Below are 112,423 nucleotides of genomic sequence, written 5' to 3'. Positions count from 1 at the left end.
CTCACCACGTCCAGGCTGCGCGAGTGCTCATCCGCCAGCGGCTACCCACCAGGAGTCTGCCGCACCCACCAGCCAACTCCCAGAACTCATTAGGCTGACCACAACCCGCGCTGACCTAAGCCCGCGTGGGTTCGGGTGGAGCCGGGGCCCGCCGCTGGCCGGCCCCGGCCCCAACTCCTTACCGCACCTTGTAGATCTGGAACGTCGCGGCCGGGTAGCGGACCGTCTCGCGCAGTTCCAGGCACGGCTCGTTGAGCGGTTCCACGGTCAGCAGGTACCGGGCCTGGTGCTGGCGGAGGAAGTCGCCGCACGGCTCGGTGGTGATCTCGAAGTGGTCGGAGGTCCCCAGCGCGTACGTGGTCGGCACGTTCTGGGCGGGATCCCGGTTGAACACGAACCAGACGTGGGCGTAGCGGTTGTAGATGAAGTCCTGCTCGCCCTGCGGGTCCGCCGTCCGCCACAGATCCAACTGCGGGTAGCCGTAGACGCCGGACAACGAGCGGGCGCCGTTCATGTAGGCGAAGTTCTGCACCCCACCCGACTCGATGGCCCAGGAGGCGTCGGGGTCTTCGGCCTCGATGGCTCGGATCGACTCCGCCAGCGGCGTACGCGTCAGAACCTCGGTGCCGCGGTACAGCGGGTGGATGAACGCCGTCATGGCGACCGAGAAGACCAGCAGAACGGCCGCGCCCCAGGCGAACCGCTTACGCAGCAGCAGGAACACGACGAGCGGGATGGGGATCAGTGACAGGACCAGGCCGCGATCCTGCATGTAGTCCGGGAAGGCCCGCTCCACGTGCAGGGTGAGCAGCGCCTGGGCGAGCAGCACGACGAGGGTGTACCCGATGACGAGCTTGCGGCTCGGCAGGCCCATGCGCTCGTCGAGCAGTCGCCGCACGAACAGGATCACCCCGACGAAACTGAGCAGACCGATGCCGATGAGCAGCCGTGCGTGCGGCACCAGGTTGAGGAACAGGATCTTGCCGAGCAGTTCCTGGTGGGGGACGAACAGCCAGACCAGGAACCCCAGCAGCGTGATGCTGACCAGCAGCAGTGGCCAGTCGATGGTCCGCTGGGCACGGTACAGCTTGATCAGCAGGAACACGCTGGGCACTACCAGGAACGGGAAGACGAGCAGGAAGTTGGAGTTCTCGCTCTGGTTGCTCATCACCTTGTAGAGCTCGGCCTTGGCGGAGAACTGCAGGTTGAGACTGGTGTGCCCGGAGAAGAGGTGCACGAAGGCGAAGTTGCCGCTCTCCACGACGCGCTTACCCGGGTAGGCCGTGTTCTGGATGGTCTCGATGACTGTCATCCGGGTCGCGACGAAGGCACCGATCAGGGCGCCCGCGACCGCCAGCGACGCGACGACGACGCCCAACTGCCGCAGCAGCAGCCGGCCCGGTAGCGCACGACGCTGCTCGATCAGGAAGCCCACGGCGAACGGAGCCACCGCCAGGGCGCAGGCCACCTGGAACGGCGGGTAGAGCACGAGCGCGAAGCAGGTGAGCACGTACGCCAGGAGCGCACCCCAGCCGACGGTGGTGAGCAACCGTTTCGACCGCATCAGGAGGATGAGCGCCGTGCCCGCGAACAGGGCGTAGTACATCGACGACAACGTGACGTACTGGTACCACCACTGGGCGAACGGGCTGAAGAACAGGGCCAGCCCGAGCCCGGCGGCGAACCATCGTTGCCCGGGCATCAGCGCCAGCACGAAGAAGTAGCAACTCAGGATGAGCAGGTAGCCCATCAGCCACCATTTGAAGGCGAACGCGTAGTCGAACGGCAGCACCAGGAAGGCCAGGTTGTGCGGCTTGAAGACCGCCGACCACTCCTTGTACGGGACATCCCTGATCAGGGAGATGTCCTCCCCCTGCCCGACATTCGGGTTGATCCGGGGGTAGTTGGCGGCTTCCTGGGCGACGGTGATCTGGGTGTTGACGTTCCACTCGTCGGCCCGGATTCCCTGTGGATTGTTGAACAGGAGGTCCGGGTCCGGCTGCGTGCCGTAGAACATGGTGTGCACCATGCCCACCGAGGAGCCGTTGATCTGCAGGGCCGTCAGCCCCAGCAGAACGACCGTGAGCAGGGCCGGAAAGAGCCAGATGCCGCGGACGAACCTACCGCCGGCACGCGTGGTCCGGCCACGGGGACCAGTGTCGTCGTTCATTGGGGCCATTCTTTTCAGGGGGTTGTTGAGAGGTCGCGCGGTCAGTGACTGTGGGCGGCGCTGTCTCGCCCGGCGGCCCGCTGCCGGCCTGGCACCAGGTCCCGCAGGGCCCAGGGCGGTGCCCCTGGACTGCCTGCGGCACCCAGGCTGACCGCCAGGAGCAGGACGGCCACGGCGCTCAGCCACAGCCACACGTCGAAGAAGAAGATCTGCGCGGCGAACCCGACCATGATCAGTCGACCGGCCAGCGACCGGGAACGCCGGAACAGCGCCAGCAGGAGACTGAGCAGGCTGAGCAGTCCGACCAGGCCGAAGTTGTGCCAGATGGTCAGGTAGGTGTTGTCGAAGACCTGCGCCTGCCCGTCCCCGATCCCGACGTCCTCCAGGTAGCGCACGCTGGACTCCGGGCCGTTACCGAAGATGACCGTGGACCAGTCCCGGGTGATGCCGTCCCAGGCGACGGCGATGCGTTCGAAGCGGGCGCTCGCGCTGGCCGATCCCACCGGGTCGGACATCCGTGCTCCTGCCACGCCGACCGAGTCCACCGAGGATGTGGAGGGACTCGGCGACGGCTTGGTGCCCGGTTCGGTCGGGCTGACCCAGGTCGGCGGCGGCTCGGACGAGCCGACCCGGAAGGTCGACGGATTGACCGCGACGGCGGCGAAGGCGACCACGGTGATGATGGCCCCGGCGGCCACGCCACGCCAGGCGATCCTCCGCACGTTCAGGAGCAGCCAGATCCCGAGCGCGAGGGCGGTGCCCACCCAGGCGCTGCGCGTGCCGGACAGCACCAGCCCGATGAGGTTGGCGGTGAAGGGGATGTACCAGTACCTGCCCCGGATGGTCAGCGCCACGAGCGCCATGGCCATGGCGAAGGACCCGTAGACGATCGGGTGACCGAAGAACCCGGCCGCCCGGGTCGGGTCGAACACGGACGTGTACGTCCAGTCGTACGCGAACTGGTCGAAGAGCGGCCAGGTGCCGGTGAGGGTCTGGTATTTGGCGAGCGCGGCCACGGCCACGCTGACCCAGGTGAACACCTCGGCGATGCGCAGGATCAGCTTCGGGTCACGGCGGGCCTCCTCGACGAGGTGCCAGACCAGCACGCCGATGCACAGCAGTGGCGCGACGCCGACGACCACCGGCTTGATGCCGTGCCAGTGCAGCACGCCCGCGAGGACGGCGCAGAACGGGAGCAGCAGTGCCGCACCGATCCGTCGCGGCGGCCACCCGTCCCGTTCGGCGTGGTGCAGCCGCCCCCAGCCGGCGAGGACGAAGAGGAGCAGCAGCAGCGTGTACGACGGGTTGGTCGGGTAACCGAGGTCGATGGTCACCGGGACCATGAAGGCCACCACGAAGATGGCCCAGGTGATCCGGACCGGCTTCAGCAGCACCCACCCCAGCAGGGCACCGGCGCCGATGGCGAGCGCGAGGTCCCACCTGCCGAGGACCAGGAACGCCACCGCCACCAACAGCAGGCACAGGGCGACGAAGCGCGCCGGGCGCCCCAGGCTGTTGAACCAGTCAGTCACCATGTGCACCGTGCGATCGTACGGAGCAGCCGTCGTCAACGGACGACGGCCTCCATCGCCGTCGCCGCCCAGAGCGGGTCGTGGCACGCGGGGCCTCAACTGTACCGGCGCCACAGGTCTCGCAGCGCCTCCCAGTTGCCCGCGATGCCGGCCTCACAGGGCGTCTCGATGACCAGGACGCCGTTGGAGTCGTCCCGATTCCACCAGAGGCCGCAGTACGTCCCGGTCTCGACCCGGAACGCGTACTCCACGTAGCTGCCGGGCACGCCGGTCTTGCCGCCGGTCGTGCGGGTCGCCTCCTTCAGCCCCGGGGCGAGCGTCCCGGCAGCGAGGTTCAGGTCCTGGCGGTGGGCGCGCGCCGCATCCCGCTGGGCCTGTTCCCGGAAGAGCACGAAGTGCAGTTGCAGTGCCCCGTCCGGGCAGTAGACGTGGCGCTCCTCGTCCGGTGGCAGATCCGGGCCGCCGTCGTCGTTGTAGACCACGCAACCGCTGACGTCGGGCAGCCATGGTTCGCCCAGCGGTGCCAGCTCGCCGACGAACTTCGCCTTGTTGATGGAGGCCTGGGTCGCCCGGAAGGGCGAGAGGGCTGTGGTTTCCGACGGCGCCTTCTCCTCGTCACCGGACCCGCCGAGGGCGTACCCCAGGGCACCGGCGACGAGGGCGATCGCCAGGCCACCGGCGACGAGGGGGAGCCAGCCGCGGCGCTTCCGGACGACCTGGACCGGCGCGATCCGCCGGCCGGGCATCCCGAACGGTTCACGGTCGAGCGGGACCGGCACGCCGGACGAGGGGGCCGCCGAGACCGGCGCGGACCACGGTGCCTGCGCGTACAGGGCGACCTGCTGGGTCGTCTCGGCCAGCGCGCCCGGGGCGGCGTCACCCGCCGGGCCCTGGCTCCAGGCACCCGTCGACACCGGGGTGCCGCTCACCGGGGCGGTGGAGTCACCGAGCGACACGGTGGCGTCCTCGGCCCGGTAGTCCTGCTGAAGGAGTCGGAACAGTCGCTCCGGAACGTCCGGCTGGTCGCCCGCGTACGCCACCCACGGGTTGGTCGAGGTCAGGTCGGCCTCGGCGTAGGGGTGGCCGCCGGGCGCCTGGGCCAACATCCCGACGGCCTGGGCGAAGACCTCGCGCCAGCGTGGGTCCGTCGCCGCCGGCCCGTCCAGCACGACGACTGTCGCGGGGCGTTCCTGTCCGTCGACGGCGGCCCATGCCTTTCCCACCAGAGACCCGCCGAGTACGCGGGTGAACCTGTAGGGACTTTCCGGCTGCATGGGCGCTCCTCCGTCGTCTCGCCGAGCGGATAGTACCGATGACCTCCGAGTCCGGACTGCCCCGTCAGCACGTGCCCTCGCACACCCTCCGGACGGCGCGGAACCACACCGTGACGTCGGAGGACGCCGCCTTGCCAGGTGAAAGATTCCATGCATAGAGTCGGCCCGTGAATGAAAGTGGTGCGCGCGGCACCGATCTGCTCGACCTGTTCGACGGGGTGCGGCTGACCCCCACCCAGCGCCGGATCGCGCACTGCCTCGTGCAGCACGCTTCCGCCGTGGCGTACCTGTCCGCCGCCGAGGTCGCCGAGCTGGCCGGGGTCAGCCAGCCGTCGGTCACCCGGTTCGCCGTCGCGCTCGGCCACGACGGGTACCCGGCGCTGCGCCGCCGGCTGCGGGACCTGACCGTCGCGACGCCGGCCGGGTCGGCGGACGCCGGCAACGAGCTACAGCAGGCGGTACGCGCCGAGATGGGCAACCTGGACCGGCTCGCCGGTCAGCTCGCCGACCGGGACCGGATCGCCGAGACCGGGCGGTTGCTCGCGTCCAGCCGCCCGCTGCCGGTGCTCGGCCTACGCGCCGCCGCGCCGCTGGCGGCGTACTTCGCGTACTTCGCGGCCAAGGTGCACCCGGACGTACGGGTGCTCGACGACGGCGGCAGCCTGCTCACCGACCGCCTGGAGCAGGCGGCCGAGGCCGGGGCGTCGGCCCTGCTCGCCTTCGTCCTGCCCCGCTACCCCCGGGAGACGCTGGACGCGCTCCGCGACGCCCGCGACGCCGGGCTGACCGTCGTGGCGATCACCGACTCACCGGTCAGCCCCGCCACCGAGCACTCCGACGTGGTGCTGCCGGCGGCGGTCGGCGCGCAGCTCGTCTTCGACCTGCACACCGCCCCGATGACCCTGGCCATGGTGCTGTTGCAGGCGATCTGCGACGCCGCGCCGGCCGACACCCAACGCCGACTGGAGGCGTTCGAGGCCTCCGCGGCCCGCCGTCAGTTGTTCCGCGGATGACCGGAGGAGACCCGAGATGACCCAGCCCGTCCGTGCCGCACGGGGCAGCCAGCTCACCGCCCGCGGGTGGCAGCAGGAGGCCGCCCTGCGGATGTTGATGAACAACCTCGACCCCGAGGTGGCCGAGCGCCCCGACGACCTGGTGGTCTACGGCGGCACCGGCAAGGCGGCACGGGACTGGCCGTCGTACCACGCGTTGGTCCGCACGCTTACCGACCTGCGCGAGGACGAGACGATGCTCGTGCAGTCCGGCCGCCCGGTCGGTGTGCTGCGCACCCACGAGTGGGCGCCCCGGGTGCTGCTGGCCAACTCCAACCTGGTCGGCGACTGGGCGACCTGGCCGGAGTTTCGCCGGTTGGAGCAGCTCGGCCTCACCATGTACGGGCAGATGACCGCCGGATCGTGGATCTACATCGGCACCCAGGGCATCCTCCAGGGCACCTACGAGACGTTCGCCGCGGTGGCCGCCAAGAGGTTCAACAGCACCCTGGCCGGCACGCTCACGCTGACCGCCGGCTGCGGCGGGATGGGTGGCGCGCAGCCCCTGGCCGTCATCATGAACGGCGGCGTCTGCCTGATCGTCGACGTGGACCGCACCCGGCTGGACCGTCGGGTGCAGGACCGCTACCTGGACGAGGTCGCCGACTCGCTGGACGACGCGGTACGACGGGTGCTCGCCGCGAAGCGGGACCGGCGTGCGCTCTCCGTCGGCGTGGTCGGCAACGCGGCGGAGGTCTTCCCCGAGTTGCTCCGCCGCGGGGTCGCCATCGACATCGTGACCGACCAGACCAGTGCCCACGACCCCCTGTCGTACCTGCCGGTGGGGGTGGAGCTGGCCGACGCCCGGGACTACGCGCGGGCGAAGCCGGCCGAGTTCACCGACCGGGCCCGCGCGTCGATGGCGACGCACGTCGAGGCGATGGTCGGGTTCCTGGACGCCGGCGCCGAGGTCTTCGACTACGGCAACTCGATCCGCGGGGAGGCACAGCTCGCCGGCTACCAGCGTGCCTTCGACTTCCCCGGTTTCGTGCCCGCGTACATCCGGCCGCTGTTCTCCGAGGGCAGGGGCCCGTTCCGGTGGGCGGCGCTCTCCGGCGACCCGGCCGACATCGCGGCCACCGACCGGGCCATCCTGGAGCTGTTCCCGGAAAACGAGCCGCTGGCCCGGTGGATCCGGATGGCCGGCGAGCGGGTCGCCTTCCAGGGCCTGCCGGCCCGGATCTGCTGGCTCGGGTACGGCGAGCGGGACCGGGCGGGCGTGCGGTTCAACGAGATGGTCGCCGCCGGCGAACTCTCCGCCCCGGTCGTCATCGGGCGCGACCACCTGGACGCCGGCAGCGTGGCCAGCCCGTACCGGGAGACCGAGGCGATGGCCGACGGCTCCGACGCGATTGCCGACTGGCCGCTGCTCAACGCCCTGGTCAACACGGCCAGCGGCGCGTCCTGGGTGTCGATCCACCACGGCGGCGGGGTGGGCATCGGCCGGTCGATCCACGCCGGGCAGGTCTGTGTCGCCGACGGCACCGCCCTCGCCGGGCAGAAGATCGAGCGGGTGCTCACCAACGACCCGGCGATGGGCGTGATCCGGCACGTGGACGCCGGCTACGACATCGCCCGCGACGTCGCGGGCCGCACCGGCCTCCGCACGCCCATGGCCGAGGGTGCCGCGTGAGCGCGAGGAGTGCAGCGCAGCGGAGCCCCGCAGTCGCGAACAACAGGAGCACAGCGTGACCGCGGACCTTCCCGGCCGGTTCCGGGCCCTGTGGGACGAGATCGCGCCGGTCGGGCGTGACGCCGACAGCGGCGGCTATCTGCGGTACGCGTTGACCGCGCCGGAGCGGGAGCTGCGCGCCTGGTTCCGGGCGCAGGCCGAGCACCGCGCCCTGCCGGTCACCGAGGACGGCAACGGCAACCTCTTCGCCCACTGGGGTGACCCCGAGGGTGCGGACGCGGTGCTCACCGGCAGCCACTTCGACTCGGTGCCGCACGGCGGGGCGTACGACGGGCCGCTCGGCATCGTCAGCGCGTTCCTCGCCGTGGACGAGCTGCGCGCTCGGGGCGTCACCCCGGACCGGCCGCTGGTGCTTGCCGCGTTCGTGGAGGAGGAGGGTGCGCGTTTCGGCGTACCGTGTCTGGGGTCTCGGCTGCTCACCGGGGTGCTGTCACCCGAGCGCGCGGCCGGCCTGCGCGACGCGGCCGGGGTGAGCTTCGCCGAGGCGCTCGGTGACCGGCCGGCGGGCGCCCGCCCGGAGTTGCTGGGCCGGTTCGGCGCCTTCGTGGAGTTGCACGTCGAGCAGGGCCGCGCGCTGGCCGAGACGGACGCGCCGGTCGCGGTGGCCAGCGCGATCTGGCCGCACGGCCGGTGGCGCTTCGACGTCGTGGGCGAGGGCAACCACGCGGGTACGACCCGGATGGCCGACCGCCGCGACCCGATGCTCACCTACGCGTTCACGGTGCTGGCGGCCAACAAGGAGGCCCGGCTGCGCGGCGGCCACGCCACCGTGGGCCGGGTCGCCGTCGAACCCAACGCCACGAACGCGATCCCGTCGAAGGTGACAGGTTGGCTGGACGCCCGCGCCGCTGACCCGCAGACGCTGACCGGGCTGGTCGAGGCGGTGTGGGGCAAGCTCGCCGAGCGGGCCCGCCGCGACGGTACGGTGGTGACTGTCACCGAGGAGTCGGCGACGCCGCTCGTCGCCTTCGACGGCGGCCTGGCCGAACGGCTGGCCACGCTGCTGGACGCGCCGGTGCTGCCGACCGGCGCGGGGCACGACGCCGGGGTGCTGGCCGCGCACCTGCCCACCGCGATGCTGTTCGTGCGCAACCCGACCGGGGTGTCGCACTCCCCCGCCGAGGCCGCCACCGACGACGACTGCGCCGCCGGGGTACGCGCGCTGGCCCGGGTGCTCCAGGAGCTGACATGCCGCTGACACCGACCCGCTGGCTGGCCGAGTACGCCTGGCTGCCCGAGCACGCCGAACCCACGCCCGACGTGCTGATCGAGGTCGAGGACGGCCGGTTCACGGCGGTGACGCCGCTGGCGGGGGCCGGCGGCCCCGCCGCCGGAGTGGAGGTGTTGGGAGACGCCACCCGACTGCCCGGCCTGACCCTGCCGGGCCTGGCCAACGTGCACTCGCACGCCTTCCACCGGGCGCTGCGGGGGCGCACCCACGGCGGGCGGGGCGACTTCTGGACCTGGCGGGACCGGATGTACGCCGTCGCGGACCGGCTGGACCCGGACACCTACCTGGCCCTGGCCCGGGCGGTGTACGCCGAGATGGCGCTCGCCGGGATCACCGCTGTGGGCGAGTTCCACTACCTGCACCACCGGCCCGACGGCGGCGCCTACGACGACCCCAACACGATGGGTGCGGCGCTGGTGGAGGCCGCCGCGCACGCCGGGATCCGACTCACCCTGCTGGACACCTGCTACCTGACCTCCAGCGTGGACGGTCGACCCCTCGCCGGGCCGCAGCGGCGATTCGGCGACGGCGACGCCGCCCGCTGGGCCGAACGGGCGGCGGCGTTCCAGCCGGCGGACTCGCACGTCCGGGTCGGCGCGGCCGTGCACTCGGTGCGGGCGGTCCCGGCCGACCAGCTCCGTACGGTCGCCGACTGGGCCCGGGACCGGCGGGCACCGCTGCACGTGCACCTCTCCGAGCAGCCCGCCGAGAACGACGAGTGCCGGGCCGTGCACGGGCGCACGCCCACCGCGCTGCTCGCCGAGCACGGCGTGCTCGGGCCGGGCACCACCGCCGTGCACGCCACCCATCCGACAGGCGCCGACCTGACCCTGCTCGCCGACAGCCGGACCGGGGTGTGCCTCTGCCCCACCACCGAGCGGGACCTCGCCGACGGGATCGGCCCGGCCCGCCGGATGGCCGACGCGGGCATCCGGTTGAGCCTGGGCAGCGACAGCCACGCCGTGGTCGACCTGTTCGAGGAGGCCCGCGCGGTGGAGCTGGACGAACGGCTGCGGACCCGCCGGCGCGGCCACTTCGCGCCGCTGGACCTGCTCACGGCGGCCAGCGCCGCCGGCCACGCCGCGTTGGGCTGGGCCGACGCCGGCCGGATCGCCGTGGGCGCCCGCGCCGACCTGGTGACGGTCCGCCTGGACAGCGCCCGCACCGCGGGCGTACCGCCGGTGGGGGTGTTCTTCGCGGCCACCGCCGGGGACGTCGAGCAGGTGCTCGTGGACGGCCGGGTGGTGGTGGCCGAGGGCCAACACCTGAGCGTGGACGTGCCAGCCGAGCTGTCGGCCGCCATCGAGGCGGTGATACCCGCATGAGCAGTCTGCTTGTCGACGGCATCGGGGAGCTGGTCACCAACGGTGCCGGCGAGGGTCCGCTGGGCATCCACCGCGACGCCGCCGTACTGATCGAGGAGGGCCGGGTGGCCTGGGTCGGGCCGTCCGCGTCCGCCCCGGCCGTCGACCGGCGGATCGACGCCGGTGGGGCCGCCGTGCTGCCCGGCTTCGTGGACAGCCACGCCCACCTGGTCTTCGCCGGGGACCGGGCCGCCGAGTTCGCCGCCCGGATGGCCGGTGAGCCCTACACCGGCGGCGGCATCCGGACCACCGTCGGCGCGACCCGGGCCGCCACCGACGACGAGCTGCGGGCCACCGTGCGCCGGCTGCGCGGGGAGGCGCTGCGCCAGGGCACCACGACCATGGAGATCAAGAGTGGGTACGGGCTGACCGTCGACGACGAGGCCCGCTCGTTGCGGATCGCCGCCGAGACCAGCACCGAGACCACCTTCCTGGGCGCACACGTGGTGCCCGCCGAGTACGCCGACCGCCCGGACGAGTACGTCGGGTTGGTCTGCGGGCCGATGCTGGCCGCCGCCGCGCCGTACGCCAAGTGGGTCGACGTGTTCTGCGAGCGGGGTGCCTTCGACGTCGACCACGCCCGGGCGATCCTGGCCAGCGGTCAGGCCGCCGGGCTGGGCGTACGGCTCCACGCCAACCAGCTCGGCCCCGGCGGCGGGGTGCGGCTCGGGGTGGAGCTGGACGCGGCGAGCGTCGACCACTGCACCCACCTGAGCGACGCCGACGTGGACGCGCTGGCCGGCACGGCCCACCGCGACGGGCCGGGGACCCGGACGGTGGCGACCCTGCTGCCCGGTGCCGAGTTCTCCACCCGCTCGCCCTACCCGGACGCGCGCCGGCTGCTCGACGCCGGTGTGACGGTGGCGCTGGCCACCGACTGCAACCCCGGCTCGTCGTACACCTCGTCGATGCCGTTCTGTGTGGCCCTGGCGGTCCGCGAGATGCGGATGACCCCGGCGGAGGCGGTCTGGGCCGCCACCGCCGGTGGCGCGCGGGCCCTGCGCCGCGACGACGTCGGTGTGCTCACCCCCGGCGCGCGGGCCGACCTGATCGTGCTGGACGCCCCCTCCTACCTGCACCTGGCCTACCGGCCCGGTGTCCCCCTGATCCGCCAGGTAATTCGCAACGGAGTAACGCCATGACGACCGTGACCATCCAGCCCACCGGGATCACCGCCGACGATGTTCTCGCGGTGGCCCGCGGCACCGCCACGATCGTCCTCGCCCCGGCCACCATCGAGGCGATGGCGACCAGCCGGGCCATCGTGGACGGCATCGAGTCGTCCGGCCGGCCCGTCTACGGGGTCTCCACCGGGTTCGGGGCGCTGGCCAACACCTTCATCGCCCCGCAGCGGCGGGCCGAGCTGCAACACGCGCTGATCCGCTCGCACGCCGCCGGGGTGGGTGCGCCGATGCCGCGCGAGGTGGTCCGGGCCATGATGCTGCTGCGGGTCCGGTCCCTCGCGCTGGGCCGCTCCGGGGTCCGACCGCTGGTCGCGGAGGCCCTGGTCGACCTGCTCAACCACGACATCACCCCGTGGGTGCCGGAACACGGCTCGCTGGGCGCCTCCGGTGACCTGGCGCCGCTGGCGCACTGCGCGCTGGTGCTGCTCGGTGAGGGCTGGGTCCTCGGGCCCGACGGTGAGCGGCAGGACGCGGCCGACGCGCTGAGCGCCGCCGGGCTCACGCCGATCGAGCTGGCCGCCAAGGAGGGCCTGGCGCTGATCAACGGCACCGACGGCATGCTCGGCATGCTGCTGCTGGCCATCCACGACGCGGCGCACCTGTTCGCCATGGCCGACGTGACTGCCGCGTTGGCCATCGAGGCGATGCTCGGCTCGGAGCGGCCGTTCCTGCCCGAGCTGCACGCCATCCGGCCGCACCCCGGTCAGGCGGCGTCGGCGGCGAACATCCACCGGCTGTTGCAGGACTCCCGGGTGATGGACTCGCACCGCGACGACCTGGCGCACGCCGTGCAGGACGCGTACTCGATGCGGTGTGCGCCGCAGGTGGCCGGCGCGGCCCGGGACACCCTGGACTTCGTCCGCACGGTCGCGGGCCGGGAGTTGGTGTCCGTGGTGGACAACCCGGTCGTGCTGCCGGACGGGCGGGTCGAGTCGACGGGTAACTTCCACGGCGCGCCGCTCGGGTTCGCGGCGGACTTCCTCGCCATCGCCGCCGCCGAGGTGGGCGCGATCGCCGAGCGGCGGGTGGACCGGCTGCTCGACGTCACCCGCTCCCGGGAACTGCCGGCGTTCCTGTCCCCCGACGCCGGTGTCAACTCCGGGCTGATGATCGCCCAGTACACGGCGGCCGGGATCGTCGCCGAGAACCGTCGACTGGCCGCCCCCGCCTCGGTGGACTCGTTGCCCACGAGCGGGATGCAGGAGGACCACGTCTCGATGGGCTGGGCGGCGGCCAAGAAGCTGCGTACCGTCCTGGACAACCTCACCAGCCTGCTGGCGGTCGAGTTGCTGGCCGGCGTACGCGGCCTGCAACTGCGCGCCCCGCTGGAGCCGTCACCGGCCGGCCGGGCCGCCGTCGCCGCGCTCGGCCCGGCGGCCGGCGAGCCCGGCCCGGACGTGTTCCTCGCCCCGGTGATGGAGGCGGCCCGCGCCGTCGTCGCCGGGCCGGAGTTGCGCGCCGCCATCGAACGGGAGGTCGGCCCGCTGGGCTGACCTTCGTCGGGTCGCTGTCGCCCGCCGCGGGTCAGGCGGCGGGCGGCAGGGTCCGGTCCCGCCCTCGACCAGCCTGTCGGCCGGCACTGCTAGGTTCGCCGCCGTGGATATCGAGGAGCCTGAGCTCACCGAGCAGATCCGGGACCACGTCCGCCGTCAGGTGGCGCTGGCCGAGTTGCCGGCCGCCGCGATCGTCGCCGCGACGATGGAATATCTCGCCGACGAGGCAGACCCTACGGAGATCCAGGCCCGAGCCTGGCCGGTGGTGACCGAAGAGTTGAGCGCCCACCTCGCCGCCCAGGCGCAGTGGCCAGAAATCACCGACAACGATCGGCTCACCGCGGCCTTCCGGACGCTCTCGACCGCCGGGGTGGTGGCCCGGGAAAACTTCAGCTGCTGCCAGACCTGCGGCACCACTGAGATCGGCGCCGAGATACCGCAGGGGCGCACCGCCCGGGGGTACGCCTTCTACCACCAGCAGGACGCCGAGAACGGTGTCGACGACTCGGGGGTGCACGTCGCGTACGGCCTGTTCGGGCAGCCGACGACGGCCGACATCGGCGCGGAGGTGGTGGCGGCGCTGCGCGCCGAGGGGCTGACTGTGCACTGGGACGGCAGCACCGGCACCCGGATCCGGGTCTCGTTGACCTGGCAGCGACGCCGGGTTGGTCGGCTGGCCGCGCTGCCCGTCACTGTCGACGACGACGTGGACGTCGAGATGGCGCTGCTCTCCCCGTGGACCGGGAGGTACGCCCCGACCGAGGGGCTGTCCTCGGCCGCCCGGCTCGCCGGCCTGCACCTGCCCTGGTTGCCTACCGGCGTGCGGATCCGGCTCGCCCACCGGGACGCCGCCGTCGTCGTTCGACGGGAGGGGGACGCCCTGGTGGGCGCGTACCCGGAGCAGGACGGGCGGGAGCTGACCGTCGGCCGGCACGACGGCATGGAGCTGGTCCGCCGGTTGACCGACGGATCAGCGCGGGCGGTCGCCCGACCGGCCCCGCCCGACTTTCTCGAGACGACCTACCAGCACCGCGACGACTTCCAGAAGGAGGTGCCCCTGGACGCGGCCGAGGCCTGCCTTCTGCTCCACGCGATGCGACCGCTGAGCAGGGACTTCCTGACCGCCTTCGGCCGCTCCGGCGGCTGCGTGCAGGTCGCCTGGGAGCGCGACGGACTGTGGCTGGAGGAACTGGACACGGCCCAGGCCACCTCGACCGGCCGGATCGCCACCGTAGCCGAGGCCAAACGGATGCTCACCGTCCTCGCGACGGAGGACCGCGTCGGGATCGACGAACTAGGCGGCGACCTCGTGACCAAGAGCTGGTGACAGCCGTCGGAGGTCACCGACCGCGCCGCCGCGTCCCGGTGCTGCTCAGGCGGCGGGCGGCAGCACCTTGGCGACGAGCTTGGCCAGCTCGCGCAGCGCCTTGCCCCGGTGGCTGATCGCGTCCTTCTCCGCCGGGGTCAGCTCGGCGTTGGTCCGGTCCTGGCCGTCGCCCAGGAAGATCGGGTCGTAGCCGAACCCGCCGTCACCGCGCGGCGCACGCAGCACCCGCCCGGACTGCCGACCGTCGACCAGGTGCTCCTTGCCGCCGGGCAGCACCAGCGCCACCGTGCAGACGAACGAGGCCGCCCGCTGCTCGTCGGGCACGTCGCCAATCTGATCCAGCACCAACTGGAGGTTGGCCCGGTCGTCGCCGTGCCGGCCGGACCAGCGGGCGCTGAACACCCCCGGCATCCCGTTGAGCGCGTCGACCGCGAGCCCCGAGTCGTCGGCGATGGTCGCCAAGCCGGTCTGCCGGCAACCCTCCCGCGCCTTGATCAGCGCGTTCTCGCCGAAGGTCAGGCCGGTCTCCGGCAGCTCCTCGTACCGCTCGACGTCGTCCAGCCCGAGCAGGGCGATCCGCTGCGTGCCGAGCGCGCCGTCCAGGATCCGCTGGAGTTCGACAAGCTTCTTACGGTTACGGGTGGCGAGCAGGACCTTGTTCATGCGGAAACACCTTCGTTCGCGACTGCGGGGCTCGCAAGCGCACTCGTCGCGCTCACGCGAGTGCCTTGCGCTGGGCTTCGGCCAATTCCGCGCAACCCGCCACGGCCAGGTCGAGCAGGCTGTCGAGCTGGTCGCGGGCGAACACGCCCGCCTCGCCGGTGCCCTGCACCTCGACGAAGTCACCCGCTCCGGTGCACACCACGTTCATGTCCACCTCGGCGGCGACGTCCTCCTCATAGCAGAGGTCCAGCCGCGCCTCGCCAGCGATGATTCCCACGCTGACCGCCGACACCGACCGGTGCATCACCTTCTCCGGCTTGCCGGCCAACGCCTTGCGGGAGGCAAGCCACCCCACCGCGTCGTGCAACGCGACGTACGCGCCGGTGATCGCCGCCGTGCGGGTGCCGCCGTCGGCCTGGAGCACGTCGCAGTCGAGCACTATCGAGTTCTCGCCGAGCGCCTTGAGGTCGATGCCGGCCCGCAGGCTGCGGCCGATCAGCCGGGAGATCTCGTGGGTGCGGCCACCGACCCGGCCCTTGACGCTCTCCCGGTCGGAGCGGGTGTTGGTGGCCCGGGGCAGCATCGCGTACTCGGCGGTGACCCAACCGAGCCCGGAGCCCTTGCGCCAGCGGGGCACCCCCTCGGTGACGCTCGCCGTGCAGAGCACCCGGGTGCCGCCGAACTCGACGAGCACCGAGCCCTCCGGATGGGTGCTCCAGCCCCGGGCCAGGGTCACCGGTCGAAGTTGATTGGGCCCTCGCCCGTCAGGTCGCGCCATCCCTGCACCCTATGCGGTGCGGCGATCCACCTCGCTCGCGGTGCCCCGGGGAACCTCCGCGCCGTGCACCCGGAGGAACCCGGCGACCGCCGCCGGCCAGCCGAACTCCTCGGCCCGCTCCCGGGCCGCACGCCGCCGCCGCGCCTCCGGGCGAGCCACGATGCGGCGCACCGCCTCGGCCATCGACGCGCCCGAGCCGTACGCGGCCACGCCCGCGTCGCCGACCACCTCGGGCAGCGCGCTGGCCGCGTTGACCACCACCGGGGTGCCACTGGCCAGCGCCTCCAGCCCGGCGAGGCCGAACGTCTCCACCGGGCCCGGCGCCAGCACGACGTCCGCGCTGGCGAGCAACGCGGCCACCGCGACGCGGTCCGGTAGGAAACCGGTGAACGTGACCGGCAGTCCCGCCGCCCGACGGGCCAGCGCGCCGCGCAGCGGGCCGTCGCCGGCCAGCACCAGCACCGCCGGTACGCCCATCCGGCGCAGCTCGGCGAGCGCCTGCACGGCCAACTCCGGCCGCTTCTCCGGCGACAGCCGGGCGCAGTGCACAAGCAGCAACTCGCCGGGGTCGGCGTAGCGGGCGCGCAGCCGTGGGTCGGCCCGGTCCGGGTGGAAGGTGTCCAGGTCCACCCCGAGCGGCACCAGGTCCACGTTGTCGGCGCCGATCCGGTCGAACTCCTCGGCCGCCCACCGGGTCGTGCAGACGATCCGGTCGTACGCCCGGCTGGTGGCCCGGTTGAGGCGGTCGGCGCTCGGGCGGCGCAGCGCGTCCGGCGCGCCCCACTGGCCGAGCAACCCGGTCAGCGACTCGTGCGACACCATCACCGACGGCACCCCGTGCGCCCGCGCCCACCGGCCGGTCCAGCGCAGTGACAACCGGTCGGAGACCTCCAACCGGTCCGGTGCCAGGTCGGCGAGCAGTCGGGCCAGCCGGCGTCGACCGGCGAGCAGGCGGTAACCGCCACTGCCCGGCAGCTCCGGGCCGGGCAGGGTGATCACCCGCCCCCACGGGTGCGACTCGTCGGCGGCCCGCTGGCCGGGTATCACCAGCACCGGATCGTGCCCGGCCGCCCGGTAGCCCTCCCCGAGGTGCCGCAACGCGGTCCGCAGACCGCCGGAGCGCGGGGTCACGAAGTTGGCGAGCCGCACGATCCGCAGCCCGCCCGCCGCGCCGGTCACGAGGCGGCCGGCAGGCCAACGGCGGCGGCCACGGCGCGTACCGCGTGGTAGTGCCCGATCAGCTCGTCGCCGACGGCCGCCCAGCTACGCCGACTGACCGCGACCCGGGCGGCCAACCCGTAGGCCCGCCGCCGATCGGCGTCCCCGGCCAGTTCGGCGACCGCGGCGGCCAGCGCGTCACCGTCGTTCGGCGGCACCAGCAGCCCGGTCACCCCCTGGTCGACCAGGTCGACCGGGCCACCGCTGGCCGGCGCCACGACCGGCACCCCGGAGGCCAGCGCCTCCTGGATGGTCTGCCCGAAGGTCTCGTGCGGTCCGGTGTGCACGAACAGGTCCAGGCTGGCGTAGAGCCGGGCCAGCTCCTCGCCGTGCTGCACGCCGAGGAAGGTCACCCGGGGCAGGTCCCGGGCCAGCTGGCGGCGGGCCGGGCCGTCCCCGGCCACCACCACCCGCACCCCGGGCAGCCGCGACGTCGCCGCCAGCAGCTCCACCCGCTTCTCCGGGGCGAGCCGACCGACGTAGCCGATCAGCAACTCACCGTTGGGTGCCAGCCGCTCCCGCAGCGCCGCACACCGCTTGGCCGGATCGAAGCGGACGGCGTCCACTCCCCGGCGCCACAGCCAGATCCGCTGCACCCCGTTGGCGATCAGGTCGGCGGCGGCGCGGGTGGACGGGGCGAGGGTCCGCTGCGCCGAGTTGTGGATCTCCCGGAGCCGGCGCCAGGCCGCCGCCTCACCCCAGCTCACCCGGTACGCCCGCGCGTAGGCCGCCACATCGGTCTGATAGACCGCAACCGTGGGCAGCCGGTGCCGGCTGGCCAGCGTGGCCGCCCGTGCGCCGAGGACGAACGGGCTGGCCAGGTGCACCACGTCCGGCTCGGCCGACAGCAGCGCGCCGGTCAACCGGGTGGTGGTGGGCACGCCCAACCGGAAACCCTGATAGCGGGGCAGCGGCACGCTGGGGATGCGCACCACCGGGTACGGCAGCCGGTCGAGGCCCCGCCGGCCGGCACCGGGCGGGGCGGGCGCGATGACCACCGGCTCGTGGCCCCGCTCGAGCAGGTGCTCCGCCGTGCGCACCACGGAGTGCGCGACGCCGTTCACGTCCGGGGGGAACGACTCGGTCACGATGGCGATCCGCATGCCCACACCGTGCGGGTGTCACGGGTGCGCCAGACAACCGCCCGCTGACCGGACGGCGAACAATGCGGCACAACACCGCGGCCCGGCCCACCCCAACGGGTCAGATGTCGTAACTCGCGCCGGGTCGGACCACGTCGATCGGCCCGGTGTACGCGCCGGCGGCCGACTCCAGGGTGTGCGCCTCACTCCCCCAGGCGGGCACCAGATGGGTCAGCAGGAGCCGACCCACCGCGGCCTTGGTCGCCGCCTCACCGGCCTCCCGGCCGGTCAGGTGCAGATCCGGCGGATTGTCCATGCCATCGAGGTAGCTGGCCTCGCAGAGGAACACGTCGGCGTCCTGGGCCAGCCGCAGCAGCGCCGCGCACGGCGCGGTGTCCGAGGAGTAGCACAACGACCGGCCGCCGTGCTCCAGCCGCACGCCGTACGTCTCGACGGGGTGGTTGACCCGGTCGACGGTGACCGCGAACGGGCCGATCGGGAAGGTGCCCGGCTGCAGGGCGTAGAACTGGTAGACGTCCTCCACCGAGCCGTCGTCGCCGTACGCGGCGCTGAGCCGGTCCGGTGCGCCGGCGGGCGCGTACACCGGCAACGGCGGATAGGGGCCGTCCGGGGCGTACCGGCGCACGACCACGTACAGAACGGCGTCGAACATGTGGTCGCAGTGCAGGTGGGTCAGCAGGATCGCGTCCGGGGCGTGCAGTCCCGCGTACCGCTGGAGGCTGGACAACGAGCCGGAGCCGAAGTCGACGAGGAGCCGGAAGCCGTCGGCTTCGACGAGATAGGCCGAGCAGGGCGACTCGGGGCCGGGAAAACTGCCGGCGCTGCCCAGGACGGTCAGTCGCATCGAGTCGTCTCGCTGTCACTGTCAGTAGCATCCCTGCCGGCCGTTGCCTCAGCCATGATCTCTACCGACGCGTACGTCACGCTGCGCAGCCTACGCTGGGGCACCGGGCGGCAAGAATCATCCGCCGGAAGTTGTCACGAACGTGACACACACTCACGGCGCGGCGGATGCGGTACGGGCCGTCGACACACGTCGACGGCCCGTACCGGGAAGACCGGCTCGGTCAGGCCCAGAGCTGCCCTTCCAGGGCGTCCTCGGCATCGGCGAGCGTCCCGCCGTACGCGCCGGTGGACAGGTATTTCCATCCACCGTCGCAGACCACGAAGGCCACGTCGGCCCGTCGACCGTCGCGGACCGCCTCGTGCGCCACCGCCAGCGCGGCATGCAGGATGGCGCCCGTGGAGAAGCCGGCGAAGATGCCCTCCACCTCCACGAGTTGGCGGGTACGCAGCACCGCGTCCCGGGTGCCGACCGAGAAGCGCCGGGAGAGCACCGAGGCGTCGTAGAGCTCCGGCACGTAGCCCTCGTCGATGTTGCGCAGGCCGTAGACCAACTCGCCGTAGCGCGGTTCGGCGGCCACGACCTGAATGCCCTCGACCTTTTCCCGCAGGTAGCGCCCGGTGCCCATCAGGGTGCCGGTGGTGCCCAGCCCGGCCACGAAGTGCGTGATGCTGGGCAGGTCGTGCAGCAGCTCCGGCCCGGTCGTCTCGTAGTGCGCCCGCGCGTTCGCCTCGTTGCCGTACTGGTAGAGCATCACCCAGTCGGGGTGCTCGGCGGCGATCTGCTTGGCGGTGGCGACCGCCTGGTTGGAACCACCCGCCGCCGGCGAGAAGATGATCTCGGCCCCGTACATCCGGAGCAGCTGGATCCGCTCGGTGGAGACGTTCTCGGGCATCACACAGACCAGCCGGTAGCCGCGCAGCTTGGCCACCATCGCCAACGAGATGCCGGTGTTGCCACTCGTCGGTTCGAGGATGGTGTCACCCGCGCGGAGCCGGCCAGCCTCCTCCGCCGCCCGGACCATGAACAGCGCCGCGCGATCCTTGATGCTGCCGGTGGGGTTGCGGTCCTCCAGTTTGGCCCAGAGCCGCACCGGCGGGGCACCGTCGGGCACCGTCGGAGAGAGCCGGGGCAGGCCGACCAGCGGCGTGCCCCCACAGGCGTCGAGCAGGCTTTCGTACCGCGCCATGGCGGCCGACCTCAGCGAGCCGCGACGGCGGCGTGCCCGCTGGCCGCCACTGCCGCGGCGCTGTGCGAGCTGATCGCCGCGGCCGCGGCGAAGCCGAACGCGCCGCCGGCCACGGCCGGCAGGATGGTGACACTGTCGCCGTCGGAGAGCTTGGCGTCCAGTGCGCCGAGGAAACGGACGTCCTCGTCGTTGACGTAGACGTTGACGAAGCGGTGCAGCGTGCCCGCGTCGGTGATCAGCCGGCCGCGCAGACCGCCGTGCCGGGAATCCAGGTCGGTGAGCAGATCGGCGAGCGTGTCGCCAGCGCCGTCGACGACCTTGGCGCCGCCGGTGTAGCTGCGCAGGATGGTGGGGATGCGAACCTCAATGGCCATGATGTCGAACTCCTCGATCGGGTGTGCCTACGGTGACGGGACGAGACGGTTGCGGCGCTGACAGGTCAGCGACCGGAACACTCGTAATCGACCGTCGCCGGGCTCTGCCCGAACATGTAGGACTGGACGGCGTGCGGGTCGACGCTGGCCTCCACGACACGGACCGGCTCCTCGGTGACCACGCCGTCGACGATCCGGAACGACCGGATCTCCTCCGCGGCGGGCTCGCGGGTCGAGACGAGCAGGTAGTGCGCGCCCGGCTCACCGGCGAAGGAGACATCCGTCCGCGACGGGTACGCCTCGGTGGCGGTGTGCGAGTGGTAGATGATGACGGGCTCCTCGTCCCGGTCGTCCATCTCCCGCCACACGCGCAGGTGCTCCATCGAGTCGAACTCGTAGAAGGTCATCGACCGCGCGGCATTGTCCATCGGGATGTGCCGGGTCGGGGTGTCGCTGCCGACGGGACCGGCGACCACGCCGCACGCCTCGTCTGGATGATCCCGGCGCGCGTGGGCGACGATCGCGTCGATGATCGACCGGTCGATGCTCAGCACGTGCACCAGCCTAACGCCTGTCGGGCACGGGCCGAAGTGGTGCCGGTCACGCTTAGTCGATCAAGGCGTTGAGCAGCGACTCCTGCAAATATCCGAGGTACGCGTAGACCGAGAGCTGGAACACCCGGCTGGATCCCGGATCCTCGGCGACCGCGTCGTCCAACTCCTCGCCCAGGTCCGTGCCGTCCTTGATCTCCAGACGGACGCCCATCGCGAGCCGGGCGTCGTTGAGCGCCCGTAGCCACGCCTCGGCCGCCTCGGCGTCCAGCCGCACCTCACCGCCGGCGTCGTCCGGCAGCGCGGCCAGGATCGCCCCCGCCTGATCGATCTTCGCGGTCTTCAGGTCGCCCTCGGTGTAGCGGCGGAACTCGGCCGTCCCGGGAGCGTCCTGCGGATAGACCGCCGGGAAGAGCCGACCGACGACCGGGTCGGTGTGGTCGAAGCCGTCAGTGAGCAGGCCAACCACCTCGGAGGCGACCTTGCGCAGCACCCGCACCTCGTCGACGGCGAAGGTGGCGACGTAGCGGCCGGCCTGCCGGCGGAACATGCTCACGACTTGTCCACCGTCGCCCACAGCCCGTACGCGTGCAGCTGCGACGCGTCGTGCTCCATCCGTTCCCGTGCACCGGTGGAGACCACGGCACGCCCCTTGTGGTGCACGTCCAGCATCAACTGCTCGGCCCTCTCCCGGCTGTAGCCGAAAAGCTTCTGGAAGACCCAGGTCACGTACGTCATCAGATTGACCGGGTCGTCCCACACGATCGTCACCCATTGCCGGTCAGCCGCCGGCACCTCATCAGTGTCCGGCGTCTCGACCGGTGCAACCTGTGGAGCCGCCATACCCCCCATCGTGCCACCGGTTTCCCGGAACCGAGGAACCGGAACGCCGGCCCGGCGCGGATCGCCCACCCCGGACACCCCTGACCCGCCCTGGACACCGTCGGACGCGTGCGGGGACGCGGCCCCGGACTCGGGGGCGGCCACGCCGTCAGGCGAGCAGGATGCCGTGATCGACTGCATCGGAGAGCACCGCGCCCAGCGAGAGGCGGATCACCTCGAACCGTCGGGAGACCTCCCGGGACAACCCCAGCTCGACCTCCCGCACCGCGCGCTGGGACCAGGCCCGCGCCGCGCTGTGGTCGTCGTTGCCGGGGGTACGCCACTGCTGCCAGCACCCGCCGGAGAGCGCCACCGCAACCGGCGGGAGCACCTCGGCGCGGGACGCGGGCGGATAGTTGGCGAGGGCGTCGATCGCCTCCGGGCCGGTCAACGTGGCCACCCCGGCCGTGCTGGTGATCAGGAGCACCTTGTCCAGCTCGTGGCCGGGCCGATCATCGGCCAGGCCGTACTGCACTGCGGTGGCGATCCGCCGCCGCACCCCTTCGACCGGCGGCCCACCGAGCACCCGGGCCGCGGCGTCGGCCATGATGCCGCGCACCGCCTGGTCGCACTGGGCGGTGGCCAACAGCGACAACGCCGCCATCTCCCGGTCCAGGAGGTCCGGTAGGCCCGCGCAACCGACCCCGAACACGATCTCCTGGACGGCCCGCAGGTGGATGTTGGCCAGCTCCAGTGCGAGATGCTGGCGGATCCGCTGCGCACACGATCGGGTCTGCCGGTCGAGGTGCTCGGACCAGCCGCCCGGATCGGCGGCCACGGCGACCCGGTCGTGCTGGCCCGGCGGCACCGGCGGGTCGGCGCTGGCCCGCCGCAGCCCCTCGCCCGACGACCAAACCACCAACGCCCGCCGCAGGTCGGCGGCGGAGTCGGCGGAGTGGGCGTCGACCGGGAACCACCGCGCGCCGGCCAGCGCCGGCACCGCGGCCAACAGCGCCGCGCGGTGGGCCGCCACGGTCACCGCGGCCGCGTCCACCTCGGTCGCCCGACCGGCAGCCGGCGGGACGGACGCCCCCGCGTCCTCCGTCGTCGCCATACCGTCGGACGGCGGGGCCCAACCCGCCACGCCGGGAGTCACCGCGAAGACGACCTCCACCGCGGTCGGTGCGACCTCGGCGAGCAGGTTCAGCTCGGCGGCGGTGAACGCCTGGTCGGCGGCGATCACGAAGAGCAGTGCACCGGCCCGGCCCACCGCGTCGAGCAGCACCGGCCTGCCGGCCAGGCCGAACGTGGCGGTGTCCGGTGAGTCGATCAGGGTGAAGTGCCGCAGCAGCGGCTCGGGCACGCTCAGCTCGACCCGCCGGGGTGGACGGGCCAACGCCGGGCCGGCCGCGTTCCGGTCTGCCCCGTAGGAGTGGGGCTGGCGGTATCCGGGCACGAACGCCGCCCGGGTGGGCACCTTGGCGTTGCGTACCAGTAGCCAACTGCCGGCCGGCACGGTGAGCATGACCGGGTCGAGCCCGAGCAGCGTGGCGAGCACGGCGCGTCGCTCGGCACCGGCCGGGCCGACCGCGACCACGCCAAGGGGCTCGTCCGGGGCCGGGCTGGTCACGCCGACCTGGGTGGGCAGCGGACCGCAGCTGGGCAGATCGACCGGGCCGGCCACGTCGTCCGACGAGTCGACCGAGGGGAGAGGGCCCTGCTTCATCAGGTGGCCTCCCGGGGCAGGCGACCGGACGCCCGGTCGGGTGCGAAATCCGGTGAAGAAACCCGGATGCCGGAAGACTACGTGCGGGTCGGCAACCAGGTGGAACACTCCGGATACTCACCGGTAATTGTGCGACTACTCAACTTCGTTGAGTGACGGTGCGGGCGCGGACGGATTCCGGTCGATATGCTGCGCGAATGAGTCGATGGAAGTTCGTCGGCCGGACCGACGAGCTCAACCGCCTGCTGGCGGCGGTGACCGGCGAGGCTGGTCGGGGGCTCTTCTTCAGCGGCAGCGCCGGGATCGGCAAGAGTCGGCTGCTGCGCGAGGGCCTGAGCACGTTGCCCACCGAACGCTTCGCGATCTGGTCCATCGCGGCCAGCGCCACCACCGCGGCGCTGCCGTTCGGCGGGCTGGTGCAGGTCCTCCCCGCCGAGCAGCCCCAGGGCCTCTCCCCCGCCGGCATCCTGCGCTGGGCGCTCAACGTGCTGCAACAGCAGGCGGCTGGTCGACGGATCGTGCTCGCCATCGACGACGCCCACCTGCTCGACCCACCCTCGGCGGCGCTGGTCCACCTGGTCGCCCGCTCGGAGAACGCCACAGTGGTCGGCACCCTGCGCGACGGCGAGCAGATCCCCCTGCCGATCCGCGCACTCTGGACAGACGATCTGGTCGAGCACGTCGAGCTGACCCCGATGCCGCAGGCGGAGACCGCTGGTCTGTTGGCGGCGATCCTGGGCGGCCCGGTCGACGCCGGCTCCGCCGACCGGCTCGGCCGGCTGTCGGCCGGAAACCCGCTGCTGCTGCGGGAGCTGGTGCACGCCGCCAACGGCAGCTCCGAGTTGAAACGCACCTACGGGATCTGGAAGTGGACCGGGCGACTGGAGCTGGCGCCCAACCTGACCGACCTCATCGACACCCGGGTCGGCAAACTCACCGACGGCGTCCGCGCGGTCGTCGAGCTCGTCGCGTTCGGCGAACCACTCGGCCTGTACCTCCTGCGGCAGGCCGCCGACCAGTCGGACGTGGAGACCGCCGAGGAGCGCGGGCTGATCAGCGTGGTCCAGCACGACCGACGCACCAACGTGCGGCTGGCCCACCCGCTCTACGGCGAGGTGATGCGCCGCCGCTGCCCGGTCAGCCGCACCCGCCGACTTCAGGCCCACCTCGCGGAGCTGCTCGAGCAGGTCGGCAAGCGCCGCCGCGACGACCTGCTGCGGGTCGCGGTGTGGCGCCTCGACTCCGGCACCGCACAGGACCCGGCCCTGCTGGTGGACGCGGCGGTCCAGGCGTTCACCCGCTACGACGTGCCGCTGGCGACCCGGCTGGCACGTGCCGCGTTGCACGCCGGTGGTGGCTCCGACGCGGCCGAGCTGCTGGCCACCATCCTGATGTTCGCCGACCGGCCGGACGAGGCCATCGACGTCCTCGACGCGGTGACCCCCGAGGCCGGCGACGAGTGGCGGCTCTGCCGTTGGCTGACCGTGCGCGGGATGGTCAGCTACTGGGGGCTGAGCCAGGAGTCCACCGTGGAGGAGATCGCGAGCCGCGTCGAGCAGCTCAGCGACTCCGCGGACCGGTCCCGGGTGCACGCCTTCGAGGCGATCATGCGCCTGCACCGACTGGACACGACCACCGCGGTCCGGCTCAGCCAACAGGTGTTGGACCGGCCGGCCGCCGGCGTCGCCGCCCGCGAGCTGGCCCGCTGCACCATCGCGTACGTCCAGGCCGCGCAGGGCCAGCTGACCCGCAGCGGTACGGCGATCGCCCAGGTGCACTCCGCCGTGGCCAACTGGCGCACCGACATGCCGTACCTGCAACTGGCTCTGGAGCTGGCCCGGGGCACCCGGCTCATGTTGACCGGAGACCTGGCCGGGATCGACGCGATAGTGGCCGACGAGTTCGCCGACCTCGCCGGCGCCGGTGACTTCCGGCTCGGCACCGGCTACCTGGCCATCCTCCAGTCGTACGCGGCCCGGTTGCGCGGGCAGAGCGACGCCGCCATCCGGGCCTCGCTGGGTGCCTGCGCGGTGTTGGCCACCAGCCGGGTCTACGCCGGTCTGGCCCAGGCCGAGCGAGCCCAGTCCGCCGCGCTGCGCGGTGACGCCACGCAGGCCGCCGTGGCGATGGCCGAGGCGGACCGCACCCACGCACCCGGCATGGCGGTGCTCTACCCGTGGCTGGAGCAGGCCCGCGGTGCGACGCTCGCCGCGTCGGGTGACCTGCCGGATGCGGTCAAACAGCTCAGTGACCTGGTGGACCGGCTGCGCGCGGACGGCTTCGCCGGGCACGAGGTGCACGTCCTGCACGATCTCGTCCGGCTGGACCAGGCCGGCATGCCGATCGGGCCCACCTGCTCCGACGGTGGCCGGCGTACGGTGGCGCAGCGCCTGGCCGAGCTGTCCGAGCGGGTCGACGGGGTGCTTCCACCGCTGCTGGCCCGGCATGCCCGCGCGGCGGTGACCGACTCCGCCGCGGATCTGCTCGCGGTCGCCGACGACTACGCCGCACTGGAGTTGGCCGTGTATGCCGCCGAGGCCACCGCCCAGGCCGTGCAGCGGTTGCGCCGGCAGCACTCCACCGCGGCCAACGACGCCCGGGAACGCCTGGCGGGCCTGCTCGGCGGTTGCGACCTGATCCGGACGCCAGCGCTGCACGCGGGCGCACCGGTGCTCACCGAACGCGAGTGGCAGGTTGCCCGCCTCGCCGCGCACGGCACGCCCAGCCGGGCCATCGCGGAACGGCTCTACCTCTCGGCACGCACGGTGGAGAACCACCTCCAGCGGATCTACGCCAAACTCGGCGTGGCGGGCCGAGCCGAGCTGGGGGCCGCGCTGCGCGCGATCCCGGGCCACGAGGGCGGCTACGCGGACTGAACCTTAGGCTGGGGCCGTGAGCATCAACCGCCCCGCACTGCTGACCGACCACTACGAGCTGACCATGGTCAGTGCGGCACTGAGGGACGGCACCGCCGACCGCCGGTGCGTCTTCGAGGTGTTCAGCCGCCGGCTGCCCAGCGGCCGCCGCTACGGCGTGGTCGCCGGAACGGCCCGGCTGATCGAGCTGATCCGCGACTTCAGGTTCGACCCCACCGAGGTCGACTTCCTACTGCGGACCGGGGTGGTCGACGACGCGGCCGCGGCCTGGCTCACCGACTACCGCTTCACCGGCGACATCGACGGGTACGCCGAGGGTGAGCTGTTCTTCCCCGGTTCACCGATCCTCACCGTCTCCGGCGGTTTCGCCGAGTGTGTGGTGCTGGAGACACTTGTGCTCTCCGTGCTCAACCACGACAGCGCGGTGGCCGCGGCGGCGGCACGGATGGTGACCGCGGCACGGGGTCGAGCGCTCATCGAGATGGGGTCGCGCCGAGCCCACGAGGAGGCGGCGGTGGCCGCGGCGCGGGCCGCGTACCTGGCCGGCTTCCGGTTCACCTCCAATCTCGCCGCCGGTGCGCGCTACGGCATCCCGACGGCGGGCACGGCGGCGCACGCCTTCACCCTGTTGCACGACGACGAGCGGGCGGCGTTCGCCTCGCAGGTCGCCACGCTGGGCAAGGACACCACGCTGCTTGTCGACACGTACGACATCAGCCAGGGCATCCGCAACGCGATCGCGGTCGCCGGGCCGGAGCTGCGGGCGGTACGGATCGACTCGGGCGACCTCGCGGTGATCGCCCAACAGTCCCGGGAGCTGCTCGACTCGTTGGGCGCCACCGAGACCAAGATCATTGTTTCCGGCGACCTCGACGAGTACTCGATCGCCGCACTGGCCGCCGAACCGGTGGACATGTACGGCGCCGGCACGGCCGTGGTGACCGGCTCCGGTGCGCCGACCGCCGGGCTGGTCTACAAGCTCGTCGAGGTCGAGGGACGGCCGGTGGTGAAGCGCTCCGAGCACAAGGCGACAATCGGCGGCCGGAAGGTGGCGGTCCGCCGGCACAAGCCGACCGGCACCGCCACCGAGGAGATCATCGTGCCGCAGGGCGTACCGGACCGGCAGCCCAACGACCGCATGCTCCAACACTCGTACGTGGTCGCGGGCGAGCCAGTGTCGCTGCCCACCCTCGACGAGTCGCGCGAGCACCTGCGCGAATGCCTGATCTCCATCCCGTGGGAGGGGCTGAAACTCTCGGCCGGCGACCCGGCGGTGCCGGTCTCCGTCGTGCCCGCCGACTGAGCCTTCCGCTCGATCCGATCTCGAAGGGAGATCCTCGATGGCCAACGCGCTGATCATCGTGGACGTGCAGAACGACTTCTGTGAGGGTGGCTCGCTGGCCGTCGCGGGCGGCGCGGGCGTGGCCGCCGGCATCTCCCGGCTGCTCGCCTCCGAGCCGGACCGCTGGTCGCACGTGGTCGCCACCAAGGACTACCACGTCGACCCGGGAGCGCACTTCGGCGATCCGCCGGATTTCGTGGAGTCCTGGCCGCGGCACTGCGTGGTCGGCACCACCGGGTCGGAGTTCCACCCCGAGCTGCACACCGGTCGGGTCGAGGCGATCTTCCACAAGGGCGAGCACGCGGCGGCGTACTCCGGGTTCGAGGGGCACGCCGACGACGGCGAGTGCCTGGCCGACTGGCTGCGCCGGCACGACGTGGACCGGGTGGATGTGGTCGGCATCGCCACCGACCACTGCGTCCGGGCGACCGCGCTGGACGCGGCCCGGGAGGGGTTCGCCACCACCGTGCTGCTCGAACTCACCGCAGCCGTCGCCCCGGCGACCACCGACGTGGCCCTGCGTGCCATGGACGGCGCCGGGGTGACCCTGCACGGCGAGCCTGTGATCAGGGCCGCATAAGACCGTAATTCGTTGGCCTTCGGGCCGCTGCCGGCCGAGGATGTCGCCGGAGGTACGGACCTACGTGAACATGAAACCTTACCGGCAGGCGCTCGCCCTGCCCGGCCTGCGGTCGCTTCTGTTGGTCGCCGTGCTTGCCCGCATCCCGCTCACCGCGACCGGGGTGACCCTGACCTTCCACGTGGTGCTCGACCTCGATCGAGGCTATGGGGCGGCCGGCCTGGTGGGCACGGCCGTCACCGTGGGCGCGGCGATCGGCGGGCCGCTACTGGGCCGACTGGTGGACCGGCGTGGCCTGCGCCCGGTCCTGGTGCTCACCGCCATCGCCGAGGCGATCTTCTGGTCCACCGCTCCCGGCCTGCCGTACCCGCTGCTGCTGCCGGCGGCCTTCGTGGCCGGCTGCCTGGCCCTGCCGATCTTCTCCGTGGTCCGTCAGTCGATCGCCACGCTGGTTCCGGAGGACCAACGCCGCCCCGCGTACGCGCTGGACTCGATGTCTGTGGAACTGTCCTTCATGATCGGCCCGGCGTTGGCGGTGGCCCTGGTCACCGCGATCTCCGCGCAGACCACCATGTACCTGGTCGGTGGTGGAATCGTCGCCGCCGGGATCGCCCTGTGGGTGGTCAACCCGCCGACCCGCGGTGCCGCCGAGGCCACCGGCCCGCAGCGCCGGGTACCGCGTCGGGAGTGGCTGACGCCACGACTGCTCGCCGTGTTGGCGCTCAGCGCCGCCGCGACCCTGGTGCTCGGTGGCACCGACGTGGCGGTGGTCGCCGTCCTGCGGGCCAGCGGCGAGGTCGGCTGGACCGGCGTGGTGCTGGCCATCTGGGCGGTCGCCTCGCTGGTCGGCGGGTTCGCCTACGGAGCCGTGCACCGTTCGTTCTCCCCGCTGGCACTGACCGCCGCCCTCGCCCTGTGCACCATCCCGGTCGGGCTGGGCGGCGCGCACTGGTGGTTGCTGTGCCTGGCGCTGATCCCGGCCGGCGCCCTCTGTGCGCCGACCATCGCGGCGTCCTCCGACGCGGTCAGCCGCCTGGTCCCGGCTGCCGTCCGCGGTGAGGCCATGGGCCTGCACGGATCGGCGGTCACCGTCGGCATCGCGATCGGCGCGCCGCTCGCCGGTGCGGTCATCGACGCCACCGCGCCGCTCTGGGGCTTCGTGGTCACCGGCGCGCTCGGCGCACTTGTCACCCTGGTGGTGCTCCCGATCGAGCTACGCCGCCGCCGCAACGCCGCCGCCTCCCCGCCGCCGCCCGTCGAGGCCGACCTCACCCCCGCCGCCCGCTGACCGGGCCGCCCCGACAGGTCTCGCGCCGACGCGTTGAGGGTCGGAGGCGCAGCGACCTGGTCAGTCCCGGACGTGCCGCGCGGCGTCGACCAGTCTGGCGCCCGCCGGGCATCCGGCCCGCATGCGGGCATGCGGGCATGCGGGCATGCGGGCATGCGGGCATGCGGGCATGCGGGCATGCTGAAGAGTGTGATGCCTGTGAGTCATCTTGATGACTCACAGGCATCAGACGCTTCGGGCACCTAGCCCCCTTCGGGGCCGGGCCGGGCCGCCGACAAGACCGCGCCGCAGGCAGCAACATCCGGGAAGTTGCGCGGATCTTGGCGCAGGCGCAGGCGCGGGGGCGGACGCCCGCGGGCGGGCACGGAAACCCGGGGCGGACGCGGAAATCCGGGGCGGACGCGGGAGCGCCGGGACGCCGGGGGCGCGGGCGCGGGGCGCGGGGCGCGCGGACGCGAGGCGCACGGGCGCTTGGCCGGACATGGCGACGGGCGCCGCTCCCGGTGGTTCCGGGGGCGGCGCCCGTCGTACGGCTGGGCTTGCTCGTCAGTGCCGGTCGATGTCGCTTGCGGTGTCCTCGCGGTAGCTGGCACCGCCGTCCGACTCGCTGGTGAGCGGCTTCGAGCCACCCTCCGGCGGGCCGGCCAGGCTCTGGCCGCCGGCAGCCAGCTCCGGGAACTTCTCGTCGAACGCCGGACGCTCGGAGCGGATGCGGGGCATCCGGTCGAAGTTGCGCAGCGGCGGCGGGCTGCTGGTCGCCCACTCCAGCGAGTTGCCGTGACCCCAGGGATCGTTCACCTCGACCACCGGGCCGGTCTTGTACGACTTCCAGCAGTTGTAGAGGAACGGCAGCGTGGAGATACCGGTGATGAACGCGCCGATCGTGGAGATCGTGTTCAGCGTGGTGAAGCCGTCGCTGGGCAGGTAGTCGGCGTACCGACGGGGCATGCCCTCGTTGCCCAGCCAGTGCTGCACCAGGAACGTGGTGTGGAAACCGATCATGGTGAGCCAGAAGTGCACCTTGCCCAGGCGCTCGTCGAGCATCCGGCCGAACATCTTCGGGAACCAGAAGTAGATGCCGGCGAAGACCGCGAACACGATGGTGCCGAAGAGCACGTAGTGGAAGTGCGCCACCACGAAGTACGAGTCCGACACGTGGAAGTCGATCGGCGGGCTGGCCAGCAGCACACCGGTGAGACCACCGAAGAGGAAGGTGACCAGGAAGCCGATCGCCCAGAGCATGGGCGTCTCGAAGCTGACCTGACCCCGCCACATGGTGCCGATCCAGTTGAAGAACTTCATACCGGTCGGCACGGCGATCAGGTAGCTCAGGAAGCTGAAGAACGGCAGCAGCACCTGGCCGGTGGCGAACATGTGGTGCGCCCAGACGCTCATGGAGAGCGCGGCGATCGCGACGGTCGCGGCGACCAGACCCTTGTAGCCGAAGATCGGCTTGCGGGAGAAGACCGGGATGACCTCGCTGATGATGCCGAAGAACGGCAGCGCGACGATGTAGACCTCGGGGTGCCCGAAGAACCAGAACAGGTGCTGCCAGAGCATCGGCCCACCGGTCGCGGCGTCGTACACGTGGGCGCCGAGGATGCGGTCCGCGGCGAGCGCGAAGAGCGCGGCGGCCAGCAGCGGGAAGACCAGGATCACCAGGAGGCTGGTGACCAGGATGTTCCAGGTGAAGATCGGCATCCGGAACATGGTCATGCCGGGCGCACGCAGGGTGAGCACCGTGGTGATCATGTTCACCGCGCCGAGGATGGTGCCCAGACCGGAGATGGCCAGACCCATGATCCACATGTTGGCGCCGACGCCGGGCGAGTGCTCGACGCTGCTCAGCGGCGCGTACGCGAACCAGCCGAAGTCGGCGGCGCCACCCGGGGTGAGGAACCCGGCGGTCGCCATCGTGCCGCCGAACAGGTACAGCCAGTAGGCGAAGCTGTTCAGGCGGGGGAAGGAGACGTCGGGCGCACCGATCTGGATCGGCACGATGTAGTTGGCGAAAGCGAACACGATCGGCGTCGCGAAGAACAGCAACATGATCGTGCCGTGCATCGTGAAGAGCTGGTTGTACTGCTCGGGCGACAGGAACTGCAGCCCGGGTCGGGCCAGCTCAGCCCGCATGACCAGGGCCATCAGGCCACCGATCATGAAGAACACGAACGCGGTGACCATATACATGATCCCGATTTGCTTCGCGTCCGTGGTTCGCAGCAGCCGCGCGATGGCCGACCCCTTGACCGGCTCCCGGACCGGCCAGGGCCGGGTCACGACCGGCTTGGGTGCGACGGTGGTCACGAGTGGCCTCCGGTTCTCGGTTGTCCCGCTCGGCACACGCTGGTTATCGGCGGGCCGTCATCCGCAAGGAGGATAGTCCCCGGCAGGTCGCAGCGCCGCGTGGGGTGGCGTGACACGATCTACTACGGGCCTACAGCGGGCCGAGCAGTAACCGGTAGTGCTCCCCGAAGATCCGGCCGCCGCGCCCGCGCAGCAGCGGGTCGCGCAGCGCCGGCGGCACGTCCCTGGTCCGGTTGCGGTCCCGGGTCCGGTCCCGCACCCATCGGGTACGCGGACGACGACGACTCTCGTACGCCACCAGGGCCGCTTCCACGCTGCCGGCGGCGCGCAGCGACTCCGCCAGCACCACCGCGTCCTCCAGCGCCATCGCCGCACCCTGGGACAGAGTGGGCGCGGTGGCGTGGGCGGCGTCCCCGACCAGGAGCACCCGCCCCCGGTGCCAGCGGCCCAACTCGACCTCGTCGGTGATCCCGACGTGCACCCGGTCGAGTGCCGCCAGCACCTCCGGCACCGGGCCGCGGTAGTCGGCGAAGAGGTCGCGCAGCCGGGCCAGCGGGTCGGCGGGCGCCTCCGTGCCGGCCTCGTCGGCGTAGAGGTGCAGTCGCCCGGCGCCGATCGGCACCATGAGGAACCCGGAGCGCTGGCCGAGCAGGGCGGTCCACTCGGTGACGGGCGGGCCGTCGCGCAGCACCGCCCGGTAGACCACCTGACCGACCGGGCGGGGCGGCCCGCCGAGCGCGGCCAGCGCGCGCACCGAGGAGCGTGGCCCGTCGGCGCCGATGACCAGGTCGTACTCGGTGGTGGTGCCGTCGGTGAAGGTGACACCGACCGCCCCCGGCAGTAGCTCCAGGGTGCGGACCTCGGCGCCGTGCCGGACGGCGCCGCCGGCGCCGCTGAGCAGCACCCGGTGCAGGTCGGCCCGGGGTAGCGCCCGGCATTCGCCGACGCCGGCCCAGAGGGTGTCCAGGTCGACCTCGCAGAGTCGCGCGCCGGTGGCGTCGAAGAACCGCTGCCGGTGGATCACCTGCCCGAGCGGGCGGACCGGGTGGTGCAGACCGAGCCGGTGCAGCGCGCGGGCGGCGTTGCCGGGCAGGTAGAGGCCGGCTTCGGTGCACTCCCCGGGTGGCAGCTTCTCCGTGACGTCGGGCCGGAAGCCGGCGAGGCGCAGCGCCCGGGCCACGGCCAGGCCGGCGATGCCCGCGCCGACGACGAGGATGCGCAGGGGGGAGCCACCCATGGTGGTGTACGCCTCCGGAGGGGGAGCGGAACGCGTTGGAGGCAACACGCTACTCGGAGCGATCGACGCACGCCAGGCCCATTCGGCCGTCCGGAGCCGCTCGTCGGCGTGTCGCGGTCGTGAGCCGGTAGCCCGTCGACAGCCGTCCGGTGGGACGCGGTAATCCGCACGATTCCTCACTTTGACGCGTGCGGTTGCGCAGCAGTTTCAGACATGTAAATGTGTCTTTGAGCGTGGGAGCGCTCCCGCACGACCCCACCACATCCGGCGCCCGGCATGCGCCGAGTCAAGGAGCGTCATGAAACGTCAACTTCGGGCCCTGGCCGCCGCCGGCCTGCTGCTCGCCGGCTCACTGGTAGCGGTGGCCTTCGGCGGCACCGCCTCCGCCGACACCCAGATCTGCGAGCAGTACGGCTCGACCGTGATCCAGGGGCGGTACGTGGTGCAGAACAACCGCTGGGGCACCACCGCCCAGCAGTGCATCAACGCGACCAGCAACGGCTTCGAGATCACCACCCTCAACGGCAGCAGCCCCACCAACGGCGCGCCGACGGCGTACCCCTCGATCTTCTTGGGTTGCCACTACACCAACTGCTCCCCCGGCACGAACCTGCCGATGCAGGTGAGCCAGATCAGCAGCGCCACCAGCAGCATCTCCTACCGCTACGTCGGCGGGGCGACCTACAACGCGTCGTACGACATCTGGCTGGACCCCTCGCCCAAGCGCGACGGGGTGAACCAGATGGAGATCATGATCTGGCTCAACCGGCAGGGCTCGATCCAGCCCATCGGCTCGGTCGTCGGCTCGACGAACCTGGCCGGCCGGACGTGGCAGGTGTGGCAGGGCAGCAACGGCTCCAACAACGTCATCTCGTACGTCGCGCCGTCGGCGATCTCCAGCCTGAACTTCAGCGTGCTGGACTTCATCAACGACGTCCGCAACCGGGGCGCGATCAACAACTCCTGGTACCTGACCAGCATCCAGGCCGGCTTCGAGCCGTGGCAGGGCGGCGTCGGCCTCGCGGTGACCTCGTTCTCGGCCAACGTCAACGGCGGCGGCCAGCCGCCGACGACCCCGCCGCCGGGCGGCGCCCGGTGCGCGGTGAAGTACACCGCCAACTCCTGGAACAACGGCTTCACCGCCGACGTGCTGATCAGCAACACCGGGTCCAGCGCGATCAACGGTTGGACGCTGAACTACAGCCTGCCCGGCGGGCAGCAGGTCACCAACGCCTGGAACGCCACGGTGAGCCAGAGCGGGTCCGCGGTGACCGCCCGCAACATCAGCCACAACGGGTCCATCGCACCCGGCGGCACGGCCAGCTTCGGCTACCAGGGCACGCTGAGCGGGGCGTACTCGTCCCCGACCAACTTCTCGCTCAACGGGGCAAGCTGCTCCCGGAGCTGAGTGCTCTCGACAGGCTGCGGGGGCGTGACAGTTCAGGTCACGCCCCCGCGGCGTCTGTCGGTGCCGGCCTTGCTCAGGCGGCCGGCGGGATGGTCCGCGTCCGGCTCAGTTGGCCGAAGCTGGTCGCCGACTCGTCGTACGTGGTGCCGAAACCGCTGCCCGAGACGGTCGTCCACGCGGACGTGCTGATGTGCACGCTGCCGTCCTCGCCCGTCCACCGCTCGCGCCGGAGCGGCTCGTCGAGAGCCACCCAGGTGACCTTGAGGGTGGTGGTGCCCGCGCTTTCCTGCCCCTCGCCGCAGATCTCGTCTCCGTCGACGAAGTCGCAGTGCTGCTGAGACTCCTGGTACGGCACCGTCGCGGTGAGCTTCGCACCCGTCAACGAGAACGAGAAGCGGGTGACCGGCACGTCGTACGCGCGGCGGGAGACGGTGTCGCAGCCGCGCACCCCGTCGGTGACGGCACAAACGCTCTTCTGCCACTCGACGTCGACAACTGTGTCGCCGACCGCCGGCCGGGTCACGTCGACGAACATGCTGCCGTCGCCGTCGAAATGGGCGTGCGCGGACCGGTTGACGGTGTCGGCCTGCGCCGGGCCGGCGACCAGCGTGACCGTGGCGGCGGCAGCGATGCCGGCGGCCAGGACTGTGGAAAGACGGATCACTGGGCTCCCTTGTTGAGGTGGAGCGACGACCTTAAATCAATCCACTGACATCCGGCACCCGGTTTGATCCACTCGGGTTACCAGAAGTCGGGGCATCATCACGCCCGGGACCCCCCGACTTTCGGAAAGTCGAGTCGATCAAGCGCCGGCGGCGTCGATCAAGCGCGGGCGGCCGAGGTCAGACTCGGGTGAGGCGGACGGCGTCGGCGATGACCAGGCCGGCGGCGTTGCTCCACCGACTCACCGCCACCCGGTTGGCGTCCCCGGCCGGCAGCGTGAACGTGCCCAGGACCCGCCACTGCCCACCGGTCACCCGCTGGTCGACGTACACCGTCTTGTTGCCGGTGCTGGTGGCGACGATGTACGGGGTGGCGCTGTTGTAGCCCGAGTTCGTCGGCCACCAGGCCTCGACCCGGTAGCTGCCGGCCGCCGGCACATTGAACCGGTACCAGGCGGGGTCGCTGGCCGCGACCGGGTCGGCGTACCGGTAGTCGGCGCCGTACCGCTGACTGGAGAACGTGGACACACCCCAGTTGGCGCTGGCGGTGAACCGACCGGAGGTGGTGTTGTCCACGGTGGAGGACCATGCCGTGCCGCCGGCCATCCGCGCCGCCACGTCGGCCCGCATGACGTTCAGGTCGATGAACGACGGGTCGATCTTGCCGGTGGTGCTGGTCTCCCGGTGGCCCCGGGCGTAGCTGCTGTCCCGGCCGAGGCGGGTGAGTACGGCGGCGGTGGCGGCGAGCGACGCGTTGTACTGCGCGGCGGTCATCTCCTGACTGACGCCGTTGTAGTCGATCTCCCACCCGATCATGAGCGTGTTGCCGTCCCCGGCGGGGATCGGGCCGCTGCCGCCGCTGACCCCGGCGTGGTTGCAGCGCCCGGCGGAGATGACGTGGAAGACGCCGTGGTAGTCGACGAGTGCCTGGCACAGCGGTCCGGGCAGGTCGGAGCGGCCGTTGATGCAGATGCCGAGCGCGGGGTGCGGGTTGCTGGCGCTGGAGGTCGAGGCGGTGTGGTGCCAGAGCACCCCGATCGGGTCGAACGAGCCGGGCCGCATCCGGTTGAGCCAGTCGCCCTCGACGACGACCTGGACGCCGGCGGCGCGCAGCACGTCCACCAGCCATCCGACCGTCGCCATCAGGCGTCCCGGAGCAGGTCGGCCAGGCACTCGGCCTTCGGTGCGGCGCTCGCCGGAGTGGGCCGGGCGACGACGGTCAGCGCGGCGGCCACCAGGGCGGGGATGCCGAGCACGCCGCGGCGGCGCAGACGGATGGATGGTGATCGGGCCATGGCGATCCTCCAGCGACGACGGGTGCTAACGCATCGACGAACGTGATGACGGGCACGCTATACCGTCACGAACGTCGATGTCGATACCCTTCAGCACCGAATCCGCCCTTGAAGGAAACCGCCGAGTCAGACCTCGCCGAGGGCATCGATGTCGCGCATCTCCTCCGCTGTCAACGCGAAGTGGAAGACGTCGAAGTTGGCGGTGATCCGCTCCGGGGTCACCGACTTCGGGATCGCCACGATCTCGTGGTCGATGTGCCACCGCAGCACCACCTGCGCGGGCGAGACCCCGTGCGCGGCAGCGATCCTGGTCAGCACCGGGTCACTGAGGTCGCTGGTCTTGAACGGGCTGTAACCCTCCAACACCACACCCCGGTCCCGGTGCTCGGCGTGCCGCTGCCGGTCGTACAGCGCCGGGCTCCACTCGATCTGGTTGACCGCCGGGTTCTCCTCGGTCGACTGGATCAGCTCGTCGATCTGCAGAGTGCTGTAGTTGCTGACACCGACCGCCCGAACCAGGTTCTCGTCCCGGGCTGCCAGCAGCTCACGCCAGAGCGGGATGCTGTCCGACGGCGACGACGGCGGCCAGTGGATCAACCAGAGGTCCACCTGGTCGACGCCGAGCGCCTCCAGGCTGGCCTCCAACGTCGCGCGCTCCTGGCCCACCCGGTTCGGCGGGAGCTTGGTGGTGATGAAGACGTCCTCCCGGCGCAGCCCGCTCTCCTGCACCGCCCGGCCGACCTCGCGCTCGTTGCCGTACACGGTGGCGGTGTCGACGTGCCGGTAGCCGGTGTCGAGCGCGGCCAGCACCGCGTCGTACCCGGCCTGGCCGGTGGCCTGCCAGGTGCCGAAGCCGAGCAGGGGCATCCGTACGTCGCCCGGGAGCAGGACGGTGGGCTGGTCGGTGAGGTCCATGAGGTCCGTTCTACCCCGCCGAGCGCCCGGCCGCCGAGCGAACCGGACACTCCGGCATTCAGCGCACCGATCCGGTTTGCCGCAGAATGCGGGTGTGACCGACCGGCTGGAGGAGTACCGGCGACGACGGGACGCGACGCGTACCCCCGAGCCGGTGCCCGAGCGGAGCCCCGCGGCGGCCGGCCCGGACGGCGACACCGCGCGCTTCGTCATCCAGCAGCACCACGCCCGGAGCCTGCACTGGGACCTGCGCCTGGAGCACGAGGGGGTGCTGGCGTCCTGGGCGGTGCCGCGCGGCCTGCCCCGCGACCCGGGTCGCAACCACCTCGCCGTGCACACGGAAGACCACCCGATGGAATACCTCGACTTCTCCGGTGAGATTCCCGCGGGCGAGTACGGCGGCGGCCGGATGACGATCCACGACCGGGGCACCTACCGGTGCGAGAAGTGGCGCGACGACGAGGTGATCGTGACGCTCTCCGGCGACCGGACCGCCGGCCGCTACGTCCTCTTCGCCACCGGGGGCCGGGACTGGATGGTCCGGCGGACCGACCCGGCGCCGCCGGGCTGGGCACCGATGCCCGACCTGGTCCGCCCGATGCGCGCCACGGCCGCCGCCGGGCTCCCTCGCGACCGTGCCGCCTGGGGGTACGAGCTGCGTTGGGACGGCGTCCGGGCGTTGGCGTACGTCTCCGGTGGGCGGCTGCGGTTGCTCTCCGAGGCCGACGAGGAGATCACCGGCGGCTACCCGTGGCTGCGGGCGATGGCCGAGGCGCTCGCGCCCACCGAGGCCGTACTCGATGGTGTGCTGGTGCGCATCGACGGCGCCGGCCGGGTCCGCCCGATCCGCCCGGCCAGCGGCGGTCGGGTCCCGGCCGGCGCCCAGTATCTGCTCGTCGACCTGCTCTGGCTGGAGGGCGTGAGCAGCGTCGACGTGCCGTACGCGCAACGCCGGGAGCTGCTCGATGGGCTGGCCTTGGCCGGTTCGCACTGGCAGACTCCGCCGTGGTTCCCCGGCGCGGGCGACGAGGCCCTGCGCGCCGGCCGGGAGCAGGGCCTGCCGGGTGTGGTCGCCAAGCGGCTGGACTCGGTGTACGAGCCGGGGCGGCGCAGCCGGCGCTGGTTGAGCATCGACGCGGTCTGACGGCGAGGAGCGACGTGTACCTGACCCATCTGGACTGCCCGCGCTGTGGCAAGGAGTACGCCGCCGACGCGCTGCACAACCTCTGCGAGTGCGGCTCCCCGCTGCTGGCCCGCTACGACCTGCCGGCGGTGGCGGAGGTCCTCACCCCGGAACGCTTCGGACTGCGCCCGGCCGACCTGTGGCGCTACCGGGAGCTCCTGCCGGTCGGCGACCCCCGGCACGTCACCACGCTCGGCGAGGGTTGGACTCCGCTGCTGCGCGCCCCGGCGTACGGCGCCGAGATCGGCATCGCGGACCTGATGGTCAAGGACGAGGGGTTGGTCCCGACCGGCTCGTTCAAGGCGCGCGGCGCGGCGGTCGGCGTGAGCCGGGCCCGCGAGCTGGGCGTACGGCGGATCGCGATGCCCACCAACGGCAACGCCGGGTCGGCCTGGGCCACGTACGCCGCGCGGGCCGGGATCGGCGCGACAATCGTCATGCCGCTGGAGGCCCCGGGCATCTGCCGGCGCGAGTGCGTCGCCGCGGGGGCCGACCTGCGCCTGATCGACGGGCTGATCAGTGACGCCGGCCGGTGGGTCGCCGAGCTGGTCGCGGAGTCGGACGGGGCGATCTTCGACGCCGGCACGCTGCGCGAGCCCTACCGGTTGGAGGGCAAGAAGACGATGGGGTACGAGATCGTCGAGCAGCTCGGCTGGCAGACGCCCGACGTGATCATCTACCCGACCGGCGGCGGTGTCGGGCTGATCGGCATCCACAAGGCACTGCACGAGCTGCGTGAGCTGGGCTGGGTCGGCGACAAGCTGCCCCGGCTGGTGGCGGTGCAGTCGACCGGCTGCGCACCGATCGTGCGGGCGTTCGCCGCCGGTGAGGACCGGGCGCAGCCGTGGGCGGACGCGCACACGGTGGCGTTCGGCATCACCGTGCCGGCCCCGTTGGGCGACGAGTTGATCCTGGCGGCGCTGCGCGAGTCCTCCGGTACCGCCGTCGCCGTCGACGACGCGGACATCCTGGCCGACCTCCGGGACTTCGCGGCCCGCGAGGGGCTGCTGCTCTGCCCGGAGGGGGCCGCCTGCCTCACGGCGGCACGGCAACTGCGCGCCGGCGGGTGGATCCGGGCCGGCGAGCGGGTGGTGGTGCTCAACACCGGTGCCGGGCTGAAGTATCCGGACACGGTCGACGTGTCCGGCGTACCCGTGCTGAGGTGACTCAGTAGCTGTCCGGCTTGGTCAACCGCCAGGCCGCGTTGATCAGCCCGACGTGGGAGAGCGCCTGCGGGGTGTTGCCGAGCTGCTCGCCGGTGGTCAGGTCGACCTGCTCGCTGAACAGCCCCACGTCGTTGGCGTACCCCACCACCCGCTCGAACAGCGCCTCGGCCCGCGGTGTCTCGCCCGCCATGACCAGGCACTCCACCAACCAGAACGAGCACAGCAGAAACCCGCCCGGGTCGGTCGACCACCGTCGGACCAGCCCGCCGTCCGTGCCCAGCTCCCGTTCGACCACCGCCATCGTCGACCGCATCCGCGGGTCGGTCGCGGGCAGGAAGTGCGCCACGGGCAGGGTCAGCGCCGAGGCGTCCAGCTCCGCCGAACCAAAGGAACCGGTGAACGCCCCGATCCGCTCGTTCCAGCCCTCGCGCAGCACGGCCTCGCGGATCTCGTCGCGCACCCCGGCCCAGCGGCGCGGGTCGGCCCTCTCCCCGAGCCGGTCGGCGAGACCCACCGCCCGGTCCAGCGTCAACCAGCAGATCACCTTGGACGACAGGTAGTGACGCTCCTCGCCCCGGGTCTCCCACATGCCCCGGTCCGGCAGGTGCCACGTCGCCGCCACCTGCTCGGTCAACCCGAGCACCATCTCGCGCAGCTCGCCCTCGAACGGCGCGCCGAGATAGTCGCGCAACCGCCACACCGCCGACATCACCTCACCCGGCACGTCGAGCTGCCGCTGCCGCCAGGCGTCGTTGCCGATCCGGACCGGCCTGCTGTCGCGGTATCCGCGCAGCTGGTGGCAGTGGTGCTCGGAGAGGTCACGCTCGCCCTCCAACCCGAAGAGCACCGGCACCGGTTGGTCGCCGATCCGGCCGATCGAGCGCGACGCCCAGGCGAACAGCCGGGACGCCTCGTCGGGGCAGGCCGCCACCCACAGCGCCCGCATGGTCAACGAGAAGTCCCGCAGCCAGGAGTAGCGGTAGTCGTAGTTGCGGTCGCCGCCGATCCGCTCCGGCAGCGACGTGGTCAGCGCGGCGGCGACCGCGCCGCTGCGGGCGTACGTGAGGCCGGTCAGGACCGTCGCGCTCTGCCGGACGAGATCGGGATACCGGCCGGAGTACGTGTGCACGTCCCGGTACGCGTCCCACGCCTGACCCGTCTCGGCGAGCGCGGCCACCGGGTCCAGTCGGGCCGGCGGGTCGCCGTAGGCGGCACCGTACGCCACGTCCATCCCGACCACCTGACCGGCGGACACCTCGAACTCGTGCGTCACCCGGTCCCGGCCCACGTGCAGGCGCAGGCCCGGCGCGTGCAGCACCAGCACCACCGGGCCGGCACCGGCCAGCACCCCACCGTCCGGTTGCTCGTGCAGGTACGGCGTGAGCAGGCCGTACTCCGGTCGGGGTGCGAAATCCAGGCCCATCCGGACCCGCCCGGACAGCCCCTCGACCACCCGGATCAGCACGGCGGGCGAGTTCATCCCCAGCTCGTGGGCGCGGGCGCCGACCTCGGCGGCGAGCGCGTCGGTGACGGCCACGCTGCCGTGCGGCGTGTGGTGCACCGTGCGCAGCACCAACGTGCCCGGCAGGTACGCGCGCTCCACCCGGTGCCCCGGGCCACCGGCGCCGACCGGGGCGAGCCGGAAGTGCCCGGCGGTCGGGTCGAGCAGCCGCCCGAACACGGAGGCCCCGTCGAACCGGTGCGGGCACCACCAGTCGATCGAGCCGTCCCTGCCGACGAGCGCACCCGATCGGGAGTCCGAGAGGAATCCGTAGTCGGAGATCGCCGGCTGCTGCTCCACCCGCCGGGGGTACCCGCATCGGCCCGGATCAGACCGCTGCCCGAGCGGTCACGAGGTCGGCGGCTCGTCCTTGCCGGCCTCCTCCGCCGCGTCGGCCTCCTCCTTGGTCCGGTGTACGGCCTTGTCGGCGTGCTCCGGCGGGCCGTAGACGGTGTACAGCACCAGCGGGTTCGGGCCGGTGTTGACGAAGTTGTGCTTGGTCCCGGCCGGCACGACCACCAGGTCACCGGAGACGACCTTCCGCTTCGAACCGGCGACCCGGGCCTCACCGATGCCACTGACGAAGGTGAGGATCTGGTCGACGTCCTCGTGCACCTCTTCGCCGATCTCCCCACCCTCCGGGATGGTCATGACGACCAACTGGGTGTGCTCACCGGTCCACAGCACCCGCCGGAAATCCGGGCTCTTCTCAGCTTCGGTCGCGATCGTGAAATGCTCCATGACCAGGCTCATACCCCGTCCGGCAGCGGGCCACGCCGGGAATGACGGATGCCACCGCAGACGCCGGCGTCCTGCGCCGCAGGACGTCGGGACTCGCGAATGACGGAATTCCCCACGGTCTGCGGGTTTGGATCCCAGCGGACCGGGGATCGTGACACCGGACCGGCACGAACGGCCGGTCGAGCCAGGTCCCCGCTGGCGTACCGCCGAACGGCTGCGATGGTGGGAGACGGCCAGAGCGCGGCGACGTTCCGACCACGGTCGAAGCGGCGCCGCGCGCTCGTGTCCGGCCCCCTCCCCGCCGCGACGGGCGGACGAGCCTACTGCCGCTCGGTGAAGCCGAACTGGATGACGCCCTCGTCGTCGACGGTGGCGTCCACCGAGGCGTCGCCGAGCAACTCGGCGGCGTCCTCGTCCAGGAATATCCGGGCGCCCTGATTGTCGATCACCCGGTCGCCCTGCACCGGCTCGGGCACCAACTCCACGCTCAGCGAGCCGGCCTCGGTGTCGGCGGCGATGCGTACGCCGCCGTCCTGGGCGACGTCCTGCTGGTTGGCGAGGTCACGGATGACGAGCACGGCGTTGTCGGTCATGGTGAGCATGTGTGGAACTCCTCGTGGATTCTCGGCTCGCGGTCGGCATGGTGCGGTGCCCGGACCGGATGGTCGGCTCGCGTACGAGCGCACGTGTGAGGCGAAAGGGCGAACGGTCGTCGCCGTCGCATCGAATCGGGGCAGCTGACGGCCCCTGCACTCCCACCGTGCCCGCTGACCAGGCATCCGTCAAATAGAGCCAGGTCAGTCGACAGCGGGGGCCGGCGCACCTGTGTAATCCGGCCGAACGGGGGTAGCCAACCCCGGACCGCCGCTCGCGTCGGTCGCAGATAGCCATTCCGACAACAGCCACCTGACCTGCACTTACGCTCAATTCATGAGCGACTTTCGTCGGTACGCGGCAGAGTTCCTCGGCACCCTGCTGCTGGTCTTCTTCGGCGTCGGTAGCGCCGTCGCCGCCCGGGTCCAGGGCGGCGTGGTGGTGGTCGCTCTCGCCTTCGGGTTCGTGATGGTCGCTCTCGTCTACACGATCGGCCCACTGTCCGGGAGCCACGTCAACCCGGCGGTGACGCTGGGTGTGCTGCTCTCCGGAAAGATCTCGGTGATCGGCGCGGTGGCGTACTGGATCGCGCAGTTCGTCGGCGCGACGGTGGCCGCGTTCGTGCTGTGGGCGCTGACCCGCTGGGGTGACGTCGCGGACCAGACGGCGGCGCTGGGCACGAACGGCTACGGCGCGCACATCAACCGGGGCGGCGCGGCGGTGCTGGAGCTCGTCCTGACCTTCCTCTTCGTGCTCGTCGTGCTGGTGGTGACAAGTCGTAGCGAGAATCCCGGCACCGCCGGTCTGGCCATCGGGTTGGCTCTCGCCGCGACCCAACTGGTGGGCGTGACGCTGACCGGGGCGGCGGTCAACCCGGCCCGCGCGTTCGGCCCGGCGGTCTTCGAGGGTGGCGTGGCCCTGCGGCAGCTCTGGGTGTTCATCGTTTTCCCGCTGCTCGGCGGGGCACTCGCCGCGCTTGTCGCACCCATGGTGATGGGGGCGCAGCGGCACTACTGGGGTGGTCACGACAAGTCGGTCGGCCGGCCCACGTAACCGGTTGGCAAGAACCTGCATCCGAGGCCCTTCTCCGGCGGATACCTTCATGACAGCATCAGCGCATGCATCGCCGTCACTTTGCCCGGGCCCTCGCGCTGCTCACGCTTGTCGCCGCCGCGGCCACCGCCGGAGCTCCCGGTGCCACGGCCGAGTCGCCCACCCCGGCGACGACCCGACTGAGCGCCACCATCGACACGATCCTCGCCGACGCCCGGCTTGCCGGCGCGCAGACGTCGGTGGTCGTGGTCGACACCAGCACCGGCCAGACGCTGTACGACCGCAACGGTGACCGCCGGCTGATCCCGGCCTCCAACACCAAACTGCTGACCTCGACGGCGGCCCTCGAGATGCTCGGCCCGGGGCACCGCTTCACCACCGACGTCCGCGGCACCGGCACGCGCCGCGCGGGCCTGCTCTCCGGCAACCTCTACCTTCGCGGCGGCGGCGATCCGACGATGCTCGCCGAGGACTACGACACCCTCGCCGCGCAGGTCGCCGCCGACGGCGTACGGGTGGTGACCGGCAACCTGGTCGCCGACGACACCCGCTACGACCGCACCCGACTCGGCCCCGACTGGACCTGGGACGACGAGCCCTACTACTACGCCGCCCAGGTCTCCGCGCTCACCGTAGCGCCGAACACCGACTACGACGCGGGCACTGTGATCGTGCACGTTGCGCCGGCTGCCCGGGCCGGCGCCGCACCGACGGTCAGCACCACCCCGCCCACCGCGTACGTCCGCGTCGACAACCGTGCGAAGACTGTCGCCGAGGGCGGCACCTCGATCACGATCGAGCGCGAACACGGCGGCAACACCGTCGTGGTGACCGGGCAGATCGCCGTCGGCGACGAGCCCGCCAGCGACTGGGTGACCGTCTGGGAGCCCACCGGCTACGCGGCCGACGTGTTCCGGGCGGCGCTGCAGAGGCACGGCGTCCGGGTGCTCGGTCGGACCGTGCTCGGCCAGCCCACCCCGGAGACGGCCGACCCGGTGGCGCAGCACGAGTCGATGAGCCTGGGCGAGCTGATGACGCCGTTCCTCAAGCTCTCCAACAACGGGCACGCCGAGGTGCTGACCAAGGAGATCGGCCGGGTCGTCTCCGGGTCAGGCACCTGGACGGCCGGTGTGACCGCGATCAGCGAGTACGTGGCCGACGCCGGCATGGACACCGGAAAGCTGCGCCAGCGCGACGGCTCGGGCCTGTCCCGGCGCAACCTGGTCCCCGCGACGGAGTTCGTTGACCTGCTGAACGCCGTCCGCGCCGAACCGTGGTTCACCACCTGGTATTCGGCGCTGCCGATCGCCGGGCAACCCGAGCGGCTCGTCGGCGGCACCCTGCGCAGCCGGATGGCCGGCACCCCGGCGGCGGGCAACGTGCACGCCAAGACCGGCAGCCTGACCGGCGTCTCCGGGCTCTCCGGCTACGTCACCAGCGCCGACGGTCGACTGCTGGCGTTCTCGATCCTGCTCAACAACTACCTGACGGCGTCGGTCAAGCCGCTGGAGGACCAGATCGCCGTGGCGCTGGCGGGATACCGCGAGAGCGGCACGACCACGACGGCACGGGTGGCACCGCCGGAAGTGCCGGAGACCCCCCGGACCCCGGAGGGCGTCGAGTGCTCCTGGGTCAAGCCGATCACCTGCTGAGCGGCGGCCGGGAGGCGCACCGGCGTCTCCCGGCCGGACGTGCGGTCAGGCCGACCGGTCCGGTGGGGGGACCACCGCCGTCGGGTCGCCGCGCTCGATCAGCGCGGCGATGTCGGCCGCCCGCAGCCCGCGCAGTGCGAGCACCCGGGTGCCCCAGCGGTGCAGGCGGCACGGGTGCGGGCTGGCGTCGTTGCGGCAGACCACTCCCCCGGACCACCGTTGGGGGGCGTGCACCACCACCGCCCGCACCGCGAACTGGGTGTCCTCGCCGGTCACGTACGGCGGCAGGGGAATGTCGCGGAGCACCTCCCCGGACGTTTCATCGGCACCGGACGTAACGGCGCGACGGACGCGGTGGGCGGTCCTGCTGCTCATCTCCGCTGCCTCCACACTGGATAGTCGGATGGGGACAGCAGAAAGTTACGACCTCCTCGACGGTACGCGACGGACAAACTGTCCCGCTGTGCGACCGGTCGGTCAGCGAACCGCCACCGCCTGGAGGCCGACGTTGCCGCAGTGCGGGGTGAAGACCTTCTCAACGGTCCAGGTCAGCAGCAGTCGGGCGCTCTTCGGCAGCGAGAACCGGATGGTGAACTGCGCGCTCTGACTGGTGTACGGATCCTCGAGCACGGCGGTGCGGGCCGGCCCGCCGGTGGACAGGCGCGCTTCCAGGCGACCCCGTGCCATCCAGATGCCGCCGTAGACCTGGACCGTGCGCGGCTCGCCGCTGCCGGTGACGGCGAGGGTGAACCCGTTGCCGGCACCGCAGGTGTAGACGCCGTTGGCAGTACCGCTCGTCGACCGTTGCGACGAGCCGTCGGACCAGCGGACGTACTCCTGGTTGCCGTCCCAGCCGACCCGGGTGCCGGCGCCACCCGCGTCGACGATCTCCCCGGAGCCGGAGCGCTTGCGGACCGTCGAGTTGCCGCCACGCTCACCCCAGTGCACCCAGTCCCGGGTGCCCACGGCGGTGAGGTCGACTTCGGCGGACATCTCTGCCTGGGTCACCGACAGCACCGGGGACCCCGGCGACGCGGGCGACGCGGGCGGTGCGGCGGGAGCGCTGGTCGAGGGTGTGGGGTCGGGCGAGGGTGGGCGCTGGCGCGGACGCAGGCCCGGCATCGCCGGCCCCGCTTCGCCGGTGCGCCCGTCGGTGCCCGGACGCGCCACGGAACGGGCGGCACCGGCGGGCGCGTCGCCCGCCTGGTCGTCGCCGGGCTCCGGGTCGGACCGGCTGGCGAGGTACGAGACCAACACCACCAGGCAGACGAGTACGGCAGCCCCCTCCACCGCCCAGCGCCGCCGCTGTCGGGCACGGGCCACCCGGCGCAGCGCGGTGCGGGTCTGTGCCCGCGTGCGGTCCTCGTCCGCCACCGACCCCTCCACCTCCACCACCCGGCCGCCATCGACCGCCGCGGACCGGACCGTCCACTGTAAGCCGTTTCACGTTTATACCGGTGTGGACGACACGCTAGATCCGGACCGCCGGACGTGTCCAGCCCGCGACCGAACGTCGTCGGTCGAACCGGGCCCGCCCGCACCGGGACCGGTGAGGCCCGAAGGCCTTCTGGGGTCAGCCGATCCGGAAGCCGAGCAGCTGCGCGATGACGATGGCCTGCTCGGCGTCGACGATGGCACCGGCCCGCTCGACGAGCGTCGGGTCGAGCGCGGTGAGGTCGCTGCCGCGCAGGTCGGCACCGCCGAGCCGGACGTTGAGCAGCTGCGCGCCGGACAGATCGACCCCGGTGACCGTGGCACCGGTGAGATTGGCCCTGGTCAGGTCCGCCTCGCGCATCCGCACCCCGGTCAGCCGGACACCCCGCAGGTCGGCACCGGGCAGCGCGACGAACGACCAGTCACCGCCGTCTACCGCCATCGGCCGCAGGTCGCACTCGACGAAGGTGCTGCCGACCAGCTTGCAGCCGGAGAACTCGGCCTCGAAGAAGTTGCACCGCTGGAAGACGCAACGGGTGAAGGCGGAGTCGACGTGCCGGGAGGCGTTGAACAGCACGTTGCCGAACGTGCACCCGGTGAAGACCACACCCCGGCTCACCGCCTCCGTCAGGTCCACGTCGAAGAACTCGCAACCCGCGAAGTGCCTGTCGACCAGCTCCTCGCCGTACCAGTCCTCGTTGCGGAAGGTCACATCCTCGGTCAGCTCCGGCATCCGGCCAGGCTAGTGGCCACCACCGACAGCCGACGGTCGGCGTCGCTGGTGGCGGCCCCCTTCCGGTGTCGGCGTACCGGCTAGTAGGTTCGGCGGCGTGAGTGTCGCGCGAAGCACGGACCCGGATCAGATCGGTTTCGACCCGGCGCGGTTGGCGCGGATCGACGAGCACTTCGGCCGGTACGTCGACGACGGCCGGCTGGCCGGCTGGCAGGTGGTGGTCACCCGTCGTGGCGAGGTGGCGCACTCCTCGACGTACGGGCTGGCCGACCGGGAGTCGGGCACACCGGTCGAGGCCGACACGCTGTGGCGGATCTACTCGATGACCAAGCCGGTCACCTCGGTCGCGGCGATGATGCTGTGGGAGGAGGGCCGGTTCGAGCTGACCGACGAGATCAGCCGCTGGCTGCCGGAGTTCGCCGACCTGCGGGTCTACTCCAAGGGGTCGACGCTCAAGCCGTACACCGTGCCGGCGGTCGAGCCGATCCGGGTCTGGCACCTGCTCACCCACACCGCCGGGTTGACGTACGGCTTCCTGCAGACCTCGGTGGTCGACGGGCTCTACCGGGCCGCCGGCTACGACCTGCACCCGCCGGAGGATGTCGACCTCGCCGGTGCGTGTGCGGCCTTCGGCGAGTTGCCGCTGCTGTTCCAACCCGGCTCCGCCTGGGGCTACTCCGTCGCCACCGACGTGCTCGGCCGGCTCGTCGAGGTGCTCTCCGGGCAGGGCCTCGACGCGTTCTTCGCCGACCGGATCTTCGGCCCGCTGGGCATGACCGACACCCGCTGGTGGGTGGACGGCGACGAGGCCGACCGGCTGGCGGCGCTCTACGTACCAGACCCGCGCACCGGCCAGGCCGTCCGGTACGACAGCCTCGGCGCACGCGCGTACCGCAAGCCGACCCTGTTCTCCGGCGGAGGCGGTCTCATCTCCAGCGCCGCCGACTACCACCGCTTCACCCAACTGCTGCTGCGCGGTGGCGAACTGGACGGGGTGCGGCTGCTCGGGCCGCGCACGGTGCGGTTCATGACCCGCAACCACCTGCCGGGCGGCCAGGATCTGGGCACCCTGTCCACCGGCGGCTTCGCCGAGACGACCCTGGACGGGATCGGCTTCGGCCTCGGGTTCGCGGTGGTCGACGACCCGATCCCCAGTCGGGTGCCGAGCAGCGTCGGCGAGTTCTACTGGGGTGGGGTGGCCAGCACCGCCTTCTGGGTGGACCCGGCCGAGGAGGTCACCGCGCTGCTGTTCGCCCAGCTGATGCCGTCGAGTAGCTATCCGCTGCGCTCCCAGCTGCGCCAGCTCGTCTACTCGGCCCTGGTCGACTGACCAGCACCGCCGAGGGCCGCCCTCAGTCGGCGAGGCGGGCCGGGAAGCCACCGGTGGCGATCGGACCCCACGCGTCAATGGTGACCCGGATCAGTGACTTGCCCTGACGCACCATCGCCGCCCGGTAGTCGTCCCAGTCCGGGTGCTCGCCGGAGATGCTGCGGAAGTAGTCCACCAGCGGCTCCAGCGCCTCGGGCAGGTCGAGCACCTCGGCGGTGCCGTCGATCTGCACCCAGGGGCCGTTCCAGTCGTCGCTGAGCACGCACGCCGACACCCGGGGGTCGCGGCGGATGTTCGTCACCTTGGCCCGCTCGGGATAGGTGGAGACCACCAGCCGGCCCTGCCCGTCGATCCCCGCGGAGACCGGGGACGACTGCGGACGACCGTCGGCCCGGGTGGTCATCAGCACGACGCGGTGTCGCGGTCGGAGGAAGTCGAGCAGGCTGTCCCGGTCGACCCGGGTGTTCCGTGCGATGCTGCGCGCCATTCCCCGTTCCTACCAGGGTGGCGGCGACGCGGCGGCGGCGGGTCAGCGCGGTCGGGCCGCGGAGCGGTGCACCGCCTGGGTGGGCACCCGGGGGCGGCTGGACGGGCGCCAGGCCCGCCCGTTGGCATAGATCACCCGAAAGCCGAGGTACGCGGCGAGCGGCGCCCAGTGGGCGGAGCCCATCCGCAGCTCCGCGGCGTTGTGCCGCTGGCCGTTGGCGAGCACGTCGAGCAGGACGGTCTCGAAGGCCGCCGACTCGACCCAGTCGACTTCTCGGCTGAAACCGCAGATCAGCGCGGCTCCGGTGACCTCCAGGAACTCGCGCAACACCGCGTCCGAGGCCCGCAGCACCGAGCAGCTGCCGAAATAGAGTCGCCGCCCCTCCGCACGGCCGGCCATCAGGTCGGCCACCTCGTTCAACTCCACGGACTGCCAGTCGGTGAGGCAGAGTCGGCTCGGCTCTCCGTGCATGGCGAAGAAGCCGACCCGGTGGTCGGCATACTGCTTGAGCAGCCAGCGGTCCAGGAAGTAGAACAACTCGTCACGGGTGGCCGCGTCCTTGTGGATGAAGCGGATCTTGCCCAGTCGCTCCAGCAGCTCGAGGGTGGGCAACACGGAGCCGCGCTCGTTGAGGTCACGGTGCCACTGACCCTCGACACAGAAGACGCCACCGCGTGCCACGTGCACCTCCGCCATCCCGCCGTCCCGGCCTGACGTTACCGCCCACCTGTGACAAGGGAACATCACCCTCGGTCCGACTGATTGCGACGTTCGGTGTGCTTGGTCGTGGTTGACCGGCGCGGCCCCGATCGGTGGTCGATGACTGTTTGGCAAATCAGCCTAATTCCCAGCCAACACCCAGGGACGACAGTTTGTGAGGACGATTCTCGTTAATTACCTCCAACCGCACCGATCAGTGTCAGGGTGGAAATCGCGGGACTTCTCGGTCGATGTCCTGGAGCCACCCCATTCGCTCTCCTATCGGGAGGACTTCTGTGCGCGTAAACACCTTGAAGCGGGTCGCCGTCGCATTCGCCCTGGCGCTGCCCGGGGCAGCAATCGCCGCGGTGGTCGCCGCACCAGCGGCACACGCGGACGGCTGTTACACCTGGACCCGCAACCTGTACCAGGGACGCTCGGGCGACGACGTCCGCCAGTTGCAGATCCGGGTCGCCGGCTGGGCCGGCTACCGGGACATCGTGGAGAACGACGGCCAGTACGGGCCGAAGACCGCCGCCGCGGTCAAGCGGTTCCAGCAGGCGTACGGGCTGCGTGCCGACGGTGTCGCCGGCCCGCAGACCTACGCCAAGCTGTACCAACTACAGGACAACGACTGCACGCCCGCGCACTTCAGCCACGGCGAACTGGACAACGGGTGCGGCGGGTCCGGATACGGCGGTGGCCCGCTGTCGACTGCCCAGACCCGGCAGAACGCGCTGCGCACCATGTGGAAGCTGGAGGCGCTCCGCAAGAGCCTCGGCGACAAACCCCTCGACGTGTCCAGCGGCTTCCGCAGCCGCGCCTGCAACAACCAGGTCGGTGGCGCGTCCGACAGCCAGCACCTGTACGGCAACGCGGCCGACGTCACCGCGCGCTCGTCCTCGCTGTGCCAGATCGCCCGCGGCGCCCGCAACAACGGCTTCAGCGGGATCTACGGGCCGGGCTACCCCGACCACGACGACCACGTGCACCTCGACTCGCGCCGGGAGAACAACAGCGACCAGAGCTCGAACACAACGAGTTGGTCCGCGCCGGACTGCGGCGTCGGTAACTGAGCCCTCCGCCCAGCGCGACGTCGGCCCGACGCGGAGGGAATCTTCGCGTCGGGCCGGCGTCGTGTCGCCCCAGGTCGGGCGGGTGCTCAGCTCGCCCGGGGCCAGCGCGGCGCGGTGACGGGGGGCGTCACCGGCCGGCCAGCAGCGGTGGACCGCGCCCCCGGCGAGACGACCCGCGCGGCCTGCTGCCGCGACGGCCCGGTCGCCGTGAAGGGGAAGGGCACGTGCACGAACGGGTTGCCGTGCCGGATCACCGCCTCGATCTGCCGCTCGTTGAGCCCGTGTGTCTCCAACACCCGTCGCCCCCAGCGGTGCAGGCGGCACGGGTAGGAGGCACCGTCGTTGCGGCACAGCGGCCCGGTGGGCCACTCCTCGGCGGTGTGCACAACCACCGCCCGGACCGCGAGCCGAACGTCCTCCGGGGTCAGCGGTGCCGGCATTGGCACCTCTCCCAGTACCTGATCGATGGGATCCGTCGACTGCTCACCAACTCGCACGGCAGGCCTCCCGCAGCTCGGCAGCGGTACGGCGGACTCACCGCACCGACATCCTCGGCCATGGGTACGGCCGGCGCCGGACGAAAGTTCAATTCCGGTACGACGGGGCTCAGACCAGGCCGGCGTCGTGCACGAGCAGGGCCACCTGGACCCGGTTGTTCAGGTCCAGTCGGGTCAGCAGCCGGGAGACGTACGCCTTCACTGTCGCCACACTCATGAACAACTCCCCCGCGATCTCCGCGTTGGTCTGACCCCGCCCCAGCGCGACCGCCACCTGCCGCTCCCGCTCACTGAGCCCGCCGAGCAGCCGCAGTGCCCGCTCCCGGCGCGGGTCGGGACCGGCTGGCCCGCCAGTGGCGGCGGTCACGTGGGCGATCAGCGTCCGGGTCACCGTCGGGGAGAGCGTGGCCTCGCCGGCCGCCACCCGTCGTACGGCGTGCACGATCTCCGCCGGCGGGGTGTCCTTGAGCAGGAAACCGGCCGCCCCGGCGCGCAGCGCCCGCAGCACCTGCTCGTCGGCGTCGAAGGTGGTGAGCACCAGCACCTCCGGCGGGTGCGGCTGGGCGCGCAGCGCCTCGGTGGCGGTCAACCCGTCCACCCGTGGCATCCGGATGTCCATCAGCACCACGTCCGGGGCGTACGCGGCGATCGCGGCGGGCACCTCGCCGCCGTCGGCCGCCTCACCGACCACGGTCAGGTCCGGCAGGCCGCCGAGGATCATCGAGAGGCCGGCCCGGACCAGGGCGTCGTCGTCCACGATCAACACGCGCACCGACGGCACGGCCGACTCCGGCCCCGACGGCCCGATCACGCCCGAGGGCCCGGTCACGCCGGCCACGGCAGCCAGGCGGCCAACCGGAAGTCGCCCGCGTCGTCCCGGCCGTAGGCCAGCCGGCCGCCGGCAAGCGTGACGCGCTCGCTGATGCCCACCAGGCCGGTGCCGGCGCCCGGCAGCGTCCCCCCGGGCGGTGCGCCGACCGGCCACCGGTTGCCGATCGCCACGGTCAGACCAGCGCCCGGCCCACCGGCCACGTCCACGGTGACGGCCGCGCCGGCCGCGTGCTTGCGGGCGTTGGTCAGCCCCTCCTGCACGATCCGGTACGCGGCCCGGCCCAGCGCCGCCGGCACCTCCCCGGACCGGTCGACGATGTCGCTGACGTTGACGTTGACGCCGGCCGAGCGCGATTCGGCGATCAGGGCCGGCAGGTCGGCGAGGGTCGGCTGGGGCGGCTCCGGGGCGTCGACGTCGTGGTCACCCTCGGCGCGGAGCACCCCGATCACCTCCCGCAGGTCCTGGAGGGCGGCGTGTGCGCTGCCCCGGATCACCCCGGCGGCGCGGGCCACCTCGTCCGGCGGCGCGTCCGGGCGGAACTCCAACGCCCCGGCGTGCAGGCTGAGCAGCGAGATCCGGTGGGCCAGCACGTCGTGCATCTCCCGGGCGATGCGGGTGCGTTCGAGGTGGCGGGCCTGGGCGACCCGGAGTTGTTGCTCGGCCTCGGCCCGCTCGGCCCGCTCGCGCAGCGACACGATCAACTGCCGACGGGCCCGGACGAACATCCCCCAGGCCAGCACCGCGAAACTGAGCACCACACCCCAGGACGCGGTCTCCCAGTACGACATGTTCGGGTCCGGACGCACCCAACTGAAGACCAGGTTGGTGACGAGGCCGGCGCCGGTGACCGCGATCGCGACGGCCGTCCGTCGGTGCACCACCAGGGTGAAGTAGAAGATCAGCAGCGGAATGGCGGCGGCCAACGCGAACATGGTCAGCGGTGTCGTGGCCACGACCAGCCCGAGCGGCCACCGTCGGCGCACCCAGAGCAGACCGCAGCAGACCAGACCGAGCAGCGCGTCCACGCCGGTCATCCAGTGGTGCGGCAGCGGGATCGCCATCGCCGGATCCGGCGACAGGGCGTCTGCGGTGACGAACAGCACCCAGAGCAGGCCAGCCAGGAACGCGAGGCTGTCCACGATCCAGTCGCGGGTGGTGCGGCGCGGACGCCTACGCCCCTGGTCGGCCGGCACCACCAGCTCCCCCGGCAGCAGCCAGGGGTGCTCCGGGACGGCGAGGCTGGTCACGGCCCCATGCTAGGCAGCCGACGGGCACCACGACCAGCTACCAAAGTCGAGACCCGAACCTCGACCAAGGTCGACGGGGCACCGACCGGTGGCCGCAGCGGATGGCCGGGCGGCGCGGGCAGGCTCATCGGCATGATCACGGTAGAGAACCTCACCAAGCGATACGGGCCACACCCGGCCGTGGACGACGTGTCGTTCCAGTGCGAGCCGGGCACCGTCACCGGCTTCCTCGGCCCCAACGGCGCCGGCAAGTCCACCACCATGCGGATGATCTGCGGGCTCACCGCCCCGACCGCTGGCCGCGCCACCGTCTCCGGTCACCCGTACCGGGAGCTGCCCAACCCGGGACGGGAGGTCGGGGTGCTGCTGGACGCCTCCGCCCAGCACGCCGGGCGGACCGGCCGCGAGGCGTTGACGCTGTCCGCGTACACCATGGGTTTGAGCCGGCGCGAGGTCGCCGCGAAGCTCGACCTGGTCGGGTTGAACGCGGTGGCGGCGAAGCGTCGGGTACGGGCGTACTCGTTGGGCATGCGCCAGCGGCTCGGCCTGGCGCAGGCGCTGCTCGGCGACCCTCGGGTGCTGATCCTCGACGAGCCGGCGAACGGCCTGGACCCGGAGGGGATCTTCTGGATGCGCGGCTTGCTGCGCGACTTCGCCGACCGGGGCGGCACGGTGCTGCTCTCCTCCCACCTGCTGCGTGAGGTGGAGGCGGTCGCGGACCGGCTGGTGGTGATCGGGGGCGGCCGGATCGTGGCCCAGGGCAACAAGAACGAGCTGCTGGCCGGCGGCGGCACGGTGGTCCGGGCCCGCGACGACGCGGCGCTGCGCCGGGCACTGGAGCGGGCCGGCCTCAGCCCCGCCGACAGCTCCGAAGGGCTGCTCGTGCAGGCCGACGCCGAGGCGGTCGGCCAGGCCGCCGCCGATGCCGGCGTCGCGCTGGCCGAGCTGCGGCCCGCCAGCGGCGGTGGCCTCGAACAGCTCTTCCTCACCCTGACCGCCGGCGAATCCACCAAGGAGGCCGTCCGATGACCACCACCACCGCGCCCGCCGCCGGCGCCGTCGCGCCCCGGCAGCACACTCCGGTACGTCGTCCGACGCTGCTCCGGCTCTCCGCCGTGGAGGTGCGCAAGCTCGTCGACACCCGGGCCGGGCGTTGGCTGGTGATCACCATCGGCCTGGTCACCGCCGTGATCGTCACCCTGCAACTGATCTACTCGAAGGAGGCCGACCAGACCTTCCCCAACTTCTTCGTCCCGTCGCTGCTGCCGGTGTCGGTGCTGCTGCCGGTGCTCGGCATCCTGTCGATCACCAGCGAGTGGTCGCAGCGGACGGCCCTCACCACGTACGCCCTGGTGCCCCGCCGGGAACGGGTGGTCGTCGCTAAACTCATCGCCGTGATGCTGACCGCACTCGCCTCGGTGCTGGCCAGCCTCGTCTTCGCCGCCGTCGGCACGCTCGTGGCCTCGGCCACCGGTGGCGCGGGCACCTGGCAGTTCGACTGGTCGCTGCTGCTGAACGCGGTGATCCTCCAGGTCACCGGCGTGCTGACGGGTGCCGCCTTCGGTCTGCTGCTGCTCAACCCGCCGCTGGCGATCGTCGGCTATTTCCTGCTGCCCACCATCTGGGGGGTGCTCGGCGAGATGGTCAAGCCCCTGCGTGGCCCGTCCGAGTGGTTGGACACCAGCAAGACCATGGAGCCGTTGTTCAGCAGCGACGCCGTCACCGGCGGGCAGTGGGGGCGGATCGTGGTGTCCCTGCTGCTGTGGATGGTCCTCCCGCTGGCCGCTGGTCTGTTCCGGACGCTGCGCCGCGAGGTGTCCTGACCATGGACGTGTCCGGCTACCGACCACGCACCGTCGTCAGCGGCGGCGTGACCGAGCTGGTCGTCATGTGGGGTGGCTTCCCGCTGGTCGGCGCGGGCCTCGGCTGGCTCCTCGCGGCGACAACGGGCTGGCTCGCCCGGTTGCCCTGGGTGCCGTTCGGTGACCTGGTCGAGTGGCTGGACCGGCTGCCCGAGCCGCAGGCCACCGCCGGCACGGTCGCGGTGGGCGTGCTGGCCGGCCTGGTCGTCGCCGGGATCGGCACCGCCGAACGGCTGATCGTCACCGTCGACGCGGCGCAGGTCCGGCTGCGCCGCTCCGACCAGGACCGGGCCGTCGCCCGGGCCGACGCCCGGGTGGTCTTCCTCGCCGACAAGCACCTGGTGCTGCTCGACGGCGACGGCGCGGAACTGGTCCGGGAGTCGACGGACCTGCCGGCCGCCAAGCTGGCGGAGGCGTTCCGCACGCACGGCTGGAGCTGGGCGGACGGCGACCCGCACCGGTCGGCGTACCGGCTGTGGGTGCCCGACCTGCCCGGTCTGCCCGCCGGCGCGGACGCACTGCTGCGCGCCCGCGAACGGGCGATCGAGCGGGACCGCCGCGACGACGCCCGGGAGCTGCGCCGCGAGCTGGGCCAACTCGGGGTGGTGCTGCGCGACGAGAGCAAGCGGCAGTACTGGCGGCTGACCGCGCGGGCCGTCACCGCTGGGCCCGAGCCGTCGACTTCGGCCGAGCGGGAGGCGGACGGGCGGTAGCGTCTGTCCCAGCAGACCCTGGGAGACGCGCGATGACCGAACAGCAGCCGTACCGGGTGGTGTCCCGACACCCCGGCTTCGAGCTGCGTCGGTACCCGGCCCACCTGGTGGCCGAAATGCAGATCCAGGCGTCCTTCACCCGGGCGCCGATCGAGGCGTTCCGGCCGCTGGCCGCGTACATCGGTGGCGCCAACCGGGCCCGGCACCCGATCGGGACGGCCGCGCCGGCGCTGCCCGCGGCCAGCGGCTCGGAGAAGATCGCGATGATCGTTCCGGTGGTCCAGGTGGAGGGCGAGCGGCCGGGGGCGTACCTGATCCAGTTCGTGATGCCGCCCGCCCACACCGCCGCCACCCTGCCCGAACCGGTCGACCCGAGGGTGCGGATCCGCGAGGTGCCGGCGCACCTGGCGGCGGCGATGCGGTTCTCCGGGCGGTGGACGGAGCAGGCATTCAGTCAACGGGCCACCATGCTCGGCCGCTCGGTCACCGCGGCCGGGCTGCAACCGACAGGCGCGATCCGGTACGCGCGCTACGACCTGCCGTGGACGCCGTGGTTCCTGCGCCGCAACGAGGTCGTGCTGCCGGTCGTCGAGTGAACGGAACACGGTCATCCGAGCAGGCCGACCGGTGACCGCCCGGGGCGGTGCCGCAGCAGCCGCCACGTCGGCAGGATGCTCGCCAGCGCGGCGAGCAGCAGGCACAGCCCCAGTACGCCGACGATCACCGACCACGGCACCACCAGGTCGACGGGCGCGCCGACCTGCTCGGCGAGGCCGGCGCGGATGCTGAGCAGACCGACGAAGGCGACGCCGCCACCGAGCAGTGCCCCGATCAGCACCACCAAGGCGGACTCGGCGGTGACCAGCCAGATGGCCTGCCGCCGGGTCGCCCCGGCCAACCGGATCAGCCGCAGGTCCGCGGCCCGGCCGGCGGCGGCCAGCAGCACCGTGTTGGCCACCGCGATGGCACCGTAGCCGGCCGACACACCGATCAGCAGCAGCGTGAAGAGCCAGACGAGGCGGTCCTCGGCGGCGTCCGCCTCGGCCGCCCAGGTGGCGACGTCGACGACCCGCGCGCCGGCCGGAGGATCGATCCGGTCCCGGACGTACACCGTGGACGTCAGCGCCGAGGGGTCGTGCGTGCGCACCACCGCCCGGGGCAGCAGCAGATCACCGGGGAGCGAGTCGTCGGTGACCACGGCGACGACGCGCAACGTCACAGGTGCCCCGTCGGCGAAGACCACCGCGTACGGCTCGGACGGCCGCAGGTTCGCCGAGGCGGTCAGCACCACCGTGTCGTCGCCGCGCAGGTCGTCGAGCGAGCCGGCGACGACGGTCAGCGCCCGGTTCGCGGCGGCGAAGCCGGCCGGGTCCACACCGAGCGCGGTCAGTGGCCGGTCGGCCGGCCCGCTGCCGGGGTCGGTGCGGAAGACAGTGGTCGGCAGGAGGGCGGTACCGCCGGTCGCGGCGACCGCCTGGTCCGACAGACCGGGTGCCCGGTCCGGCACCACGATCCAGCCGGCGTTCACGTTGTCCGCCCGGCCTGCCGCGTACGCGGCGGTGGTGGTCCGCACCATCCCGGACACCAGCACCGCGAAGGCGACGGTGAGCAGCACCGGGGCGGCGGTGGACGCGGTCCGCCGGGTCGCGGTCAACGCGCCGCCGCGAACGAGCATCCCGATCGCGCCACCGGAGCGCCGCACCGGGGAGCGCAGTAGTCGCACCACCGGGCCGACCACCGCCGGGGAGAGCACTGTGGCACCGGCCACCAGGGTCATCACCGCGTACAGGGCGTACTGTGCCGCGACGCGGGCCTCGTCGGCGGTCGCCGTGCCGACGCTGAGCGCGGCCCCCGCCGCGACGAGCAGCGCGCCGGTGCCGATCCGCAGCCGCCCGATCGGCCGCTGCTCCACCGCCGCTGCACGCAACGCCTCCATCGGGCGGACCCGCGCCGCCCGGCGCGACGCCGACCAGACGGCCAGCAGCGCGATCACCGGCCCGGCGACGAGTGAGAGGGCGAGCGGCCAGGCTGCGTAGCGGACCCGGAAGGTCGACGGTTCGTAGCCGACGTCGACGAGTAGCCGGCCCAGTACCGGGGCCAGTGCCGCGCCCACCAGCAGGCCGACCAGCCCGGCCGAGGCGCCCACGACGAGCGCCTCGGCGTACACCGCGCGGCGGACCTGGCGTGCGGTGGCGCCGACGGCGCGCAGCAGGCCCAGCTCACGGCGGCGCTGCGCGACGGTGAACGCGAAGGTGGAAGCGACCACGAACACCGTGACGAAGCCGGCGAGGGCTGCCGTGGCGGTGAGCACCTGCATGCCGATCCAGCGGGTGCGGGCGTCGTCGCGGGGTTCCAGCGCGCCACGCGCGTCGCCGGTCAGCACCCGTCCGTCCGCGCCGACGACACCACCGGCCGCCGCGGCGACCCGGTCCGGATCGGCTCCCGGTGCGAGCACCAACCCGATGGCCCGGACGCCGGGGGCGAGCGCGGCGGCGACCTCGTCCGCGACATGGACGCCGGGCGCGTCGACCAGACCGGTGACCGTGTACGGCGCCGGACCCGCCGCGGTGAGCAGGGTGACCGGCCCGCCGGTCGGCAGCCCGAGGGCACTGTCGACGACCACCTCGCCGGCTGTGCGGGGCGGCTCGCCGGCCGTGAGGCGCAGTCCGCCGAGCTGGGCGCTGGACCAGCCGTGCCCCTGGTGGGCGTCCTCCCGCCGGGTGTCGCCGGCTGAGGGACGGCCGTCGACGAGCGGCTGGGCGTAGAAGGTCCGGTCCGGCACCGCCGCCGCCACACCGGGCAGACCGCCCAGCCGGCCGACGAGGTCCGCGGCGGTGGCGGCGGACCAGGGCCGGGTCGGCGCGAAGTTGTCGGCCGACGTGCCCGCCTCGGGGCTCTGCACCACCACCGCCGCCCGCGCCAGCCGGTCCGGCACTTGCGGCCGGCCGGAGGCGAGCAGCAGGGTGGCGACCGAGACGAGCATGACCCCGATGGCGACTGCCACGAACGCGCTGGTCGAGCGCCGGATGCTCAGCACGACGACTCCGCGGGCGTCGTCACCGGGGAGGACGGGCGCGTCTCCCGCTCGGCGATCCGCGCGGCGACGGCAGCGGCGGTGATCCCGCCGGTCAGTTCGTCGACGACGCGGCCGTCGGCGAGGAGGAGGACCCGATCGGCGTACGCGGCGGCGGTGGGGTCGTGGGTCACCATCACCACGGTCTGCCCGTGGTCGTCGACGAGCCTGCGCAGCAGCCGGAGCACCTGCCGCGACGCGGCGCTGTCCAGTGCCCCGGTCGGCTCGTCGGCGAAGACCACCGCCGGGCGGGTGATCAACGCGCGGGCCACGGCGACGCGCTGCTGCTCGCCCCCGGACAACTCACTCGGCCGGTGCCCGGCCCGGTCGGCCAGGCCCACCGCGTCCAGCGCGGCGGTCACGTCCTCAGCCGGCGGGCGGCGGCCGGCCAGGCGCAACGGCAACTCGACGTTCTGCGCGGCGGTCAGCGTGGTCACCAGGTTGAACGCCTGGAACACGAAGCCGATCCGATCGCGCCGCAACCGGGTCAGCTCGTTGTCACCGAGATCGTTCAGGCGCGTGCCGTCGATCGTGACGATCCCCTCGGTCGGGCTGTCCAGCCCCGCCGCGCAATGCAGCAGGGTGGACTTCCCCGAGCCCGAGGGGCCCATCACCGCCGTGAACGTGCCGCTCGCGAAGCTGGTACTCACGCCGTCGAGCGCCGTCACCCGCCGGGTTCCGGTGCCGTACACCGCGCGCAGCCCCGTCAGGGTCACCGTGTCTGTGGTCATGACCGCCACAGTGCCGGTTGCGGCAGGTGTCGCGCGTCGTGCCGCAGCTGACACTTTCCGACCCGCCCCCGGGTGGAGGCACGGGCCCGGAACCGCCGGTACGTCGTCCCGCGGGATGACCGCCCACGGGTGGACGCGGTCGGTCCGGCCGACCGATACCGTCTCGGGCGTGACAGCTCTCCTGCTGACCCGGCGGCTGCGGCCGATGGACCTCTACCTCGTGGACGCCGTGCTCGCCCTGGCGGTCGGTGGGTTCCTCTGCCCGTACGCGGCGCTGGAGTCGCCACTGCACGGTGGCGTACGCGAGCCGCTCTGGGTGTCCGTGCTCGTCGGGATGGCCCTCGGGCTGCCGTTGGCCGTCCGGCGGCGGTGGCCGATCACCGTCGCGTTCGTGATCAGCGCCGGCACCACCGGGGCGCTGGTCACCGGGGTGGTTCCCAACTTCGCCGCCGCCGCGCCGGCGTTCGCCATCGGCCTGTCCTTCTACACGGTGGCCACGTCGACGGCCACTCGCCGGTCGGTGCTCAGCGCGGCCGGTTGTCTCGCCCTGGTCAGCGTCGGTCTGGTGCTGACCGCCGGTGACCTGTGGTCGCGTACCGGGGCGGTGGTCTACGCGACAGTCATGATCGCGCCAGCCTGGTTGATCGGCTGGCTGCTGCGGGAGCGTCGCGCCCTCGCCGCCCGGCAGAGCGATCACCTGGTCCGCCAGGCCGCCACGGAGGAACGACTGCGGGTGGCACGGGAGCTGCACGACGTGGTCGCGCACACGCTGAGCCTCATCGTGGTGAAGGCGGCCGTCGCGAACCACGTCGCCGAGGCCGATCCCCGGGAGGCGGGGGCCGCCCTGCGGGTGATCGAGGAGACCAGCCGCAACGCGCTGACCGACGTCCGCCGGGTGCTCGGCGTCCTACGTGCGGGCACCACCCCGTACGCGCCGACGCCCGGCCTGGACGAGCTGCCCGCGCTGGCCCGGCAGGCGGCGATCGGCGGCGTCGACGTGCGGCTCGACGTCCGACGGGAGGAAGCCGTCGGCGCGGTGCCCGAGTCGGTGGGCCTCGCCGTCTACCGGATCGTGCAGGAGGCGGTGACGAACGTGGTGAAGCACGCCGCGCCGGCCGCCTGCCACGCGATGGTGACTGTCACGCCCGCCGAGGTGCGGGTGGAGGTGACCGACGACGGCCGGCGGCCGGTCCTGGTCGGCGGGGAGGGTCACGGCCTGATCGGCATGCGGGAGCGGGTGGCGCTGCACGGTGGGGAGTTCTGCGCCGGGCCCCGCTCCGACGGGGGCTTCGCGGTGACGGCCAGCCTGCCCTACCGGGTGGCCGCGTGATCCGGGTGCTGATCGCCGACGACCAGGCACTGCTGCGCGGCAGCTTCCGGCTGCTGGTCGACCTCGCCGGGGACTGCACCACTGTTGGCGAGGCGGGCACCGGTGTGGAGGCCGTCGCGCTGGCCGAGGAGCACCGGCCGGACGTGGTGCTGATGGACGTACGGATGCCGGAGATGGACGGCATCGAGGCGACCCGACGGATCTGCGCCGGCCCGGCGACGGCCGACACCCGGGTCATCATCCTGACCACGTTCGACCTGGACGAGTACGTCTACGGTGCGCTGCGCGCCGGAGCCAGCGGCTTCCTGCTGAAGGACACCCCACCGGCGGACCTGCTGACCGGGATCCGGGTGGTCGCCGCCGGGGAGGGGCTGCTCGCGCCGACGGTGACCCGCCGGCTGATCGACGAGTTCGCCCGGCGGGCGGAGCCGGCCCGGCCGTTGCCGCGCCAACTGGACGGGGTGACCGAGCGGGAACGGGAGGTGCTCACGCTGATCGCCCGTGGCCTGTCCAACACGGAACTGGCCGCGCACCTCAACCTCAGCCAGGCCACCGTCAAGACGCACGTCGGGCGGCTGCTGACCAAGCTGGCGGTACGGGACCGGGCGCAACTGGTCATCGTCGCCTACGAGACGGGCCTGGTGGGGCCGAGCAGCCTACGCTGAGCCGGTCGGTCACGAACCCTGGAGGAGCCATGACCCGCTACGTCGCCCTGCTGCGCGGGGTCAACGTCGGCACCACCCGACTGGCGATGGCCGACCTGCGCCGGATCGTCACCGACCTCGGGCACGAGGACGTCAGGACGTACCTGCAGAGCGGCAACGTGGCCTTCGGCAGCACCGTGCGCGACGCGGAGAAGCTGGCCGCCGGGATCGAGCGGGCGCTCACCGACGAGCTGGCGTTGACCGTGCCGGTGCTGGTGCGCAGTGGCCGGGAGTTGGCGGCGGTGGCCGGCGGAAACCCGTACGCCGATCGGGAGGACGACCCGACCAGGTTGCTGGTGGCCTTCCTCGCCACCGAGCCGAAGAAGTCCACAGTTGACGCGCTGGCCGTGCCCGGCGGCGAGAACGTGTCGTTCACGGTGACCGGCCGGGAGGTCTTCCTGCACTTCGTCGACGGCGGTTACGGGCGGTCGAAGTTCACGAACGCGTACCTGGAGAAGAAGCTCGGCGTGGTGGCCACCACCCGCAACTGGAAGTCGGTGCGGGCCCTGGCGGAGCTGGCCCCCGCCTGACCCGGGTGGGAGTCGCGGCCCCGCGACCCCCACCGACGCCGGTCAGAAGTGGTACGCGGTCTCGTACTCGGGCACCAGCACCCGGCTGCGCGGCGAGATCCGGCGCACCGCGGCGATCATGTCGTTCAACCGGGTGCGGTCGGTCGGCGCGACGACCGGCGGGTTCCGCAACTCGGTCTCGAAGTTGTCGTAGTGCACCGGCACGATGACCTTCGGGTAGTCGAGGCCGGCCAGCAGCCGAGGCAGATAGTCGCCGGTGGTGGTGGCGCTCTGCATGGCCACCATCGCCACGTCGGGCGCCAGCCCGGTGAGGTTGCGTTCGGCGACGTCGCTGGCCCCGGTGAAGTAGACCGTCGGGCCGCCGTCGACCCGCAGCAAGTAGCCCAGCGTGTCGCCCTCCGGCAGGTCCGCGATGGTCGCCGGCTGCGGCGGCTGGGTCACCCGCACCCCGGGAAAGGCCACCGAGTACGACGGGTTGCGGCTGTGCAGGGAGCCGACCACCTCGACACTGTGGTCGCCGAAGTCCAGCACCTCCCCACCCTTGACCGCGCTGAGCTGCGTCGACGGCACCCCGTAGGCCAACCCCAGGTGGTACGCGGTGAGCGTGCCGAACACCCGCGCGCCGGTGCGCGTGGCGATGTAGGGCACGTCCATGAAGTGGTCCCAGTGCGTGTGCGTGACGAGCACCGTCGTGGCCTTGTCGACGCGCGGATCGATCACGTCGGTGCGCACGGTCAACGGGGTGGCCGGCTGGAACGCGCCGGTGAACAGCCCGGTGTCGATCCGGCTGAGGAACGGGTCGACGAGAACGGTCCGGTCGGCGATGTCGACGCGCCAGCCGGCCGTACCCCACCAGCGGAAGCTGACCGCGCCCCGACGGCGGGCGGTCGGCGTGGGTGCGGCGGCGGGCGGCGCGGCCTGGGCCGGGGTGGCGGAGCCGGCGGCAAGGCCACCGGCGGAGACCAGTGCGGTGGTGGCGGCGGCGTCGCGCAGGAAGCGACGGCGGTCGAGACTGGGCATGCGGAGTTACTCCCCGTGGTCGGGCGATCGGTCGACCCGAGCCAACCAGCGCCACCGTGCCCCGGTCCAAGACGAAGGGCCGTCGGCTCCGATACGGCAGCGGATATCGGAGCAGCCCAGCGGCGGTGCACGAACGCGCGAGAGGTCACGAAATCAGTCGCCGCGCAGCGCCTCGACGGCCGTGCGGGCGGCCTCTCCCATCGCCAGGTCCACGTCGATGCGGCGCGGGGCCAACCGGTCGGCGCGGGCGAAGACGGCGATCGCGTACCGGCCGCCGTCGGGGTATTCGGCGACCCCGGCCTCCAGGTGCAGGCCGGGCAGGGTGCCGGTCTTGCCGGAGACCCGGACGCCGGGCGGGAAGCCGGCGGCCAGCCGGGTCCAGAAGATCTGCCGGGCCATCCAGGTGCGGACCATCGCGCACGACGCCGCCGGCCCGGCCTCGTCCCGCCAGATCAGCGTGAGTAGCCGGGTGATCTCCCGGGCGGTGCTGGAGGTGGTGCGCGCGGGGTCGAAGACCCGCATGGCCCGGACCCGGTCCGCCGGCAACGTGGGGAAGATCCGGGCGAACTCCGCCTCGGTACGCGCGCCCACGTCGGTGAGCATCATCTCGACCAGGTCCCGGGGGCCGCCGAGGATCCGGGTACGGGTCAGCCCCAGCTCGGCGGCGAGCATCGGCAGCAGATCCGGGCCGACCCGGCGCAGCAGCAGGTCGGCGGCCGTGTTGTCGGTGACCGACATGGCGAAGTACGCGAGGTCGCGCAGCGACACCTCGACGTCGTCGGTGCAACCGGCCAGGCCCCACCCGCCGAGCCGGTCGGCGGCGGTGACCAGGACCCGCTCGGTCGGGTCGAGTTGACCGGCCTCGACCTGCCTGGCGAACTCCAACACCAGCAGGATCTTGAAGATCGAGGCGATCACCACCTGCTCGTCGGCCCGCACCCCGACCTCCGGACCGTCGCCAACGCCGACGCCGACGCCGACGGTCAGGTCGACGGCGTCCAGGTCGACGGCGTGCAGGCTGGCCGTCACCCCGACGGCGGTGAAGATGGCCTCGATGCGCTCGTTGACGTCCACGCCGGCACGGTATCCAGCGGCACCCGGCCGGCGCTGGCGTAGGGTCCGGCCGTGGATCTGCTCCGACACCTGCGGCACTTCGTGGTGGTCGCACACGAGTTGCACTTCGGCCGGGCCGCGGAGCTGCTCGGGATGGCCCAGCCGCCCCTGAGCCAGTCGATCCAGCGCCTGGAACGGGAGCTGACCGTCGAGTTGTTCGACAGGTCCCGCCGCCAGGTACGCCTCACCACCGCCGGCGAGCTGCTCCTCGGCGAGGCGGAGGAACTGCTCGCCGGTGCGGGCCGGCTGCGCAGCCTGATGGGGCAGATCCGGGCCGGTGAGCTGGGCGTACTCCGGGCCGGTGTGCCGCCGGAGACGCCCGCGGTGACGCTGCGCGCGCTGCTGGACGGGCTCACCACCCGGGCGGCCGGCCTGGACGTGGAACTGCACGAGCTGACCACCGCCGAGCAGACCCGGATGCTCACCGAGCGGACCCTGGACGTGGGGCTGGTGCACCACCCGGTGGCGGCGGACGGGCTGCGTTTCGGCGCACCTGTCGACGTACCCCTCGGGGTGTTGCTGCCGCGCGCCTCGCCGCTGGCCCGCGGCCGGGACGTGGCGCTGGCGTCGCTGGCCGGTCTGGATCTGGTGGCCGTGCCCCGGGCGACCGCGCCCGGGTGGCACGACCACCTGCTGACGGTGTGCCGCCAGCACGGTTGGCGGCCGGCCCGGGTGCGGCCGGCCCGCAACCCGGAGTTCCTCTTCGGGCTCGTGCTCGCCGGCGGTGCGGTGGCCGTGGAACCGGCGGCGGTGGCACGTCGCGAACCCCGGATCGCCTGGCGGCCGATCTCCGACACCTCGCTGGTCAGACGCACCTCGGCGGCCTGGCCGGACCGGTCGGCACACCCGGCGGCGTCGATGTTCGGGCAGCTCGCCGCCGAGGTGCTGGCCGATGCCGAGCCCGTCGCGCCCGTGCCGGCGTCGGTGCCGGCGGCCCGGCCCTGGCCGGTGCTCTTCGACACGACCGGGTGAAGGTCCCGGTCGTTGCGCTCGTCACCCGGGGTCGGGCGGTGAACGGCACGTCCCGGCGGGTAAGGATGGAAGATCGAACACGAAGACGCGAAGGAGCCGCAGTGCCCAACACGATTCCCGACATCAGCCTGAACGACGGCACCACCATTCCGCAGCTCGGCTTCGGGGTGTTCCAGATCGAGCCGAAGGACACCGTCGCGGCGGTGACGACGGCCCTTGAGACGGGCTATCGGCACATCGACACCGCCGAGATGTACGGCAACGAGGCCGAGGTCGGCGAGGCGGTCCGCGTGTCCGGCCTCGACCGCGGCGCGGTCTACGTGACGAGCAAGCTGAACAACGGCTTCCACCGCCCCGACGACGCCCGCCGGGCGTTCGACTCGACGCTCGCGGCGCTGAAGATGGACTACATCGACCTCTTCCTGATCCACTGGCCGCTGCCGACCCTGTACGACGGCGACTACGTCTCGACCTGGAAGGTGCTGGAGGAGTTCCAGCGCGACGGCCGCGCCCGCTCGATCGGCGTGTCGAACTTCCAGGTGACGCACCTGGAGCGGCTGGCCGACGAGGCGAGCGTCGTGCCGGCGGTCAACCAGATCGAGGCACACCCCTACTTCACCAACGACGAGGTCCGCGCCTACGGCCGCGCGCACAACATCCCCACCGAGGCGTGGTCGCCGATCGCGCAGGGCAAGGTGCTCGACGACCCGACGGTTGTCGACATCGCCGAGCAGGTCGGCCGCACCCCGGCGCAGGTGGTGCTCCGCTGGCACGTGCAGCGCGGCGACATCATCTTCCCGAAGTCGACGACCCCGAAGCGGATCGAGGAGAACACCCGGATCTTCGACTTCGAGCTGGACGACGCGGCGATGGAGCGGATCACCAGCCTGAACAAGGGCGAGGCCGGGCGGACCGGCCCGAACCCGGACACCTTCGCCTACGTACCCAAGTGACCTGAGCCGCCGGCCACAGGCGGGCAGGTCCCCCCGTGAGCGTGATGCCTCAGGGTCATCATGATGACCCTGAGGCATCACGCTGTTCCGGCGCTCACGACCCGACGCGCTCGGCGATCCGGCGGAACATCGCGTGGGTCGGCGATCCGGGCTCGGCAACGTAGACGATCATCCGCTGGTCGGTCTCCGGCACCAGCAGGACGCGGCACTCGAACTCCAACTGCCCCAGCTCGGGATGCGGCACCCGCTTGACCACGGGACGACGTTCCGCGACGTCGTGCTCCGCCCAGAGCTGCGCGAACCGGGGTGCGGTGCCGAGCAGCTCGGTGACCAGGTCGCGGATCGCCGGGTCGGCCGGGTAACGGCCGTAGGCGGCCCGCAGGTCCGCGACCGCGCCGCGCACGAATCGGATCACCTCGGCATCGGCCCAGTGCGCGCTGGTCGCCGGCTGCCGGAACGTCCAGCGGATCATGTTGCGGTCCGCGTCGGGCAACGCCGCGAGATCCCCCACGAAGTACATGGCCAGGCGGTTCCAGGCCAACACGTGGTACGCGGCGTCGACGAGGTACGCCGGGGTCTCGGTCATCGCGTCGAGCAGGTGCCGCAGCCCAAAGGGCACCTCCCGGCTCGGGCCCGCGGTCGGTGGCGGATTCTCCCCGGCGATCCGGAACAGGTACTCGCGCTCGTCCCGGCTCAGCAGCAGCGCCCGAGCCATCGAGGCCAGCACCTGCCGGGACGGATGCGGCCCACGGCCCTGCTCCAGCCGGATGTAGTAGTCGATCGACATCCCGGCGAGCTGGGCGACCTCCTGCCGACGCAGCCCGGGCGTGCGCCGGCGTACTCCGTCGGGGAGACCGACCTCGGCGGGGCTCAGGCGGGCGCGGCGGGTGCGCAGGAACGCCGCCAGTTCGTCCCGCCGCAGGCCGCTGCTCGTCATTCCCCCAGCATGCCCCGGACCGGGCTCGCGAGGGTGGTACCGCCGGTCCCAGCCTCGGGCAGTCTCTCCCCCCGCGCCGCCGGCGCGGACAGGCTCGACGGCATGACGAACATGATCGCCCTGATCACCGGGGCCAACAAGGGGATCGGCTTCGCCACCGCCCGCCAGCTCGGCGTCCTCGGGATGACCGTGCTGGTCGGTGCCCGCGACGCCGAGCGCGGTCGGGCAGCGGAGCGGGAGCTGCGCGACGGCGGCGCGGACGCGCGGTTCGTGCCGCTGGACGTCACCGACGCCGAGTCGGTGGCGGCAGCCGCGAAACTGGTGGAGACGGAGTACGGCCGGCTGGACGTGCTCGTCAACAACGCCGGCATCATCCTCGTCGACGGAGAGCGGGGGCTGCCCAGCGAGACGACGGTGGCGACACTGCGCGGGGTGTACGAGACGAACGTGTTCGGGGTGGCGACAGTGACCAACGCGCTGCTGCCACTGCTGCGCCGGGCACCCGCGGCCCGGATCGTCAACGTCTCCAGCGAGGTCGGCTCGATCGCGGTGATGACCGACCCGGCGAGCGCGCTGTTCGCGTTGACCTCCGTGCCGTACCCGTCGTCGAAGGCGGCGCTGAACATGCTCACCGCCATGTACGCGAAGGAGCTGCGGGACACCCCGATCAAGGTGAACGCGGCGAACCCCGGCTACTGCGCCACCGACTTCAACAGCCACCACGGCTTCCGCACCGCCGAGCAGGGCGCCGAGGTCAGCGTGCACCTGGCGACGCTGCCCGCCGACGGGCCGAGCGGGCTGCTCTGGGGCTTCCAGATGGACGCCGGCGGCGGGTACGGGGTGCTGCCCTGGTGACTCAGCGGGTCGGCGGGGCGGTCAGGTCGAGCTGCCAGTCGTTGGCACGCATCAGCCGCCCCGGCGGGTACTCGAAATCCGTCTCGCCGAGCAGCGTGAACCCGGCCTTGCGGCAGACCGCGTTCGAGGCGGGGTTGTCCACCGAGGGGTAGGCGTGGGCGTAGCGCCGGTCCCGTCGGGTGCGGGCCACGTCGACGACCGCACGCACCGCCGCGCTCGCCAGCCCCTGCCCCCGGTACGCGGGCAGCACCGCCCAGCCCATCTCGTACACCTGCTGCTCCCGCCACTGCCGGGCCCAGTACGCGACGCTGCCCACCCGCGCCCCGTCCGGAAGGACCATGACGAACATGCAACCCTGGCCGTCGTCGGCGAAGTGCACGTAGCGCTCGTGCCGGGCGAGCACCTGCTCGTCGCTCTCCGGGCCACCCGTGTGCTTGCGCGTCTCCGGGGTGTTGAGCCGCCGCAGCAGGTCGAGATCCTCCTCGCGCCACGGGTCGATACGTACCTGAACCATCCCATTCCCCTGTTCGTCGACCACAGTCAAGCCGATCCCGACCGACATTCCACCCCGAAACGCCGCCCGCTAGATCTGATCTAGCGGGCGGCTGGCCACCGTCTCGCGCCCTGTGGGTGGAAGGGGGTGGCGATGATGACACCGTTACGGGTCGCCGTGATCATCGGCAGCACCCGGGAGGGGCGGGCCGGCGATCGGGTCGCCCGCTGGTTCGTCGACCAGGCCGTGCGGCACGACGACCTGGCGGTGACTGTCGTTGACCTGACCGAGTACGACTTTCCGGGCCGTTACCCCGCCGAGCCGACCGCGTCCATCCGGGCGTTCGTCAGCGAGGTGGGGCGGGCGGAGGCGTTCGTCGTGGTCACCCCCGAGTACAACCACAGCTTCCCGGCGCCCCTGAAGCAGGCCATCGACTACGCGTACGACGAGTGGCAGGCCAAACCGGTCGGCTTCGTGGCGTACGGCTGTCGATCCACCGGCCGGCACGCGGTCGACCAGCTACGCACGGTCTTCACCGCCCTGCACGCGATGACGGTGCGCGACGTCGTCGGCATCGACCTGCTCGCCGACGAGCCGACACCGCAGGGCACCGACCAGGTGCGCCGCGACGCCACCGTCCTGCTCGACCAGCTCCGCTGGTGGGGTCTGGCCCTGCGCGAGGGCCGAGCCGCCCGACCCTACGTCTCCTGACGACAACCGACGAAAGGCACGAATCATGAGTAGACGCACCACCGGCCTGGCCATCGAGGCCGAGGGGCTCACCCGCTCGTTCGGGGAGACCCGGGCGCTGGCCGGGATCGACCTCCAGGTGCCCGCCGGCACCGTGTACGGCCTGCTCGGCCCGAACGGGGCGGGCAAGACCACAGCGGTCCGGGTGCTCGCCACGTTGCTGCGCCCCGACGGAGGCTCGGCCCGGGTGTTCGGGCACGACGTGGTCACCGACGCCGACAAGGTCCGTTCCCGGGTCAGCCTCACCGGCCAGTACGCCTCGGTCGACGAGGACCTGACCGGTACGGAGAACCTGGTGCTCCTCGCCCGCCTGCTCGGCCTGCGCAAGCCGGCCGCCCGGCAGCGCGCGGCGGCCCTGCTCGCCGCGTTCGGCCTGACCGAGGCGAGCGACCGCCAGGTGAAGAAGTACTCGGGTGGCATGCGGCGGCGCATCGACATCGCCGCCAGCATCCTCAACACGCCCGATCTGCTCTTCCTCGACGAGCCGACGACCGGCCTCGACCCACGCAGCCGCAACCAGGTGTGGGAGATCATCCGCGCGGTGGTGTCGCACGGCACGACGGTGCTGCTGACCACGCAGTACCTCGACGAGGCCGACCAGCTCGCCGGGCGGATCGCGGTGGTCGACCACGGGCGGGTGATCGCCGAGGGCACCCCGGGTGAGCTGAAGTCGTCGGTCGGCTCCGGCACCGTCCACCTGCGACTGCGGGATCCCGGCCAACGGCCCCAGGCGGAGAAGCTGCTCCGGGAGGCACTCGACGTGCCGGTGCAGCTCGCCGCCGACCCGGTGGCGTTGACGGCCCGGGTCGGCGAGGCCGGCACCGACCTCGACGCCAGCGCCCAGGCCGCTCGTGCGCTCGGCGACCTGGCCCGTGCCGGCATCGTCGTCGACGACTTCTCCCTCGGTCAGCCGAGCCTGGACGAGGTCTTCCTGGCCCTGACCGACCACCCCGCCGTGCCGGCCGACGAGCGCGACGACGAACTGGAGGCAGCCCGATGAGCAACGCCACGACGAGCACCACCGAACGGGCACCGATGGTCTACGTCCCCTCCGCCGAGGCGTTGGCGACGGTGCTGGCGCCCGGTGCCCGGCCGCCCCGGCCCAGCGCGCTGAGCGCGTCGCTCACCTTCGGCTGGCGGGCCATGCTGAAGATCAAGCACGTGCCGGAGCAGCTCTTCGACGTGACCGCGTTCCCGGTCATCATGGTGCTGATGTTCACGTACCTGTTCGGCGGTGCGCTCGCCGGCAGCCCCCGTGAGTACCTCCAGTTCTTCCTGCCCGGCATCATGGTGACAAGCGTCGTGATGATCACCATGTACACGGGGATCGGCCTCAACACCGACATCGAGAAGGGCATCTTCGACAGGTTCCGGACGCTGCCGGTCTGGCGCCCGGCGGCCCTGGTCGGCATGATCTTCGGCGACGTGTTGCGCTACATCCTCGCCGCCCTGGTGATCCTGGGCCTGGGGCTGGTGCTCGGGTTCCGCCCCGCCGGCGGGGTGGTCGGCGCGGCCGTCGGCATCGGGCTGCTGGTGGTCTTCTCGTTCGCGTTCTCCTGGGTGTGGACGTTCTTCGGGCTGATCCTGCGCAGCGAGAAGTCGGTGATGGGGGTCAGCATGATGGTGCTGTTCCCGTTGACGTTCCTGAGCAACGTCTTCGTCGACCCGAGCACCATGCCCGGCTGGCTCCAGGCGTTCGTGAAGGTCAACCCGGTGACGCAGTTGGTGGCCGCGATCCGCGGGGCGATGAGCGGCGAGTCGGACCCGACGGCCACGATGTGGCTGCTGCTGTGGAGCGCCGGTTTCCTCCTGGTCTTCGGCACCCTGACCATGTACCGCTACAACCGCCGCTAACCCTGACCCGCCCCGGCCCGCCGCGCGGTCTTGCACTTTCTGTCCCGATGAATGTGGTGAATCCCCCCGTAACGGCGGACCGAAAGTGCAAGATCGCGGCGGGCGGGCGGGGTGGGCTGGGCAGCGCGGGGCGGGTTTAGAGCCGCCAGGGCAGCGGCTTGGGCGGCAGGTAACGGCAGGTGCTGCCGGTGGAGACGGAGTCGCGCAGGTGGCTGGCGAGGGCCGGGTGCCGACCGTCGAGTTTGCGTAGCGTGTCCCGGATCCGCGCGGTCACCGTCTTGCGGGCCCGCTCGGCCTCGTCGCCCAGGCGGCGACTCCGCCCGGCCAGCCCCGCGGCGGCACGCAGCTCGTCGAGCAACGCACCCCGTTCGGCGTCCAGCGCGGCCACCTTCCGGTCGTCGTCGCGTGCGGCGGCCCGATCGATCTCCCCGTCGAGACGTGCCAGGTGTCGCCGGTAGCGGGCCTTCGCCTCGTCGTCGAGGACCGGGTCGGCACCCATCTGCCGGGCGGCGACCAGCTCCGGCCCGGCGGCCGGGTCGAGCAACTCCACGGCCGGCACGTCACTGCCCGGCCGACTCAGCAGCAGGTGCAGGTCGTGCAGGCCCTTGGCGTCGGGCAGGTGCACCACGACACCGGCGTACGCGAGCTGCCAGACCGGCCCGTCGCGCCGAAACTCGTACCCTTCGACGGCTGGCGCGACCGCCGTGGCCTGACCGGACGCGAAAGCCTGGCCTGGCCCGGCGTTGCCCGGCCCGGCAAGCTGGCCCGGCCCGGCAAGCTGGCCCGGCCCGGCGTTGGCCAACCCGACGCTCTGACCTGGCCCGGTGAGCTGGCCTGGCTCGGTGGCTGCGGTCGGCACGACTGTCGCTCCTGGCGGGACGGCCTGGCGTGCGGTGGCGGTGGGCCCGGCCGCAGCGGTGGAGGTCGTGGCGAGTTGGCGGAGCACCTGCGTCATGCCGAGAGCTGTTGCTTCCTGGGCGGTGGTGGCACGCAGCGCGGCCAGCGCCGCGGCGTCGCCCGGGTGCCCCCGCCCGGCGAGGGCCTTAGCGAGGCCGACGCGGGCGACGAGCGACCAGGGGCGCGAGCCCAGCCGGTCGGCGGAGTCCCGGGCGGCCGTGAAGCCGGCGACGGCGTCGTCCCAGCGCTCCTGAGCGGCGTCGATCAGCGCCAGCCAGTGGTCGACGGGCCCGCTGATGTCGCAGCCGAAAAGCCCCACCGTCCACTCTCCACGGTGCGGGGCCAGCTCGGCCCGTGCGGCGTCGCAGCGCCGCGGGTCGGCGGACGCGGCGGCGACCTGCGCACGTAACCGCAGCCAGAGTGGCGACACCGGACGCGGGTACCGGATGGCGGCGGCCTCGATACCCGCGGTCAGCCGGACCGCCGTGGCGTCGTCGCCACGCTCCGCCGCGGTAATGGCCCGCAGCAACTCCCGGTACGGGTAGTCCAGCGGGGCCAGGCCGTCCAGCAGGGTTTCGGCCTCGTCGTACCGGCCCTGGAGCAGCAGCCGGGACCAGCGCAGGTGATGCCCCATGAAACCGAACTCGGCATTGCTCGGGTCGGTGAGGTCGCCAAACCTCGTGTCGGCCTCGACGAAGTCACCTCGGAAGGCCGCGATGATCCCGCTGTCGACGGCTGCCGCCATCCGGTGCCGAGCGAGGTCGCCCCGCCGGTCCACGCTGACGAAGGCGGTGAACTCCTCGATGAAGCGAGGGTCGCCCAACTCCAGCAGCGCCACCCAGCGCAGCGAGGTGGCCCACAGCTCGGTCTCCCGGTCTGCCGTACGGCGGGCCACATCCCGGATCTCGGCGGTCAGCGCGGCGCGGGCCGCCGCGGTGCCCAGCCCCCAGGTGGTGTCATGGCGGGCCCAGAGGCTGAACGTGAGCGCCTCGTCGTCCTGCCCTCGGCGGGCGATCGTCTCGGTGGCGGTGATCAGGTCGGCGATCAGGGTGCCGACCGTCGCCTCGGTGTCCGGTTCGCCGATCAGTCTCCGGTACGCGTCGCGTACCAGCTCCGCCGCGTCGAGCGAGTCGACGGTCTCCACCTGGCGGGAGCGGTTGACGATGAGGGCGACGCGGGCCAGCAGCACCGGGTTGTCGAGTGTGCGAGCCAGCACCCCGGCCTCGGTGAACAGCTGCCCGGCCTCCTCCCGGCCGGCGTGGTGATATTGCGCCTCGCCGAACTCGACCAGGATCCGCACCCGTTGCTCCCGGTCCTCGACGACCTCCAGCGCCCGACGGAAGTGCACCGCCGCCTCGTCGGTGCCGAGCCGGGCGAACGCGTCCCGCCCGGCGGCGACCAGCAGCGTGGCCCGCCGGGCCCGGTCGAGCGCGGGGCCGGCGAGGTAGGCGTGCCGGGCGAGGTCGGCGGGGATCAACAGATCGGTCAGCTCCCGCAGGTCGTCGACCGCCCGGACGACAGTGCCGTGCCGGGCCTGCCGGTCGTCGTCGGCCAGACCGTCGTAGAGCGTCTCGCGGACCAGGTCGTGGGCGAAGGCGAACCGGCCGCCACCCCTGGCGACCACCAACCGGGCGGTCAACGCACGGTCGAGCAGCCTGTCGACCTGCGCCACGGGGGCAGTGACGCAGGCCGCGAGGACCTGGCGGTGGAACTCGCGACCCAGCACGGCGGCGACGGTGAGCGCCTCGACCACGGCCGGGGGCAGTTGGGCCAGGCGACGGCGCACCGCCTCCCGTACGCCGGGCGCGATCGTGTCCGCGGCCTCGTCGGCATGCCACAGCCGGGCGGTCTGCTCGATGAAGAACGGGTTGCCGCCGGTACGCCGGTGCACCTCGTCGACGAGGTCGGCGCCGGGCTCCCGCCCGGCGGTCCGGGTCATCAGCGCGGCCACCTCGTCCCGGGAGAGGCCGGTGAGGGTGATGGTGGTGGCCTTCGCGACAAGCGGCATCAGCAGCGGGCGCAGCGGGTGCTCACCCGACTCGACCTCGGCGTCGCGGTAGGTGCCGATCAGCAGCAGGCGCTCGAACCAGGTGTGCTGGGCCGCGAAGCTCAGCAGCCGCAGGGAGGCCGGGTCGGCCCAGTGCAGGTCGTCGAGGATGACCACGACCGGTCGATGCTGGGAGACGGCGACCAGGGCGGCGGTCACCCCGTCGTACAGCGCGAACGTCTCCTGGTCGGTGCTGTCCCCACTCGGCTCGACGCCGGCCCAGCCGGTGAGGCGGTCGGCCTGCTCCTTGCTGGTGTCGTTCTCGCCGAGCAGGGCCGCGAGGGCCGGTTCGGCGTCCGGTCGCGCCACCGCCCAGTCGTCGGCGGAGCGTCGCAGACCACGCAGCACCTGCACCCACGGCCAGTAGCCGGGGGCACTGTCGGAATCCCAGCAGGCGGCGCCGAGCACCAACGCGCCACGCTGCCGGGCCTCCCGCGCCGCCGACGTGACGAGGGTCGTCTTGCCGATGCCGGGCTCGCCGGTGATCAGGGCGAGGCCACCGTGGCTGGTGGCGGCGCGGTCCAGCTCGGCGCGCAGCAGAGCCGCGGGGTGATCCCGCCCGATGATGGCGTCGCCGCGCCGCGCGTCCATGGTTTCCAGACGGTACTGGAACCCTCCGACAGTGGACGTCGAGATTTGACAGAGCCATAGCTAGCGGTTATCTATTGGCGGTCTATTCGAGGGGTGTGCCGGGGTGCAGGACGTGGTGCTGGCCATGCTGGCCAAGGAGCCGGCGCACGGCTACGAGCTGCGCAGCCGGATGCGGAACGCGCTCGGCCCGCTCGGCGAGGCGATGAACGCGGGTCAGGTCTACGTGACGCTGGCCCGGCTGGCGAAGGCCGGGCTGGTGACGTCGGAGCGAGCCGAGGGCCTGCCGGACCGGCCCGACCGACGGGTCTACGCGTTGACCCCGGCCGGGCAGCAGCGGGTCGCCGGCTGGCTGACCGAGGTGAGCTGGCCGAAGCCGGACCTCACGGAGTTCCACCTGAAGCTGGTCGCCGCCGCGGCTGCCCGGCTGGCGGATCCGGTGGCGTTGGTGGACGCGCAGCGGCGTGAGGTGCTGCGCCGTCTGCGCGACGCGCAACGGGCGACGTTGGAGCGGTCGGTGGATCCGGTCGCCGGGTTGCTGTTGGAGGGCGTCGTGTTGCGGCTGCGGGCTGATCTGGAGTGGCTGGAGGCGTGCGAGCGCACGTGGTCCGAGCGTGATCGAGCGGGACGGAAGGCGGGAGCATGAGCGGGTCGACGGCGGTGCGGACGCGGGGGTTGTCCAAGTGGTACGGCTGGGACGACGCGCTGGTACGCGCGGTCGACGAGGTCGACCTGGACGTGCCCGCCGGCCAGACCCTGGCCATCATGGGGCCCAGTGGCTGCGGCAAGTCCACGCTGCTGCACCTGCTCGGCGGGTTACAGCGCCCCACCGACGGCGAGGTGTGGCTGGCCGACCGCCGGATCGACACGATGAGTGAGCGGGCACTGTCGCGGCTGCGGCGCGACACCGTCGGCCTCGTCTTCCAGTCCTTCCACCTGATGGACGAGCTCACCGCTGTGGAGAACGTGGAGATGGCCGCGCTGCTGGCAGGTCAGTCGCCCGGCCGTGCACGCCGCCGAGCCCTGCACCTGCTCGACCAGGTCGGGTTGGCCGACCGCGCCGCGCACCTGCCCTCGGCTCTCTCCGGCGGCCAGCGCCAGCGCGTCGCCATCGCCCGCGCGTTGAGCAACGAGCCGCAGGTGGTGTTGGCCGACGAACCGACCGGCAACCTGGACAGCGCCGCCACTCTGGAGGTGCTGCGGCTGTTCGAGGAGCTGCGCAACACCGGGCAGACCCTCGTGGTGGTCACGCACGACGCCCGCATCGCGGCGGTCGCCGACCGGGTGATCTCCATGCGGGACGGGGCCTTCGCCGACGACAGCCTGTTCGCCAGCACCGGCACCGTCTACGGCGAGGCGCGCTGACGTGGCGGGCCGCCTGCTGCTCATGTGTCGACTGCTGACGCGGCACCTACGTCGACACCGGGCCGAGAACGTCCTGCTGCTGGTCGCCATCACCGCCGCGACCGCGACGTTGACTCTCGGCCTCACCCTCACCGAGCTCGTCACCCGCCCGTACGAGCGGACCCGGGCCGCCACCGCCGGGCCCGACCTGGTGGTGGAACCGGGCTTCCCCGGCCCGCAGGCCCTGGACGCGCTCGCCCCGCTGGCGACCCTGCCCGGCGTCACCGAGCACAGCGGGCCGTACCCACTGGTCTTCCTGGCGTTGACCGCCCGCGACACCACCGTCCGGGTCATCGTCGAGGGCCGCGACCAGGCGCCGGCCGCGGTCAACCGGCCGGCGGTGACCGACGGCACCTGGGTACGCCCCGGCGGCGTGGTCGTCGAACGCACCTTCGCCGACGCCCTCGGCATAGACCTCGGCGACACGGTCAGCGTCGACGGCCACCCGCTGCACGTGACCGGGTTCACGGTCACCGCCGCCCGGCCGGTGTACCCGCAGGTCCACTGGCACCTGCCGGGCGGGAACCTGGTGGAGAAGGGCGGCCTGGTCTGGGTCGACCACGGCGACATCGCCACCCTCGCCGGGGACCAGCCGCTGTCGTACACCCTGAACCTCAAACTGGTCGACCGCGATGCCGGCGCCGGGGCCATCCGCCCGGGCGGCGATGTCCGCTTCCGCGGCTGGAGCTTCCGGTCCGCGCGGGACATCGCCCACAGCAGCGGACGACAGAACCGGCAGGCCGAGACGGCGCTGGTGGTCGGCGCGTGGCTGCTGACCGGCCTCGCGGTGGTCGGCATCGCCGGCATCGTCGCGGGCCGGGTCATCGCCCGGCGTCGCCGGGTGGGGCTGCTCAAGGCCATCGGCGCCGGGCCTGGCATGATCGCCGCCGTCCACCTGGCCGAGTACCTCGTGATCGGGCTCGCCGCCGCCGGGGCCGGGCTGGCCATCGGCTGGTTCGCAGCGCCCGTGCTGTTCCGTTCCAGCGCCGGATTCGTCGGCTCCGTCGGCGTGAACCCGCCGCCGCACGTGGTGGTCACCGCCACCGCGCTCGCCCTCGCGCTCGCCGTCGCGGCGACCCTGGGGCCGGTGTTGCGCGCCGCCGCCACCAGCACCATCGAGGCGTTGGCGGACGTCCCCACCCCACCGCGTCGCCGGCGGTGGACGATCTGGTTGTCGCGCCGGCTGCCCACCGCGCTGCTGATCGGGGTACGCATCAACGCGCGCCGCCCGCACCGCGCCCGGCTCGTCACCGTGAACACCCTGATCACCACTGCGGCGCTGGCCGCCGTCCTCACGATCCTGGCGCAGGACGACGATCCGTTGAATCTGGGCTACTCGGAGCTGCCCGACCCCCGCAACGAACGAACCCTCCAGGCCATGCTGATCGTCGCCGGGGTGGCCTGCTTCCTCGCGCTGCTCAACACCATCGTGAGCACCTGGACCGCGGTCCTCGACACCCGACAGCCACTGGCGGTCGCCCGCACGCTCGGCGCGACCCCCGCCCAGGCCGGCCTGGGGCTGGCCGTGGCGCAACTGCTCCCCGCCATCCCCGGCGTCGCCGTCGGGATCCCCTTCGGCATCGGGTTGTACCTCTTCTTCGACGGCGAGCGATACCCGCCTGTCTCCTGGACGCTCAGCACAGCCATTGGCGTCCTGGTCGCGGTCGCCACACTCACCGCCGTCCCCGCTCTGGCCGCCGCACGTCGCCCGGTGGCGGACACCCTCCGGTCCACGGCGACCTGACCGGCAGATCGTCGCGACTGTCACACGTGCCCACGCACCGCACCTCAACGTTACCTAACCCTCCCTATTCAGCTAGCATAGGGAACGATGACGGAGGAAATGTATTCAGTTGAGCAGGTGGCCGACCGGCTCGGCCTGCACGTCCGCACGGTGCGCGGCTACATCCGCTCCGGTCGGCTGCGAGCGGTGCGGATCGGCAAGCAGTACCGGATCGCCGCCCGGGATCTCGACGCGCTCACCGGACAGGCGTCCGCGCCCGCGAGCGTCCGGGGGCAGGCCGAGGTGTCGAGCATCGTGCAGGTCGACGGCGTGGACCGGGCCGCCGCCGACCGGCTCGGCACGCTCGTGCTCACCAGCGCCAACACCGGCCACGACCAGGCCAACCCACTGCGGGTGCAGACGGTGTACGACGAGCAACGCCACCGCATGAAGATCATCATCTTGGGCGACCCGGCCGCCACCGCGGAGCTGCTGCACCTGCTCGACGCCGTCCTCAACGCCGACAACGGCCTACTCGACCGGGAGGTCCACCATGCCTGACGAGATCCAGGAGCGCGCCGGCGTGCAGGTGTTGGTCTGCGACCCGACCGGCCCGACCATCGCCACCGAGCAGGACGCCCTGGACCTGATCGGGGCGGCCTTCCTCGGCGCCCGGGTGGTCGCCGTGCCGGCCAACCGGCTCGACGAACGCTTCTTCTCGTTGGGCACCCGCTTCGCCGGCGACGTGATGCAGAAGTTCGTCAACTACCAGGTGCGGCTCGTCGTGGTCGGGGACATCTCCGCGCAGCTGGAGGGCAGCTCGGCGCTGCGCGCCCTGGTGCACGAGTCGAACCGGGGCGGGCAGATCTGGTTCGTCCCCGACCTCGACACCCTCGACTCCCGGCTGCGCGCCGCGCGGTAGCCGCCTCAACGAGCGCTGACCACCCGTTCCGGCGGCCGACACCGGCTTCGGCGGGGAGCTGGCCGGCCACGACACGGCCGAGGATCGGTGGCTGCACGCCGCCCGCCCCGCGCCGGTAGCCGACGAAGTAGAGAGCCCTCGGGCCACGCGTCTCGCGGCAGCCCGGGGCGCCACCTGTCCACATTGACCCGGACCGCCGACGGCATATCGCGGTATCGATTGCCTGGGCGGGCCGCCGAGAGCGACACCGCATCTCGGTAGGGTCGGGAGCTGTCGCACGGTTGATCTACGGTGTTCGCGTGCTTCCCAGAAACGAGAAGATTCTCGATCAGGTCCGCGCCGAGGCGCTGCGCCGCGACATCCCCGCCGCCGAGGTGGAGCGCTGGCTGGGGCTCGCCCGCCCGTCGGCGCTCCTGACACAGCAGGGTGACGGGCCGGTCGTGGGCGCCATCCGTGGGCCCGTGCTGCTTCCAGCCGACGCCGAGGACCCCACGTTCCCGTTGATCGCCACCATCGACTGCGCTGCCCTGCCGGCAGACGCGACAGACCTTCCGCTACCGGCCGACGGCCAGCTGCTGCTGTTCGGTTGGCCCGAGGAGGACGGCTACGGCCAGGTGATGTACGTGCCGGCGGGCGTGGCCGTCGAGGAGCGAGAGCAGTATCCGCCGGGGTTCTCTCCGGAGGACGAGGAGTGCGCCGAGGTCTACGCGGAAATCCCGCAGGGCGATCTGCACCTCACCGTCGACATCTCCCTGCCCTACGTCAAGACGATCCCGGGGCCGCCGTGGTCTCCGCCGTTGCCGGGCGATCCTCCGTTCGAGGAGCTGACCAAGGTGTGGCAGGACGTTCTGGGCGACGTGCCGGACGGCGCCTTCTCCTACCCGGGCCATACGACGCCGCTGCTGCTGGGCGGCTACGGCACTGACTGCAACGGTTTCAACCCCGCCTGGTTGGGCGCCGATCGCTCGGGCAGCTCCGGCAAGGACGGGCCACCCGACCATGGTGACTGGGTTCTGCTGGCCGAGTTCCACGGCGGCCGACAGGGCGGCGCGAGCATCCACTGGGTGATCCAGCGTGCCGACCTGAAGGAACGACGCTTCGACCAGGCCAGCGTCTTCGTCTACTGGAATCCGTGAGGCCGGACGAACGCTGGCGGCCCTGTCCTGACGACCGTGATGCCTGTGCGTCATCTTGATGACCCACAGGCATCACGCCTGTCGGGGCGGCCGTCCGTTCCGACCGGACGGCCTGCCGGCTACGCCGTGGCGCAGATGGCGTACGCCGTGTCGGACCAGTTGGCGGCGAACGCGTCCTCCTCGTAGGCACCCGAGTCGACTGTCGTCGGGGCGGTCGCCGGGCCTCCGTTGGGCCGGAAGTCGTCCACGACACCCTCACCGGTGACACCGTTCAGCTCGTAGCCGGCACCGGTCAGCACCTTGCCGACCGGGCAGCCCGCGACGACGCTGCGGAAGTCGAGGGAGTTGCTGGCACCCACGGTGGAGGCACGCACCAGGCCCGCCAGCGGGTTGGCACAGATGGCGTACGCGGTCACCGACCAGTTGAGAGCCGTGGCGTCGGCTTCGTAGGCGCCGACACCGACCGCGGTCGGTGCCGCGGCTACGCCGCCGTTGGGGCGGAAGTCGTCGACGACACCCTCACCGGTGACGCCGTTCAGCTCGTAGCCGGTGCCGGTCAGCACCTTGCCGACCGGGCAGGTCGCCGTGGTGAAGTGGAAGTCGGCCGAGTCGCTGACGCTGACCGCGGCGACCCGCACCAGGCCGGGCAGCGGGTTGGCGCAGATCGCGTAGGCCGTCACCGACCAGTTGCCGGCGAACGCCTCCGCCTCGTACGCGCCCACGGTGACGGCCGTCGGCGCGGTGGCCGGGCCCCCGTTGGGGCGCAGGTCGTCGACGATGCCCTCGCCGGTGACGCCGTTCAGCTCGTAGCCCGTGCCGGTCAGCACCTTGCCGACCGGGCAGGTCGCCGTGGCGCTGTGGAAGTCGGCCGAGCTGCTGACGCTGGTCGCGGCGATCCGCACCAGGCCGGGGACCGCGGCGGACGCCGGGCTCGCCGGGACGAGCACCGCCCCGGCCGCGACGAGACCGAGCACGAGTACGGACGCTCGGGCTTGTTTCTTGGTACGCATGGTGTTTCTCCCGTCTGAGACCCCGGGCGGTGGGCGTGACGACGCCGCCGTCGAGGCCATTGGTGATGACGGATTCACGGTAGGTAATCGCGTGACCAGGCATTATCTCCAAACCGACTACGTCGCGTAACGGACCGACGTCGTCGATTGCCCCCGCTCGATAACCTGGAGTCGAATCGTGCCTGGTTCGGCTCGGGAGGCCCCGTTGACCATGGAATCCGCCGTTCCGGCCACCACCGTCGACGCGGCGGAGTTCGTGGTGCGGTTGGCCCGGCAAGTGAGCGGGCGACTGGCCCCGGACGAGTCGGAGGTCTTCGACGAGGTGGCCGCGCTGTGGCGCGCCGGGGCGGCGCGAGGCCGCACGCCCGGCAGCGCGGTCGGCTTCGGCATCGACGAGGCGCTGGTGAGCGCGATCGTCCTCGAAGCGGTGGCGATGGCGATCCGGGAGATCCTGGGCCTCGGGGCCGAGGTGGCGAGGTCGCGGTGGCGGCGATGGCGCGGCACCGAGCGACGCGCCACGCCGGGCCGCGAACTGGCCGGCACCGCGCTGCCGGCGGTCGCGGGCCGGATCGTGGTGCCGGCGGCCCAGGTGGCCCGACTGCGGGACGTGTCGCGGCGGCACGCCGCGACCCTCGGGCTCGACGATGACGCTGCCGCCCTCCTCGCCGACGCCCTCGTCGGGGCCCTCCACCTGCCGGAGGCATCCTCTGATGACGACGGCTCCTGACGACCAGTCTCCACTCTGGACGTAACGGATTGCGTTGCCCCATAAGCGGAAAGTAGTCATCTATTACTTTTGGGTAGGTGCGGGGGATGCTGCGAATAAATACCGCGTTCGCCCGAAAGTTGCGGTAGCTTGAGCCTCGCGCCCACCCGCGCATCCCTCACTCGGACGTGCCACCCCCGCCCGTCCGCGTCCACTTTCACCCCTTCGTGGAAGGTCCAACGGCGGACATGGGCGACGGCCTCATTGACGAGTTCGAACGCTACATACAGGATGCGACGGTTTCGACCGCGCTGCGGGACTGGGCGGCCGGGCGTGATGCCACCATCCGCCCCCCGAGCCATGGCACCCCGCTGCGGGGGCGCGGCGGCGGGCGGTTGATTCCGGTGGTCGTGGAGCAGAGCGACGGCCGCGATCCCGAGCAGCTGTACGTGAAGGTGTTGTCGGCCGGGCAGGCGAGTGAGGAGGCCGCCCGGCACCGCAGGGCGGTCGGCGTCGACGCGGGCTTCGCGGAGCGCCACCTGGTCCGCCAGCCGTACCCGCGATACCCGGTCGGCGACGGCCGGCACCTGATGTTCCAGGACGTCGCGCGCGGGGCGGAACGGGTCGTCCCGCTCGCCGAGGTGGGCGACGACCAACTCAGGGACGCCTACCGCACACTGCTCGACGGGGTGTGGGGGTGGCACCGCGCCGGGCGTCGGATCAGCCAGACCAGTGTCGGCCAGTTCGTGCGACAGGAGTTGGCCGACGCCGGTGCCGAGGCGGAGGTGTCCGGGGCCGTCTCGGCGCTGGGCCTCGGCGACCTCGCCGCCGACTGGCTGTACGACCCCGCGCTCGGCCTGGTGCTGCCGAACCCGCTCCGGTTCGCCGAGGCCGGAGCGCTCTTTGACGACCACAAGATCGACAGGCTCGGTGGGGCGTCGCACGGCGACCTGCACGGGCGCAACGTGCTCTTCCCGTGTTCCTCGGCCGACCAGGTGCAGGTCCGGAAGTTCTGCCTGGTCGACACGGACCGGTTCGCCGTCGACGCACCACTCACCCGCGACCTGGTCACCCTGCTCCTTGATTTCGTCCTCCCCGAGGTGGCCGGTGCGCCCCGCACCGCCGAGGCCAACGCGCTCCTCGCCCTGCTCGTCGACCCGAGCGGTCGCGCCTCGGACCGGCTGCCCGCACTGGCGGCGAAGGTGATCAAGGCCAGCCACACGGTGGGGTTGACGGTCGCCAGGAAGGGCAGTTGGGGGACGATCTGGCGCGCGCAGTACCTGCTCTCCCTGCTGAGCCACGCGCTGATCTGCTGCACCTACGAGGATGCCGGCCCCACCGGACGGGCCTGGTACTTCCGACTGGCCGCCCACGCGGCGCACGCCTACCGACAGGAGTTCCGGCCGGGGGTGGTGCCGCCGCCGGCAGCCGGCCTGCCCACCCTGCCGGGCGCGACACCGCACCCGGCGTCCCCGGCCAACGACAGGTCGGCCCGCTTCGACGCGGCGGGACCACAGCCAAGCCAGCAGAACCGCGCCGCACCACTGGACCGGACGCCGCCGGACCAGACGCGGCCTCCACCCGCCCCGGAGGCACCGGCGTGGCCCTGGGGGTCGATCCCGATTCAGCAACGGCCGAGCCTCGACGGCTGGCACGGTGCGCCGCGCCTCGCGTCCGGCGCTCTGTCGACGAGTGGCAACGCCCCCATCAGCAGCCGGCCAGGCGCGGCGACGGGGAACGCGGCAGGTGCCACCCGCGCCGGCGCGTCCGGCTGGCCGCCGGTCCGCGACGGCGAACGGCGCGTCAACCGACCGGCCCCGCGCTACGTCGTCTCGGCCCGCACGAACGCGATTCCCCGGCCCCGCCGCCCCGCCGGCGAAGGCTCCACCGGGGTGCCGACGGGCCCTGGCCGGATCAGCCGGCTGCCGCCCAAGCTGCGGGCCGTCCTGGCGATCCTGCTCGGTGGGGTGTCGCTGACACCGCTGGTGGCGGTCTACGGCTCCGGGATCCGGGGGCGCGACGAAACGCCGGTCGCCCCGACGAGTGAGGCGGCACCCGGGGCCGTGCCGTCGGTCGGCAGCACCCCCACGTACGCCGGCAGCACCCGGCGTCTCGCGGATCTCGCGCTGACGGTCGCGGGGATCACCCCCACGGCCGCCGACGGGGCGTACACCGTGTCCTGTCTTCGGGTCTGGGCGCCGGAGGACCTCGCGCCGGGCCTCGATCGCCGCAGCTACCGCGACGAGCAGCTCTGGTGGACCGCGGCGCTGTCCGGGCACCGGATCGTCAACTTGGTCACCAGCGGTCGCCGCTCCGGCCAGCCCACGTCGTTCCGCTACGGCCTGGGCGAGCTGTCCGAGATTCCGCCGGTGCCCTCGGTGGACCCGGTGGAGTTGCGCCGGCAGCTCGCCGCGCAGCTGGGCGAGTTGCCACCGGAGCTGCGCAACGCGGCCGGCATGCTCAACGTGGTCGTGCGGATCTTCCGTTACCACCTGCTCAGCCCGCGTCAGATCTCGGCGCTGTTGTTCGAGTTGGCGGCGACGCCGGGCATCCAGGACCGGGGCGCGTACCCGGACTGGAGCGACCGACCTGGGCTGGCGTTCAGTGCCGACGACAGTCAGGACCGCCGGGAGACTGTGCAGTTCGACGGGCACACCGGTGAGCTGCTCAGTCACGAGACGACCACGGTGACCGACAACCGGACCCTCGACTACGTGCTGTTCCTGCACAAGGAACGGACCAGCCGGACCACCGGCCCCGGCTGCGCCTGACCGTCAACCGCAACGACGCTGCACGTAGTTCGGCCAGTTGCGGTAGGGCGACGCGTCGCTGCGGACCCGGTTGCCCGCACCGACGTCGAAGAGCCGGGTGTCGTAGTAGTAGAACGAGACCGAACCGCTCGTGAGGTTGTAGTGCGCCGACTCGACCCGGAACTGCCAGTACCAGGTGGCGAGGCTCTGCCGGCCGCAGTCGGAGAGCCGGCCCCGGGGGTATCCGTAGTTGGGCCACTCGTAGAAGCAGTACCAACCCGAGGGGCAGTCGGCGGCGGCGAGCGTCCCGATCGGCCGCCGCAGGGTCACGACGAAGGCACCACCGTCGTAGCTGATCTCGTTGTCGTTGATCGCCTTACCGCCCGGGTGGGTAGCCAGATAATCGGCTATTTCCTGACTTCCGGCCGGAGCGGCCCCGGCCGGGCCGGGTGCCGGAAAAAGGATCAAAAGCCAGCAGAGTACGGCCGTGAGAACTGCGACAATGGGACGTGGAATGACCATTCGACACCTCGCGATGGATGGACCGCCTGCTCAGCGTATTGAGCATCCTTGATTGATCGCCAGTTCTGATCTGTGCAGAATCCTGACAATGGTCTTTTGGGGCACCATCGAGCGGCCACTGCCAACACGTGAGACATCGCATTGGCTTCGATGCATTGCCGCTAGCATTCGGGTATGCCCGCTCGCCACTTCACCGCCGCCGTCGTCCTCGCCGCGCTGGCGAGCCTGCTCGCCGTCGACGCCGCCCGCGCCGACGGCCCGGCGATCAGCACCCCCGGCGCCCCCACGGTGGTGGCCAACCATCCACACCAGCTCACCCTCAGCTGGGCGCCCTCCACCTGGGTCGGCGATCCGTCCGCCGAGCAGCCGATCAACTACGAGGTGCAGGTTCCGCTGGGCCCGCACACGTACCGCTGGCTCGGCACGTCCACCGACACCACGATCACGCTGACCGACCTGGCACCCGCCACGACGTACCGGATCGCGGTTGCCGCCCGCGCGCTCGGCGGCTACTCCGACACCTCGGCCGTCACGACCGTGCGCACGGCCAACGGCCGCGCGACGGTTAGCTACCTCAACCTCGACTGGTCCCCCACCAACAACCAGATCCAGCACGCCGTGAACGTCACCAACACCGGCACCGGGCCACTCGACCTGAGCACCGTGCGGGTGCGCTACCACCTGCGCTTCGAGGGCGCCAACACCTCACTGGTGGCCAACTGCGACTGGGCCGCCCTGGGCTGCGACCGGATCCGGCAGACCGTGCTGTTCTTCATCCCGCCAGCCGGGCCGCCCGCGTCGACCACACCCACGCCACCGGGCTACCCGATCCCGGGTACGCCGATCTACGGCTGGGTCGAGCTGACCCTCACCGACGGCACGCTGGCGCCGGGCGAGTCGACCGGCCCGATCCAGCTACGGCACCACCGGCACAGTTGGAGCGACATCGACGAGCGCGACGACCCGAGTTGGCTCGCCGCCACCGGCCAGTGGACTGACAACGAACGGATCACGGTCGACGTCGACGGCGTACGCGAGTTCGGCGACCCCGCCGCCTGACCGCGGTGCCGAGTCCGGCGGCCCTGTCCCGACGACCGTGATGCCGGTGAGTCATCAAAATGACTCACCGGCATCAGCCATCCTGACGGGACTATGCGTGTCGTACGCCGTTGACCGGCAGGTCTTCGACATGGCCCCACGTGAGTTCGGTGCCGCCGAGCAGAGCTGCCTCGCCCCAGGAGACCCGGAGCAGACCCTCGTCGGAGTTGCACGCGAACCCGACGAGCAGCACCTTCGGTTCGTCGGTCAACTGCTCCACCGCCTCACGAAGAGCCGATCGGTCGCGGGCCTCCTCCGCCGTGAGCGGCATCAGCGGCAGCGTGACCTCCTCATGACTGGGCTCGGGGCCAAAAAGAATCAACAGATCCCGGATCAACCGGTTGAGATCCCGGCCGGGACGGGCATCTCGCATGTCCACGTCGCTGCGCGTCGCGTACCGCCAGGGCAGCAGAAGATGGCCCCGGCAGATGGTGACCCGCACCTGGGCGCCCGGTGGGTGCACGCCGACCACATCGGGAAGGTCCTGCAGATACTCGTGCAACACCTCGTACTGCTGCTTCCACCGCACAGGGCCGAACGCGTGGTCGGTATCCAGCTCTGATGCTTCGCGGGCACCCTGGGCGAGCTCGACCGCGCGGCGCAGCGCCGCCGGGACCGCGGTGCGCAGAGACTCTGCGAGAGGCAGCCCGAACTTCTCGACGGACCACTGGGACGGACCATCAACATCCCGCACACCGCTCACCCCCCGCACTGGGACGAACACGCTCAGACATGAAGCGTCTCATGTTGATCGATGGGTGAGAAGGCCGCGTGAGTGCATGCTCGCCGACGCGTAGGCAACTGTCAGCGGCTGACGCTCGCCGGCAGGTGGATGCGCGCGGCGGGGACGCCCCGGGCGAGCAGCCGGGCCCGCGCACCCGCCAGCATCGCGGGTGGGCCGCACAGGTAGATGTCCTGGCCCGGCTGGTGGTGATCGAGGGCCAGGGTCAGGGCGTCGCCCTGCTCGGCCGGCTCGGCGCAGGGGTCGGCCGATAACGCCGGCACGACGGTGAGCCAGTCGTGGGCGCACTGCAACTTGTCCAGGGTTATCGCGTCGTACAGGTCGAGGAAGGCGCGGGCGCCGACGACAAGCGTCACCCGCCGACCATCCGGTGCGGCGGCAATCTGCTCGACCAGGGCGCGCAGCGGCGCCAGCCCGGTGCCACCGGCGACGAGCAGCAGATCGTTCGTGCGCGACGGGTCGAGGCTCAGCCCAACGTCGCTGGGTGGGCCGACCCAGAGCAGTTCGCCGGGGCGTACCTCGTGGACCAGGTCGTGGGAGACGGTGCCGGCGGGGACGGCGCGGACGTGCAGCGCGACGGTGCCGTCCGCGCGTGGGGCGTTGGCCGGTGAGAGCCAGCGCCACTGCCCCGGCCGGCGCGGCGTGCACACCGGGACCGCCTGACCTGGCTGGAAGGGCAGTCGCCGCCAGGGACGTACCGTCAGGATGGCGATGTCGGGCGACGGCCGCTCGTGGCCGATCACCTGGACGTGCCACCAGGCCGGGCCGTCGCCGGCCTGCGCGGCGGCCTCGCGGATGGCCTGCGTGGCGCGGCCCAGGGCGGCCCTCCACGGTGCGGGCGGGCCGTGCCGGGCGACGGTGGCGAGCAGGGCGTCACCGATGGTGGTGGTGTGCGGGAGCAGGTCAAGATGACGGTACGCGCGGCCGAGCACCAGGAGTAGCGCCGCCCGGTGCGCCGGGTCGTCGACGCCGACCGTGAGCTGGCCCAACGCGGTGAAGAACAGCGGCGCGTCGCGGTGCCGGAGCAGGCCGGCGCGGCGGTCTTCGAGGCTGCACCAGAAGTCGCCGGCGGCCCGCACGTCGACCGACGCCCAGGCGGCGGCCAGGCTCCGGTGAGTCGGGTGGTCGTCGTCGATCGAGGTGGGCATGCCGGCTCCGAGACGTTGACGGATCGAGGGGCACCGGGGCGGGCGGGGGTGGAGGTGCGCCGTTGAGGGCCGGCACAACTCCGGGACAAGGCACCCGCCCCGGGCCATGCGTCCATCCTGGTCAAGCTTCTGATGCCGCGATATGACTACTCGCTGTACTTGCGCTGTACCTACGCCGCAACGAAGTCGTTAAGCTGCCCGAAGCGGCTACGACGCGATTGGGGGCGAGACCTTGCCTACTGTCCAAGCGTGGACAGGTCGAGAGACCCGCGCGCTACGACAGGCCCTGCGGATGAGCATCCGCGATTTCGCTCAGAACCTCGGGGTGAGCGAGCGGACCGTCTCCAAATGGGAGGCCGGTCGAGAGGCAGTTCGGCCTCGGCCGGAGATGCAGGCCGCACTCGACACCGCCTTGAGCAGAGCCGGGGGTCAGGCAGCAGATCGCTTCGCCTCTGCCACCAGCAGGTCTGTCCTCCAGAACAAACCTGTCGTGGCTGGCTTTCGGGTCCAGTCGCACAAGTTCATGCCGGTCTACACAAGCGCGTCGGTGGCCGCGGACCTCGCAGCGCAGGACGCCTTTCGCCCGCGACCGCATGAGTGGCTAAAGGTATCGGTCGCCGCGCTGCCTCACCCGGAGGGGACGTGCACCGCTCATCTCTTCGCCTGCGGTGTCATGGTGCTGCACATCACGCAGGAGCTGCACTTCCGTACGTTGGCCTCGCTCGCAGCCTGGCGGTACGCCAGCTATGAAGGCGATGTCCCCTGGGCGGCCGATCAGGTTCTAAAGCTCCTGTCGTCTGCCCCGCCCACCGTTGACGTCGCACCTGAGTACGTGCTCTCGATGTACGTCCTGCAAGAGCCCGCGTGGACCGCTGACGAGTTGGAAAACGCCCTACGCCTCATGAGCCTGCCGTCTGTGCTGGTCAACCGTCGCGCGCAGCCGCGCCCTGAACCGGTCGACGACCTCGTGGAACGCCGTTTGCTAACCCAAGGCTTCGACCAACCGTCAATTCAGCCCTTCGGCGTTGACGGGGTCTCGCTGGGCTATGCCAGTTGGGCGGGGGTGGCCTACCACGCGGTCTGCCCCGAGCGGGCTCTCCTGGTCGATGACCTGGTGTCCTGTGAGGTTGACGTACAGATGCTCTGGGCCTACTGCCGCCATATTCAGCGTCAGATCGAGGACGGACGGGATCCGGCCATGCCGCCCGATTTCGGCTGGCGCTTCCTCCGTGCTGCCCACTCGCGGTTGACGACGGCAAGGGCACGTGAGACTGCGCAGCACTGCATGATGCGCGAGGCGGCTCTCTCAACAAGCGGCCTCCCGGAGCGGCTGACACAGGCCCAAGCTGCCCTTCGCGAGACCGCGACCCTGAGTGGCAGAGTCGACATATGACCGTGACGCGTGCCGCCCTGATCGTCATCGACATGCAGAACGGCTTCATCAACGACCGCAGCCGAGGCGTCATCCCGAAGGTCGTCGAATTGGTCGAGCACTGGGAGGCGACCGGGCGGCCGGTGGTGTTCACCCGCTATCACAACTACCCCGGCAGCCCGTTCGAACGGTTGATCCACTGGTCCTCGGTGCAGCACCCACCCGAGACGGACATCGTGCCCGAGCTGGCGCACCACGCGAGCCGTGCCCAAGCGGTCATCGACAAGAAGATCTACTCGTACTTCTCCACTGAGGGTGCTGCGTTGGCGAAACAGGAGGGGTGGACCGACCTGGTTTTCTGCGGCGTTGCGACGGAGAGTTGTGTGCTGAAGTCGGTGGTTGACGCCTTCGAGCGTGATCTCACGCCATGGCTTGTGACCGATGCGTCCGCCAGCCATGGCGGACAACCCGCACACGAGGCCGGCCTGCTGGTGGCGCGTCGGTTCATCGGTGCCGGGCAGCTCATCAAAGTCGACGACGTCCGCGTCAAGCTCTGACAGGTGCAGCGCCGATGCGCTCGGCTGCATGTGGTCCGACTCGGGCAGACTGCTGGCATGACGGAACGCCCGGTGATGTATCTGGTCGTGTGCGCCGCGGGTCCGGCGGAACACATCGACGAGCTGGTCGACCTGCTGATCGCTGACGGATGGCGGGTGTGCATGATCGTCAGTCCCACCGCTGGCGTATGGCTCGACCGAGAGGCGTTGCAAGAAAAGACCGGCTATCTCGTACGCGTCGAGTGGCGGATGCCCGGCGATCCCGAGCCGCACCCGCCGGCCGACGTGGTGGTGGCCGCGCCGGTCACGTTCAACACGGTGACGAAGTGGGCGTTGGGCATCAACGACACGTTGGCGCTCGGCGTCCTCAATGAGTCAACGGGCGCGGGCCTGCCGATCCTTGCCTTTCCGCACGTCAAGGCCGAGCTGGCCGCGCATCCGGCGTATGCGGGGCACGTGGCGGTGTTGCGCGGCGCCGGCATTGTCGTGGCCGAGGGGATGCCGCTGAATGCGGCCCACGCCTCTGGCCGTTGGGGCGTGGTCATCGAGGCTCTGCGGTTACTTCGTCCAGCATGAGTGGACGGTTCTCCGAGGCGGCGATGACGGCGGCCATGCGGGACATTGCCAGCGTCTTGGGCGTCTCAGCCGACGACGCCCAGTTGCTGCGACTGACCAACAACGCCGTCTTCGCGCTGCCCCCGGCCGGAATCGTCATCCGGATCGCGCGGACCCATCAACTTCAGGACAGAGTGCGGAAGGTGGTCCGACTTGCGCGCTGGTTCCCCGAGATCGACGCGCCAACGATCCGTCTCGCGCGAGACGTCGAGCAACCAATCGAGGTCGGGGATCTCGTCGCTTCGGTGTGGCGATACGTCCCGCCGCAATCACCTACCCTCACGGCGGAGGACCTTGGCACGGTGCTGCGTGAATTTCACGCCCTCGGCGTGCCACCCTTCCCGCTGCCCGTCTGGGACCCGGTCGGCGACGCACGGCGAAGGCTGGCCGACGCCGACGGGCTCAGCGAGCCCGACCGGGACTTCCTGGCCGACTGGTGTGAACGCCTGGAGCCGCAAATCACGGCCCTCATCGAGCGCGGGACGCAGACGCTTATTCACGGGGACGCCCACGTAGGCAACCTGCTCAGAGAGACGTTGGGGCGGACGGTCCTGTGTGACTTCGACGCGACCTGCATCGGCCCCTGGCAGGTTGATCTCGCGGCGGTTGCGGTCGGCGAGGCACGGTTCGGAGGAACAGGGAGACACCGCGCGTTGGCCACCGCCTACGGCTTCGACGTCACCTCGGACCCGTCATGGCCGCTTCTCCGGCAAGCACGCGAGTTGAAGATGATCGCAGCCGCCGTGCCGCTCCTGACGACCTCGGCGGCCTTGACTGCGGAATTTGTCAACCGCCTCCACTCGGTGCAGAAGGACAGCCACGTCCAGCCCTGGCGGCCATTCGCCGATCTCGTCACGCCTGGGCCCGAGCGGAAATCTCCGAAATCACCACCTGAGGGCGCAAACCCTTCCAGCACCTGCTGAGAAATGGCTGCCGCCAGCCTCACTGCCGTGTCCGTCGATGTCAGGCCCAACTGGTACCAAGGATCACCATGGGAAAGACACGGATTTGATCATCATCGCGCAAGGCAACCTGCTGACCGCTGACGCCGAGGCTTTGGTCAACGCGGTCAACACCGTGGGTGTGATGGGCAAGGGGATCGCCCTCCAGTTCAAAAGCGCCTACCCGGCCAACTACGCCGCCTACCGGGCAGCATGCGCCGCCAAAGAGATAAAGCTTGGCCACATGTTCCTCTTCGATTCGGCTCGTCCAGGACCAGGCCGCTACGTGATCAACTTCCCGACGAAGGGCCACTGGCGTACCAGCTCGAAGGTGACAGACGTCCAGGCCGGGCTCGGCGACCTCGTCCGCGTTGTTCGCGCGCACGGCATCTCCTCGATCGCGGTGCCAGCGCTGGGCTGCGGTAACGGCGGTCTCGACTGGGGTGAAGTCCGACCGTTGCTGGAGCGGACCTTCGCTGCCCTCGCGGACGTACGGGTGCTGTTGTTTCCGCCGGGTGGTGCCACCGACGGCTCGAACTCACCTTCCACAGCGCGGCGGAGGGCAGTGCCGCCACAGAGAGAGTTACCGTGCCGTGATGACGGATCTTGAGCGGGGCGTCTACGAGCACCTGATCACCCGTGAGCTGGCCGACCGCCTCCAGCACGTCGATCCCGCCCTGGTCCAACGCCACAGGCTCGACGCCGCCGACGCCCACCACACCCTCGCCCGCCACATAGCGACCCTGGCCTCCCGCGCCCTGCAAGCCGTCCCCAGCGGCGACGACAAGCTCCACCACCAGATCGACCTGGCCAACCAGATCGCCGAAGCCATCGCTACCCTCAGCCCGAAGGCAGCAACAGCACAGGACCAGGTCACCGACACCCGACACCTGCTCCACGCCATCGCCGCCCCGCCGACCCCGCCCGCGCAGTCCACCTTCCCGCAGCGCCCCACCACTCCCCTCTCCACCGGCGCGTTGCTGGTTAACGGCCGTCACCAGCCCCGGATCGGCCACGAGGTCAACCATGAGATGGCCTCCGCCGAGAGCGTGGATCTGCTGTGCGCGTTCATCAAGTGGTACGGCCTGCGCATCGTCGAGCCGGCCATCCGTGAGTTGATCGCCCGTGGTGGCAAGGTCCGCGTCATCACCACCACCTACCTCGGTGCCACCGATCAGCGAGCGCTGGACCGGCTCACAGAACTCGGCGCCGAGGTCAAGGTGTCCTACGAAACGAGGACGACAAGGCTGCACGCCAAGGCGTGGCTGTTCCGCCGCCACAACGGCACGACCACCGCGTACGTCGGCTCGTCGAACCTGTCGAAGACCGCGCTTGTCGACGGCGTGGAGTGGAACGTCCGCATCTCGAACATGGAGCAGCCGCACGTCATCGACACGTTCACGGCGACGTTCGAGGACTACTGGAACGACCCGGCGTTCGAGGCGTACGACGTGACCCGGGACGCCGAGCGGCTACGGCACGCGTTGAGCGGGGAGCGCCGCGACCAGGCGCCCACCGAGATCTCGAACCTGGACGTGCGCCCGTACCCCTATCAGGCCGAGATCCTTGCCGACCTGGACGCGGAGCGGCTGGTCCACGGCCGGTGGCGCAACCTCGTGGTGATGGCGACCGGCACCGGCAAGACGGTGGTCGCCGCCCTCGACTACCGCCGGCTGCATCGCAACAACAGGGTGGATTCGCTGCTCTTCGTCGCTCATCAGGAGCAGATCCTGCGGCAGAGCCTGTCGACGTTCCGGCAGGTGATGGGGGACGGCAGCTTCGGCGAGACGCTTGTCGCGGGTGAGAAGCCGAACGGCTGGAAGCACGTCTTCGCCTCCATCCAGTCGCTGCACCGCCGGGAGGTGGACCCCGAGGCGTACGACATGGTGATCGTCGACGAGTTCCACCACGCGGAGGCGCCGACGTACGCGCGGCTGTTGGAGCGGCTGCGTCCCCGCGTACTCCTGGGGTTGACGGCGACCCCCGACCGGGCCGACGGCGGCGACGTGCGCCGGTGGTTCGACGGCCGCGCGGCCGTTGAGCTGCACCTGTGGGAGGCGTTGGAGCGGCAGTTGCTGGCGCCGTTCCAGTATTTCGGGCTGCACGACGACGTGGACCTGTCGCAGGTCACCTGGAAGCGCAGGCAGGGCTACGACCTGGCGGAACTCAACGTTCTCTACACCGGCAACCACGCTCGGGCGCGGTCGGTGCTGCGTGCGGTCGGCGACAAGGTGGACGTCGGGCGGATGCGGGCGCTCGGGTTCTGCGTGAGCATCGGGCACGCGGAGTTCATGGCCGGCTGGTTCCGGCAGCATGGCGTCGCGGCGGCGGCGGTGACGTCAGGTGTCGACCGCGCGACGCAGCAAGGCATGCTGCGGGACTTCAGGGCCGGCAAGCTGCGGGTGCTCTTCACGGTGGACCTGTTCAACGAGGGCGTCGACCTGCCGATGGTCGACACGATCCTGCTGCTGCGGCCCACCGAGAGCGCCACGGTCTTCCTGCAACAGCTCGGCCGTGGCCTGCGCCTGGACGACGACAAGCCCTGCCTGACGGTGCTCGACTTCATCGGCGGGCAGCACGCCAACTTCAGGTTCGACAGGCGGTGGCGTGCCCTGACCGGGGTGAGTCGGCGGGCGATCATCGAGGCGGTTCGCGACGACTTCCCGAGCCTGCCGAGCGGTTGCCACGTCGAGTTGGACCGGGTGGCGAAGGAGGTGGTGCTCGACAACCTGAAGAGCGCGCTGCCCACCTCGAAGGCCGGCCTGCTGTCTGAGCTGCGGCACCTCGGTGACGTCAGCCTGGCGACGTTCCTGCACGAGACCGGCCTGGAGATCGAGGACGTCTACCGGTCGGCAAGCATCGGTGGCTGGACCGGGCTGCGGCGACTCGCCGGCATCGAAACTTCCACACCCGGCCAGGATGACCGGGAGCTGGGCCGGGCCATCGGTCGCATGCTGCACACCGACGACACCGACCGGCTGGAGCTACTGACCCAGGTCGCGGCCGGACCGCCTGCGCCAGGTCAGCAGGTGTACGCGGGCAACGGCCGCCTGCTGGACATGCTGCACTTCAGCCTCTGGGGGCCGAACGCACCCCTGGCCACCCGCGACGAACGGCTCACCCGACTGTGGAAGGACCCGGCGCGCTGCACCGAGCTGCGGCAGGTCGCCGAGGTGCTGCGGGACCGCATCCACCGGGTCACGCCGATCACCGCCCCGGGTGCGGTGCCATTGCGGGTGCACGCCCGATACAGCCGCAACGAGGCGTGCGCCGCCTTCGGGATGACCAACCCGGGCTCGCTGCGCGAAGGGGTGAAGTGGCTACCCGACGCGGGTGCTGACCTGTTCTTCGTCACCCTGGTCAAGTCGGAGACGCACTACTCCCCCACCACCATGTACGCCGACCGGGCCATCACCGACACCCTGTTCCAGTGGGAGTCGCAGAGCACCACCTCGGCGTCGTCGGCGACCGGGCAGCGCTACACCTCGGGCGGCTCGTCGGTGCACCTGTTCGTCCGGGAGACCCGGATCGCCGACCGCGATTTGGGGGCGCCGCCGTATCTCTACGCCGGCACCATGACGTACGAGTCGCACACCGGCGACCGTCCCATGCGCATCCTGTGGCAGCTCCACCACGCCCTACCTGCCGACGTGTACGCCACCGCGCGGACGATCGCCGCCTGAGCCTTCCGCGCCACGCTGAACGCGCCCGGCCCGACGAAGCATCGGGCCGGGCGCGTTGAACGAGCTATGCGACGAAGCGGGCCCGGCGTCGGCGTCCGATCACGAAGACCGCGCCGCCGATGAGCAGAAGCGCAGCGCCGATGCCGGCCATGGTCGCGGTTTGGGCACCGGTCACCGGCAGCCCGCCGTCGCCGCCGCCCGCGCCCGCGGGGGTGGTGGAAGAGGCAGGGGTCGGCACGACTGTCGTCGTGGCGCTGGGCGAGACGCTCGGTGAGGCGCTCGGCGTGGCAGTCGGCGTGGCAGTCGGCGTCGCGGTGGGTCGAGACGTCGGGGTCGCCGTCGGCTGAGACTTGCAGTCCTCCACACGCGCGGCGTACAGGCCGTCGTTCAGGTAAGCCAGGTAGGCATCGACGGCTTCCTCGTCGAGCACGTCCTGTGCGGCCTTCTTCACGTTGGGACCAGCGCCCGTCATCGTCTGGCCCACCGAGATCCGCAGAGCAATCAGCCAGTCTGTCTGCAAACCCGTCTTGAGGTACGCGCGGAGCTCGTCCGGCGTGCCCCTCAGCCGCTCCTGGATCCTGTCCGGCAGGACGGGCAACGAGTCGGTCGCGGCCAGGATCTGGGCGGTCAATATCCGCAGCTGCTGATTCGTGGCGGTGTCCAGGTCGATGGTGACAAGCTCGCGAATATCCTTGTACACCTTGCGCTCGACCGTTTGGCAGGCCGCGTTCAGGCCGGGCGCCTTGGTTTGCGCCATCGCCGGTGCCGCCGGAACCAGAAAAGCCAGCGCTATGAGGGCACCGGCCGTGAACTTCCGTCGCATGTGGATCTTCCTCCCCGTGTTGATCAAAGCATGGCGATATTACAGTCAGCCGGCGGAGAGGGATGCCCCACGGATCAGCGGAGTCGGGTAGGTCACCGGCACCCCGCCCGTCCAGCAGTCGCCGTTGAACGCCACCGTCTCATCAATGGAGGCAGCGAACCCAGGTGGACCTGTCGCAGGTCACCTGGAAGCGCGGGCAGGGCTACGACCTGTCCGAACTCAACGTCCTCTACACCGGCAACCACGCTCGGGCGCGGTCGGTGCTGCGTGCGGTCGACGGCAAGGTGGACGTCGGGCGGATGCGGGCGCTCGGGTTCTGCGTGAGCATCGGGCACGCGGAGTTCATGGCCGGCTGGTTCCGGCAGCATGGCGTCGCGGCGGCGGCGGTGACGTCAGGTGTCGACCGCGCGACGCAGCAGGGGATGCTGCGGGACTTCAGGGCCGGCAAGCTGCGGGTGCGCGACTAGCTCGGTTGGTCGACGGCGGGGGCGTGTCGCCCGCCGGCCGGCCGCTCGTCCCCGTGGCCCGGCCACCACGCCTTGTGCCCGATCAGCGCGGTCAGCGCCGGGACGAAGAACATCGACATGACGAACGCCGACAGCACGATGCCGATCGCCACCGCGAAGCCCATCTGCTGAAGGAAGGAGATCGGCGCGAGCAGCAGCACCGCGAACGTGCCGGCCAGGATCAGTCCGGCTGCCGCGACGGTCGGGCCGGCGTGTTGCACACCGATGGCGGCGGCCTCGTGTGGTGCGTTGCCCTCCCGCGCTTCCTCGCGTAGTCGGGCGATCATCAGGATGTTGTAGTCGGTCCCGATCGCCACCACGAAGAGGTAGAGGATGATCGGCAACTGGAAGGTGACACCGGGCTCGCCCTGAAGCCCTTGGAAGAGGTAGACGGTCGCGCCCAGTGTGGCGGCGAAGTTGAGCAGCACCGCGATCACCAGATAGATCGGCGCGACCAGGCTGCGCAGCAGCAGCGCGAGGATGAGCGCGATCAGACCGGCTGCGACCGGCAGGATCACCGACAGGTCGCGGTTGTTCGCCGAGTTGATGTCCGCGAAGATTGCGGTGGTCCCGCCCACCAGCGCCCGGGTGCCGGGCGGCGCCGACGCGTGCACGGCATCGCGCAGGTCCTCGCGGACGAGGGTGATCGCCTTGTTGGCGACCGGGTTCTCGTTGAGCAGCAGATTGACTCGGGCCACACTCGGGTCGGTGCTGCGCTCCGGCGGCTGCGCCTGGCCCACACCCGGGGCTTTCGCTATGGCCGCGGCGAACTCGTTGACCTGCTGCTCGGTCAGTTGTGACCCGTTACTGGTGGTCAGGTAGACCTCGGTGGGGGCGAGCGCACCGGCGGCGAAACCGCGCTGGAGGTCCTGCGCGGCCTTCGCCGACTCGGTGTCCTGCGGGAAGCCGGCGCTGAAGTCGTAGTCGGCCTTGTAGCTCAGCACGCCTGCGGCGAGCGCGACCAGGATGATGCCGGAGATCGCCGCGACGAGTGCCGGCCGGCGCCCGACGGTGCTGCCGAGCCGGTGCGAGATGGTGGCCTTGGGCGTACGCTGCCAGGCCTTCGACGGCCAGAAGACGTACCGGCCGAGCAGCGAGACGACCGCCGGGACGAGGGTGAGCGAGGTGACGAGCATGACGCCGACCGCGATCGCGAGCGCCGGGCCGAGCGAGCCGAAGAAGCCCAGGGAGGCGAGGAGCAGCACGAGGAACGCGACGATTACCGCTCCGGCGGCCGAGGTGATGACCTCGCCGACCCGCTGGACGGTGACGATCATCGCGGTGCGCTTGTCGTCGCCTGCGCGCAGCCGTTCCCGGTAGCGGAAGAGCAGGAACAGGATGTAGTCGGTGCCGATGCCGAACAGCACGATCAGCAGGATCGTCTGGAGGTCCTGACTGACACTGAGGTCGAATGCCTTGCCGGCGGCGGCGACGAGACCCGTCGTGATGCTCAGGACGACGCCGACGACCACCACGGGCAGCAGCGCGGCGATGGGGCTGCGGAAGATGATCAGGATCAGTCCGATGATCAGGATGATCGTCGCGATGCCGACCACGGCGAAGGCGTTGTTGAAGGTGTCCTCGTTGTCGACGAAGCTCGCCACGTCGCCGGCCACGCCCGCGGTCAGTCCACTGTTCGCCAACTCCGGGCCGATGTCCGCTCGCAGATCGCGGACGGCGTCGAGCAGCGTCGGGTCGTCGGGGGTGGGGGCGTCGAGCCCGACGTTGACGATCTGCACCGACCTGTCCGGTGCCACTGCTGGCGGACCGGTCTGGTAGCCGGACGTGTGCGGGATGTTCTTGGCCTTGAGCGCCTGGGCGAGCTTGCCCACCGTCGACTCGTCCGCCGGCGTCAGCTTCTGCCCGTCGGCGCGCTTGACCACGATGACCGCGGTCGCGGTGGCCTGCTGTGGAAACGCCTTCTGCCCGAGTTCGGTGGCCTGCACGGACTCGTACGAGCGGGGCAGGAAGCTTTCCTGATCCGCTGAGGTGATGTCGCTGAGCGATGGTGTGGTGAGGATGATGGCTGCCGCCACCACCACCCACCCGGCAATCACCCACCACGCTCTGCCCACAACGAATCTGCCCAGCCGCTCGAACATGGTTCCCCCCGTGCGTTCGACACCACAGTCGTCTGGCCTGGAGCGCCCAGGGCGCGCGCCCCATCACTCTTCCGGGTGGTCTTCGCTACCCGCTGTGCAGACTACAGTCGGCCGCCAAACCTTTCCGGATACTTGGCCGTCGAGGGTGGCGGGAGTTTCAAATGTCGGGGTGCGACATGTCGGGACAACACGAGGTTCGGCAGCCCAGGCAGCTACGTCTGGGCCGCGAGTGCGGCTTGCTGGCCTGAAGAGTGCCGGTCTGCGACAGCAGGGCGTAGCCGCGAGGGAATTCCGGGGCCGGAGTTGCCCTACTGGCCAGGGCCGGCGGCCGAGCTGGCCCGCGCTGTCGCCGGCGCGCTCATCGTTGCAGCGTCGCGGTAGCGTAGCCGTCCGGGTAGAACTGGTAGTAGTCGCGGTACCGGACCGTGAAGATGGTGGTGCCGCGCGGCAGCGAGTAGGTGAGGGTGTATCTGCCGGTGGCGTCCAGCTTGCCGCGCCAGAACTCCCGCTCGGCCCCGCCGTTGGTCGACGCGGTGATCCACCAGTAGTTGTCGTCACCGATGGGCGAACTCCACGTCACGGTGAGCTGCGCGGTCTGCTTGTCCTTGCCGCCCCCGAGCTGGGCGGTGACGGCCAGGTCGGTGACCGGCGGCGTCGGCGGGTGCGCCGGCCCGAAGGAGTGCAGCAGCTGAGTTTCCTGGTAGGGATCGGTCGAGGTGACCGCCCAGGCCCGGGTGCCGTCCCGGTTCACCAGCAGCGTGCCCGCCCAGAGGCTGTCGTCGCTGCGGAAGTCGACGGCGTACGTCGGGACCGTGCTGCCCTTGGCGTAGAGGTAGACATCGGCGGCACCGGAGGCGGTCAGGGCGCGGCCGATGGCGACGGTCGAGCCGTCCCCGGACCAGGCGGCGTCCTGCGGATAGACGCCGCTCGGATAGACGTTGGCGTCGGCGAGATCCGGCAGCCGGTACGAGTGGTGCTCGTACGGGCTGCCCACCGTCTCCACCACTTCGGTGCCGTCCGGGCTCACGGCGTAGTCGATGAGGTTGCTGCCGGTGTAGTCCCGCTGTGCGACGATCGTCGGGCTGTCACCGGAGACATCGATGACATACGTGGTGACGGGCGAGTACCCGGTGTCACCGGCGACGAGGAGACCGGGCGCGCCGGGGCTGGCGTCGATGATCGGATGGTAGCTGGGACCTGCGGTGTAAACCACTGGCGAGGTTCCGGGCGCAGACCAGACCAGCAGACCGCCGGAGCCGATACCGGCGTCGATGAACCCGCCGACGACCTTCTCGCCAGTCGGTTCGACCGTGTACAGGTGGGCGCCGACGGGTGCGGGATAGCTGGCGATGATGGTGAGCGTGGCGGCATCCAACGCGATGATCCGGTTGAAGCCCTGGGCCACGTACAGGAAGCGTCCGTCGGCACTGAGGACGAGGTCGGAAATGTCAGCGACCGCGGTGACCCGGGACAGCAGGCGGCCGTCGAGATCGGTCACCACCAGCGGCAGTGCGCCACCAACCCCCTGTGCGATGTATAGGCGGCCGCGCGCTTCGTCGAGCTCGATCGCCCGCAGGTCGTCCACCGGCAGCTGGACGCCGACGCTCTTCAGCACGGCCGGCTCGGCGGCGGCCGGGGCAGCTCTCAACAGCTCCCCAGCGCTGAGCCCGATCGCCGCGAACACCCCGGACGCCAGCAGTTGGCGACGCCGCATGACACCTCCCCGTGTCGGCCAGCCGCATGCTGACGGCAAGGCGAGATCTTAGTACCGGGCTCCCTGCTGGCACTGTCCCGCACCGCTCGGCCCGCCCTACCGCAGCCGTCCACGGTGGGCAGACGGGATGACCAACCCGGGCTCGCTGCGCGAGGGGGTGAAGTGGCTGCCCGACGCCCAGGCCGACCTGTTCTTCGTGACCCTGGTCAAGTCGGCGGCGCACTACTCCCCCACCACGATGTACGCCGACCGGCCCATCACCGACAGGCTGTTCCAGTGGGAGTCGCAGAGCACCACCTCGGCGGCGTCGGCGACGGGGCAGCGTTACAGAACGGGCGGTTCGGCAGTGCACCTGTTCGTCCGGGAGACCCGCATCGCCGACCGGGACCTCGGCGCACCGCCCTACCTCTATGCCGGCACCATGACGTACGAGTCGCACACCGGCGACCGGCCCATGCGCGTCCTCTGGCAGCTCGACCACGCCCTGCCCGCCGACGTGTACGCCACCGCGCGGACGATTGCCGCTTAACCCTGCCCGGTCAGGCGGCGTCCGCGTTCGGCGTGAACCTGACGTCGAGCCTCCTGTCCAGGGCGCGCGCGAGGCGTTCCAGGACCGGCAGAGTCGGCACGGTGCCACCTGCCTCGAAGCGGGCCACCGCGGACTGGGTCATGCCGGCGGCTCGCGCCAACTGGCTTTGGCTCCAACCATGCCCCTCCCGCAGGTGGCGCACCTCTTCACCAAGCTCGAAGGCGATCCGGGTGGCCTCGTAGGTTTCGGCCGCCCCCGGCTCCGCCATGCGGCGCTCACGCAGGTCATTCCAATCCAGGCGATCATTCATCGCTCTGCCCCCTCGTTCACGATGTGCCGCTCTGCCACGCACCGCTCGAACGCGCGTCGAGCGCGTTCGACTTCCCGGTCCTCCCGCATCCGCGTTTTCCGGAACACCGTGAGCAGGATGATCCTCCGATCGGAGGCTATCCAGTACGTCACGCGCACGGCATCGCGCTCTAAATAAAACCGCAGCTCTCGCAGCTTGCCGTCGAGTTGTCTGGTGTGCGGCTCCCCGAGCTGCACACCTCGGCCTGCCAGGAGATCGATGTAGAACGCCGCTCTGGCGAAGTCGGCCGTTGGCAATTCCTCCAGCCAGTCTCGAACCTCTGGTTCCAGCTCCACGCTACCCCAACCCATAGCATCGATGCTATGGGTTGCGCGTATGTCCGAGAGCTTCTTCTGGACGCGTGTCGCCAATCGGCTTGGCGTCGACCTCTCGCCGAGACGCCAGGGCCCCTCTTGGCGACGGCGCCTGGAGGAATACGTCGTCGCGCCGCGCACCTCGACGCTGGGTCGAGGTGCGCGGCGGTCAACTGGTGGCTCCCGTTCCAGGCCGCAGGTTCACGGCCTATGGCTGGTCAGGGGCTGACGCAGGTCGGTGAGGTGGTGGCTGGCGTACCCGAGGCGAGGAAGCCGAAGCTTGTCGTGGCACCGGCGGCGAGCGAGCCGTTGTAGGAGACGTTGCGGACCGTCGCGGTTGACCCGCTGGTGCTCAGAGTGCCGCTCCAGACCTGGTCGATGCGCTGGCCGTTGTTCAGTTCCCACCTGACGGTCCAGCCGTTGATGGCGGCGGTGCCGGCGGTCACGGTGACTTCGCCCTGGAAGCCGCCGGACCACGCGTTGACGGTGCGGTAGGTCGCGGTGCAGGTGGGGCCGGAGGGTGGTGGCGTGGTGGGCGTACCCGTGGTTGGTGGGGCGGACGTGGGTGGTGCCGGCGGGCCGTCCGGCGGCACCAGGGGGCAGGTGGCGTTGTACCGCGAAACGCCGGTGCTGTCCGCCAGTGGGCAGAGGAACTGGGTGTAGCGGGTGTCGTTGTCCAGGAAGGTCTTGAGCCACGGGATCAGGAGTCGCATCTCGGTGGGGTTCGGCCTGGTGAACGAGAGGTGGTCATTGCCGGCCAGTTCCGCCCAGGCATGTTCCACCCCGGCGGGCAGGGTGTTGTAGATGCCCTGCACGTAGGAGGGCGTGACGGTGCCGTCGTTCTGCCCGGACAGCAGCATGGTGGGGACCTGGGTGGTGGACATGTTCAGGTTGTTGCCGGGCGTACCGGGTGCGAGGCCGACCGCCGCCTTCAGGGTCGGCCGCCGGAGGGCGGCGAGGAGGGTTCCGGCGCCGCCCGCCGAGTGGCCCATGACGCCCAGCCGGTTGGCGTCGACCCGGTTGCGCAGCGGGCTGGTTCGGGTGAGGTAGTCAAGTGCGGCGAGCAGCTGGGTGGCGCGGGCGTCGGCGCCGTCGGTGCGACTGTTGGTCTCGATGCCGATCACCACGAACCCGAAGGACGCCAGCCAGGGGCCCATCCAGGCTTCCTCGTTGGCGAACAGGGCGGAATAGCCGGGAACGATCGCGACCGCACCCCAGGTGCCCTGGCTGGTGTCGGTCGGGTAGTAGACGTACCCGCCGTTGAACCCGTTGCCCGCGGGCACTGTCGCCTGCGTGGTGGCGAACGGGCCGCGGGTGGCGGCGACGCTGGCCGCGGTCGGATCCGGACCCCGTTGGTACGGGCTGTCGGCGGCGGCCACGTCCCGGGTCGTTGTGGCCAGCGCCAGGCCGAGGACCACCGCGAGCGCGGCCGTCAGCCATCGTGTGGGCTGCTTCATCTGCGGATCCACTGCTGGTTGGCCTGGCCGGTGCAGGTCCAGAGGACGAGCTTCGTGCCGTTGGCGGTGCCCTGGTTGTACGGGTCCAGGCAGAGGCCGGACTGCACGCCGGTGATCGTGCCATTCGCGTTGACGTTCCACTGCTGGTTCGTCCCGCCGTGGCAGTCGTAGATGGTGACCTGGGTGCCCGGTGCGGTGCTGTTGCCGGCGGCGTCGAGGCACTTGTTGCCGTAGACGGTCAGCGCCTTGCTGGACGTGTACGTCCACTGCTGGTTCGTGCCGCCGTGGCAGTCCCACAGGTTCAGCTGGGTGCTGTTGGTGGTGGAGTAGCCGGGGACGTCGACGCACCTGCCGGACCGGGTGCCGACGATCGTGGTGGTCTGTCCGCCGCCGCTGCCCGGGTTGCCGATGCTTCCGGGCACCGACTGCAACGCGGTGTACCAGCGGGCGGCCATCTTGTCGTAGCCGCCGGCGGTGGGGTGGACGCCGTCGATCAGGTCGGCGGTGGTGAGAGCGCTGTGCATGTCGACCAGGTGCACCCGCTTGCCAGCGTTCACCTTGCTCTGCACGATGCCGGGGATCGCCGCGTTGAAGGTGCGGTTGGCCGCCTCCTGGCCGCTGTTCGACAGCGGAATGAGCTGCGCCACGAACACCTCAGCGGTGGGCACGGTGGTGGTGATCTTGTCGATCAGGGTGGAGAGCCGGTTCGGGGCGGTGCTCACGTTGTAGTTCTGCAGGATGTCGTTGGTGCCGATGTGCAGCAGGACGGTCTGCGGTCGTTGGGTGTTCAGCCAGTTGACGATGTTCGCGTCGATCTGGTCGATGCGCCAGCCGGGATGCCCCTGGTGGTCGTGGTCACCGAGGCTGGCCGGCCCGTTGAACTGCGACCCGACGAAGTCCACTGTGTACCGGTTGGTGGCGAGGCGCTGCCACAACCCGATGCGGTACCCGCCGGGCACCTGGGTGCCCTCGGTGATGGAGTCGCCGAGCGGCATCACCCGCACCCCGCCGTTGGATTCCGCGTTGGCCGGCCCGGTGGGTGTCACCACTCCGGCGACCACGACACCGAGCGCGGCGAGCGTCGCGAGCCATCGTGCCCTCGTTCGCATAGCTTTCTCCCCTGGATTGGTCGAGCTGGCCGAGGGCATGGGCCGACCGGGAGGGCCGCCACGGGCAGCCGGCAACCTCTGGGAGCGGGGCCGGCCGGACCGAGCAGCCGCCGGCTGCCGGGTGTTCGCCCGGCGGGCGCCGATCGTCACATCGGCATGGCGTTACTGCCTCAGCACTGGGACGAGTGTGAGCGTTAACAGAGAAGAGTGTAGATTCCTCGGATTGATCTGGTCTACTGTCTGCCGCGCCCTCCGACTGATCGCGCGTTAGGTTACGAGGATGGAGCAGCGGATAAATCTGATCACCCTCGGCGTCTCGGACCTGGCGCGCGCCACAGCGTTCTACCAGCACCTCGGCTGGCAGGGCCAGGAGGTCGAGGAGACGGTCTTCCTCCAGGCCGGCGGCCTGGCCCTCGTGCTCTGGGGTCGCGACAAACTCGCCGCCGACGCCGGCATCGACGATCCTGGCACCGACGGCTTCGGCGGGGTGACCCTGGCCCAGAACGTCCGCTCTCGGGCCGAGGTCGACGAGGTGATCGCCACCGCGACCGAGGCCGGTGCCACGGTGACCAAGCCGGCCGGGGAGACCTTCTACGGCGGCTACGCCGGCTACTTCGCCGACCCGGACGGTCACCTGTGGGAGATCTCCTGGAATCCCGGCTTCACCCTCGCCGCGGACGGCACCCTGACCGTGCCCGACTTCAGCGCGATGGACTGAGCACGCCGCACGAAAGCACGCCGCACGAAAGCACGGAGACACACCCGGACGGAAGCACAGCCGATCAGGGCGCCGGTGACGGACAGAGCAACGGGTCCAGCAACAGAGGCTGCAACGGATCCAGGCAGACGAGCACCAGCGCGGGATCGGGCGAGGGCGAGGGCGACGCGGGCACGGTCGGCGAGACCGATGCGGCCGGCGGGGTCGGCGGGGTGGACGGGTCCATCGTGGTCTCCGGGTCGGGCGTCGGACCGGCCGACGAGTCCGGAGCGACAGACGAGTCCGGAGCGACAGACGGCGTGGCGACCGGCGGCAGGGCCAGCACGATTGACGGCCCCACAACTGCGGAGACGGCCGGCCGAGCAGCCGACACGGTGGACGGCCGGCTCGATACGTCACGGTCGATCACCGCAACGCCGGCCTCGGGTGCCAGCGGTCCGACCGGACGTACCGGGATGAGGACCGCGTCCAGGGCGAAGACCTCCGCCCGCGGCACCGGCCCGGCCTGCACCGATTCCGCCGCGCGAGGCCCCATGGCACCGGGCCCCCTGGCGCCAGACCCCATCGCGCCGGGACCCAGCGCTCCGGGACCCAGCGTCGCGAACACCATCGCCGCGACGGCGGCAGCGCCAAGTGCCCGGCGGTCGGGGCGGACCGCGGTCCGTGGTGCCTCCTCCGGCCCCACCAGCGGCAACGGCACAGGCCGGGCGTCGCGATGGGCGTTCCGTAACGCGTCGACCCGCGTGGCGACGGCGGCGCGCTCCCCGGCGGCCACGGCGACGGCGAGGGTGAGGTAGAAGCGGAAGTTCACCACGGCGTTGGCCGGGACCAGCAACCCCGACAGTCGCCGGTGGTCGGGCAGCAGGGTGACCGGGACATCGGGGTGGTGGGCGGGGCCGACCAGGTCCGCGTACCGCCACTCGCGGCGGTGCGCACGACCGGCGAAGGCGACCCGGTGGCTGGTCACGACGGCCAGGCCCGTGTCGACCGCTCGCAGGCCAGCCGGCAGCGCCTCGGCCGGGGCGGAGGCGAAGTCGCACGGACCCGGCGTGGGCAGGCCGGGGACGTGCCGCGCCTCGGCCTCGACGAGCTGGGCGACGGGGAGGACACGAAAGACGAGTTCGTCGTGGTCGAGATCCACTGGCAGGCCACCGCGGGGCTGCGTACACCCGAGGAAGCTGGCGGCTTCGATGCGCAGCCGGGCCAGGTGGTCGTCGCGGCGCAGCCAGGCGTCGGTGGCGTCGCGGTACGCGCGCTGCCGGCGCTCGTTCTCGCGCTCGGCCCAGGCGATCCGCCAGGGGGCGCAGGCCACGGAGGTCACGGTCACACGCGATACAACCGCTCGTGTACGTGACAGGGAACGCGACCACGATCGATGTATCCCGTTGCGCCCGAAAGGAGAGAATTTCCGACAATGGCGGAGCCGGGCCACGATTCGGACCGGCTCCGCCTCTGGTTGCAGCGTGGGGTCAGGCTGGGTGGGGTGCCTCGTAGACCCGGCGGATGTCCACCTCCACCGCACCGATCGTCTCGGCGAAGACGTCCACGAAGCGCCGCCCCCATTCCAGGGCCTCCTCGCGGGAGCGCACGTCCACGAGCGCGAACCCGGCGATCAGTTCCTTGGTCTCGGTGAACGGCCCGTCGGTGACTGTGGTCTTGCCGCCGCTCACGGTGATCCGGGTGGCGTCGGTGACGGTCGGGCAGAGCCCCTCGGCGGCGACCAGGATCCCGGCCTGCGCGACGTCCTTCATGAAACCTTCCATCCGGGCCAGGAACTCCGGGCTCGGGTTGAACGCTTCGGGCAGGTTCTCGTCGAGCTTGTGCATCATCATGTAACGCATCGGTGTGGTCCTCTCGTGATCGTTCGAGTGCGGGTCAGCGGGTGAACGCGCGAGCGCAGAGCGCGGTGAGCCAGCCGAAGGTGACGACACAGGCGAGCGCCATCCGGACGCTCAGGGTGCCCTGGTCGGGCCAGGCCAGGATCGCGACGACGGCCAGGGCGCTGCCCAGCGAGTAGGCGGCCCAACCGCGCTGCCCGGCCCGCCACCAGGTGCGGGCGAAGACCAGGCAGGCGACGGGCAGCGAGCCGAACGCCAGCGCCGCGCCGACGCCGTGACCGGCGGCGTGCCAGCTCAGCGTGTCGGGTGCGCCCTCCGGCGCGCCGGCCGGCCAGCCCATGCTGGGGTCGGAGACCAGCACCCCCGCGATGATCAGACCGAGGCCGTGCACGGCGATCAGCGCCGGCCCCCACGTCCCGCCCGGCTCACCGCGCAGCGTCCGGCGCAGCCCGACCGCGCCGGCCAGGGCGAGCAGCCCGGTCAGCACGAAGTTGGTGATCTGGATCCAACCCAGGTCGCCCAGGGCCAGCAGGCTGAGTGGCTGCCGGCTCAGGTCGAACCCGTCGCGGGTGAGCACCTGGGCGGCGGCCACCACCCCGAACAGCGGGCCCGCGGCGGCTCCGCCGACCAGCAGCGCCCTTCTCGTCGTACGCCGGGAGTCGACGCCCGCCACCGCGGCCCCTGCGCTCGTCGCGTTCGCCGTCGTCGTCATGTCGTTCTCCTTGTCCGTGCCGGCTGGTCGCCGGTCCCGCGTGCCGGTGCGAGCCGGCTTTCACTGAGGCGTCGAGCGGCCGGCGCGGGATACGACAGAACGGTGAACGAATTTTTCAGCGGGTTGGCGCGACCCCACGGGCGCAGTCGGCGGCACGGGCGCGCAGCAGCGCGCGTTCGCGTTCGTTGCCGGTCAGCTCGGCGGCCCGCTCGAACTCGGCACGCGCCTCGTCGTGGCGACCCAGCTTGGCCAGCAGGTCACCGAGCACGCTGGGCAGCAGGTGGTAGCCGGCCAGCGTCGGCTCGTCGGCCAACGCCCGGACCAGCTCCAGACCGGCGGCCGGGCCGTCGGCAAAGGAGACCGCGACGGCCCGGTTCAGCTCCACGACCGGCGACGGTACGACCCGGGCCAACTCCGCGTAGCCGGCGGCGATGCGCGCCCAGTCGGTGTCCTGGGGGGTGGCCGCCCGCGCGTGGCAGGCCGCGATCTCCGCCTGGAGGGTGTACGGGCCGGGCGGGCCGTTCGCCGCCCTCGCCCGGTCCAGCGCGGTGAGGCCGCGGCGGATCAGCAGTCGGTCCCAGTGCCCCCGGTCCTGGTCGAGCAGCAGGATCGGCTCACCGTCGGCGTCGACCCGGGCGGCGGTACGCGACGCCTGGATTTCCAGCAACGCGGCCAGGCCGTGCACCTCCGGCTCCTCGGGCATCAACTCCTGCACGAGGCGGGCCAGCCGCAGCGCGTCCGCGCAGAGCGCCGGGCGCATCCAGTCGTCGCCGGCCGTCGCGGAGTAACCCTCGTTGAAGATCAGGTAGATGACCTCCAGCACGGAGGCGAGCCGTTCGCCGCGCTCGGCCACGCCGGGCACCTCGAACGGCACCTTTGCCTCGGCGAGCGTCCTCTTGGCCCGGGTGATGCGCTGCGCGACGGTGCTCTCCGTGACCAGGAACGCGCGGGCGATCTCCTCGGTCTTCAGCCCGCCCAGCACCCGCAGGGTCAGTGCCGCGCGCGCCTGCGGTGCCAGCAGCGGGTGGCAGGCGGTGAAGACCAGCCGCAGCAGGTCGTCGTCGATGCGGTCCTCGAAGGCGGCGTCGAAGTCGGGGGTGAACTGCTCGTCGTCCAGATCGCGGCCGAGGTCGGCCACCCGGCGTTCGAGCAGGCTGCGCCGGCGCAGCGCGTCGATCGCCCGCCGCTTGCCGACGGTGGTCAGCCACGCGCCCGGGTTGGCCGGTACGCCATCTCGCGGCCACTGCTCCAGCGCGGCGACCAGGGCGTCCTGGGCCAACTCCTCGGCCCAGCCGACGTCGCGCACCAGCCCGGCCAGGGCGGCGACGACCCTCCCGGACTCGATCCGCCAGACCGCCTCCACCGTGCGGTGGACCTGCTCGACCCCCATGACCGCACATCAGAGCAGGGGCGGCACCGGCTCCACAAGGACCGCGCGTGGTGACCCGTTCAGCCGGCGCGGCGTGGGTGGTGCACCGACCCGGGCGGGTTCTCGGCGGGAAACCTCGACCGGGTCCGCGGCGGGTACGCCTCGCAGTGCTCGGCCCACTGCTCGGCGGCGGTGGCGAGGGCGTCCGCCGAGACGGTGAGGATCAGCGGGTAGATCGCCCCGGACGGGCGGCGCATCCACGGCGGCAGCGACTCGGCGGAGAACTCCACGATCAGCTCCAGCCGGCGGCGACGGACCACCCGGCTGCGCAGGGCCAGGTTGGGTTCGGTGAAGCGGACCATCGCCGGTGGCGCGTTCGATCCGAGGGCCGCGGTGGCCTGCCCGTGCAGCCAGCCGCCGAACGCCCGGGCCTCCTCGACCATCAGGCTCGGGTAGTGGTGCGACCAGGTCTGACCGTCGGCGGTGCGGGCGTCCACCTCGATGAGCAGCCAGTCGTGCCAGCCGGGTGCGGCCCGGTCGGGGTCGTCGGGCGGGTCGATGCCAGGCTGGTAGCCGACGGGGCGTATCCGCACCCGCGCGCCATCGTCAGACCGGATCTCCACTCGATCATTGTGACCACCGAAACGGGCTTAAACTGCCAAACCGGTCACTTCGTGATCGTTCGCCGCACGCCCCGGTGCTCGGCGCAGGCGTCGGACCGGCCACCGGCCAGGCTGACCGAGCCGTCCCGGCACTGCACGAGGTAACCCCGCCCGGCCCAGAACTGCGGCACGCAGTCGAACCAGTCGCACACCTCGGTGGCGGGCTTCCGGATCCGGGTGCCGCCGCAGAAGCCGTACCCCAGGGGGTTTTGGGGCGCCCCGCAGCGCGGGTCACCGGTCGTGCTGGGTGCCGCGCGGGGCGGCTTCGCCGGCGTCGCCGTTTTCGGCGCCGGGGTGCCGCGGGTGAGCGCCGGGGGCGCCGGACGGATCAGCACCGGCTCGCCGCTGGGGGTGGCGGCGGCGGCGACCTCCGGGCCGCCGGTCGGGTCGGACGGGTCCGACTCGATGAGCGCCGCCGGCACCAGCAGCGCCAGAGCGGCAGCCACCGCGATGGTCCGGCGACCACCGGGAACGAACGACGAGAGCCGGGCCTGCCCGGGGGTGGCCACGGCCGGCCGGAACGGCTTGAGCTGGGCGTGCTCCGCGATCAGCTCGTCGAGCTGGGCGAGCACCGCGGCGCGCTGTTCGATCGCGTCGGCGAAGGCCAGGGTCAGCTTGAACCGGAAGTCCGGTGCCGCGTCGGTGGGCAACAGCAACCCGGCGGTACGCCGGCGGTCCAGCACCTGGATCAGGGTGACCGGCGAGGCCGGGTCGTGGGCCAGGCCGGTCATCCGCCCGTACGCCCAGTCGCGCCGGCCGCGCCCGCCGAGCAGCACCAACCGGCGGCTGGTGATCACGGCCATGCCGGCGTCGATGACGCGCACGCCGTCGGGGCGGCGTGGGCGTAGCGGCCCGGCCGGCAGGGCGACCGTGAGATCCGGGGCGGGCAGCACCGCCGTGTGTCGTACCTCGACCAACTGCGCGGCGGGCAGCGCCCAGAGCACCACCTCGTCGGCGGTCAACTCCATGGGCAGGCCCGCACCGGCCGCGGCGGAGCCGTGGAAGTCGGCGGCCAGGGCACGTAGTCGCCGTAACTCGTCGTCGCGGCGTCGCCAGGCCTTCTCGGCCCCCCGGTACGTGCTCACCCGCCGCACGTTCTGCCGGTGCGCCCACCGGTACCGCCAGGTGGAACCCGTCGAATCAGTCTTCGCCACGCCGACTCCTTCGCCGCGTAGGCCACCAATCTGGGTGTCTCCTCGTTCAACAGGCACGGCGGGGCACCCGGAAACGCCGAAACAGGCGAAATACCCGGTTGGCCGATGAAACGACCCAATTGGCCGATACTGCTGCGTCGGCGTTCCACCTTTGCGTGGGCCGTGCGGGGGCGGTCGCCGTCTCGGTAACGTCAGCCGCAGCCGGGTGGCGTCGCCGCCGCACCGCCGCACGAAGGGGGTGAGCGTCATGCCGCAGGAGACCCGGTCCGCCGTGGTCATCGGCGTCGACATCGGCACCACGAGCACCAAGGCCGTCGCGTACGACACCGACGGGCGGCAACTCGGCAGCCACTCGGTCGGCTACCCGCTGAACGACCCGCAACCCGGCTACGCCGAGCAGGACCCGCACCTCATCCTCGACGCGGTGCTCAAGTCGGTGAGCGTGGTCGTGGCCGAGCTGGTCCAGCCGGTGGCCGGGTTGTCGTTCAGCTCCGCCATGCACAGCCTGATCGGGCTGGACCCGGACGGCAATCCGCTCACCCCGTCGGTGACCTGGGCCGACTCACGCTCGACCCAGCAGGCCGAACGACTCCGGGCGGTCCCGTCCGGGCTGGCCCTGCACCGGCGTACCGGCACGCCGATGCATCCGATGTCGCCGCTGCCCAAGCTGCTCTGGTTCGCCGAGCAGGAGCCGAAGCTCTTCGAGCGCGTGGCGCACTGGGTGGGCATCAAGGACTGGGTGCTGCTGCGGCTCTGCGACGCGCTGGTCACCGACCACTCGATCGCCTCGGCCAGCGGCCTGCTGGACATCCACCGACTGGCGTGGGACAGCGAGGCGCTGGCCATCGCCGGCATCACCGCGGAGCAACTCCCCCAACTGGTCGCCACCACCGCCGTGCTGCCCGGCCTCACCCCGCGGGCCGCGGCCGAGACCGGCCTGCCGGAGCGCACCCCGGTGGTGGTCGGTGCCGGGGACGGGCCGCTCGCGAACCTGGGCCTGGGGGCGGTGCATCCCGGCATGGTGGCCTGCTCGATCGGCACCAGCGGCGCGATGCGGGTGATGGTCGAGCGACCCGGCGTGGACCCGCTCGGCGGCGTGTTCTGCTACGCGCTGACCGAGCACCGCTGGGCGGTCGGCGGTGCGATCAACAACGGCGGCATCGTCCTCAAGTGGGCCGGCGCCGCGCTCGCCCCGGATCTGGGCGAGCACGCCGAGGAGGACCTGGTCACCCTGGCGGCCCGCGCGCCGGCCGGCTCGGGCGGGCTCATCATGCTGCCGTACCTGCACAGCGAACGGGCACCACACTGGAGCGCTCTGCCGCGCGGCGCGTACGTGGGGTTGACCCACAACCACCGTCGCGAGCATCTGATCCGCGCCGCGCTGGAGGGGGTCTGCCAGCAGCTCGCGCTGGTGCTCAGCTCGGTGCGGGCGGCCGGCAACGAGGTCCGTGAGATCCGTGCCGGTGGCGGCTTCGCCCGCAGCGGCCTGTGGCGGCAGATGCTCGCCGACGTGCTCGGCCTGCCGGTGAGCTTCCCGGCCGCACACGAGGGATCCAGCTTCGGCGCGGCGCTGCTCGGCATGCAGGCGCTCGG

The 112,423-nt window shown here is 71.7% G+C and carries 104 protein-coding genes and 1 pseudogene (1 of these 105 cut by a window edge); 50 read left to right on the top strand and 55 right to left on the bottom strand.

The window, feature by feature from the left end:
* Window positions 1-178 precede the first annotated feature (178 nt).
* The 3 genes from AB0B57_RS21185 to AB0B57_RS21175 all read right to left on the bottom strand — a co-directional run bounded on the left by AB0B57_RS21185 (window position 179) and on the right by AB0B57_RS21175 (window position 4,976).
* On the bottom strand, window positions 179-2,170 hold the full coding sequence (locus tag AB0B57_RS21185; RefSeq protein WP_357072205.1) for a hypothetical protein: 1,992 nt from the start codon (window positions 2,168-2,170) through the stop codon (window positions 179-181).
* A gap of 41 nt (window positions 2,171-2,211) precedes the next feature.
* Entirely contained in the window at window positions 2,212-3,705 is a 1,494-nt protein-coding gene (locus AB0B57_RS21180; protein ID WP_357072226.1) for an O-antigen ligase family protein, read from the bottom strand.
* 92 nt (window positions 3,706-3,797) lie between these two features.
* Window positions 3,798-4,976, bottom strand: coding sequence for a hypothetical protein (locus tag AB0B57_RS21175; RefSeq protein ID WP_357072202.1), 1,179 nt, complete (start codon window positions 4,974-4,976; stop codon window positions 3,798-3,800).
* A gap of 167 nt (window positions 4,977-5,143) precedes the next feature.
* On the opposite strand from AB0B57_RS21175, the gene AB0B57_RS21170 reads away from it, so the two are divergent.
* From AB0B57_RS21170 to AB0B57_RS21140, 7 genes are all read left to right on the top strand, one after another.
* A complete protein-coding gene (locus AB0B57_RS21170; RefSeq protein WP_357072199.1) occupies window positions 5,144-5,989 on the top strand; it encodes a MurR/RpiR family transcriptional regulator in 846 nt (281 codons plus the stop codon).
* Window positions 5,990-6,005: 16 nt separating this feature from the next.
* Entirely contained in the window at window positions 6,006-7,661 is a 1,656-nt protein-coding gene (gene hutU / locus AB0B57_RS21165) for a urocanate hydratase (protein WP_357072196.1), read from the top strand.
* 55 nt (window positions 7,662-7,716) lie between these two features.
* Window positions 7,717-8,919 (top strand): allantoate amidohydrolase, encoded by a 1,203-nt coding sequence (locus tag AB0B57_RS21160; RefSeq protein ID WP_357072193.1) that lies wholly within the window; start codon window positions 7,717-7,719, stop codon window positions 8,917-8,919.
* The gene (locus AB0B57_RS21155) at window positions 8,910-10,277 is read left to right on the top strand and encodes a formimidoylglutamate deiminase (RefSeq protein ID WP_357072190.1); all 1,368 of its coding nucleotides are present in this window, start codon (window positions 8,910-8,912) and stop codon (window positions 10,275-10,277) included. Before AB0B57_RS21160 ends, AB0B57_RS21155 begins: the two co-directional genes overlap by 10 nt.
* A complete protein-coding gene (gene hutI / locus AB0B57_RS21150) occupies window positions 10,274-11,458 on the top strand; it encodes an imidazolonepropionase (protein WP_357072187.1) in 1,185 nt (394 codons plus the stop codon). Before AB0B57_RS21155 ends, hutI begins: the two co-directional genes overlap by 4 nt.
* A complete protein-coding gene (gene hutH / locus AB0B57_RS21145) occupies window positions 11,455-12,993 on the top strand; it encodes a histidine ammonia-lyase (protein WP_357072183.1) in 1,539 nt (512 codons plus the stop codon). Before hutI ends, hutH begins: the two co-directional genes overlap by 4 nt.
* Before the next feature lie 103 nt (window positions 12,994-13,096).
* Window positions 13,097-14,320 (top strand): hypothetical protein, encoded by a 1,224-nt coding sequence (locus AB0B57_RS21140; RefSeq protein ID WP_357072180.1) that lies wholly within the window; start codon window positions 13,097-13,099, stop codon window positions 14,318-14,320.
* 45 nt (window positions 14,321-14,365) lie between these two features.
* On the opposite strand, the gene rdgB is transcribed toward AB0B57_RS21140, so the two are convergent.
* The 11 genes from rdgB to AB0B57_RS21085 all read right to left on the bottom strand — a co-directional run bounded on the left by rdgB (window position 14,366) and on the right by AB0B57_RS21085 (window position 23,588).
* Window positions 14,366-14,983 carry an RdgB/HAM1 family non-canonical purine NTP pyrophosphatase gene (gene rdgB, locus AB0B57_RS21135; RefSeq protein WP_357072177.1) on the bottom strand — a complete coding sequence of 206 codons (618 nt, stop codon included), beginning with the start codon at window positions 14,981-14,983 and terminating at the stop codon, window positions 14,366-14,368.
* A 52-nt stretch (window positions 14,984-15,035) separates the two neighbouring features.
* Window positions 15,036-15,761 carry a ribonuclease PH gene (gene rph / locus AB0B57_RS21130; protein ID WP_357072174.1) on the bottom strand — a complete coding sequence of 242 codons (726 nt, stop codon included), beginning with the start codon at window positions 15,759-15,761 and terminating at the stop codon, window positions 15,036-15,038.
* Window positions 15,762-15,770: 9 nt separating this feature from the next.
* Window positions 15,771-16,940 carry a glycosyltransferase gene (locus tag AB0B57_RS21125; protein WP_357072171.1) on the bottom strand — a complete coding sequence of 390 codons (1,170 nt, stop codon included), beginning with the start codon at window positions 16,938-16,940 and terminating at the stop codon, window positions 15,771-15,773.
* Window positions 16,937-18,082, bottom strand: a complete 1,146-nt coding sequence (locus tag AB0B57_RS21120) for a glycosyltransferase family 1 protein (RefSeq protein ID WP_357072168.1) — start codon at window positions 18,080-18,082, stop codon at window positions 16,937-16,939. Before AB0B57_RS21120 ends, AB0B57_RS21125 begins: the two co-directional genes overlap by 4 nt.
* A gap of 100 nt (window positions 18,083-18,182) precedes the next feature.
* Window positions 18,183-18,926 (bottom strand): MBL fold metallo-hydrolase, encoded by a 744-nt coding sequence (locus AB0B57_RS21115; protein ID WP_357072165.1) that lies wholly within the window; start codon window positions 18,924-18,926, stop codon window positions 18,183-18,185.
* 223 nt (window positions 18,927-19,149) lie between these two features.
* Window positions 19,150-20,115, bottom strand: a complete 966-nt coding sequence (locus tag AB0B57_RS21110) for a cysteine synthase (RefSeq protein WP_357072162.1) — start codon at window positions 20,113-20,115, stop codon at window positions 19,150-19,152.
* Window positions 20,116-20,126: 11 nt separating this feature from the next.
* Window positions 20,127-20,489: a MoaD/ThiS family protein gene (locus AB0B57_RS21105; RefSeq protein ID WP_357072159.1), complete on the bottom strand. Its 363-nt coding sequence runs from the start codon at window positions 20,487-20,489 to the stop codon at window positions 20,127-20,129.
* A 65-nt stretch (window positions 20,490-20,554) separates the two neighbouring features.
* Entirely contained in the window at window positions 20,555-21,043 is a 489-nt protein-coding gene (locus AB0B57_RS21100; protein WP_357072156.1) for a M67 family metallopeptidase, read from the bottom strand.
* Between the two features lie 52 nt (window positions 21,044-21,095).
* The gene (locus AB0B57_RS21095) at window positions 21,096-21,590 is read right to left on the bottom strand and encodes a DUF2017 domain-containing protein (protein WP_355033101.1); all 495 of its coding nucleotides are present in this window, start codon (window positions 21,588-21,590) and stop codon (window positions 21,096-21,098) included.
* A gap of 2 nt (window positions 21,591-21,592) precedes the next feature.
* Entirely contained in the window at window positions 21,593-21,883 is a 291-nt protein-coding gene (gene clpS / locus AB0B57_RS21090; RefSeq protein WP_139583456.1) for an ATP-dependent Clp protease adapter ClpS, read from the bottom strand.
* A 148-nt stretch (window positions 21,884-22,031) separates the two neighbouring features.
* Complete coding sequence (locus tag AB0B57_RS21085) at window positions 22,032-23,588, bottom strand: hypothetical protein (protein WP_357072153.1); 1,557 nt, start codon at window positions 23,586-23,588, stop codon at window positions 22,032-22,034.
* A 197-nt stretch (window positions 23,589-23,785) separates the two neighbouring features.
* Here AB0B57_RS21085 and AB0B57_RS21080 point away from each other — a divergent pair, with 197 nt between their 5' ends.
* From AB0B57_RS21080 to AB0B57_RS21065, 4 genes are read left to right on the top strand one after another with little or no spacing between them, the layout of a single operon-like run.
* Window positions 23,786-26,464 (top strand): LuxR C-terminal-related transcriptional regulator, encoded by a 2,679-nt coding sequence (locus AB0B57_RS21080; protein ID WP_357072150.1) that lies wholly within the window; start codon window positions 23,786-23,788, stop codon window positions 26,462-26,464.
* A 16-nt stretch (window positions 26,465-26,480) separates the two neighbouring features.
* Window positions 26,481-27,767 (top strand): nicotinate phosphoribosyltransferase, encoded by a 1,287-nt coding sequence (locus AB0B57_RS21075; protein WP_357072147.1) that lies wholly within the window; start codon window positions 26,481-26,483, stop codon window positions 27,765-27,767.
* A gap of 37 nt (window positions 27,768-27,804) precedes the next feature.
* Complete coding sequence (locus tag AB0B57_RS21070) at window positions 27,805-28,386, top strand: isochorismatase family protein (protein ID WP_357072144.1); 582 nt, start codon at window positions 27,805-27,807, stop codon at window positions 28,384-28,386.
* Window positions 28,387-28,426: 40 nt separating this feature from the next.
* On the top strand, window positions 28,427-29,674 hold the full coding sequence (locus tag AB0B57_RS21065; protein ID WP_357072141.1) for an MFS transporter: 1,248 nt from the start codon (window positions 28,427-28,429) through the stop codon (window positions 29,672-29,674).
* Between the two features lie 546 nt (window positions 29,675-30,220).
* On the opposite strand, the gene ctaD is transcribed toward AB0B57_RS21065, so the two are convergent.
* Window positions 30,221-31,981 (bottom strand): cytochrome c oxidase subunit I, encoded by a 1,761-nt coding sequence (ctaD, locus tag AB0B57_RS21060; protein WP_357072138.1) that lies wholly within the window; start codon window positions 31,979-31,981, stop codon window positions 30,221-30,223.
* Window positions 31,982-32,111: 130 nt separating this feature from the next.
* Complete coding sequence (locus tag AB0B57_RS21055) at window positions 32,112-33,218, bottom strand: FAD-dependent monooxygenase (protein ID WP_357072135.1); 1,107 nt, start codon at window positions 33,216-33,218, stop codon at window positions 32,112-32,114.
* Window positions 33,219-33,516: 298 nt separating this feature from the next.
* Here AB0B57_RS21055 and AB0B57_RS21050 point away from each other — a divergent pair, with 298 nt between their 5' ends.
* Window positions 33,517-34,626 (top strand): cellulose binding domain-containing protein, encoded by a 1,110-nt coding sequence (locus tag AB0B57_RS21050; RefSeq protein WP_357072132.1) that lies wholly within the window; start codon window positions 33,517-33,519, stop codon window positions 34,624-34,626.
* A gap of 73 nt (window positions 34,627-34,699) precedes the next feature.
* Here AB0B57_RS21050 and AB0B57_RS21045 read toward each other — a convergent pair whose 3' ends face one another.
* The 4 genes from AB0B57_RS21045 to AB0B57_RS21030 all read right to left on the bottom strand — a co-directional run bounded on the left by AB0B57_RS21045 (window position 34,700) and on the right by AB0B57_RS21030 (window position 37,498).
* Window positions 34,700-35,290 carry a hypothetical protein gene (locus AB0B57_RS21045; protein ID WP_357072129.1) on the bottom strand — a complete coding sequence of 197 codons (591 nt, stop codon included), beginning with the start codon at window positions 35,288-35,290 and terminating at the stop codon, window positions 34,700-34,702.
* 178 nt (window positions 35,291-35,468) lie between these two features.
* Window positions 35,469-36,431 (bottom strand): N-acetylmuramoyl-L-alanine amidase, encoded by a 963-nt coding sequence (locus AB0B57_RS21040; RefSeq protein ID WP_357072126.1) that lies wholly within the window; start codon window positions 36,429-36,431, stop codon window positions 35,469-35,471.
* Window positions 36,431-36,583 carry a hypothetical protein gene (locus tag AB0B57_RS21035; protein ID WP_357072123.1) on the bottom strand — a complete coding sequence of 51 codons (153 nt, stop codon included), beginning with the start codon at window positions 36,581-36,583 and terminating at the stop codon, window positions 36,431-36,433. The genes AB0B57_RS21040 and AB0B57_RS21035 overlap by 1 nt, the downstream gene beginning before the upstream one ends.
* Before the next feature lie 126 nt (window positions 36,584-36,709).
* The gene (locus AB0B57_RS21030) at window positions 36,710-37,498 is read right to left on the bottom strand and encodes an aldo/keto reductase (protein ID WP_357072121.1); all 789 of its coding nucleotides are present in this window, start codon (window positions 37,496-37,498) and stop codon (window positions 36,710-36,712) included.
* A gap of 94 nt (window positions 37,499-37,592) precedes the next feature.
* Here AB0B57_RS21030 and AB0B57_RS21025 point away from each other — a divergent pair, with 94 nt between their 5' ends.
* Complete coding sequence (locus AB0B57_RS21025) at window positions 37,593-38,642, top strand: DNA polymerase ligase N-terminal domain-containing protein (RefSeq protein ID WP_357072118.1); 1,050 nt, start codon at window positions 37,593-37,595, stop codon at window positions 38,640-38,642.
* Between the two features lie 14 nt (window positions 38,643-38,656).
* On the top strand, window positions 38,657-39,847 hold the full coding sequence (locus AB0B57_RS21020) for a threonine synthase (RefSeq protein WP_357072115.1): 1,191 nt from the start codon (window positions 38,657-38,659) through the stop codon (window positions 39,845-39,847).
* Window position 39,848: 1 nt separating this feature from the next.
* Here the strand turns inward: AB0B57_RS21020 and AB0B57_RS21015 are convergent, their stop codons facing one another.
* The 3 genes from AB0B57_RS21015 to AB0B57_RS21005 form a co-directional block, all read right to left on the bottom strand.
* A complete protein-coding gene (locus AB0B57_RS21015; protein WP_357072112.1) occupies window positions 39,849-41,648 on the bottom strand; it encodes a glycoside hydrolase family 15 protein in 1,800 nt (599 codons plus the stop codon).
* A 48-nt stretch (window positions 41,649-41,696) separates the two neighbouring features.
* On the bottom strand, window positions 41,697-42,089 hold the full coding sequence (locus AB0B57_RS21010; RefSeq protein ID WP_357072109.1) for a cupin domain-containing protein: 393 nt from the start codon (window positions 42,087-42,089) through the stop codon (window positions 41,697-41,699).
* A gap of 320 nt (window positions 42,090-42,409) precedes the next feature.
* The gene (locus tag AB0B57_RS21005; protein ID WP_357072105.1) at window positions 42,410-42,691 is read right to left on the bottom strand and encodes an adhesin; all 282 of its coding nucleotides are present in this window, start codon (window positions 42,689-42,691) and stop codon (window positions 42,410-42,412) included.
* Between the two features lie 328 nt (window positions 42,692-43,019).
* On the opposite strand from AB0B57_RS21005, the gene AB0B57_RS21000 reads away from it, so the two are divergent.
* The gene (locus AB0B57_RS21000; protein ID WP_357072102.1) at window positions 43,020-43,736 is read left to right on the top strand and encodes an aquaporin; all 717 of its coding nucleotides are present in this window, start codon (window positions 43,020-43,022) and stop codon (window positions 43,734-43,736) included.
* 65 nt (window positions 43,737-43,801) lie between these two features.
* The gene (gene dacB / locus AB0B57_RS20995; protein ID WP_357072099.1) at window positions 43,802-45,388 is read left to right on the top strand and encodes a D-alanyl-D-alanine carboxypeptidase/D-alanyl-D-alanine-endopeptidase; all 1,587 of its coding nucleotides are present in this window, start codon (window positions 43,802-43,804) and stop codon (window positions 45,386-45,388) included.
* Between the two features lie 45 nt (window positions 45,389-45,433).
* Here the strand turns inward: dacB and AB0B57_RS20990 are convergent, their stop codons facing one another.
* From AB0B57_RS20990 to AB0B57_RS20980, 3 genes are all read right to left on the bottom strand, one after another.
* Window positions 45,434-45,763 carry a hypothetical protein gene (locus tag AB0B57_RS20990; RefSeq protein ID WP_357072096.1) on the bottom strand — a complete coding sequence of 110 codons (330 nt, stop codon included), beginning with the start codon at window positions 45,761-45,763 and terminating at the stop codon, window positions 45,434-45,436.
* A 102-nt stretch (window positions 45,764-45,865) separates the two neighbouring features.
* Window positions 45,866-46,762, bottom strand: a complete 897-nt coding sequence (locus AB0B57_RS20985; protein ID WP_357072093.1) for a hypothetical protein — start codon at window positions 46,760-46,762, stop codon at window positions 45,866-45,868.
* Window positions 46,763-46,961: 199 nt separating this feature from the next.
* Entirely contained in the window at window positions 46,962-47,555 is a 594-nt protein-coding gene (locus tag AB0B57_RS20980; RefSeq protein ID WP_357072090.1) for a pentapeptide repeat-containing protein, read from the bottom strand.
* A gap of 97 nt (window positions 47,556-47,652) precedes the next feature.
* On the opposite strand from AB0B57_RS20980, the gene AB0B57_RS20975 reads away from it, so the two are divergent.
* On the top strand, window positions 47,653-48,885 hold the full coding sequence (locus AB0B57_RS20975) for a serine hydrolase domain-containing protein (RefSeq protein ID WP_357072087.1): 1,233 nt from the start codon (window positions 47,653-47,655) through the stop codon (window positions 48,883-48,885).
* Window positions 48,886-48,907: 22 nt separating this feature from the next.
* Here the strand turns inward: AB0B57_RS20975 and AB0B57_RS20970 are convergent, their stop codons facing one another.
* Together AB0B57_RS20970 and AB0B57_RS20965 are read right to left on the bottom strand one after the other, a co-directional pair.
* Complete coding sequence (locus tag AB0B57_RS20970; protein ID WP_357072084.1) at window positions 48,908-49,372, bottom strand: PPOX class F420-dependent oxidoreductase; 465 nt, start codon at window positions 49,370-49,372, stop codon at window positions 48,908-48,910.
* A gap of 42 nt (window positions 49,373-49,414) precedes the next feature.
* Window positions 49,415-50,053: a hypothetical protein gene (locus AB0B57_RS20965; RefSeq protein ID WP_357072223.1), complete on the bottom strand. Its 639-nt coding sequence runs from the start codon at window positions 50,051-50,053 to the stop codon at window positions 49,415-49,417.
* Window positions 50,054-50,367: 314 nt separating this feature from the next.
* Here AB0B57_RS20965 and AB0B57_RS20960 point away from each other — a divergent pair, with 314 nt between their 5' ends.
* Window positions 50,368-51,147, top strand: coding sequence for a D-Ala-D-Ala carboxypeptidase family metallohydrolase (locus tag AB0B57_RS20960; RefSeq protein WP_357072081.1), 780 nt, complete (start codon window positions 50,368-50,370; stop codon window positions 51,145-51,147).
* Window positions 51,148-51,233: 86 nt separating this feature from the next.
* Here AB0B57_RS20960 and AB0B57_RS20955 read toward each other — a convergent pair whose 3' ends face one another.
* The 3 genes from AB0B57_RS20955 to AB0B57_RS20945 form a co-directional block, all read right to left on the bottom strand.
* A complete protein-coding gene (locus AB0B57_RS20955) occupies window positions 51,234-51,587 on the bottom strand; it encodes a hypothetical protein (protein ID WP_357072078.1) in 354 nt (117 codons plus the stop codon).
* 166 nt (window positions 51,588-51,753) lie between these two features.
* Window positions 51,754-52,491, bottom strand: coding sequence for a response regulator transcription factor (locus AB0B57_RS20950; protein WP_357072220.1), 738 nt, complete (start codon window positions 52,489-52,491; stop codon window positions 51,754-51,756).
* Window positions 52,470-53,723, bottom strand: a complete 1,254-nt coding sequence (locus AB0B57_RS20945) for a histidine kinase (RefSeq protein WP_357072075.1) — start codon at window positions 53,721-53,723, stop codon at window positions 52,470-52,472. The genes AB0B57_RS20950 and AB0B57_RS20945 overlap by 22 nt, the downstream gene beginning before the upstream one ends.
* A 132-nt stretch (window positions 53,724-53,855) precedes the next feature.
* Between AB0B57_RS20945 and AB0B57_RS20940 the strand changes: the two genes are divergently transcribed.
* From AB0B57_RS20940 to AB0B57_RS20925, 4 genes are read left to right on the top strand one after another with little or no spacing between them, the layout of a single operon-like run.
* Complete coding sequence (locus tag AB0B57_RS20940) at window positions 53,856-54,752, top strand: ATP-binding cassette domain-containing protein (protein ID WP_357072072.1); 897 nt, start codon at window positions 53,856-53,858, stop codon at window positions 54,750-54,752.
* Window positions 54,749-55,546, top strand: coding sequence for an ABC transporter permease (locus AB0B57_RS20935; protein ID WP_357072069.1), 798 nt, complete (start codon window positions 54,749-54,751; stop codon window positions 55,544-55,546). Before AB0B57_RS20940 ends, AB0B57_RS20935 begins: the two co-directional genes overlap by 4 nt.
* 2 nt (window positions 55,547-55,548) lie before the next feature.
* On the top strand, window positions 55,549-56,298 hold the full coding sequence (locus AB0B57_RS20930) for a hypothetical protein (protein WP_357072066.1): 750 nt from the start codon (window positions 55,549-55,551) through the stop codon (window positions 56,296-56,298).
* A gap of 32 nt (window positions 56,299-56,330) precedes the next feature.
* Window positions 56,331-56,894, top strand: a complete 564-nt coding sequence (locus tag AB0B57_RS20925; protein ID WP_357072063.1) for a heme-binding protein — start codon at window positions 56,331-56,333, stop codon at window positions 56,892-56,894.
* Between the two features lie 11 nt (window positions 56,895-56,905).
* On the opposite strand, the gene AB0B57_RS20920 is transcribed toward AB0B57_RS20925, so the two are convergent.
* Together AB0B57_RS20920 and AB0B57_RS20915 are read right to left on the bottom strand one after the other, a co-directional pair.
* Window positions 56,906-59,335 carry an ABC transporter permease gene (locus AB0B57_RS20920; protein WP_357072060.1) on the bottom strand — a complete coding sequence of 810 codons (2,430 nt, stop codon included), beginning with the start codon at window positions 59,333-59,335 and terminating at the stop codon, window positions 56,906-56,908.
* Complete coding sequence (locus AB0B57_RS20915) at window positions 59,329-60,102, bottom strand: ABC transporter ATP-binding protein (protein WP_357072057.1); 774 nt, start codon at window positions 60,100-60,102, stop codon at window positions 59,329-59,331. Before AB0B57_RS20915 ends, AB0B57_RS20920 begins: the two co-directional genes overlap by 7 nt.
* Window positions 60,103-60,271: 169 nt before the next feature.
* On the opposite strand from AB0B57_RS20915, the gene AB0B57_RS20910 reads away from it, so the two are divergent.
* The 3 genes from AB0B57_RS20910 to AB0B57_RS20900 are packed head-to-tail and all read left to right on the top strand — an operon-like array spanning window position 60,272 to window position 62,666.
* Window positions 60,272-61,432, top strand: a complete 1,161-nt coding sequence (locus AB0B57_RS20910) for a sensor histidine kinase (protein WP_357072054.1) — start codon at window positions 60,272-60,274, stop codon at window positions 61,430-61,432.
* Window positions 61,429-62,097 carry a response regulator transcription factor gene (locus AB0B57_RS20905; protein WP_357072052.1) on the top strand — a complete coding sequence of 223 codons (669 nt, stop codon included), beginning with the start codon at window positions 61,429-61,431 and terminating at the stop codon, window positions 62,095-62,097. The genes AB0B57_RS20910 and AB0B57_RS20905 overlap by 4 nt, the downstream gene beginning before the upstream one ends.
* A gap of 29 nt (window positions 62,098-62,126) precedes the next feature.
* A complete protein-coding gene (locus AB0B57_RS20900) occupies window positions 62,127-62,666 on the top strand; it encodes a DUF1697 domain-containing protein (RefSeq protein ID WP_357072049.1) in 540 nt (179 codons plus the stop codon).
* Between the two features lie 42 nt (window positions 62,667-62,708).
* On the opposite strand, the gene AB0B57_RS20895 is transcribed toward AB0B57_RS20900, so the two are convergent.
* Window positions 62,709-63,686 carry an MBL fold metallo-hydrolase gene (locus tag AB0B57_RS20895; protein ID WP_357072046.1) on the bottom strand — a complete coding sequence of 326 codons (978 nt, stop codon included), beginning with the start codon at window positions 63,684-63,686 and terminating at the stop codon, window positions 62,709-62,711.
* A gap of 153 nt (window positions 63,687-63,839) precedes the next feature.
* A complete protein-coding gene (locus tag AB0B57_RS20890; protein ID WP_357072043.1) occupies window positions 63,840-64,760 on the bottom strand; it encodes a serine hydrolase in 921 nt (306 codons plus the stop codon).
* A 51-nt stretch (window positions 64,761-64,811) separates the two neighbouring features.
* On the opposite strand from AB0B57_RS20890, the gene AB0B57_RS20885 reads away from it, so the two are divergent.
* Window positions 64,812-65,771, top strand: a complete 960-nt coding sequence (locus tag AB0B57_RS20885) for a LysR family transcriptional regulator (RefSeq protein WP_357072040.1) — start codon at window positions 64,812-64,814, stop codon at window positions 65,769-65,771.
* 101 nt (window positions 65,772-65,872) lie between these two features.
* Window positions 65,873-66,724 (top strand): aldo/keto reductase, encoded by an 852-nt coding sequence (locus tag AB0B57_RS20880; protein WP_357072037.1) that lies wholly within the window; start codon window positions 65,873-65,875, stop codon window positions 66,722-66,724.
* Between the two features lie 94 nt (window positions 66,725-66,818).
* Here AB0B57_RS20880 and AB0B57_RS20875 read toward each other — a convergent pair whose 3' ends face one another.
* Window positions 66,819-67,661 (bottom strand): helix-turn-helix transcriptional regulator, encoded by an 843-nt coding sequence (locus tag AB0B57_RS20875; protein WP_357072035.1) that lies wholly within the window; start codon window positions 67,659-67,661, stop codon window positions 66,819-66,821.
* A 102-nt stretch (window positions 67,662-67,763) separates the two neighbouring features.
* Between AB0B57_RS20875 and AB0B57_RS20870 the strand changes: the two genes are divergently transcribed.
* Window positions 67,764-68,516: an SDR family oxidoreductase gene (locus AB0B57_RS20870; RefSeq protein ID WP_357072032.1), complete on the top strand. Its 753-nt coding sequence runs from the start codon at window positions 67,764-67,766 to the stop codon at window positions 68,514-68,516.
* A gap of 1 nt (window position 68,517) precedes the next feature.
* On the opposite strand, the gene AB0B57_RS20865 is transcribed toward AB0B57_RS20870, so the two are convergent.
* On the bottom strand, window positions 68,518-69,030 hold the full coding sequence (locus AB0B57_RS20865) for a GNAT family N-acetyltransferase (RefSeq protein ID WP_357072029.1): 513 nt from the start codon (window positions 69,028-69,030) through the stop codon (window positions 68,518-68,520).
* Window positions 69,031-69,162: 132 nt separating this feature from the next.
* Between AB0B57_RS20865 and AB0B57_RS20860 the strand changes: the two genes are divergently transcribed.
* The 3 genes from AB0B57_RS20860 to AB0B57_RS20850 are packed head-to-tail and all read left to right on the top strand — an operon-like array spanning window position 69,163 to window position 71,613.
* On the top strand, window positions 69,163-69,720 hold the full coding sequence (locus AB0B57_RS20860) for an NAD(P)H-dependent oxidoreductase (RefSeq protein ID WP_357072026.1): 558 nt from the start codon (window positions 69,163-69,165) through the stop codon (window positions 69,718-69,720).
* Between the two features lie 25 nt (window positions 69,721-69,745).
* The gene (locus AB0B57_RS20855) at window positions 69,746-70,759 is read left to right on the top strand and encodes an ATP-binding cassette domain-containing protein (protein ID WP_357072023.1); all 1,014 of its coding nucleotides are present in this window, start codon (window positions 69,746-69,748) and stop codon (window positions 70,757-70,759) included.
* Window positions 70,756-71,613: an ABC transporter permease gene (locus tag AB0B57_RS20850; RefSeq protein WP_357072020.1), complete on the top strand. Its 858-nt coding sequence runs from the start codon at window positions 70,756-70,758 to the stop codon at window positions 71,611-71,613. The genes AB0B57_RS20855 and AB0B57_RS20850 overlap by 4 nt, the downstream gene beginning before the upstream one ends.
* 136 nt (window positions 71,614-71,749) lie before the next feature.
* On the opposite strand, the gene AB0B57_RS20845 is transcribed toward AB0B57_RS20850, so the two are convergent.
* Window positions 71,750-75,148 (bottom strand): AAA family ATPase, encoded by a 3,399-nt coding sequence (locus AB0B57_RS20845; protein ID WP_357072017.1) that lies wholly within the window; start codon window positions 75,146-75,148, stop codon window positions 71,750-71,752.
* Between the two features lie 103 nt (window positions 75,149-75,251).
* Here AB0B57_RS20845 and AB0B57_RS20840 point away from each other — a divergent pair, with 103 nt between their 5' ends.
* From AB0B57_RS20840 to AB0B57_RS20815, 6 genes are all read left to right on the top strand, one after another.
* Complete coding sequence (locus AB0B57_RS20840) at window positions 75,252-75,791, top strand: PadR family transcriptional regulator (protein ID WP_357072014.1); 540 nt, start codon at window positions 75,252-75,254, stop codon at window positions 75,789-75,791.
* Entirely contained in the window at window positions 75,788-76,510 is a 723-nt protein-coding gene (locus tag AB0B57_RS20835; protein WP_357072011.1) for an ABC transporter ATP-binding protein, read from the top strand. The genes AB0B57_RS20840 and AB0B57_RS20835 overlap by 4 nt, the downstream gene beginning before the upstream one ends.
* Before the next feature lies 1 nt (window position 76,511).
* Window positions 76,512-78,293: an FtsX-like permease family protein gene (locus AB0B57_RS20830; RefSeq protein WP_357072008.1), complete on the top strand. Its 1,782-nt coding sequence runs from the start codon at window positions 76,512-76,514 to the stop codon at window positions 78,291-78,293.
* An 87-nt stretch (window positions 78,294-78,380) separates the two neighbouring features.
* A complete protein-coding gene (locus AB0B57_RS20825; RefSeq protein WP_357072005.1) occupies window positions 78,381-78,833 on the top strand; it encodes a helix-turn-helix domain-containing protein in 453 nt (150 codons plus the stop codon).
* On the top strand, window positions 78,826-79,194 hold the full coding sequence (locus tag AB0B57_RS20820) for a DUF4180 domain-containing protein (RefSeq protein ID WP_357072002.1): 369 nt from the start codon (window positions 78,826-78,828) through the stop codon (window positions 79,192-79,194). The genes AB0B57_RS20825 and AB0B57_RS20820 overlap by 8 nt, the downstream gene beginning before the upstream one ends.
* Window positions 79,195-79,493: 299 nt before the next feature.
* Window positions 79,494-80,330, top strand: a complete 837-nt coding sequence (locus AB0B57_RS20815; RefSeq protein WP_357071999.1) for a hypothetical protein — start codon at window positions 79,494-79,496, stop codon at window positions 80,328-80,330.
* A 119-nt stretch (window positions 80,331-80,449) separates the two neighbouring features.
* Here AB0B57_RS20815 and AB0B57_RS20810 read toward each other — a convergent pair whose 3' ends face one another.
* Window positions 80,450-81,340 (bottom strand): hypothetical protein, encoded by an 891-nt coding sequence (locus AB0B57_RS20810; protein WP_357071996.1) that lies wholly within the window; start codon window positions 81,338-81,340, stop codon window positions 80,450-80,452.
* A 205-nt stretch (window positions 81,341-81,545) separates the two neighbouring features.
* Here AB0B57_RS20810 and AB0B57_RS20805 point away from each other — a divergent pair, with 205 nt between their 5' ends.
* Complete coding sequence (locus tag AB0B57_RS20805; protein WP_357071993.1) at window positions 81,546-82,067, top strand: hypothetical protein; 522 nt, start codon at window positions 81,546-81,548, stop codon at window positions 82,065-82,067.
* 227 nt (window positions 82,068-82,294) lie between these two features.
* Window positions 82,295-84,817 carry a hypothetical protein gene (locus AB0B57_RS20800; protein WP_357071990.1) on the top strand — a complete coding sequence of 841 codons (2,523 nt, stop codon included), beginning with the start codon at window positions 82,295-82,297 and terminating at the stop codon, window positions 84,815-84,817.
* A gap of 3 nt (window positions 84,818-84,820) precedes the next feature.
* Here AB0B57_RS20800 and AB0B57_RS20795 read toward each other — a convergent pair whose 3' ends face one another.
* Window positions 84,821-85,264, bottom strand: coding sequence for a peptidase inhibitor family I36 protein (locus AB0B57_RS20795; RefSeq protein ID WP_357071987.1), 444 nt, complete (start codon window positions 85,262-85,264; stop codon window positions 84,821-84,823).
* A 228-nt stretch (window positions 85,265-85,492) separates the two neighbouring features.
* Here AB0B57_RS20795 and AB0B57_RS20790 point away from each other — a divergent pair, with 228 nt between their 5' ends.
* Window positions 85,493-86,377, top strand: a complete 885-nt coding sequence (locus AB0B57_RS20790) for a cellulose binding domain-containing protein (RefSeq protein WP_357071984.1) — start codon at window positions 85,493-85,495, stop codon at window positions 86,375-86,377.
* A 91-nt stretch (window positions 86,378-86,468) separates the two neighbouring features.
* Here the strand turns inward: AB0B57_RS20790 and AB0B57_RS20785 are convergent, their stop codons facing one another.
* Together AB0B57_RS20785 and AB0B57_RS20780 are read right to left on the bottom strand one after the other, a co-directional pair.
* On the bottom strand, window positions 86,469-87,110 hold the full coding sequence (locus AB0B57_RS20785; protein ID WP_357071981.1) for a hypothetical protein: 642 nt from the start codon (window positions 87,108-87,110) through the stop codon (window positions 86,469-86,471).
* Between the two features lie 110 nt (window positions 87,111-87,220).
* Window positions 87,221-88,306, bottom strand: a complete 1,086-nt coding sequence (locus AB0B57_RS20780; RefSeq protein ID WP_357071978.1) for an FAD-binding oxidoreductase — start codon at window positions 88,304-88,306, stop codon at window positions 87,221-87,223.
* A gap of 232 nt (window positions 88,307-88,538) precedes the next feature.
* On the opposite strand from AB0B57_RS20780, the gene AB0B57_RS20775 reads away from it, so the two are divergent.
* The 6 genes from AB0B57_RS20775 to AB0B57_RS20750 all read left to right on the top strand — a co-directional run bounded on the left by AB0B57_RS20775 (window position 88,539) and on the right by AB0B57_RS20750 (window position 95,474).
* Window positions 88,539-89,699 (top strand): helix-turn-helix domain-containing protein, encoded by a 1,161-nt coding sequence (locus AB0B57_RS20775; RefSeq protein WP_357071975.1) that lies wholly within the window; start codon window positions 88,539-88,541, stop codon window positions 89,697-89,699.
* Window positions 89,696-90,235 carry an isochorismatase family cysteine hydrolase gene (locus AB0B57_RS20770; RefSeq protein ID WP_357071971.1) on the top strand — a complete coding sequence of 180 codons (540 nt, stop codon included), beginning with the start codon at window positions 89,696-89,698 and terminating at the stop codon, window positions 90,233-90,235. The genes AB0B57_RS20775 and AB0B57_RS20770 overlap by 4 nt, the downstream gene beginning before the upstream one ends.
* A gap of 57 nt (window positions 90,236-90,292) precedes the next feature.
* Window positions 90,293-90,811: a flavoprotein gene (locus AB0B57_RS20765; protein ID WP_357071967.1), complete on the top strand. Its 519-nt coding sequence runs from the start codon at window positions 90,293-90,295 to the stop codon at window positions 90,809-90,811.
* Entirely contained in the window at window positions 90,808-91,773 is a 966-nt protein-coding gene (locus AB0B57_RS20760; protein WP_357071964.1) for an aminoglycoside phosphotransferase family protein, read from the top strand. Before AB0B57_RS20765 ends, AB0B57_RS20760 begins: the two co-directional genes overlap by 4 nt.
* An 85-nt stretch (window positions 91,774-91,858) precedes the next feature.
* Window positions 91,859-92,401 carry a macro domain-containing protein gene (locus tag AB0B57_RS20755; protein WP_357071961.1) on the top strand — a complete coding sequence of 181 codons (543 nt, stop codon included), beginning with the start codon at window positions 91,859-91,861 and terminating at the stop codon, window positions 92,399-92,401.
* Complete coding sequence (locus AB0B57_RS20750) at window positions 92,388-95,474, top strand: DUF3427 domain-containing protein (RefSeq protein WP_357071958.1); 3,087 nt, start codon at window positions 92,388-92,390, stop codon at window positions 95,472-95,474. The genes AB0B57_RS20755 and AB0B57_RS20750 overlap by 14 nt, the downstream gene beginning before the upstream one ends.
* A 64-nt stretch (window positions 95,475-95,538) precedes the next feature.
* Here AB0B57_RS20750 and AB0B57_RS20745 read toward each other — a convergent pair whose 3' ends face one another.
* Window positions 95,539-96,297, bottom strand: coding sequence for an LPXTG cell wall anchor domain-containing protein (locus AB0B57_RS20745; RefSeq protein WP_357071955.1), 759 nt, complete (start codon window positions 96,295-96,297; stop codon window positions 95,539-95,541).
* 164 nt (window positions 96,298-96,461) lie between these two features.
* Here AB0B57_RS20745 and AB0B57_RS20740 point away from each other — a divergent pair, with 164 nt between their 5' ends.
* Window positions 96,462-96,764 (top strand): hypothetical protein, encoded by a 303-nt coding sequence (locus tag AB0B57_RS20740; protein ID WP_357071952.1) that lies wholly within the window; start codon window positions 96,462-96,464, stop codon window positions 96,762-96,764.
* On the opposite strand, the gene AB0B57_RS20735 is transcribed toward AB0B57_RS20740, so the two are convergent.
* Together AB0B57_RS20735 and AB0B57_RS20730 are read right to left on the bottom strand one after the other, a co-directional pair.
* Window positions 96,761-98,860 carry an MMPL family transporter gene (locus tag AB0B57_RS20735; RefSeq protein WP_357071949.1) on the bottom strand — a complete coding sequence of 700 codons (2,100 nt, stop codon included), beginning with the start codon at window positions 98,858-98,860 and terminating at the stop codon, window positions 96,761-96,763. The two genes, AB0B57_RS20740 and AB0B57_RS20735, sit on opposite strands and share 4 nt — an antisense overlap.
* Before the next feature lie 403 nt (window positions 98,861-99,263).
* Window positions 99,264-100,619 (bottom strand): hypothetical protein, encoded by a 1,356-nt coding sequence (locus AB0B57_RS20730; protein ID WP_357071946.1) that lies wholly within the window; start codon window positions 100,617-100,619, stop codon window positions 99,264-99,266.
* A gap of 118 nt (window positions 100,620-100,737) precedes the next feature.
* Here AB0B57_RS20730 and AB0B57_RS20725 point away from each other — a divergent pair.
* Window positions 100,738-101,148, top strand: a pseudogene (locus tag AB0B57_RS20725) (DUF3427 domain-containing protein); the annotation flags it as partial.
* Between the two features lie 10 nt (window positions 101,149-101,158).
* Here the strand turns inward: AB0B57_RS20725 and AB0B57_RS20720 are convergent.
* From AB0B57_RS20720 to AB0B57_RS20705, 4 genes are all read right to left on the bottom strand, one after another.
* On the bottom strand, window positions 101,159-101,458 hold the full coding sequence (locus AB0B57_RS20720) for a helix-turn-helix transcriptional regulator (protein WP_357071943.1): 300 nt from the start codon (window positions 101,456-101,458) through the stop codon (window positions 101,159-101,161).
* Window positions 101,455-101,793, bottom strand: a complete 339-nt coding sequence (locus AB0B57_RS20715) for a type II toxin-antitoxin system RelE/ParE family toxin (protein ID WP_357071940.1) — start codon at window positions 101,791-101,793, stop codon at window positions 101,455-101,457. Before AB0B57_RS20715 ends, AB0B57_RS20720 begins: the two co-directional genes overlap by 4 nt.
* Window positions 101,794-102,029: 236 nt before the next feature.
* Entirely contained in the window at window positions 102,030-103,268 is a 1,239-nt protein-coding gene (locus tag AB0B57_RS20710) for a cellulose binding domain-containing protein (protein ID WP_357071937.1), read from the bottom strand.
* Window positions 103,265-104,377, bottom strand: a complete 1,113-nt coding sequence (locus AB0B57_RS20705; RefSeq protein WP_357071934.1) for a ricin-type beta-trefoil lectin domain protein — start codon at window positions 104,375-104,377, stop codon at window positions 103,265-103,267. Before AB0B57_RS20705 ends, AB0B57_RS20710 begins: the two co-directional genes overlap by 4 nt.
* A 280-nt stretch (window positions 104,378-104,657) precedes the next feature.
* On the opposite strand from AB0B57_RS20705, the gene AB0B57_RS20700 reads away from it, so the two are divergent.
* Complete coding sequence (locus AB0B57_RS20700) at window positions 104,658-105,095, top strand: VOC family protein (protein ID WP_357071931.1); 438 nt, start codon at window positions 104,658-104,660, stop codon at window positions 105,093-105,095.
* Window positions 105,096-105,159: 64 nt separating this feature from the next.
* On the opposite strand, the gene AB0B57_RS20695 is transcribed toward AB0B57_RS20700, so the two are convergent.
* The 6 genes from AB0B57_RS20695 to AB0B57_RS20670 form a co-directional block, all read right to left on the bottom strand.
* Window positions 105,160-106,416, bottom strand: coding sequence for a hypothetical protein (locus AB0B57_RS20695; RefSeq protein WP_357071927.1), 1,257 nt, complete (start codon window positions 106,414-106,416; stop codon window positions 105,160-105,162).
* Window positions 106,417-106,564: 148 nt separating this feature from the next.
* Complete coding sequence (locus AB0B57_RS20690) at window positions 106,565-106,936, bottom strand: YciI family protein (RefSeq protein WP_357071924.1); 372 nt, start codon at window positions 106,934-106,936, stop codon at window positions 106,565-106,567.
* Between the two features lie 34 nt (window positions 106,937-106,970).
* Window positions 106,971-107,645 (bottom strand): DUF998 domain-containing protein, encoded by a 675-nt coding sequence (locus AB0B57_RS20685; protein WP_357071921.1) that lies wholly within the window; start codon window positions 107,643-107,645, stop codon window positions 106,971-106,973.
* 115 nt (window positions 107,646-107,760) lie between these two features.
* On the bottom strand, window positions 107,761-109,035 hold the full coding sequence (locus tag AB0B57_RS20680; protein ID WP_357071918.1) for an RNA polymerase sigma factor: 1,275 nt from the start codon (window positions 109,033-109,035) through the stop codon (window positions 107,761-107,763).
* Between the two features lie 59 nt (window positions 109,036-109,094).
* Window positions 109,095-109,637 (bottom strand): hypothetical protein, encoded by a 543-nt coding sequence (locus tag AB0B57_RS20675; protein ID WP_357071915.1) that lies wholly within the window; start codon window positions 109,635-109,637, stop codon window positions 109,095-109,097.
* Between the two features lie 44 nt (window positions 109,638-109,681).
* Window positions 109,682-110,830: a hypothetical protein gene (locus AB0B57_RS20670; protein ID WP_357071912.1), complete on the bottom strand. Its 1,149-nt coding sequence runs from the start codon at window positions 110,828-110,830 to the stop codon at window positions 109,682-109,684.
* Between the two features lie 247 nt (window positions 110,831-111,077).
* Here AB0B57_RS20670 and AB0B57_RS20665 point away from each other — a divergent pair, with 247 nt between their 5' ends.
* Window positions 111,078-112,423 carry the 5' portion of a gluconokinase gene (locus tag AB0B57_RS20665; RefSeq protein ID WP_357071909.1) on the top strand. It continues 208 nt past the right edge of the window, so the window shows 1,346 of its 1,554 coding nt (coding positions 1-1,346); it begins with the start codon at window positions 111,078-111,080; its stop codon lies off the right edge, out of view.

Origin of the sequence: Micromonospora sp. NPDC049101 (assembly GCF_040648675.1) — a bacterium.
GTDB lineage: Bacteria > Actinomycetota > Actinomycetes > Mycobacteriales > Micromonosporaceae > Micromonospora.
This window is presented reverse-complemented; position numbering and strand designations above follow the sequence as displayed.

What these genes read in the sequence shown, in the direction of transcription:
- AB0B57_RS21185 (WP_357072205.1), bottom strand. Translation starts at nt 2,170, where the DNA reads ATGAACGACGACACTGGTCCCCGTGGCCGGACCACGCGTGCCGGCGGT.
- AB0B57_RS21180 (WP_357072226.1), bottom strand. Translation starts at nt 3,705, where the DNA reads ATGGTGACTGACTGGTTCAACAGCCTGGGGCGCCCGGCGCGCTTCGTC.
- AB0B57_RS21175 (WP_357072202.1), bottom strand. Translation starts at nt 4,976, where the DNA reads ATGCAGCCGGAAAGTCCCTACAGGTTCACCCGCGTACTCGGCGGGTCT.
- hutU (WP_357072196.1), top strand. Translation starts at nt 6,006, where the DNA reads ATGACCCAGCCCGTCCGTGCCGCACGGGGCAGCCAGCTCACCGCCCGC.
- AB0B57_RS21155 (WP_357072190.1), top strand. Translation starts at nt 8,910, where the DNA reads ATGCCGCTGACACCGACCCGCTGGCTGGCCGAGTACGCCTGGCTGCCC.
- hutI (WP_357072187.1), top strand. Translation starts at nt 10,274, where the DNA reads ATGAGCAGTCTGCTTGTCGACGGCATCGGGGAGCTGGTCACCAACGGT.
- hutH (WP_357072183.1), top strand. Translation starts at nt 11,455, where the DNA reads ATGACGACCGTGACCATCCAGCCCACCGGGATCACCGCCGACGATGTT.
- rdgB (WP_357072177.1), bottom strand. Translation starts at nt 14,983, where the DNA reads ATGAACAAGGTCCTGCTCGCCACCCGTAACCGTAAGAAGCTTGTCGAA.
- rph (WP_357072174.1), bottom strand. Translation starts at nt 15,761, where the DNA reads ATGGCGCGACCTGACGGGCGAGGGCCCAATCAACTTCGACCGGTGACC.
- AB0B57_RS21120 (WP_357072168.1), bottom strand. Translation starts at nt 18,082, where the DNA reads ATGCGGATCGCCATCGTGACCGAGTCGTTCCCCCCGGACGTGAACGGC.
- AB0B57_RS21115 (WP_357072165.1), bottom strand. Translation starts at nt 18,926, where the DNA reads ATGCGACTGACCGTCCTGGGCAGCGCCGGCAGTTTTCCCGGCCCCGAG.
- AB0B57_RS21110 (WP_357072162.1), bottom strand. Translation starts at nt 20,115, where the DNA reads ATGGCGCGGTACGAAAGCCTGCTCGACGCCTGTGGGGGCACGCCGCTG.
- AB0B57_RS21105 (WP_357072159.1), bottom strand. Translation starts at nt 20,489, where the DNA reads ATGGCCATTGAGGTTCGCATCCCCACCATCCTGCGCAGCTACACCGGC.
- AB0B57_RS21095 (WP_355033101.1), bottom strand. Translation starts at nt 21,590, where the DNA reads ATGTTCCGCCGGCAGGCCGGCCGCTACGTCGCCACCTTCGCCGTCGAC.
- clpS (WP_139583456.1), bottom strand. Translation starts at nt 21,883, where the DNA reads ATGGCGGCTCCACAGGTTGCACCGGTCGAGACGCCGGACACTGATGAG.
- AB0B57_RS21085 (WP_357072153.1), bottom strand. Translation starts at nt 23,588, where the DNA reads ATGAAGCAGGGCCCTCTCCCCTCGGTCGACTCGTCGGACGACGTGGCC.
- AB0B57_RS21080 (WP_357072150.1), top strand. Translation starts at nt 23,786, where the DNA reads ATGAGTCGATGGAAGTTCGTCGGCCGGACCGACGAGCTCAACCGCCTG.
- AB0B57_RS21070 (WP_357072144.1), top strand. Translation starts at nt 27,805, where the DNA reads ATGGCCAACGCGCTGATCATCGTGGACGTGCAGAACGACTTCTGTGAG.
- AB0B57_RS21065 (WP_357072141.1), top strand. Translation starts at nt 28,427, where the DNA reads ATGTCGCCGGAGGTACGGACCTACGTGAACATGAAACCTTACCGGCAG.
- AB0B57_RS21055 (WP_357072135.1), bottom strand. Translation starts at nt 33,218, where the DNA reads ATGGGTGGCTCCCCCCTGCGCATCCTCGTCGTCGGCGCGGGCATCGCC.
- AB0B57_RS21050 (WP_357072132.1), top strand. Translation starts at nt 33,517, where the DNA reads ATGAAACGTCAACTTCGGGCCCTGGCCGCCGCCGGCCTGCTGCTCGCC.
- AB0B57_RS21040 (WP_357072126.1), bottom strand. Translation starts at nt 36,431, where the DNA reads ATGGCGACGGTCGGATGGCTGGTGGACGTGCTGCGCGCCGCCGGCGTC.
- AB0B57_RS21035 (WP_357072123.1), bottom strand. Translation starts at nt 36,583, where the DNA reads ATGGCCCGATCACCATCCATCCGTCTGCGCCGCCGCGGCGTGCTCGGC.
- AB0B57_RS21030 (WP_357072121.1), bottom strand. Translation starts at nt 37,498, where the DNA reads ATGGACCTCACCGACCAGCCCACCGTCCTGCTCCCGGGCGACGTACGG.
- AB0B57_RS21010 (WP_357072109.1), bottom strand. Translation starts at nt 42,089, where the DNA reads ATGGAGCATTTCACGATCGCGACCGAAGCTGAGAAGAGCCCGGATTTC.
- AB0B57_RS21005 (WP_357072105.1), bottom strand. Translation starts at nt 42,691, where the DNA reads ATGCTCACCATGACCGACAACGCCGTGCTCGTCATCCGTGACCTCGCC.
- AB0B57_RS21000 (WP_357072102.1), top strand. Translation starts at nt 43,020, where the DNA reads ATGAGCGACTTTCGTCGGTACGCGGCAGAGTTCCTCGGCACCCTGCTG.
- dacB (WP_357072099.1), top strand. Translation starts at nt 43,802, where the DNA reads ATGCATCGCCGTCACTTTGCCCGGGCCCTCGCGCTGCTCACGCTTGTC.
- AB0B57_RS20990 (WP_357072096.1), bottom strand. Translation starts at nt 45,763, where the DNA reads ATGAGCAGCAGGACCGCCCACCGCGTCCGTCGCGCCGTTACGTCCGGT.
- AB0B57_RS20980 (WP_357072090.1), bottom strand. Translation starts at nt 47,555, where the DNA reads ATGCCGGAGCTGACCGAGGATGTGACCTTCCGCAACGAGGACTGGTAC.
- AB0B57_RS20970 (WP_357072084.1), bottom strand. Translation starts at nt 49,372, where the DNA reads ATGGCGCGCAGCATCGCACGGAACACCCGGGTCGACCGGGACAGCCTG.
- AB0B57_RS20955 (WP_357072078.1), bottom strand. Translation starts at nt 51,587, where the DNA reads ATGCCGGCACCGCTGACCCCGGAGGACGTTCGGCTCGCGGTCCGGGCG.
- AB0B57_RS20940 (WP_357072072.1), top strand. Translation starts at nt 53,856, where the DNA reads ATGATCACGGTAGAGAACCTCACCAAGCGATACGGGCCACACCCGGCC.
- AB0B57_RS20935 (WP_357072069.1), top strand. Translation starts at nt 54,749, where the DNA reads ATGACCACCACCACCGCGCCCGCCGCCGGCGCCGTCGCGCCCCGGCAG.
- AB0B57_RS20930 (WP_357072066.1), top strand. Translation starts at nt 55,549, where the DNA reads ATGGACGTGTCCGGCTACCGACCACGCACCGTCGTCAGCGGCGGCGTG.
- AB0B57_RS20925 (WP_357072063.1), top strand. Translation starts at nt 56,331, where the DNA reads ATGACCGAACAGCAGCCGTACCGGGTGGTGTCCCGACACCCCGGCTTC.
- AB0B57_RS20915 (WP_357072057.1), bottom strand. Translation starts at nt 60,102, where the DNA reads ATGACCACAGACACGGTGACCCTGACGGGGCTGCGCGCGGTGTACGGC.
- AB0B57_RS20900 (WP_357072049.1), top strand. Translation starts at nt 62,127, where the DNA reads ATGACCCGCTACGTCGCCCTGCTGCGCGGGGTCAACGTCGGCACCACC.
- AB0B57_RS20895 (WP_357072046.1), bottom strand. Translation starts at nt 63,686, where the DNA reads ATGCCCAGTCTCGACCGCCGTCGCTTCCTGCGCGACGCCGCCGCCACC.
- AB0B57_RS20875 (WP_357072035.1), bottom strand. Translation starts at nt 67,661, where the DNA reads ATGACGAGCAGCGGCCTGCGGCGGGACGAACTGGCGGCGTTCCTGCGC.
- AB0B57_RS20870 (WP_357072032.1), top strand. Translation starts at nt 67,764, where the DNA reads ATGACGAACATGATCGCCCTGATCACCGGGGCCAACAAGGGGATCGGC.
- AB0B57_RS20865 (WP_357072029.1), bottom strand. Translation starts at nt 69,030, where the DNA reads ATGGTTCAGGTACGTATCGACCCGTGGCGCGAGGAGGATCTCGACCTG.
- AB0B57_RS20860 (WP_357072026.1), top strand. Translation starts at nt 69,163, where the DNA reads ATGATGACACCGTTACGGGTCGCCGTGATCATCGGCAGCACCCGGGAG.
- AB0B57_RS20855 (WP_357072023.1), top strand. Translation starts at nt 69,746, where the DNA reads ATGAGTAGACGCACCACCGGCCTGGCCATCGAGGCCGAGGGGCTCACC.
- AB0B57_RS20850 (WP_357072020.1), top strand. Translation starts at nt 70,756, where the DNA reads ATGAGCAACGCCACGACGAGCACCACCGAACGGGCACCGATGGTCTAC.
- AB0B57_RS20845 (WP_357072017.1), bottom strand. Translation starts at nt 75,148, where the DNA reads ATGGACGCGCGGCGCGGCGACGCCATCATCGGGCGGGATCACCCCGCG.
- AB0B57_RS20835 (WP_357072011.1), top strand. Translation starts at nt 75,788, where the DNA reads ATGAGCGGGTCGACGGCGGTGCGGACGCGGGGGTTGTCCAAGTGGTAC.
- AB0B57_RS20825 (WP_357072005.1), top strand. Translation starts at nt 78,381, where the DNA reads ATGACGGAGGAAATGTATTCAGTTGAGCAGGTGGCCGACCGGCTCGGC.
- AB0B57_RS20820 (WP_357072002.1), top strand. Translation starts at nt 78,826, where the DNA reads ATGCCTGACGAGATCCAGGAGCGCGCCGGCGTGCAGGTGTTGGTCTGC.
- AB0B57_RS20810 (WP_357071996.1), bottom strand. Translation starts at nt 81,340, where the DNA reads ATGCGTACCAAGAAACAAGCCCGAGCGTCCGTACTCGTGCTCGGTCTC.
- AB0B57_RS20800 (WP_357071990.1), top strand. Translation starts at nt 82,295, where the DNA reads ATGGGCGACGGCCTCATTGACGAGTTCGAACGCTACATACAGGATGCG.
- AB0B57_RS20790 (WP_357071984.1), top strand. Translation starts at nt 85,493, where the DNA reads ATGCCCGCTCGCCACTTCACCGCCGCCGTCGTCCTCGCCGCGCTGGCG.
- AB0B57_RS20780 (WP_357071978.1), bottom strand. Translation starts at nt 88,306, where the DNA reads ATGCCCACCTCGATCGACGACGACCACCCGACTCACCGGAGCCTGGCC.
- AB0B57_RS20770 (WP_357071971.1), top strand. Translation starts at nt 89,696, where the DNA reads ATGACCGTGACGCGTGCCGCCCTGATCGTCATCGACATGCAGAACGGC.
- AB0B57_RS20765 (WP_357071967.1), top strand. Translation starts at nt 90,293, where the DNA reads ATGACGGAACGCCCGGTGATGTATCTGGTCGTGTGCGCCGCGGGTCCG.
- AB0B57_RS20760 (WP_357071964.1), top strand. Translation starts at nt 90,808, where the DNA reads ATGAGTGGACGGTTCTCCGAGGCGGCGATGACGGCGGCCATGCGGGAC.
- AB0B57_RS20750 (WP_357071958.1), top strand. Translation starts at nt 92,388, where the DNA reads ATGACGGATCTTGAGCGGGGCGTCTACGAGCACCTGATCACCCGTGAG.
- AB0B57_RS20745 (WP_357071955.1), bottom strand. Translation starts at nt 96,297, where the DNA reads ATGCGACGGAAGTTCACGGCCGGTGCCCTCATAGCGCTGGCTTTTCTG.
- AB0B57_RS20730 (WP_357071946.1), bottom strand. Translation starts at nt 100,619, where the DNA reads ATGCGGCGTCGCCAACTGCTGGCGTCCGGGGTGTTCGCGGCGATCGGG.
- AB0B57_RS20720 (WP_357071943.1), bottom strand. Translation starts at nt 101,458, where the DNA reads ATGAATGATCGCCTGGATTGGAATGACCTGCGTGAGCGCCGCATGGCG.
- AB0B57_RS20710 (WP_357071937.1), bottom strand. Translation starts at nt 103,268, where the DNA reads ATGAAGCAGCCCACACGATGGCTGACGGCCGCGCTCGCGGTGGTCCTC.
- AB0B57_RS20705 (WP_357071934.1), bottom strand. Translation starts at nt 104,377, where the DNA reads ATGCGAACGAGGGCACGATGGCTCGCGACGCTCGCCGCGCTCGGTGTC.
- AB0B57_RS20700 (WP_357071931.1), top strand. Translation starts at nt 104,658, where the DNA reads ATGGAGCAGCGGATAAATCTGATCACCCTCGGCGTCTCGGACCTGGCG.
- AB0B57_RS20690 (WP_357071924.1), bottom strand. Translation starts at nt 106,936, where the DNA reads ATGCGTTACATGATGATGCACAAGCTCGACGAGAACCTGCCCGAAGCG.
- AB0B57_RS20685 (WP_357071921.1), bottom strand. Translation starts at nt 107,645, where the DNA reads ATGACGACGACGGCGAACGCGACGAGCGCAGGGGCCGCGGTGGCGGGC.
- AB0B57_RS20680 (WP_357071918.1), bottom strand. Translation starts at nt 109,035, where the DNA reads ATGGGGGTCGAGCAGGTCCACCGCACGGTGGAGGCGGTCTGGCGGATC.